This window comes from Paucibacter sp. B2R-40 (genome assembly GCF_025717555.1).
GTDB lineage: Bacteria > Pseudomonadota > Gammaproteobacteria > Burkholderiales > Burkholderiaceae_C > Paucibacter_A.
On the sequence record NZ_JAJIRP010000001.1, the window covers coordinates 567402 to 679956 of the forward strand.

Consider the following 112555-nt stretch of genomic DNA (forward strand, 5'->3'; position numbering starts at 1 on the left):
TGATGCGTTTGGCCGAGGCGCTGCTGCGGGTGCCCGATGCGCCAACCGCGATCGCCTTGACCGCCGACCAACTTGGCCGCGGTCAGTTCGATGGCAGCTCAGAAGGCCCGCACAAGATGTTCGCGGCGCTGTCGGCCTCGGCGATTTCGCTGTCGAAGAAGTTCTTGCCGGACGCCGAAGGCTCGGGCGGCCTGATGACGCGGCTGGGCGCGCAGACCGTGGTCAGCGCCACCGTGCGGGCGATCCAGTTGCTCGGCCGTCAATTCGTGCTCGGCCGCAATATCAAGGAGGCAATGAGCGAAGCGGCCAGCGCACGCAAGGCCCAGCCACAGCTGAGTTTCTCGTATGACATGCTGGGCGAGGGCGCGCGCACCGAGGCTGACGCCCGCCGCTACCACGCCGCCTATGTGGGCGCGATCAAGGCGATCGCCAGTGGCGCGCGCGCCGATGCGCCCGAGCAGGCCGATGGCATTTCGATCAAATTGAGTGCGCTGTTCTCGCGCTATGAAGTGCTGCAGCGCGAGCGCGTGTTTGCCGAGCTGCTGCCGCGCGTGTGGGAGCTGATCACCTTGGCCGCTCAGGCCAATATCAATCTGACGATAGACGCCGAAGAGGTCGAGCGCCTGGAGTTGTCGCTGGACGTGCTGGACACGCTGGCCGCCCGCATCGCCAGCACTTACCCGCAATGGCGCGGTTTCGGGCTGGCCGTGCAGGCCTATCAGACGCGTGCGCTGCAGGTGATTCACGAGGTCGCCGCGATCGCCCACAAGCATGGCCTGCGCTTCATGGTGCGCCTGGTCAAGGGCGCCTATTGGGACGGCGAGATCAAGCGAGCCCAGGAGCAGGGCTTGGCGGCCTACCCGGTGTTCACTCACAAGCAGCACACCGATGTGTCTTACCTGGCCTGCGCTCAGGCGCTGATCGGCCACGCCGACGTGATCTACCCGCAGTTCGCCAGCCACAACGCCGGCACCATCGCCGCCATTGTGCTGATGGCGCGCAAGGCCAATGCGAAGTTCGAGATGCAGCGCCTGCACGGCATGGGCGAGGGCGTCTACCGCGAAGTGCTGCGCGACGGCAGCATCCCTTGCCGGGTCTACGCGCCGGTCGGTGAGCACCGCGACCTCTTGGCCTACTTGGTGCGCCGCTTGCTGGAGAACGGCGCTAACTCGTCTTTTGTGCACCAGCTCGCCGACGTCAATGTGCAGGTGCCTGAGTTGCTCGGCTCGCCCTTGGAACAGGTGCAAATCAGTGGCGCCTTGCCGCTGCCGGGCGCGCTCTACTTCGATCGCCTCGGCCATGGCCGCATCAATTCGACCGGCGCCGACCTGACCGACATCGCGCAGCGTCAGCCTTTGCTGCGCGCGCTGGAACAGTGCCAGGTCTTGCCGGTGGCTGAGGCCAGCCCAGCCTATCTGGCCTCGACGATGGCTGGCCTGCAAGCCGGCTTTGCGGGCTGGAACTCGACACCGGTGCAAGAGCGTGCGGCCGTGATGCGGCGTGCCGCTGCGGCACTGGACGCGCGCCTGCCCGAGTTCTGTGCATTGCTGGTCAAGGAAGCTTTCAAAACCCAGGGCGACTGCGTGGCCGAGGTGCGCGAGGCGGTGGACTTCCTGCGCTACTACGCCGACCAAGCCGAGAGCGACGGCCCGGCGATGCAAGGGCGCGGCGTGTTTGTCTGCATCAGCCCCTGGAACTTCCCGCTGGCGATCTTTGCCGGACAGGTGGTGGCAGCGCTTGTTGCCGGCAATACGGTGGCGGCCAAGCCGGCCGAGCAAACGCCGTTTGTGGCGCTGAAATTTGTTGAATTGCTCTATGCCGCCGGTGTACCGCATGACGCCTTGCAATTGCTGCACGGCGCGGGTGAGACGGTCGGGGCCGGCCTGGTGGCGGCCGAGCAGACCGCCGGCGTTTGCTTCACCGGCTCCACCCAAGTGGCGCAAATCATCAACCGCACGCTGGCCGCCAAAGAGGGTCGGGTCGTGCCTTTGATTGCCGAAACCGGCGGGCTCAACGCCATGCTGGTTGATTCAACGGCCTTGCCCGAGCAGGTCATTGATGCCGTCGTGCAGTCGGCCTTCCGCTCGGCCGGTCAGCGCTGCTCGGCGCTGCGCTTGCTGTGCGTGCACGAGAGCATTGCCGACGGCGTGATCGAAATGCTCAGCGGCGCGCTGCAAGAGCTGTGGGTTGGCCAGCCGGCCGACTTGGCGACCGATGTGGGCCCGGTCATCGATGACGAGGCTTTCGACAACGTCGCCAAGAACATCGAACGCTTGAAGCGCGAGGCCAAGTTGATCGCCGAAGCGCCGGTGCACGAGAGCATGCCGCGCCTGATCCGCCCGATTGCGTTTGAGCTGAACAGCATCAGCGCCCTGCGCCAGGAGATTTTCGGCCCGGTCCTGCATGTGGTGCGCTGGGGCGGCGAGCCGGACGCGGTCATCGAGCAGATCAATGCGCTCGGCTATGGCCTGACGCTGGGGATTCAGACCCGCATCGACAGCCGCGCCTTGCGCCTGGCCCACAAGGCGCGCATCGGTAACGTCTATGTCAACCGCAACATCATCGGCGCGGTGGTCGGTGTGCAGCCCTTTGGCGGCGAAGGCATGTCGGGCACCGGCCCGAAGGCGGGCGGGCCCAACTACCTGTACCGCTTCTGTGCTGTAGCTGCGGTGGCTGAAGCCGCGCCGGTTGGTGTCGTCAATGCGGCCGCTGTGCCCGCCGTGCCGGTGGCCTCCGCCATTGCCGCTTTGGCAGCGGGTTACGAAGTTTGGAGCGAGCGGCCTTTGAGCGAGCGCGCCGCTTTGCTGGGCCGTGCGTTTGCTGGCCAAGCCGAGGCCGGCTTGGTCGGCGCTCGCCTGGTGCATGCCGAGCTGGCGCTGGCTGACAAATCGTTGCCCGGCCCGACCGGCGAGAGCAATGAGTTGCGTCAGCATGGCCGTGGTGTGTTGGCCCTGCAGGCCAGCGCAGCCACTTCGGATACTTTGGCGCTGGCCGTGGCCGCCGCTCTGGTGGCGGGCAATAGCGTGGCCTTGCTGGTGGATGGTGCCAGCGCGGCAAGGGCTGAGGCCTTGCAGACCAGCTTGCGTGCGGCCGGCCTGCCGACCGAGGCCTTGCTCTTGTTGCCCGGCGCAGCGCAGAGCCTGACGGCCTTGCTCGACGACGAGCGCCTGGCCGGCGTCTGCCTGCTCAGCGCTAACGCGGGCGCAGAGCGGGCCTTGCTGCGCCAGATGGCCGCCACCGAAGGCGCCATTCGGCCGCTGATCAGCCCACAGGAGTTGCTTGATGTGCGTCAGCAATATCGCTTTAGCGCGGAGCAAACGCTGACTATCAACACGGCGGCCGCCGGCGGCAATGCGGCTTTGCTGGCCGGCATGCACTGAACTCGCGGCTCGGCTGCAGTTTGAAAGGGCGCTTGGCGCCCTTTTTCTTTTTACTTTGTATTAATTTGTCAGCTGGCAATCACAAGACCGGGCTGCGGCGTTAAATTCCGACTTTGTTTGGGTAGCTTGGGCCAAGCCCAAAAGGGGCGCTGATGCCGAATCCAGATCAAGAATTGCCAGCAAGCTGGGCTGCCAACGCACTCCCTGCGACTGGCCCTTGGCTTGAGGCCTTGATTCAGCGTGCACCGGTCGGTATCGCAGTGATCGAAAGTGGCGGCCGATATCTGAGCGTCAACCCTGCCTACTGCGAGCTCTATGGCTACCGTGCGGCCGAGATGCTGGGCCAAAGCTTTCTGATGGTGTTTGCGGCCGAGCAAGGTGAACAGCTACTGCAGCGGCACCAGCGTTTTTTGACCGAGGGCGGCGAACTGAAGGGGGAATGGGACGTGCTGCGGCGGGACGGTACGCAGCTGCGCGTCCACTCTGAGTCGGTGGCTTTGCGCGGTGACGATGGTCGCATGAGCCGCTTGGTCTATGTGATGGATATCACCTCAAGCAGCCAGCTCGAAAAAACCAAGGAGGCCTCGCGCCGGCAAGTTCTGTCGGTGCTGGACGCGCTGTCGGCCCATATCTGCGTGTTGGACGAGCGGGGTGTCATCGTCAAGGTGAACCGGGCTTGGCGAGAATTTGCCGTCGCCAACGGCGGTTCCCCTGAGTTGTGCGGTGAGGGCAGCGACTACCTGGCTTGTTGCGCACAGGCGCTGGCCAGCGGCGAGCCAGGTGCACAAGCGGGCGCCGACAGTTTCACGAGCAAACTCAGAGAGCTCATGGCGGGTGGGCTGGACAGCTTTCAAATGGAATACCCTTGCCCGTCGCCACAAGGGCAGCGTTGGTTCGTGGCGCGGGTTTCGCGCGCCTTGGATGCCGACCCGCCGCGCATCGTCATCGCACATGACAGCGTGACCGAGCTCAAGCAGGTGCAGGAGGCGCTGCGCCACCAAGAGGCCGAACTGCGAGATTTGGCGGCATCTGTGCCCGGCGCCTTGTTTCGACTGCTGGTGCGTGCCTCGGGCGAGCTTGAATTTGTCTACTTCAGCCCTGGTGTGCAGGCCTTGCTCGGCCTGAGCCCGGCCCAAGCCTGCGGCAACGGCCGTGCCCTGCTGCGTCGCGTGGCGCCAGCGGATCGCGCGGGCTGCGAGGCTTCCTTGCGCAAGGCGATCGCCGCCTGCCAAGCCTGGGAGCATGAGGTGGAGTTTGACGTGCCCGGCGCCGGCTCCAGATACTTGCATGTCAAGGCAAGGCCGAAGCCGGCGGGGCCCGGTGAATGCTTGCTGACGGGCGTCTTGACCGATATCTCGGCCCGTATGCAAGCCGAAGCGGCGCTCAGAGCCAGCACCGAATCCTTTCGCATCTTCTTTGAAACCGTGCCACATGGCGTGGTCTACCATGCGAGTACGGGGCGCATCACGGCCGCCAATCCAGCGGCTTGCGCCTTGCTGCGGCTCAGCCGCGATCAGTTGCTCGGCAAATCGCCTTTTGATTCGGCCTGGCACGCCATACACGAGGACGGCAGCGACTTCCCGGCCGAGCAACACCCCGCTATGGAAGCCTTGCGCACTGCCCAGCCGGTGCGGCAGGTGGTGATGGGCTTGTGTCTGCCGGAGGGCAATTTGATCTGGTTGCAAGTCAACGCCACGCCTTTGTTCAGGCATGGCCTATTGAGCGAGGTTTACAGTAGTTTCGAAGACATCACCGAGCTGATTCGCACTCGTCAAGAACTGCACCGCCAAGCCAGCACTGACCACCTGACCGGGGCCGCCAATCGGCGTCATTTCATGGAGCGCCTGCAGGCCGAATATGGGCGTATCCAGCGCCGGCCAGAGTTGTGCAGCTGCGTCGTGACGCTGGATCTGGATCATTTCAAAAAGATCAATGACAGCTTCGGCCATGCCGCAGGGGACGCCGTCTTGCGCCACGTGACCTTGTTGATGCGCCTGGGCACGCGCCCGCTCGATGTGGTGGGCCGCATTGGCGGCGAGGAGTTTGCGCTGTTATTGCCCGACACCAGTTGCGAAGACGCACAGGCCTTGGCCGAGCGGCTGCGCCAGCGCATCGAGCAGAACCCGGCCCAATACCGGCAGGCCATCATCCCGGTGACGGTCAGCATTGGCATCAGCGCAATGCTGAGCCAGGACGGCAGCGCGGAAGCAGCGCTGAGCCGGTCCGATCAGGCAATGTACGGCATCAAAGAGAATGGCCGCAACGGCGTCAGCGTGGGCTGAATTTGACCCCGCCTGTTGCACAATCAAGGCTAGCCCCCTGGAGATAGAGATGCTCAATTTGAATCAAGCAACGCGCCGCATAACGTTCAATCGCCTGAGTCTGCTGGGCGTCATCGCCTGGGCGGCCATGCTGGCACCGTCGGCCAGCTTCGGCATCGAAATATTGAACCAGCAAGGCGCAAAGGAAATTGCCGAGAATGCCAAGTTGCCCGGCTCGGTGTCGACCGGCTGGCGGGTCTTCCAGCAGCGCTGTGCCAGCTGCCACGGCTCGGCCGCAGAGGGCACAGACAAAGCGCCAGATTTGCTGCCTCGCGTGCGGCAAATGGGCGCGGAGCGCTTCTCCAACCTGGTGCTCAAACGCTATGACTGGAGCGCTACGCCGGCCGCCGCCAACAACCCCGCGCCCGCTGGTCAGGCCGTCATGCCCGCATGGCAGAGCAATCCGATGGTCAACGCCCATATCGTCGACCTATATGCTTATTTGAGCGCACGCTCCGAAGGCTCGCAAGGGCCGGGTCAACCAGCGCCCTGATCGTTCGCACGCAAGTATGTAGAGCAGGCATGTAAAGCTTGCTTTACATGCTCCCGCATTTTCGGTAAAGTGGAAAGCACGCTTTACATGAAAGGTGCGTGCGAGATGAATTCCAAGCAATATTTGAAAGAGCTGGGGCTGGCGTTGTTGGCCTACACGGCGGTCTTGTCGGGGTCGATCATCTGGCTCGAGGGCCATCCGTCCTTGGCCTCGCCCTGGCGTGATCTGATCGCGCTCAGCCCAATGCTGCCGGGCGCTTTGATGGTCTGGGTGATTCTGCGCCAGTTGCGCCGGCTCGATGAGTTGCAGCAGCGGGTGCAGTTTGAGGCCCTGGCCCTGGCCTTCGCCGGCAGCGCCTTCATCACCTTCAGCTATGGCTTTCTCGAAGGCCTGGGCTATCCGCGCCTGAGCATGTTCGTGGTCTGGCCGCTGATGGCTGTGTTGTGGATGCTGGGTCTGGTCCTGGCGGCCAGGCGCTACAAATGAAGAACCTCCTGCGCGAGCTACGCGCCCAGCGCGGCTGGTCGCAGACGGAGCTGGGTGAGCGCCTGAAGGTGTCGCGGCAGACCATCAATGCGATCGAAAACGAGCGTTATGACCCTAGCCTGCCGTTGGCGTTCGAGATCGCCCGGGTATTTGAAATGCCGATAGAGGCGATCTTTTCAGCCGCTTGAATGGATGGACACGGCTCGAGGGCGGCGGCAGTGCTGCGCAGCTTGATATCGAAGCAGCTCGACTGAGGGTTGACGCAAATCGAGCCTTTGTTCTCTGGAACTTTAGACAGGCGCCGTGCCGCCTCTGGTAAATTGGCAGCGTGTGTTCATTGCCCCAACTTATCAGAGCTTTGCTCCGCCTGCCAATTGTCTGTGCAGCGATAGGGCTTGGCATGGCTTGTCACACAGCCGTGGCCACGGAATTCCGCGTCGATCTGATTCAGTTCGACCCCTGGGCCAAACCCAACCCTGACCTCGCGCAGGCCGCCAAAGAGCCCTATGTCGGCATCATTGTCGATCTGCTCAGAGAGTTCGAGCGCCGCAGTGGCTTCAAAACGAGCAGAACCTTGACCCCCTATGCCCGGGTGGAGCGTGATTTGCAGGTCGGCGAGACCGACTTTTCTATCATGGCCTGGGGCGATGCGCGCGCCTCATACGCTGTCCGAGGTACAGTCATCGTGCCGCTTGAGTTTGGCATTATTCCCCGCAGTGGCCTGGTGCTGAAGGACTATGCCGCTCTTCAGAAGGTGGTCATCGCGGTCCCGCGCGGCCTCAAGGTCGACCCGCGTTTCGATCAAGATGAGGGCATCAAGAAGGCACTCTTGCTGGACTACACCCAGGCGATCCGCATGACCATGGCCGACCGCGACGCCAAAGCGGTGGCGGGCTCTTTGTCCACATTGAGCCACATCATTCGCAAGCTTGAGCTCGAGGCCGAGTTCGGCGATGCATTGGTGCTCAACACCACCCATCTGACCGTGGCATTTTCAAAGAAGTCGCCCTTGCTGGAAGCCCAGACCCAGGTCAACGCCGTCTTCAAATCCATCGTCGACGACGGCACGGCCAAGAAAATCTATGACCGCTGGATGTTCCCGCCGCGGCCCTGATCTGCGACAAAATAAGTGATGCCCAAAGAAATCTTGGCCCCTTTGCTTGGTCCTGCACGCCTGCTGGCGCTGGTCTTGCTGACTTTGCATCTCAGCGCCTGCCAAAGCCCGATACGGCTGATGCCTACCCCGGTGAGTTTCAGGACCGGTGCTGTCGATCCCTTTGCACAGGCTGGCGCCACCTTGCACGGCACCGAGGTGCCGGTGCTCTATGTCACCAACCGAGGCGCAGTGATAGAGAAGCCCGAGCCGATCCACACCATCTTGCCCAGTGAGCGTCTGCGCATGGGCGTGGCCCATGTGCGCATTGGCGATGAGGCGCTCGATTGGGAAACTTTGCACCGGCTCTCCACCAGCGATGACAGCGACGAGCGCCCCGTCGTGCAGCTGGAGTGGCTGGAACAAATGGCGTCCTTGGGCGCAAAGCAATCTGTGGCCGACTCGGTCGACGCGCAAGCCTTCTTTGCGCTCTTGAACAAGGCCCTGGCGTCCAGCGAGAGCCAGGAACTGGTCATTTACGTGCACGGTTCCAACAACACTATGCCGCGCGCGGCGGCGCAGGCTGCGCAGCTGCGCCATTTCACAGGGCGGCGGGTGGTGGTGCTGTCGTTCTTGTGGCCCTCGGCGGGTTCCTTGCTGAAGTACTTCACCGATGTTGGCAACGCCAAGGCTTCGGTCGAGCCATTTGTTCGTCTGCTTGAACTGGTGGCCGAGCACTCTAAGGCATCAAGCATCGATGTCTTGGCCTATAGCGCCGGCGCACAGATCGTCAGCCCGGCCTTGGCGCAGTTGGGCCAGTCGGCGCGGCCGGGTGAATCGCGTGAACAGTTGCGTAAGCGCCTGCGTTTGAATCACATCTATTTCGCCGCAGCAGACATCGACACCCGCCGCTTCACCGATGAATTGAAACATTATGTGGATATGGTGCAGCGGGTCAGCAATGCCGGCAATCTGAACGACTCGGCCTTGCGCTTTTCTGCCTTGGTCAATCGTGCTTCACGTATCGGGCGCCTGGACCCGACCGAGCTCGACGCCGAACAGTCCAGCTTCTTGATCGATGCTTCGCGGGACTATGGCTTCGATCTGATCAAGGTTGACCCGAGCGCCATCCCCAAATTGCCGCAACGCTCCCATGCGTTCTGGTATGAAGACCCCTGGGTCAGCAGTGACCTGCTGGGCCTGCTCTTGCTCAATGCGGCGCCCGATCAGCGCGGCCTGGAGTCGCAAAGCGGCCCGCGTGGCGCGCGCTACTGGACCTTTCCACCGGACTTCGATCTGCGCGTCAAACAATTGTTCAAGCCGGCCGTCGAGGCGCGTATCGAGCAGGAAGCCGGCCTGAGCAAATAGCGCTGCGAGGGCGGCGGATCTATTCGATCATGCCGCGCGTCTGTGCACCTTCGGCGTTAGCGAATTTGGCCATCGCCGTCTTCATCGGCCGAAAGCCCAGCTTGGCGTAGAAGGGCTGCTTGCCAGGTGCTGCATAGAGCATCACATTGGCTGCGCCGGCTTGCTGGGCCAGCGAGTCCATGATGGCTTTGCCCAGGCCTTTGCCCTGATGTTCGGGCAGCAGGGCCAGGTCGTAAATGACCGTCCACAGGACCCGATCAGTCAGCGCTCGGCCGGCTCCGATCAGGACACCGTCGACACGGGCAAAGCAGCACACTTGGCTGTTCCTGAAGCTTGTCTCAAGCAGCGCCGGATCTCGGCTGCCGAGCGGCGCGCGCTCGAATACATTTGCAAGCCAGTGCCAGTCAATACCGTCTAATTGCGGACTTAGCTGAAGTTTCAACGCTGCAACTCCTGTAGCCGCACTTTCACCGCCGGCCACTCGCTGTCGATGATGGAGAAGTAGACGGTGTCCCTGACGCGGCCGGTGTCGGTGACGATATGACGGCGAAAGATGCCCTCTTGCGTCGCCCCAATGCGCGCAATCGCCGCGCGCGATTTGTCATTCAAGAAGTCGGTCTTCAGCTCGACCCGGTGCGCGCCAAGCGTCTCGAAGGCGTGCGTCAGCAACAGCGTCTTGGCCTCGGTGTTGACGCAGCTGCGCTGCCAGGCGGGAGCCACCCAGGTCCAGCCAATCTCCAGGCGCCGGTCGCGCAGCGATATATTGCCGAAACGGCTGCTGCCGACTACCGGGCCGCTTGCTTGATCCGGCCCGGCCAGCACCAGCGCGAATGGCAGTGCAAGGCCGCTCGCTTGATCCTTTAGCGCCGATTCGACATAGGCGCGCATGTCTGCGGCGGTGCGCACCTGGCTGGGCACCCAGCGCCACAACTCGGGCACCAGCCCGATGGTGCTCAGCGCATCGACATGGGCGAGGCTCAAGGGTTCTAAGCGCAGGCTCGGCCCTTGCAGGGTGACGGGCGCTACTTGCATCGGGGAGATAGTCATCATCATGGCGAAGTGTTCTTGGTCAATAGGAGCAGCTGAGTTAAAGACCCAAATGAGCCATCCAGGCGCCAATGTCTTGTTCGGCCGCTGAACCGGCCAGCATGGCGTCGCGGATACGGCCACGCTCGACGGCGCTGCGGTTCTGGCTGAGTTTGAACTTGCCCTCCCAACGCCGAATATGCAGGCGGAAGCCGACGATGGCGCCTAGCATCTTGGCTTGAAAGTCGTCCGGCAAATCGCGCCACTGCGCCGCATAGCCGGGTTCATGTTGGGCGATCAGGCGCTTGAGCAAGGCGTCCTTGGCCTGTGCGTCATCGATCAGCTCCAACTCGCCGTAAACATGCACGGCTGCGTAATTCCATGTCGGCACGGCCAGTTGGCTGTCATAGTGGCGCGGCGACACATAGGCACCCGGGCCGCTGAACACAGCCATCACGTCCTTGCCCTGCGCGTGCAGGCCGGCCAGCCAGCCCCAATGCGGATTGGCGCGCGCCATATGGCCTTCCAGCAAGATGTCGCAGCCGCTTCTTGCGGAGCTTTCATCCAGCAAATTCAAGGGCAGATGGCTGCCGAAACTCTGGCCGTCGGCGTCCGGGCCAATCAGCAAGGCCAAGGGGCAAAGCGTGATCATGCGGCCGATGTTTGCAAAGTCTTTGGAAGCGAAATGAGCGGGCATATACATGGCGGGCTGTCCTGGCGGCAATCAAGAAGTTAAGCGGCAGGCGCAGAGCATATTCGCCCTTTTGGTACGATCAAAGATCCACTTTATGTGAATATCATGGATCCAATCCAGCACGCCAGTTTGACACTGGACCCCGCCGGCATGAGCTTGCAGCCCGGCCAGGGATTGGCCCAGCAAATCCATGCGCAGTTGAAAGACAAGATCCTGCACGGCGCTTTGGCCGCGAGCGCACGCCTGCCCACTACGCGCGAGTTGGCGTTGGCGCTGCAGGTCTCGCGCAATACCGTGGTGCGCGCTTACGAGGCTTTGATCAGCGAAGGCTTCGTGGTCGGGCGTGCGGGGTCGGGCTGCTTTGTGGCGGAGATCGCCAAGCTGAGCCAGCCCGCAGCGGGCAAGCTGCCTTCGCCAGAGCGAGGGGCGGCGGCGCCGCACACCGATTTGTGGGCGCGCCTGCAGAGCTTCGAGCCTGCGCCGACCGTCGGCCTGCAGGCGCGTGCCTTCCGCCATGGCCTGCCGGCTCTGGATCTTTTTCCGCACGCCTTGTGGTCCCGTTTGCAAGCGCGCTTTTGGCGCGAGCAATCGCGGTCCGCCTTATGGCACCCGCACCCAAACTCGCAGTCGCAGTCGCAGTCGCAGTCGCAGTCGCAGCAGCGCAAGGCGGTGAGCCTGAGCTATGGCGAGCCGGCCGGCCTGCCGCGGCTGCGCGAGCTGATCGCTGCCTACCTGAGCCACTCGCGCGGCCTGCAATGCGGCGCCGATCAGGTGATCATCACGGCCGGCTCGCAGCAAGCGATCGCGATGGCCGCCCTTGCCCTGACGCAGCGCGGCGACCGGGTCGGCATGGAGTCGCCCGGCTACCGCGCGGCGGCGGCGGCTTTGGGCTTGAGTGGTGCCAAGGTCGTGCCGGTGCCGCTCGATAGCCAAGGCCTGCGCACCGGCGCTTTGCAGGCCTTGGGGCGGCTGGCCATGGTCTACACCACGCCCTCGCATCAGTACCCGACCGGCGTGGCGATGAGCTTGCAGCGCCGTTTGGAATTGCTGGACTGGGCCGAACGCGAGCAGGCCTGGATCTTGGAGGATGACTACGACGGCGAATACCGCTTCAAGGGTGTGCCGCTGGCGCCGCTGGCCACATTGGCCGCGCAGGCCAGTGGCAACAATCGCCAGCGCACGCTCTACATCGGCAGCTTCTCCAAGCTCTTGTTCCCAGGCTTGCGCCTGGGCTACCTGGTGGCGCCCGCTGCCTGGCTGCCGACGCTGGCCAAGCTGCGCGGTGTGCTGGACCGGCAGTCATCGACTGCCGACCAGGTAGTGATGGCCGACTTTATGGCCGAGGGCCACTTTCTGCGCCATGTGCGGCGCATGCGGCGCGCCGCACTGGAGCGGCGTGACACGTTTTTAAGCGCCTGGGCGCAAGACTTGAGCCCGAGCTTGCCGGCCGAACTGCGTGCGTTGTCGCTGCAGCCCATTGATGCAGGCCTGCAGGCTTTTTGGCCCTTGCCTTCGCGGGCTTTGGAAGCTCGGCTGGTGGCTGCTGCGGCAGCGGTCGGCATCGAGCTGGGGGGCTTGTCCCTGGTCGGCGGATTGCCAGCGCATAGCCAAGAGGCCGGGCTGGTGTTTGGCTTCGCCTCAGTCCCGCCGGCCGAGATACGCCGGGCGCTCAAGCTGCTGGTACAGGCTTGGCGGCCGCTTTGGGGGTAAAACTGGCCCGACCGCTCAGCCGGGCCTCAGACTCAAGCCAGATTCAACTCAAATCGACTTGCGACGACGCGCCAGTAAGCCCACTGCGCCCAGGCCGGCCAGCATCAAGGCATAGGTCGATGGCTCAGGTACGGCTGCGGCCAGATTCAAGTTGTTGATGGTCGGCCAAGCGGCGACACCCAGGAACACCCGCTCCACGGTCAGGGAGCTGATGGCGCTGTTGGAGACAAAGCCCAGGAAAGAGGACTGCGTGGTGCTGGTCAAAGTCTGCTCGGTGACGCCGTCGGCATCGGTCAGCTTCAGCTTGATGGTCTGCCCAGCCAGGAAGGCGCCGGCAGCATTGCTGCCAAAGAACAGGCCGCCTACGCCGCGCACATCGGCGCCGAAATGGTCAAACACGATGATGCCGTTGGAAGCGTTGGCGCTCAGCCAGACATCACTGCCCGAGTTGGAGGGCCAGAAATCGGTACTCGTCGGGTGGTTGACGCTGGCTTGGTAGGCATGGCTGCCAGCGTTGCGATCCAAAGGACCTTCGATCGGGCCGGAGGGGTCCAGGTCATCGAAACTGTCGGTGCCGATAGCGGTCGTGGCGGCAGTGAAGCTGGCCAGCGTGGCGTAGGTCGTCACGGTCGCCTGGGCTGCGCCAGCGATGCTCAACAGGGCGGCCAGGGCCAGTGGTTTGATCAGCAAGTTCTTGGTCATCTCGGGGTCACTCCTTTAGGTTTTTGTTTACCGCTTGAATTCAATGCTATGACTGAAAAGAGGCAACGCAATAATCCTTCCTCGCCACCTCTGCAGCAACTGGTGTATTCAATTAATGGCTAATGCCTAAAGGTCAACCCGATGAGTCTGGCGCGCTCTCGTTGACGCAGACCTGGGTAAACACCAGGCTCAAATCTTGCCCGTGAAAATCCGCCCCAGCCAGCCCAAGTACCAGTCCAGCAGGGCCTGCCAGCGACTCTTTGCTGCAGCCTTTGCTTCTGCCGCCGCTGCCGGCGACGCCAGTCCATAACGCGCTTGCAGCGCGGTGTTGAAGGCCGCAAAAAACTCGCCTGCCATCTTCTGTGCCGCCATATCGACCAGGCGCGAGCCGATCTGCGCGATCTTGCCGCCGACGCTGGCTTGCACCTCGTAATGCAAGAGTGTCTGGGCGGCCCCTTGCGCCTCCAGGCGGACTTGGGCGCTGCCCTTGCCGTGGCCAGCTGCGCCGCCATGGCCTTCAAACGCGAGCTTGTAGCTGTTCGGCGGCTGCAGGTCGGTCAGTTTCAACTTGCCCTTGAACTTGGCCTTGACCGGGCCGATGGCGACGGTCATCAAGGCCTCGTATTCATGCTCAGCGATCAAACTCAAACTTTCACAGCCGCTGATGCTGGCCTTGAGCAGCTCGGCGTCATTGAGCGCGGCCCAGGCTTGGGTTTGCGAGACGGGCAGGGTTTCTTGGCCGGTCAGATTCATGGTTTGGATTCACTTGTTGCCAGTAGGTTCATCAGCGCTTGCAGACTGGCCAGATTGTGGACCGGCAAATGCTGCGTCACCTCGGGCAGCAAGGCGCGCACGCCGGCCGCCTTGGGCTCAAAGCCCTCAAAGCGCAGCAGCGGGTTCAGCCAGAGCAGGCGCCTGCAACTCAGACGCAGGCGTTGCGCCTCAAAGGCCAGGCGCTGGCAGGCGGGGTCATGCTCGCTGCCTTGCTCCAGCCCGTCGGTGATCAGCAGCACGGTGGTATTGCTGTTCAGCACGCGGCGCGCCCAGTGCTGGTTGAACTGCTGCAGACAGGCGCTGATGCGGGTGCCTCCCGACCAGTCTTGCACCCGCTGCGACACTGCGTTGACCGCAAGATCGGGGTCGCGCTGTTTCATCAGGCGTGAAATTGGCGTCAGGCGAGTACCGAAAACGAAGCTGTCGACCTGGGTCGACTGCCGCTGGTGGTTGGCATTGGCAAGGCCATGGGCCAAATGCAAGAGCATGCGCGAATAGCGGCTCATCGAGCCCGAAATATCGGCCAGGATCAGCAGCGGCGCCAGGCGCTCGCGCGGCCGCTGCCGCAGCAGCGCGAGCGAGGCGCTACGTGCCTGCGCGCGCAGGCTGGCGCGCCAATCCAAGCGGCCGCTGGCTGCGGCCTGCCAGCGCCGTGTCGCGATGGGCGGTAGCAGCGCCCCGAACTGAGTCAACAGGCGCTTGGCCAGTAGCCATTCTTCGCTCGTCATGGTGTCAAAGTCACGCTGGCGCAGTTGTTCACGCTCGCTCCAGCTCAGAGGCGCGTCGATTTCGATCTGCTGCTCGGCATCGCGCCGGTTCTCGGCCGCGTCGGGTGCGTGAGGAAACAGCGCCTGCGCCAGCCGGCGGTTCTCGGGCAAGGCGGGTATGCCTGACTTGGCCTGCACCTGCGGCAACAGCATGCGCATCACCCGGCCGAGCAGATCGGGGTCGCGCCAGAAAATGTGGAAAGCCTGATCGAACAGCACGCGGTGTTCGGCACGGTCCAGCAAGCAGGCCGACAGGGTCGCGTGAAAGTCCTGGCGCGAGCTCAGGCCGGCCACTTCCAGCGCTTGCAAACTCAGCAGCACGCGGTCGCTGCCCACCGCCATGCCGGCCTCGCGCAAGACGCGGGCAAAGTGCATGACGTTGGCGGCCAGGTGATCAGACACGGCCGCTCATGACTTGGGCTTGCACCTGTTCCAACAGCTGCGCGGCCTCCGAGCCTTGCACCCGCACGATATCGTCCTGGTATTTCAACAGCACGCCCAAGGTCGACTGCAGTGTCGCTGGGTCCAGCACCAGGGCATTCAGCTCCAGCAAGGCGCGCGACCACTCGAGGGTCTCGGCAAGGCCGGGCAGCTTGTAGAGATCCAGCCGCCGCAGGCCCTGGATGAAAGCGACGATCTGCTGCGCCAGCCGCTCCGGCACGCCGGGCAGGCGCAAACGCAGGATCTCGAATTCACGCGCCGCGTCGGGGAAGTCCACCCAGTGATAGAGACAGCGCCGGCGCAGCGCGTCGTGAATCTCGCGTGTGCGGTTGGAGGTGATGATGACAATGGGCGGCAGCAAAGCCTTGATCTCACCCAGCTCGGGGATGGTGATCTGGAACTCGCTCAAGACTTCGAGCAAATAGGCCTCAAACGCCTCATCCGCACGGTCCAATTCGTCGATCAGCAAGACCGGCGCGACCGCGTTGGCCGGATCAATCGCTTTGAACAGGGCGCGCGGAATCAAGAAACGCCGCGCGAACAGATCCTCGCTCAGCGAGGCCTTCTGTACGGAGCCTTCGGCCAGCCGGATCTCCAGCATCTGGCGGGCGTAATTCCATTCGTAAGCGGCAGCGTTGAGGTCCAGGCCTTCATAGCATTGCAGCCGGATCAGGGGCCTGTCCAGCATCAAGGCCAGGGTCTTGGCGATCTCGGTCTTGCCGGTGCCCGGCTCGCCTTCCAGCAGCAACGGCCGCTGCAGGCGCAGCGCGAGAAAGGTGGCCGTGGCCAACTCGCGTTGCGCCACGTAGCCATGTGCCAGCAGCAGCGCCGCAGTGGCGTCTATCGAGTCCGGCAGCGCTGGCGCCAGGCTCACGGGCAAGCGGCCACTGCGCGCCCTGCCAGCACCGGGATCAGCGCAGCCCGGTAGTCGGCCGAGCCGTGCAGATCGCTGTTGAGCTTGGCCGGGCTGATGCTGACAGCCATCGTCGCGCCCGGGCTCCACTTGGCGCTCAAGGCCGCCTCCAAGGCGGTGGCGCGGAACACCCCGGCTCCTGCGCCGGTGACGGCCACGCGCACGCCGGTGGCGGTCTGGGCGACGAACACGCCGACCAGCGAGAAGCGCGAGGCCGGCTGTTTGAACTTCTGCCACGCTGCTTTGGCCGGCACCGGAAAACTGACCGAGGTGATGATCTCGCCTGGCTGCAAGGCCGTCTCAAACATGCCGAGGAAGAAATCATCGGCGGCGATGCTGCGCCGGTCGGTGTAAATCGTCGCGCCCAGGCCCAAGACTGCGGCCGGGTAGCAGGCGGCCGGGTCGTTATTGGCCAGGCTGCCGCCCAAGGTGCCACGGTTGCGCACCTGGCGGTCGCCGATGCGGCCGGCGAGATCGGCCAATGCGGGGATGGCTTGCTGGACTTCCTTGCTGGCGGCCACCGCCGCGTGCGTCGTCATCGCGCCGATCACGACATGGGCGCCCCTCACCTCATCATTCACGCGAATGCCTTTCAGATCGGCCAGCCCGCCCAGGTCGACCAAGGCCTCGGGCGCGGCCAGACCGAGCTTGATCGCGCCGAGCAAGGACTGACCCCCGGCGATCAGCTTGGCTTCGGCCGCCGCCGTCTTGCTGCTGGCATCCGCCAAGGAGCTGGCTTGGGTATAGGTGAAGCTTGTCATGTGCATTCTCCTCAACAGTTCAGCGTGTCGCTTGAATGGCTTGCCAGACCGCATGCGGCGTGGCCGGCATCGCAATGTCCTTGACGCCGATCGCGTCGCAGATCGCGTTGATGACGGCCGGCGGCGAGCCGATGGCACCTGCCTCGCCGCAGCCCTTGACGCCCAGCGGGTTGTGGGTGCAGGGTGTGCCTTTGGCGGTCTTGATCTGGAAGCTGGGCAGGTCATCGGCGCGCGGCATCGCGTAGTCCATATAGCTGCCGGTCAGCAACTGGCCGCTGTCCACGTCATAGATGCCATGCTCCAGCAGCGCCTGGCCTATGCCCTGGGCAATGCCGCCCTGCACCTGGCCTTCGACGATCATCGGGTTGACGATATTGCCGAAGTCGTCCACCGCGCTGAAGCGGTCCACCCGCACATGGCCGGTCGCCGGGTCCACCTCGACCTCGCAGACATAGCTGCCGGCCGGGTAAGTGAAGTTGGTCGGGTCGTAAAACGCGTTCTCGTTCAGACCCGGCTCCAGCTTGTCGAGCGGGTAGTTGTGCGGCACATAAGCCGTCAGCGAAACGGCGGCAAAAGGCACGCTGCGGTCGGTGCCGGCGACCTTGAAGACACCATTCTCGAATTCGATGTCGGTGTCGGCCGCCTCCAGCAGGTGGGCGGCGATCTTCTTGCCCTTGGCGATCACCTTGTCCACCGCCTTGACGATGGCCGTGCCGCCGACCGACAGCGAGCGGCTGCCGTAAGTGCCCATGCCGAACAAGACCTTGCCGGTATCGCCATGCTGGATGTCCACGTCCTCGAACGGGATGCCCAACTTGTCGGCCACCACCTGCGCAAACGTCGTCTCGTGGCCCTGGCCATGCGAGTGGCTGCCGGTGAAGATGGTCACTTTGCCGGTCGGATGCACGCGCACCTCCCCGGCCTCGAACAGTCCGGCGCGCGCGCCCAAGGCGCCGGCAATATTCGACGGCGCCAGCCCGCAGGCCTCGATATAGGTCGAGTAACCGATGCCGCGCTTGAAGCCCCGGGCCTCGCTCTCGGCACGGCGGGCTGCAAAGCCGGCCACATCGGCCAATTCGATCACGCCGTTCAATGTCGCGTCATAGTCACCGATGTCATAGCTCAGGCCCACCGGCGTCGCATAGGGGAAGCTGCGGATGAAGTTGCGCCGGCGCAGTTCGGCCGGGTCGATCTTGAGTTCGCGCGCGGCCGTTTCGACCAGCCGCTCCACCACATAAGTGGCCTCGGGGCGGCCCGCGCCCCGGTAGGCATCGACCGGCGCAGTGTTGGTGAACACGCCCGTGACCTCGGCATAAATGGCCGGCGTCATGTATTGGCCGGCCAGCAGCGTCGCGTACAAAATCGTCGGCACGCTGCTGGCAAAGGTGGACAGGTAGGCCCCCAAATTGGCCGTGGTGTAGACCCGCATGGCGAGGAACTTGCCGTCCGCATCCAGGCCCAGTTCGGCCACGGTCGCGTGGTCGCGGCCATGGGCGTCGGTCAGAAAGGATTCGCTGCGCTCGGCGGTCCATTTGATCGGCCGGCCGAGTTGGCGCGTGGCCCAGGTCAAGGCGGTCTCTTCACCGTAGAGAAAAATCTTGGAGCCGAAGCCGCCGCCCACATCGGGTGCCACCACGCGTACCTTGTGCTCGGGAATGCCGAGCACAAAGGCGCACATCAAGAGCCGCTCAACATGCGGGTTCTGGTTCGCGACATAGAGCGTCCAGCTTTCGTCGCCGGGGTTGTAGGACGCGTTTGCAGCACGTGGCTCAATTGCGTTAGGGATCAGCCGGTTGTTGCGGAACTCCAGTCGGGTGACGTGAGCGGCGCGTACAAAAGCTGCATCGGTGGCGGCTTTGTCGCCGCAGCCCCAGGTGTAGCAGACGTTGTCCGGCGCCTCCGTGTGCACGCTGCTGGCGAAGTCTTTGGCGCGCGCCGTTTCGACCACCGGCAGCAGCTCCTCGTAGTCGACCTCGATCAGTTGCGCGGCAGCTTTCGCCTGCTCGTAAGTCTCGGCCACGACCAGCGCGACCTGGTCGCCGACATAACGCACCTTGCCATCGGCCAGCACCGGGTGCTTGGGCTCCTTCATTGGGGAGCCATCCAGACTCTTGATCAGCCAGCCGCAAGGCAGGCCACCGACCGTGCGGAAATGCTCGCCGGTGTAGACCGCCAGCACGCCCTCGGCTGCCGCCGCAGTGGCCGTGTCTATCGACTTGATCAGCGCATGGGCATAGGGTGAGCGCAAGAAATAGGCGTATGTCTGGCGCGGCAGCACGATGTCATCGGTGTACTGGCCACGCCCGGTCAGAAAGCGCGCGTCTTCGCGGCGGCGAATGCTTTGGCCAATCAAGCCGGGCTGTGCGGCGCTCATACCTTCGCTCCCATGGCGACGGCGCCGGTTTGCACCGCCCGGACAATGTTCTGGTAGCCGGTGCAGCGGCAGAGATTGCCCTCCAGCGCCTCCCTGACCTGAACTTCGGATTGGCAGCCATGGTGCGTCACCAAGTCCACCGCGCTCATCACCATGCCCGGCGTGCAGAAGCCGCACTGCAGGCCGTGACACTCCTTGAAGGCCGCTTGCATCGCGTGCAGCGTGCCGTCCGGCGCGGCCAGGCCTTCGATGGTGGTGACTTCGGTGCCGGCCGCTTGCACGGCCAGCATGGTGCAGCTCTTCACCGCACGACCGCTCACATGCACGGTGCAGGCGCCGCATTGGCCGGTGTCACAGCCAATATGCGTGCCGGTCAGGGCCAGGTCTTCGCGCAGCAATTGCGACAGCAGGCGATCGGGCGCGGTGCTGCGCGTGACCGACTTGCCGTTGACCTTGAGCGTAATCTTGTTTTGGCTCATCTCTCGTCTCCTAGAGGGTGGCAGATGGGCTTGTTTGGCCCACTTCATCATCCCCCGGGCCGCGAGCTCGCGCCATCTACGGTTTACCCGCCTGTATGCCTATACATAGGCCGATCAGAGTTGCTTGCAATGTGCCGACTTGGCACAGCACATCGAGCGCGGATCATGCGACCATGCAGGCATCTGAGCAACACAACAAAGGGCAAAGCCGCATGGAAAACTCACATCACCGCTTCAATGAGCTGTTCGCGCAACTGGGCTTGCCCAATGACGATCAGGGCATTCACGACTTCCTGACCCAGCACGCCCCGTTGGCGCCGGAGATTCGCCTGGGCGACGCGCCGTTCTGGAACGCCGCGCAGGCCGAGATGCTGCGCAAGGCTCGCCTTGATGATGCCGACTGGGCCGAGCTGGTGGATCAGCTTGATGCGGCGCTGCGCTACCAGGTTTGAGCTGCCTGGTTTCAACTTGCCTTTTTCTCATCGTAGGATCCCGGTCATGGATAACGTTGACTTGGATGTGTTGCGCCAGCTTGCTGCTTGGTCAAAAGCGGGTCGGGGCGTGGTGCTGGGCACGATCACGCGCACCTGGGGTTCGGCGCCGCGCCCGGTCGGCTCGGTGGTGGCCGTGCGGGATGACGGGCAAATCGCCGGCTCGGTCTCGGGCGGCTGTATCGAGGATGACTTGATCGCCAAGGTGCGCGAGGGCGCGCTGAATTTGACGGGCCCACGCTTGCAGCGCTGGGGTGTCGGTGCCGAAGAAGCCACCCGTTTTGGCCTGCCTTGCGGCGGCACCTTGGAGCTGATGCTGGAGCCACTGACCGGCGACTCGATGATGGACGAGCTGCTGGCCCGGCTGGACCGGGGCGAGCGCGTCTGCCGCACGCTGGATCTGGCCAGCGGCGCGGTGATCTTGAGCCCGCCGCTGGCCGGCGCTGATCTATTGACCCTCACCGAGCAAACACTCGTCAGCCATCACGGCCCGCAGTGGCGCTTGCTCGTCATCGGTGCCGGTCAAATGACGCGCTACCTGGCCAGCATGGCGCTGGGCCTGGACTATCAGGTCTTGATTTGCGACCCGCGTGAGGAATATGGGGACGGCTTTGACCTGGCCGGTGTGACGCTGACGCGCGAGATGCCCGACGATGTGGTGACCGCCTTCGCCCCCGATGGGCACAGCGCCGTGGTAGCGCTGACGCATGACCCCAAGCTCGACGACCTGGCGCTGATGGAGGCGCTCAAAAGCCCGGCTTTTTATGTCGGTGCGATCGGCTCGCGCGTCAATCAAAACAAACGCAAGGCCCGCTTGGCCGAGCATTTCGATCTGACACAGGAGCAGTTGGCGCGCCTGCATGGCCCGGTCGGCCTGCATATCGGCGCCCGCACGCCACCCGAGATTGCGCTGTCCATACTCGCCCACATGACGGCGGAACGCTACGGTGTTAGCTTGAGCAGCTCACAGCTGCGCTCGGGCACAGAACAAGGCGGCTGTGCGGTCTGAATTGCTGGCGGCGCTGCTGGCTCTGACTGGCCTGACGGCAGGCGCGGCCGAGTCGGTGCGTGAGCAAGAGATTGCCGAATGCCGGCCCGGTGAAATCGCCACCTGGGCCGATGGCCGCGACCGCCCGGCGTTGAGCAATCCGCTGTTGTTTGTCTATTGGAATTCCGGTGCACCGGCTTGGTTTTCGGACGAGAAGTTGATGCAAGTGCTGGAGCGCTCCAGCAAAGCCTGGGCCGGATGCGGTATTCCCAGCCGGGTCCTGGCCCTGGTCGGCAATGCCCCACTGCCACCCGGCGCGGTGGTGGTGCAGTGGAGCGAGGCCGGCAGCCGGGGCAATTTCGGCCTCGCGAACCTGGGCCAGCGCACTTTGGCGCTCAGCCCGGCCATGTTTCAGCTGCTGCGCACCCGCAACCCGAGCTATCCGGCCGAGCAGACCTTGCAGATGGTGGTTTCGCACGAAATGGGACATTTCTTCGGTTTGATGGCGCATTCTCGGCGCTGCGTTGACGTCACGTCTTATTACAACGATGGCAAGGGCGGCAGCTGCTTCGCCCGCGACCTCTCGCAGCTCAAGTCCGTGGTCGAATACCGCTCCATCCTGCCCACCGCTTGCGACATCCAGCGCTGCCGCCTGGCCAATGGCTTGCCGGCCAAACCGCAATAGCGTTGTCGGTGAGCAAAATCACCCGTTCTTTTTTGTACTCTGGTGTTTCTCCATCATGAAGTTATTCAGTTCCGTGGCCAAGGCTGGCCTGGTTGCAGCGAGCTTGTGCTGCTCGGTGCTTGCGCTGGCCACAGTCCCCGACTATCTGGCCGGCAGGGCTCTGCTCGGCAAGGCCCAGCAAACGAGCAGCAATCAGGAGCGGGACCTGGTCTATCGCTGGCTGTTTGCCAGCGATGATCTGGCCGAGATCGAACGGCGCACGCGCTTCGCGCTGGAGACCGCGTCTAAGCATCTGATGCTCCCTGCCGACTTGCAAGCGGCCGGCCGGCTGGCGCTGGAGCAGCGCAAGTTCGAGCGCGCGCTGAGCGCATTTGCGCAGGCGTTGTCGCACCCCAAGGCGCAGCCAAAGGACAAGGCCGCCGCCCTGATGGGCCTGAGCCAAGTCGCGCTGCAGCAGCGCGACTATGAAGGCGCGCTCAAAAAGGCGCAGGCCAGCGTCAAGCTGAAGCCGACAGCGGATGGCCTGATGGCACAGGCCGACGCCTTGATTCGCCTGGGCCGCACGGCCGAGGCCATTGCCGCAGCCGAGCGCGCGGTGGCGCTGGAGCCTCAGCATGAGATGGCGCATTACCTGCTCGGCAACGGCTATGCGCGCAAGAACTACAGCGAACTGGCCGCGCAGCAGCCGGCCGCGTTCGCGCAGGCGCAGCAGCTGACACGCCAGGCGTCCGACGCTTTTGTGGCCGGCGACTTCAAACGCGCTGCCGCGCTGAGCGAGCAAGCCCTGCGCCTGCTGCCGGGCTACGGCCGCGCCCATGCGGTGCTGGCCAAGGCACTGGAGTCGCAGCGTTTGACTTTTGATGTGCACCGCGCTGAGGCCGAGGCGCGTTTCGCCGCCACGCCCATGCCTGTAGTCCCAGGCATTGAGCGTTATGTCCTGAACTGGGCCGAGCTGTCACCGCGCCATCAAAAGCGGGTAGCGCTGTCCATCGCTCCGTGGAAGGCCTATGTGCCGGTGTTGGTGGAGGGTGGCGCCACGCATTTCATCAAGCCGCTTTACATGCGCTTGTCGGAAACGCCGGGCGCACAGGCGCTGAAGGACCAGCGCATTGGCTATGACTCGCGCCTTTGGGATGATGTGCGAGGTGCCGGCGGCTACAACACGGTGACCGGGATCGAGGATGTGGAACGCTCGATCTTTGACCGCTACAACACCGTATTGCACGAGCTAACGCATCAAGTGCATGGTGTGATGACGGGCGAGCAGACGCGCGAGATTCAAGCGCTGTATCGGCGCGCCAAGCTGCGCGACGACGCGACCAAGAACGGCTTTTTGTCGCGCTACGCCGGTGGCTCGGTGTGGGAATACTTCGCCGAGGGCGCCAACAGCCTGGAGACGCCGCGCCGCGACACTTTTGACAACCGCGAGATCGTGCGTGAGCGCCTGGTCGAAATTGACCCAGAATTGCAGGCCCTGGTGGCCCGCTTCTTGAGCCAGCAAGACGTCAGCGCCAGCCTTCCGATCGCGCTGGTCAATGCCGGCAACCAAAGGCTTGAAGAGGGCGATGCCGCCAAGGCCTTGGCCTTGTATGCGCGCGCCGCGCAGGCGGCACCGCAGGATGCGGTGGTGCTGACGGCGCAATTGAGCGCACTCTCGATGAGCGGTGCCGAGCCTGCGGCCGTGCTGGCTCAGGCGGCGCAAGCGCAAGAGGCGCAGCCGCGCAGCGGGCCCTTGCGGGTGGCGGCAGCCGACGCTTTATGGCATGCCGGCCAGAGCCTGGCGGCGGTGACGGACACGCTGGCCGCCAGCCGGACCGGCTTGGCGACCGATGAAGACCGCTACCTGCTGGACTTGGCGTTGGGCGACCACTACCGCAAGCTCGGTGACGGCCCGCGCGCGCTGGCCGCTTTTGATGCCGCGCTGCAATACCAGTCCGACAGCCCCGAGGGTTTATGGGGCAGGGCTGCCGCGCTGGCCATGCTGGACGAGCGCTGGGACGAAGCGTTTGCCGTCTATGAGCAGGCCTTGCGCCTGCGCACCGGGGTGGTCGCACTGCGTGCCGATCTGGTGCAAGACCTGCTGCGCGCCGGCCGCTTTGATGCCGCGGCCAAGCAGCTGACCGAGGCCTTGTTGTTGGATGCCGATGACCCGCGTTTGGCTGCGCTGGGCGCCTGGCTGACGCTGGAGGGTAAAAAGGACGCCGAGGCGGCCTTGCCGAAGGCCGGTGCAGCGTTGGAGAAAGCGCCTTGGAATGATCTGGCCTTGATCGTCAAGGCTGCGGCCTTGAAGTCACTCGGCCGGCTTGAAGAGTCGCGCCAAGTGTTGGCACCGCTGCGCGAGCGTATGGCGAGCGGCGCGCCACCGCAGTGGTTGTACCTGGCCGACAAGTCGAGCTGGGTGTCGCTGCATGAGCTGCCGAATGTGGAACGGGGCTTGCTGAGGAGGTGGTTGGGCTCAGTGGGGCAATAGGCATAGCGGTGCAGCGGCTATGAATCAGCCTGTCTTGAATTTGCGCTTGCGACCGCACTCCGGCCAGGTTTGGCCGGTGCGCGCTAGAAAACTGGGCGCGAAAACTCGAATCTTTTAGACGCTATTGGCTATGAATTTATCGGATCAATTCCACTTGAATACGCTGGATGTCGCCGGCACCTTGAGCTGGATATTCTTGCTGGGAATTTTCGTCAAGGTGGTCAGCACGGTAGTCGGCGTGAAGCACCGTGCCTCCCCGTTTTTACCACCCGGCATGGGGGACTTGGTCTGGTGGCTCAGCAAACTCTCCGCACTGTTGGTCTGTATTTGTGCCTTTGCGCTCTCGTGGCTGGGCGACGATACGGGTGCAATGGCAATCTTCGGTGGGCTCTTTTTGCTAGCAGTGTCTCTGGTGTCGCTGTTTGCGATGAAGCGAATCAAGGGCGAGGGCCCCGGGCCAAGCCTATAGCCGGCTTTGTGCTCGCTGTGCGGCAGGCCGAGGCAGGCAGCCCATGGTGCTTGAGCAAGTCGGCAATACGACCCTTGCGGCAGAGATCGGTCAGGGCCGCATCAAAAGCCTGCCGGTCGTTGCGGCTGACGCGTTGCAAAGACAGACCAAAGCTGTAGCCAAAGCTCTTGGCCGTGCCGGCCGCTTGCAGGCCGCCGAAGCCCTCGCCGCGCATCAGCAGCAAGGCCATGCTCTCGTTGAGCAAGACCAAGCCCTGCTCACCGTAGCGGCCGGCCAGCAGTTTGCGCAAGACGGTGGGGTTGTCGGGCTCCAGCACCGTTTCTACATCCAGGCCCTGGGTCAGGTCGGCCAGAATCAAACTGGCGCCCGAGGGGCCGTACACGCCGACCTTATGGCCGACCAGCGAGTTCGGCCCTTGGTAGTTGAACTCTTGACCGGCGCGTGCGAAGAACATGTAGCGCGCATCAATCACAGGGGCCGAAATGTAGAAGAGCTTGCGCCGCGAGGGCAAATCTACAAAGGCCAGGATGCCATCGACCTCGCCACGCTCGGCGGATCGCAGCGCCCGCCGCCAAGGCAGCAACTCGACCTGACATTCGCGTTTGAGCTGCGCGCAGACCTCATGCAGCACCTCCACCATGGGCCCAGCGGCTTGGCCGCCTTGGGCATAGGTGTAAGGCGGGAAAGACTCGGTCACAAAACTTAGCGGCAGAGCGGCAGAAGTCGCACCGCAGATGCTCGGCCAAGCAAAGCTCATCGCCAGGCCCAAGCCAAGACTCACCAACATCTGACGCGCCATCAAATCCCTCCAATGCCGACCAAACAGGCCTTTGTGCTGGGGAGGCAGAGCGTCCCGAGTAGCAGGCTGATCGCGCAGCATAGTCGATGCCCCGCCTAGGATCTGGCGCGCCCCCAAGGTACGAAGTGGTTACAGCAAGTGCATGCAATACTTGCGCGCTGCGGCGCTGTGAGCCCGCTGCCGAGCTCGGTTTGCGTTCGATCTGATCACGCAATTTCCGCCGCCCGGCGCCACGCTGATCAATATCTCTTTTGTTAAGGACGCGCGATGAAGGTTGTGATTTTGAAGAATGCCGCTGAGGTGGCTGCATATGGCGCGCAGATATTCATCAAAACCATTCACGCCAAGCCTGCGGCGGTCTTGGGGCTGGCCACCGGATCTACGCCGCTGGCCCTGTACAAGGAACTGATTGCCGCCCGCAAAGCTAACAAGGTGTCCTTCAAGCAGGTCAGCACCTTCAACTTGGACGAGTACCTGGGCCTGGCGGGCACGCATCCGCAAAGCTACCGTTACTTTATGAATCAACAGCTGTTTGATCATATTGATATCGACAAGGCCAACACCGCCGTGCCGGCCGGCGACGCCGCTAATCCGCTGGATGCTTGCGCCGCCTATGAGGCCGCGATTTTCGCCAAGGGCGGCGTCGACGTTCAATTGCTCGGCATTGGTCGCAACGGCCATATCGGCTTCAATGAACCTTCATCATCATTGCGTTCACGCACCCGCGTGAAAACGCTGACGCGCGCCACCATCGAAGACAACGCGCGCTTTTTTGGCCCCGATGAGTTTCAACCGCATTTGTCGCTGACCATGGGTATTGGCACTATTCTGGAGTCCAAGAAAATCGTGCTTTTGGCGACCGGCGAGAGCAAGGCCGAAGCCATCAAGGCCACCGTGGAAGGTCCTTTGTCGGCAGCTTGCCCAGCTTCGGCGCTGCAGCTGCACGAGAATGTCATTGTGATCATTGATGAGGCGGCAGCAGGGAAACTCTCTGATATCGAATTCTTCAAACACATCGAAGCCGAAAATCAGAAGATTCTCAATAAGTATTCCGCCTGATATTGATTCCACTACCGGAGAATTGCGATGACTCAAAGCACCAAAGTTCTGGCTCTGTGCGGCAGCTTGCGCGCCAAATCATCGAATAAGGGCTTGCTGCGCTTTGCGCAAGCGAATGCGCCCGAAGGCATGATTATTGAAATTGCCGATTTGTCGGCCATTCCTTTTTACAACTCGGACATCACCGAGGTGCCGGCGGCGGTCACGCAATTGCTGGCGCAGTTTGCCGCAGCTGATGCGTTCATTTTTGGCGGCCCCGAGTACAACTACTCGATCTCGCCGGTGCTGAAGAACGCCTTGGATTGGGCCTCGCGGGCGCCGAACAATGCCTTGCTGGGTGGCAAGGCCGCCGCCCTCATGGGCGCCGGCGGCGGCATGGGCACCTCGCGGGCGCAATACCATTTGCGCCAGGTCTGCGTGTTCATCGACGTGCATCCGCTGAACAAGCCCGAAGTCTTCGCAAATGCCTTCGCCGGTCAGTTTGACGCCGACGGCAACCTCACTGACGACAAAATCAAGGACGGCGTCAAGGCGCAGTTGGCTGCATTGGCAGCTTGGTCTTTGCAGCTGCGCAAGTAGAGGACCTGAGCAGGCGCTTGGCCCCATAGACATTGATGGGCCGGCACTGGGCCTGAATCTCGGGCCGCCGCATGCGGGCAATCCGACTTTGTCGCAGCCTGTCACACCGACTTGCAGTCTGTCCTTGCTGGCTTGAGGCAGCCGCGCACCTGAACTACAGTGCGGCGACTCGGGCCAATCGGTGGAATTGGCCCTTTTGCGATTCCAAGGTCCGCTGCATGAACACTGCTTCTCTCCGCCGCCGTTTGGTCGGCGCCCTTGCCCTTGTCTTGACGCTCGGTTTATTCGGCGTTGTCGGTACGGCCAAGGCCGTAGCGCCGATTGACCAAGAGGGTTTTAGGCGCATAGGCGGCATCGATCAGTGGGTCACCCTTCACGGCCAAGACAGCAGCAAACCGGTGCTGCTGTTCTTGCATGGTGGCCCCGGCAACCCGCTCAGCCCTTTTGCCAAGAACATCTACGGCAAATGGAGTCGCGACTTCGTGCTGGTGCAATGGGATCAGCGCGGCGCCGGGCTCAGCTTTGGCAAAAACCCCGAGCAGGCACAAGACGTACTGACGCTGGAGCGCATGGTGGCCGATGGTCTTGAGCTGACGGAGCAGTTGCAGCAGCTATTCGGCCCGCGCAAGGTCTTGCTGATGGGCAGTTCCTGGGGCTCGGCGCTGGGCGTGCACATGGCCAAGCGCCGACCCGATTTGTTTGCCGCCTATGTGGGCACGGCGCAAATGGTCAGCGCACAGGCCAACGGTTTGGCCAGCTTCACGCAGACCTTGGCCTTGGCCGAGGCGGCTGGCGATGCAAGCACGGTCGCCGCGCTGAAAGCCATCGGCCCGCCGCCCCACCGCGACCCGCGCGCTTTCGGCGTGCTGCGCCGCGCCATTCGTGCTTACGAGGCCAAGGGCTGCACACCGGCGCCGCGCGATTGGTGGCAGGCCGAAGCCCGCTATCAGAGCGCCGAGGCCCAAGCGGCCACGGAAGAGGGCGAAGACTATTCTTTCTTGCAGTTCGTCGGTCTGGCCGGTGACGGCATGCTGTCCAAAATAAACTTGCCAGCGCTGGGTCCCGAGTACCGCATTCCCATGCATTTCATCCAAGGTGAGCAGGACCTGCTGACGCCGCTTGCGGTCACACAGGGCTTTGTGGACAGCATCCTGGCCCCCGAAAAATCACTCACCGTCGTGCCCTTGGCTGGCCACGACCCCAACCCAGCGCTGATTGAGGCGCAGCATCGCCTCCTGCTGCGTGCGGCGCAGCAGATGTCGAAAGAAAATTGACGCGGCGCTGGCGCCAATTGGAATCTGCCCATGGATTTTTCTGTCGCAATCGCTAGTCCTGATGAGCGCCCTGTCGTGCGCCACCTCTTGCAGCTCTACTTGCACGACTTCTCCGCGTTCGACGGCGATGATGTGAATGAAGCCGGCCTGTACCACTACCCCTGGGTGGAGGAATATTGGCAGGCACCGAAGGCGGCATTTGTTTTCAAAGTGGCAGGCCGCTACGCGGGTTTTTGCCTCGTCGATGGGGCGCAAGCCGGCTTGTTGCTGCCGGGCAGCGAGCATGCGATTTGCGAGTTCTTTGTGCTGCGCAAATATCGAAAAAGCGGCTTGGGCCGATTCGCCGCCGCCGCCGTTTTCTCCTCGCGCGCCGGGCGCTGGGAAGTGGCCGAGCATGCCAACAATCACGCAGCTCAGACGTTCTGGCGCCGCGTCATCGCTGACTTCAGCCGAGGCCAGTTCAGCGAGCAGCAGCTGAACAGCGATGACTGGCATGGCCCGGTGCAAAGCTTTGTCCAAGCCCCGACGGCCTAGTGCGATGGAAGAAAGCCGAACTTGAAGACACTCCAGACCGAACGCCTGCGCATTCGCCGCATGTCCGCCGCTGACGACGCGGCCTTTATGTTGAGCTTGCTGAATGACCCCAGCTGGCTGCGCTTTATTGGCGACCGGGGCGTGCGAAGCCTCGCAGACGCGCAAGCCTATATCGAGAACGGCCCGGTCGAGATGTATGGCCGCTTGGGCTTTGGCTTTTGCATGGTTGAAAGCAAGCAGCCGGCTGGACAGCGTTTGGGCGTTTGCGGCTTGGCGCAGCGCGACTATCTGGACTACCCCGACATCGGTTTCGCCTTCTTGCTGCAGCACGCGGGGCAGGGCTATGCGTTTGAGGCTGCCGCAGAGGTCTTGCGCTACGCGCAAGCGGAGCTTGGTCTCAAAAACATTCTCGCAACGACGCGTGTTGACAATCTGCGCTCTCAAAAACTGCTGGAGAAGTTGGGCTTGCGCTTCGAGCGCCAGATCCCGCACCCGGACGGCAGCGAGCGCCAGCTGATGGTGTATGCGATCAGAGCCTTGTAAAACCCAAGCGAGCCTGCAGCCCAGCTCCCTAAAATGCCAAGCAGCCCAGTCACGCAGGAGCAAGGCGCATGTCCAAAGCAGCAATCTCGGTTCGAATCTTCGGTTTTTACTTGCTGGGTTTGGGGGCCGTCCTGGTGGCGCTGCCCAATCTGCTGTTGAGCCTGTTTTTCATCCCGACGACCGACGAGGTGTGGATTCGGGTTGTCGGTGTCTTGGCTTTCAATATCGGCGTGTACTACCTCTTTGCCGCCAAAGCCGAGGCGCTGTCGGCGTTCCGCGCCTCGGTGTTGACGCGCGGCGTGGTCTTTCTGGCCTTTTTGGACTTTGTCTTGCTGGGCCTTGCGCCGCCGATGCTGGTGGCCTTCGGTGTGGTCGATTTGGCCGGTGCCGTTTGGACCTGGCGCGCCATGCAACAGCGCACTGATCCCTGAGCGAAGCCCGCTCAGCATTCTGGGTCGCCCATAATGGGCGCTCAACTCAGGAGTTAGCCCCATGGCAGGACCCGCCCGCGCCGGCGCATTGATTTATGCCCATAGTCTGGACAAGCTCTCGTCCTTCTACCAGCAGGTGCTGGGCATGAGCTTGTTGCACGCCAATGCCGAAATTCATGTGATCGCCTCGCCTGACTTTCAGCTGATCATCCATGCCTTGCCCGCGCATATCGCGGCCAGCTTCAGCATCGCGGCTCCGCCCGTACAGCGTGAGGAGCAGGCGATCAAGCTGTTCTTCAGCGTGGACAGTCTGGCGGCGGCCGCCGACCGGGCGCGTGCGCTTGGTGGCGACCTGTTCGGCCCGGTGTACGCGGGGCCGGGCTTCCAGATGCGCAATGCCTACGACTTGGAAGGCAATGTGTTGCAGCTGCGGGAGTGGCTGGCCTGAGGCTTGCGGGAGCCCAGGCCATCAAAACTGCGCCTGCAGCGACAGGTAGCTGCTGCGCTGCGCGGTCTTGTTGGCGATCTGGCCGAGGTCCAGATAGGCGGCCGTCAGATTCACGTTGGGGCTGAGCCACCAAGCCAGGAACAGGTCCATCGCGCGCGTCTCCGGCGCGGCGCTCAGCAAACTGGGCTTGCTGCGCCACTCGATACCGATGGCCACATTGTCACGTGGCAGCACGGCCAGGGACAACTCCAGCTGTGGGCGCAAAGCATCGCCACGGTCGCCGCCGAAGCCCAGCAAACCCATTTGATTGGCGCGTGTGCCGCGCAGGGTCAAATGGGTGAGCAGGTTGTAGCCGCCGGCAGCGCCCAGCCACAGCTTGGTGGCTGCCACATAGGGCTCGGTGTCAGCGCCATGTTTGGCGCCCAGCAATGTCGGTATGGCCATGTCGTGATTGCGCTTGTGCTGCAGGCCGATGGCGACTTGCGGGTGCCAGCTGTCGGCGTCATAGACGGCGTCACCCATCACCCGCCACTTCAACCCGAACACGTCCAGGCCGAGGTTTTGGCCCGGCACGGTGTCAGACAGACCGAAGTGCCAGCGTGCCAGCGACAGCTCGACACTGTCATACAAGCCCAGCGCCAGACCTGCTGCGTCCAAGGTGTAGCCGCCGCGCGTGTGCACCCGGGTGGCAAAAGCCGATGCGCCGATCTGGTCGCGGCTGCCGCCGCCGGCGATCAGCGCCCAGGGCGTCAAGCCGCCACCGGCCGCGCCTTCGATTTGACTGACGCCGGAGCTGCCCAGCAGCCGCTCGCCGGCGCCGGCTGGGCCGGCCCAAAGCGCCGCCAGCAGCAGCAGAGGAAGGTGCGGGCGATTCAGGGGACGGAGCGTCGCAGGCATGGTGTCTCAAGTTGGGCCGGGTGAAGTCGATACAGTTCGCGATAGGCGAGCGAATGAATTCACCATATGTCTGATCCCGTCATCGGACTTTTACCGCGCGGCTGAAGCCCTGATTTTTGCAATTCCAAATCCCCCATGCCAAGTGTCCGCCTTCTTCCGCTGTTTTGCCTGCTGCTGGTCTTGCTCGGCTGCGCCACGCCGACGACAGCGCCGCCACCGTCCGAAAGTCTGTACGAGCGCCTCGGCGGCCAGGCCGGGGTGTCCGAATTGATGGGCCGTACCTTGACGCTTGCGGCCGCCGACCCGCGCACCCGGCGCACTTTTGAGGGCATCAAACTGAAAGCCTTGCAGGAAAGTCTGACCGAACAAATTTGCGCGCTGGCCGGCGGCGGCTGCCGCTACCAGGGTGAGACCATGACCCGCGTGCACAAGGACTTGCGCATCAAGCCTTCGGAATTTGATGCCTTTGTCGAGATGCTGCGGCAGGAAATAGATCACAGCGGCATCGACAGCCGGGCGAAGAATGAGCTGTTGCGTCTGCTGGCGCCCATGAAACAGGCTATCGTGAGCCCTTGATGAGCTAAAGCCTGCTGGAATCGAGCCAAAACCATGAACTTGAGATCCCTGCTCAGCCGATCGCACGCGCTGCTGCTGCCAGGCCTGTTGGCCTGCCCGGCCGCCTATGCGCTGCCCTGGACGGTGCAACTGAACAATGCGGCCGGCAAGCCGCTGGCGGGCGCGGCCGTCGCCGTCGAGTTGCTCGGCCGCGCCAGCAAGGCCGGCAGCGCAGTCAAGTCCGAGATGGCGCAGCGCGAACGGCAATTCCAACCCGCTTTGTTGATCGTGCAGACCGGCACGGCGGTCAGTTTCCCTAACTTCGACGTGGTTCGGCATCATGTCTATTCTTTCTCACCGATCAAGGTCATCGACGTCAAGCTCTACTCCGGCACGCCGAGCGAGCCCATCGTGTTCGACAAGCCCGGCGTAGCCACGCTGGGCTGCAATATTCACGACCGCATGAGCGCCCACATCGTCGTCGTCGACACGCCGCTGTTCGCCGTCACCGACGCCAGCGGCAGCGCTAGATTCGACTTGCCGGCCGGGGAGCACAGGCTCAAGCTCTGGCATCCCAGCCTGAAGGCGCAGACATTGCAAAGCCAGGTGCTCGTCGTGCCGGCCCATCTGCCGGTCAGCGGCGCGCAGACCAGCCTGACTCTGAGCGAATGAGGGTCGCTGTGTCGCCGCCGGCTTTTCTGAACTTGCGCCGCCTTGAAGGGCGCATCGTGGCGCTCTTTCTGGCCCTGTTGCTGGTGGTGCAATTTGCCAGCTTTGCGGTCATCCGCTCGAGCATCGCACGCAATGCCGACGCCTCGATTGAGGCGGAGCTGAAGACCGGTGAGCGGGTCTTCAGGCGTTTGCTGGCGCAACGTGCCGACAAGCTGCACGATGCGGCTGAACTGCTGGCCAAGGACTACGGCTTCATCAAGGCAGTGGGGCTGCCCTTGGCCGAGCAGGGCACGGTCGAGACCATCAAGGATGCGCTGGCCAATCAGGGCGAGCGCATTGGTGCCAGCGTGGTGGCCTACTTTGACAACGAACAGACGCTGGTGACCGCGACCCGCGACGATGCCGCTCGCTTTGCGAGTTTGCTGAAGCAAAAACTCGGCGGAACCGAAGCCGCACAGCTGGCGCTGCTGGGCGGGCAGATCTATCAGGTCGCGCTTGCACCGGTCAAGACGCCCGCCCAGGTTGGTTGGATTTTGATGGGCTTTGTGCTTGAAAAATCGGCCTTGCAGGATTTGCAAACGCTGTCCGAATTGCAGGCCGTGATCGTGATGCAGGATGAGCGCGGCCAATGGCGAAGCTTGCTGAGTCTGCTGGAGCCGGCCGTGGCCGATCGCTTGGCAGGCCAGATCCCGCCTGGCGGCGGGCTGTTCCCGGCCGACTTGGGTGCCGATCATTTGCGCGGCCTGTGGGTGCCTTTGATGGTGCCGGAGCAGCAAAAGCAACAGCAACAACTGGGTGTCTTGCTGTTGCGCTCTTTCGACGCGGCAGTCGCCCCTTACCGCGAGTTGCAGCTGACCTTGTTGGCGCTGACCTTGATCGGGGTGGCGATATTTGCGCTGGGCTCGGTATTGATGGCGCGGCGCATCAGTGGCCCGGTGAAGGCGCTGGCCTTGTCTGCCGATCGCCTGGGCCAGGGCGACTACAACACGCCGGTGCTGCGCCAATCCGGCGACGAGGTCGGTGATCTGGCGGCGGCGTTTGAGCTGATGCGGCGCGGCATTCGTGAACGTGACGAGAACCTCAGTCAGCTCGCCTACAAAGACCAGTTGACGAATCTGCCCAATCGCTTGGGCTTCAGCGAGCGTCTGGCGGAGCGCTTGAGCCAAAGCGGCGCGCCTTTTGCCTTGCTGCAACTCGGCCTGGACCGCTTCAAACATGTCAATGATGTGCAGGGCCATGATTTCGGTGACCGGCTGTTATGCGCCGTGGTGCGACGCTTGAAGAACCTGCTCGGGACGCAGCCGCACAGCTTGGCGCGCCTGGGCGGCGATGAGTTTGTCTTGCTCTTGGAGCAGGCCGATGAGGCCGCTGCGCGCGCCGCCGCCGAGGCGATTCGCCTGGATTTCGAAACGGCGCTGTGTCTGGATGAGCAGACTGTCGACCTCAGCGCCGGTATCGGCATCGTGCTGGCGCCGGCCCATGGGAATGACGCGAAGCTGCTCTTGAGTCGCGCCGCGCTGGCCATGGTGGCGGCAAAAAAACGTCAGTCCGGCAGTGCGCTGTATTCGCCCCAGTTGGATGCGGGCAGCCAGGAGTCGCTGTCCTTGCTGAGCGAGTTGCGCCGCGCTGTCGAGGGCGGGCAGCTGCGCTTGTATTTGCAGCCCAAGGTCGACCTGAAAACCGGCCGCGTCAGCAGCGCCGAAGCCTTGCTGCGCTGGCAGCATCCCGAGCGCGGCCTGGTGCCGCCGATGCAGTTCATCCCCTTTGCCGAGCAGACCGGCTTCATCCGCGAGTTGACGCGCTGGGTGCTGGCCGAATCCGCGCGGGCTTGGGCCGCTTTGCAAGCGCAGAACCAGGCGCTGCGCATCAGCGTCAATCTGTCCACCCGCGACCTGATGGACCAGGACTTGCCGGCCAAGATTGCCGCGATGCTGCGCCAGCATGGTGCCAATACCGATTCGCTGTGTTTGGAGATTACCGAGAGCGCCATCATGGATGACCCGCAGCGCGCGCTGGAGACCCTGAACCAGTTGCACGAGATGGGCTTCAAGCTTTCCATCGACGACTTCGGCACCGGCTACTCCTCGCTGGCCTATCTGAAGGGTTTGCCAGTTGACGAGTTGAAGATCGACAAGAGCTTTGTGCTGGCGATGGAGGCCGATCTGGGCGACGCAAGAATTGTGCGCTCGACCATAGAGCTAGCTCACAATATGGGGCTGTCGGTGGTGGCCGAGGGCCTGGAAACCGGCAAGGCCTGGAAGCTGTTGGCCGAGTTGGGTTGCGATGAAGGTCAAGGTTATTTCATCGCCAAGCCGATGCCGCAGCAGCAGTTTTCGGCTTGGCTCAGCGCCTGGACGGCACCTGACCTCAGTCACGAGTCGGTGGAAACCATGCTGGGCGGTCTGAATATCTGATCAGCCGCGCAGCGTTGGGCCGACTGGTTTGCGCCGTGTCAGCGCGACGCCGAGCAGTGCCAGGCCGAGCAAGCCAAAACTCGAAGGCTCAGGCACCGCGAAGCTCAGGACACCTGCCTCGGTGTAGTTGCCGGCCGTGTTCAGTGGTCGATCAAAGCTGATGAAGGACAGACCGTAGCCGCTGGCTCGGTTGAAGGCGCCGCTGCCGCTGAGAATCTGGTAATCGATCTCGAACTGGCCGTCGCCGTCCGCGTCGCTGCCGGTCAGCAGACCAGTGAGGGTAGAGGCAAGATCCTGGCTGCTGAACTGGAAGCTGCCGCTCAAGCTCGCGCCGCTGGCGTCAAGCTTGTAGAGCACGCTGGAGAGCAGCGACTCGCTGAGGTCGGAGCCGAAACCCGGCGTGAGACTGCCGGTCCAGCTGCCGGTGCCCTGTGCGGCATCGACAGGCTGGCTTGTGCCGGCGCCGTCAAAGAACAGGTTGATGGTCGTCGGGCCGGCTTGGGCGGCCAGCGGCAGTGCTGCGCTGAGGCCCAGCAAGAGTTGGCAGGCGGATTGAGTCAGAGTGGGCATGAAATTCTCCAGGGTTTGCTTGAGTTGAAGCGAAGTCGCGTCAAGCCATACGCCGCGATTGCGGCCTTGGATGCAAAAAATCATTTCTATTTCCTTGCATCCAGTTTCAGCGGTACCGCGTATTGACCTCCAGCGGCATAGACCGCCTAACTCCGTGTTAATTCGCACAACCCCGCTCACCCTGGAGAACTATTCATGCAAGCTCAGCGACTCCCCTTGGCACCTCTGGCTGCCGCAATTCTTTTGGCCTGCACCGGCTTGACGCAAGCGTCCAGCCACCGCGAAGCGCCCTTCATCACCACCGCTCCGAAGGTGGACGGCACCGACTTCTATATGTTTCGCAGCTACGAAGAAGGCCGCAAAGACTATGTGACGCTGATCGCTAACTACCAGCCTTTGCAGGCTGCGTATGGCGGCCCTAACTATTTCGCGATGGACCCCAACGCGCTGTATGAGATCCACATCGACAACAACGGCGACGCCAAGGAAGACCTGAGCTTCCAATTTCGCTTCAACAACAGCTTGGCAGCAGGCGGCAAGGGTGTGGCCCTGCCGATCGGCGGCAAGAATATTCCTATCCCTTTGGTTCAGAAAGGGCAAGTCAGCGGCTTGGCTGATGGCAATTTGAACCTGGCAGAAACCTTCGGCGTGAGCTTGGTTCGTGGCGACCGCCGCAGCGGCGTTGCGATGCCCTTGACCAATGCCCTGACTGGCAGTGCGAGCTTTGACAAGCCGGTCGACAATATCGGCACCAAGACAATTCCTGACTATCCTGGCTATGCCGACCAGCATATCTACAGCGTCAATATGCCGGGTTGCGATAAGCCTGCCAAGCTTTTTGTGGGCCAACGCAAGGATGCGTTTGCAGTCAATTTGGGCGTTATCTTCGATCTCGTCCACGCCCCTGTCGACGTGATCACCAACCCGGCCTTGATCGGTGCGGCGCAAAACACCATTGATGATGCCAACGTCACGACCCTGGCCATCGAGGTGCACAAGAGTTGTTTGACCAATGGCGATGATGTGATCGGCGGCTGGACCACCGCCAGCCTGCGTCAGTCGCGCGTATTGAATGCCACGCCGCCGTCGGGTCATCAAGCCAGCGAGAAGGTCGGCGGCAGCTGGGTGCAGGTGTCGCGCCTGGGCATGCCCCTGGTCAATGAGGTGGTGATTGGCCTGCCGGACAAGGACAAGTTCAACGCCTCATCACCCAAAGGGGACGGCCAGTTCATCGACTATGTGACCCATCCCTCGTTGCCGGCCTTGCTCGAAATCGCCCTGGGTTTGCCCAATACGGCGCCGACCAATTTCCCGCGCTTTGACCTGGTCACGACCTTCCTGACTGGCATCAAGGGCGTCAACCAACCCAAGAATGTGGTCGGCTCGGAGATGCTGCGCTTGAACACGGCGATTGAACCGGTGCGCTTTGATCAACAAAATCGCTTGGGCCTGGTCGGCAACATCTTGGCCGGTGGCACGGACAACGCCGGCTACCCCAATGGCCGTCGGCCCAAAGATGATGTGGTCGACATCTCGCTGGTGGCGGTGATGGGGGGTCTGTGTATGGCCAACGGCAATAACAACGCGCTGGGCTTCGGTGCGGACTGCAATCCGAGCAAGGTGCCGCTGGGTGCCACGGCCTTCAAGCTGCATGACGCGGTGGACCAGGCGGTCGTGCCCTTGCTGAGCAAGTTCCCTTATCTGTTCACGCCGATTGCCGGCAGCAAGTAAACCTGCAAGTCTGAACTGCAAGGGGCGCCGTGAGCCAATCGCTTGCGGCGCCCTTCTTTTTTGGTGGATCTGCCCGCTTGATCTTTAGAGTCGCTGACCTGATCCAAACAGCCCGGTGCGGCGTATTCATTGCATGCTTTCTCAACATCGACGATATTCCCCCAGCGCAGCGGCCCGCTTTGTCCTGATCAGTCGCTGGCGCATGACTTGCACCAGCCAGCCGGTCTGGGAGCTGCTGACGGATCTGGAGGGCTGGCCCAAGTGGTGGCCGCATGTGTGTCGGGTGCGCCTGCTGCAGCGTGCGCCGGTCGGCGAAGCGGGCACGCGTGCGGCGCTGACCTGGCGCAGCCCACTCGGTTATCGCTTCACCATTGATGTGCTCAATACCCGGCGGGAGCGTGCGGCAGACGGCCATTGCGAGATCGAAGGCCAGTCCAGCGGTGATTTGCTGGGTCAGGGTTTGTGGGTCCTGGACCCGGTGCCTTGCTCTTCTGACGCTGTCGCGGCGCAGCAGGTTGATATCACTTACCGTTATGAAGTCGAGTTAGGCCGGCGCTGGATGCGCGTGGCCGCGCCGCTGCTGCGCCTCTTGTTCAAGTGGAGCCATTTCGCGGTGATGGAGGCAGGTGCGCGGGGCATGGCCGCGCAACTCAATTGCCGCAGCAGCAAACCCAAACATTGGACCGTGGTGCAAAGCTGAGTTCACCGAACTTGGACTCAGCGCGCTGGCTGGTCAATAACCGGCTCGCATCTCCGGGTCGGCCGCAGCGGGATCGATTGCGCCACAGAAATACAGCAAGCAGCCGACGTCCGAAAGAAGCCCCTCATGGCCGGTGCCGGCCGGGGCGAACTGGAACTCGCCCGCGCGCAGCAGCACATCACTCAGGAACAAATCACCTTCCAGCATCAGGCATTCTTCGCCCAGCTCATGCGGGTGCGCAGGCACTGTGGCCCCGGGCTGGAAGCGCACCAGCATCGAAATGCGCTCGCCCACCATATGCAGCGGCTTGATCTCCACGCCTTGGCGCAAAGGCTGCCAGCCCTGCGCGTCGGCGACGACCCGGTGTGAGGCTGCGGTTTGGCCGAACTCGTTGGCCGCCAAATCAGCCAAGTCATCCGATAGGCCGGCTTTGCTGCTGCGCCAGTAGAGCAGGGCGCCGGTCGTGGAACTCAAGCTTGAGTCGGCCGGCCAGGGATTGGCCAGACCGATCAATTGGTAATCTTGAGCGGCCAAGGTCGGTGTGCCCAGCGCAGCTACATCCAGCCTCAACTCGCCGCTGAGAACCAGGATTTCATGCACGGCAGCGTCCGGGCCATGCAGGGCGCCCGCGCCCGCTCCCGGGGCCCAACGGGTACCAGGGGCCAATTGAATCAAGCTGCTCTGGCTGAGTTCGTCCTTGTGCTGGCCGCAGACCCGTACGCCTGGGGCCAGGTCTTGCCAGACGGCGTCGGCGAGGCGGCGAGTGGTCAAGCCCAAATTGGCGGCAGCGCTTTGCGCCGCACGCGCCAGCAGCCTTTGGCGCAGCGCGCCGGCCATCGTCGATGGGGGTTCGATGGGCGCAAATTCGACGGCCAGCGTCGGCAGCAGGCCCAGGCCTGCTGCGGGCGCCACGCCGGGCAAAGTGCGCGGCTCCAGGGCCAAGGCAGCAGTCAGATCGGAATGGGGTCGTGAGTTTTTGTTCATGTTAATGATTGCTGAGCATCAAGCAGTGGACGTTTGCGGTCCCAAGCATTTGCGCAGGGCCAACATAGCGCGGCGCAGATGGGACTTGACCGTGCCCAAAGGCAGGTCGATTTGGCTGGCGATCTCTTCGTGGGTCAGCCCCTTGAAGAAGGCCAGCGCCACCAATTGCCGCGGCACGGCGTCCAGTTGTGCCAAAGCTTGGTGCAGCTGCTGATTGGTTTGCACCGCTGCCAGCAGATCATGCGGATCGCCATGACCGCCATCGCAGCCGCCATCGCTGTGCTCGGCCAGTGCGTCCATCGCCTCGCCCAGCGCATCGGCCGACACGGTGTTGGCCAAGACCCGGCGTCGCGCGCGCAAGGCGTCGAGGGCACGGCTGCGTGCAATCGTCAGCAGCCAAGCCAAGGCGCTGCCGCGCTGCGCATCGAAGCGGGGCGCTTGGCGCCACACCTGCCAAAAGCAGTCTTCGGTGACTTCTTCGGCAATGGCAGGGTTGCGCACGATGCGCAGGGCCAGGCCATAGACGCGTCCCACGCAGGCGCGGTAGAGCGAATCCAAAGCCGCTTCGTCCTGGTGCACGATGCGCGCCAGCCAGGCCTGCAAAGCCGGCTCGTCCGCGCTCGGCATGGCGCGCAGAGGCGCCAAGTCGGTGTCGGCATGCCCATCTTCCGACAAGGCATCACTGTCTTGCGCGTCGGTCAGCTCATCGATCTCAAAGGGCTCGATGCCCACGGAGGCCGGCGGTTCAGCCGGGCCAGCGAAGTAAACCATTGCAGTTACCCGGCAAGGTGTTTCCCGGGGCGCTTTAGGCGCCAGCCGGGGCAAGGCGAAAAAGTCCATTGCCACGCCATTGTGACGGCAAGTTGTGACGGCCGGGGCTGTGTTCGCCTGGGTCGAGCCGGTTTTGTCTGAGTTTTCATAGCGTGTCCAGTCGGAGATCTTGCCCGCCCAATCGAAACTTGGGCAAGGCGAAATGACTCTCCAAGCGGGTACGCCGACCGTTCTAATTTGGATGCAGCTTGGCGAAAATTATTTTTCGCCGCTGCCCGCTACTTGCCATCAGGCCATCAGGCTTTTTTGCCCGGCGCCTTCAGCAGACCCTCGCAAGTCGCGCGCTGCTTGTCGGCGGCGTCGACCTTGCCGCAGATGCCGTCCAACTGCGTCTTCAAGCGGGCGATGCTGGCGTCATGCTTGCCGTCGGCATTCCACTTGACCAGCGAGCCGCCGACTTTTTGCAGCGAGCGGGCGCTGCGTTCATAAAAAGAACCCTTGTCCTGCGCGGCTTCGCTGAACAGTTGCGCGGCAGTCTTCTCGATGCGGGCGGCGTCTTGCGGTGCCAACTCGGTCAGCGCGGCCATATAGCCCGAGCCCCATTGCAGGCGGGTGGCCGGGCCTTCGCTCTTGTTGTAGCTCTCTTCATACCAGCGCAGCGCTTCATCCTTGCGGCCCTGCTTCTTGGCATTGCCGCCGAGTTGGCTCATCAGGTAGTAGGGCGAGTGGCTCTTGGCGAGGCTGGTCTTGAGCAAGTCGTCGCTGTCTTTCCACTGGCCCGCCTGGCCCAGCAGATAGGCGGCCGAACTGATCACCGCTTGGCGCTCGTAGCCGTCGGTGATTTCGCGGTCGGCCTTGGCCGCGGCTTCCTTGACTTCTTTGACCAGGCTCGGGCTGAGCTTGGGGTGCAGCTCGGTCTTGGCCGTGTCCAGGCGCGCCAGGTCCAGGCGTGCACCCAGGGCGCCGAGGCGGTCGGCACGTGACAAGCCGGTGTCGGCCTCCAGGCGTTTGAGCGCGACTTCGAACTCGCCCAGCAGCTTGGTTCGGGCTGCACCGGCTTCGGGCGTGAGCGTCTTGACGATGTCGGCCGCGCCGTTGGTCAGCACATCCATCTGCGCACGCGCCTCGGCCGGGCTGGCCAGCACGCCGCGTACCAGCTCTGCCAGTTTGGCGTCGGGCTTCAGGCCTTTGCCTTCGTCGTTCGCGCTCAAGGCCTTCAGCCACAGCCGCGTCGTCGTTTCGGCGTCAACGCCTTGCGAGGCCACAGCCAGTTGTGCCAGCAAGGCTGGCAGTTCGGCGGCGGGCACCAACTGCGACTCACCGGTTTCCCAGGAATAAAAGCCCAGCAAGCGCCATTCGTTGGCGCTCAGCTTCTTGCCGGCCTTGGCATCGGCCAGAACATCGCCGACGGGGCGGCCGCCGGCCAGACCCAGTTGCAAGACCTTGATCACCTGTGGTGCGTCGATCTCGCCCGGCAGGCGGGTGATCTCTCGGCCGTCGGCGCTGAACAGAATCATGGTCGGGTAGCCGCGCACCTTGAAGCGGGTGCCGAGCTTTTGCGCGCCGGGCGAGTCGCCGTCGATATGCACCGGCACGATGGCCTGGGTCTGCTCGATGAAGTCCTGGCGGTTGAACAGCGTCGCCTTCAGTTGATTGCAGGGCGGGCACCATTTGGCGCCCCAGTACAGCAGCACCGGCTTCTTCTCGGCGCGGGCCTGGGCGAAGGCCTTTTCAATATCGGCGTCGGCGCTGGCCTCTTGCCAGGCGACGCTGGCGCTGGAGGCGGCCGTGGCCGCGGCCGCAAAAGCCTGGGGGGTTTGACAGAACAGGGCGGCCAGGCTGAGAGCGGCAGCGGCGGTGGCCGTGCGGGGAGTCGACAAGTTGAGCTTCATGCGCGTGTCCAGATGGCCCGGGTCAGGCCACCGTGTTGAAAATGAGTGGTAGCGGCATTGTGCGGCCTGGCGCAGTGGCTCGATATACGGAGAACAACTGAGCTTATGTGGGGTGATGAGCTTCTCTGGATCTTGAGGGAGCGCCTGCGCTAAAGCCTCCTGACGTCAACCGGTCATTGCATGGTCGTATGCGCCCCGTCAAAGTGAAAGCCCGGTCAAGTTCGATCGGTATTGCGAGCCCCTGGCGCCGACCAAACCAGTCGAGAAATGGCTTGCACTGGGGTAAACATATGTCCAATACCCCTCAAGCAGGGGGGTAGGGCAAGATGACCCATAACTACACTTTCCCTCAGCTTGGCATCGCTTGTCCATTTTTGAAAACAAGCTGAAGGTCCAAAGATATGGAAAAGGGATGAGACCATGAAAAACTTGAACAAGACTTTGAGTGCCGCCGCAATGCTGGGGGCATTGGCCCTGGTGGCCGCCGCGGCGCAGGCCGGGCCGACGATGCTGACCAAGCTGGATGACAAGCAAGTCTTGGACAGCAGCACGAAACTGGTCTGGGTTTCTGATTGGAATCTGGCTGCATCGCGTGGCGACGATGCTGATGGCCTGATGATTTGGGCCGATGCCGTGGCATGGATCGCAAAGCTGAACGCAGCGAAGTACGCCGGCCACAATGATTGGCGCCTACCTAGCACCAGCTTCGCGGCTTCGTCGCCCTGCTCCGGCGCCGCCGGCTATCTTTACGGCTGCAAGAGCAGCGAAATGGGGCATCTGTTTTACGAGGTGCTGGGCGGCAAGGCGGGTGAAACTATTCTGGAGCAAGGCGGGGATAGCGACGTGGAAAAAGCCAATCTGGCTTTGTTCAAGAACGTCCAGAACGATACCTATTGGTCCGGGACGGAGTACACCTCAACTTTTGCCGCATGGTCATTCAATACCTACTTCGGCTGGCAGAACCGCAGCGACAAGCTCAATGGCTTTCACGCCCTGGCTGTTCGCACTGCTGACGACGCCACGGCTGCCCTGCCAGAACCGCAAACATTGGGCCTGACCTTGCTTGCATTGGCTGGCGCCTTGCTGGTACGCCGGCGGCGGGCAATTTGAGGCATCGCCTGTTCCAGCCCTAGCGTCCCTGGGCCTTCGTGATCCACAAGCCCGCCTCAGCTGGCTTTTCCTCTCAGGCCATGATATTGGCCCCACCATCGATATAGACGGTGTTGCCCGAGATGTGGCGCGCATAGCGCGTGGCCATATAGGCGCAGGCGTAGCCGACGTCCATGATGTCCACCAGTTCGCCCAGCGGCGCGCGCTTTTCTGCCTCATGCAGCAAGGCCTCAAAGTCCTTCAGGCCCGAGGCGGCGCGGGTCTTCAACGGGCCGGGCGAGATCGCGTGCACACGGATGCCTTGGTGGCCCAACTCGAAGGCCAGGTAACGGCAGGCCGCTTCCAGCGCCGCCTTGACCGGGCCCATCACGTTGTAGTTCGGCACGACCTTGTTGGCGCCGTGATAGCTCATCGCGAACATCGAGCCGCCGTCCGTCATCAAGGGCGCGGCCAGCTTGGCCATGCGGATGAAGGAGTGGCAAGACACATCCATCGCCTTGCCAAAGCCCTCGGCCGAGCAGCTCAGCAGACCGCCTTGCAAGTCCTCCTTGGGTGCAAAAGCGATCGAATGCAGCACGATGTCGAGCTTGCCCCAGCGCGCTTCAATTTGCTCGAATGCGGCTTCCAGCTGACCCGGCTGGGTGACGTCCAGCGGCAGGCATAGCGGCGCCTCGATGGCACGCGCCAGCGGCTCGACATGTGGGCGCGCCTTCTCGTTCAGATAGGTCACAGCGACCTCGGCGCCCAGTTCCTTGAAGGCCTGGGCGCAACCCCAGGCGATCGAGGCCTCGTTGGCGATGCCAACGATCAAGGCCTTTTTGCCGGCCAGCGGCTGGTTGATGCCGGCCGGTTCATGCGTGCTGCTATTCATCGATGCATTCCTCTTGGTGACTCAGCAGCGCCAAACAGTGGCGCGCGATGGTGAGCTCTTCATTGGTCGGGATGACCCAGGCAGCGCAACGGCTGCCTGTTGTGCTGATGCGCGGGCCACCGGCCAGATTGGCGGCTTCGTCCAGCTCGACGCCGAGCCAGGCGGCGGCGCGGCAGATGGCCGCGCGCACCGGTGCGCTGTGCTCGCCGATGCCGGCGGTGAAGACGATGGCGTCCAGCCCGCCCAGGGCGGCGGCCAGCGAGCCTAACTCCCGACTGATGCGGTAGACAAACAACTCGATTGCCTCGACCGCACGCGGGTCATGGCTCTCGCTCAAGGCGCGCATATCGCTGGAAATGCCGGACACGCCGAGCAGGCCCGACTCCTTGTAGAGCAGGCGCTCCACCGCGCGTGCGTCCATCTTCAGCTCGTCCATCAAGTAGAGCAGCACGCCGGGGTCGAGACTGCCGCAGCGGCTGCCCATCATCAAGCCGTCCACAGCGGTGAAGCCCATCGAGCTGGCGATGCTCTTGCTGTTTTGCAGCGCGCACATGCTGGCGCCATTGCCCAGATGCAGCACGACGGTCTTGCCGGCAGCAGCCCGTGCGTCATAGGCCGGCAACTCGCCGGCAATGTACTCATAGCTCAGGCCATGAAAACCATAACGCCGCACGCCCTTGGCGGTGATCGACTGCGGCAGCGCAAAGGCCTGCGAGACCGCCGGCGCCGTGCGGTGAAAGGCGGTGTCGAAGCAGGCCACTTGTGGCAGGCCAGGCAGGCGCTGCGCGATCAGGCGAATCGCCAACAGGTTGTGCGGTTGATGCAGCGGCGCCAGCGGCAACAGCGACTGCAAATAACTGAGCAGTTCAGGGGTGACGAGTTCCGGCGCGGCATGTGTGAGGCCACCATGCACGACCCGGTGACCGACGCCGATCAAACGCATGCCGCCCCCGTTATGCTCGCGCAGCCATTCGGTCAGGAAGTCGATCGCGCCGCTGTGCCCCAGGGGGCCCGGTGCAGGAGCGGGCGCCGGGCCGGGCCAACGCTGCTCACCGAGCAGCTCGCCAGCGGCGTTCTTGGCCCAGAAATGCGCGGCATGCCCCAGCTCCTCGATGGCGCCGCTGGCCAGCAGATGCAGTTGCTCGTCGGCATCGACCCGGTAGACGCTGAACTTCAGGCTTGAAGAGCCGGCGTTGAGTACCAGCAGCGCGTCGTGGCTGCTGCCGTGGGGCAGGCTCATGGCGTCACCTTGGCCTGCTCGGCTTGGATGGCCTTGTTGTGCCGCGCCAGCAGCACCGCCACCGCGCAGGAGGCCAGCCGGGTGAGCAGCGAATCGGCGCGGCTGGTCAGGATGATGGGCACGCGCGCGCCCAGCACGATGCCAGCGGCGTCGGATTCGGCAAGAAAGGACAGGCTCTTGGCCAGCATATTGCCGGCGTCCAGATTCGGCACCACCAGGATGTCGGCATTGCCGGCGACCGGGCCGCCGATCTTCTTGATCGCAGCAGCCTCGGGGCTGATCGCGTTGTCCAGCGCCAAGGGGCCATCGAGCAGGCCGCCAGTGATCTGGCCGCGATCGGCCATCTTGCACAGCGCGGCCGCTTCGATGGTGGAGGGCACGTTCGGGTTGACGGTTTCCATCGCCGACAAAATCGCCACCTTGGGGCAGGCGATACCCAGCGCATGGGCCAGCTCGATCGCGTTTTGCACGATGTGCACCTTGTCCTGCAGCGTCGGCGCGATATTGATGGCCGCGTCGGTGATGAAGAGCGCGCTGGCGTGCCGCGGCACATCCATCACGAAGCAATGGCTGATGCGTCGCTCGGTGCGCAGGCCGCTGTCGCGCTTGACGACGGCGGCCATCAACTCGTCGGTATGCAGGCTGCCTTTCATCAGCAGCTCGGCGCGGCCCTCACGCAATAGAGCCACGGCCAGCTCGGCGGAAGCGTGGCTGAACGGTGCGTCGACAATTTCGTAAGGAGAGATGTCCAGATCGGCGGCGCGTGCGGCCGCCTCGATGCGCTCGCGTGGCCCGACCAGGATGGGCGTGATCAGCCCGAGCCGTGCCGCGTCGATCGCGCCGGCCAAGGAGGCCGCATCGACCGGATGGGCCACGGCGGTCAGCGCCGGCGGCAGGTCTTTGACGGCGGCAATCAGGCGCTCATACTTTTCTCCCGGCTTGAGTTCACTCATGGTCCTGTGCTCCTGTGGCTGCGGCGCTCGCTGTCAAGGGCGCCAAGTTGAGTGCCAGTTCGATCTCGGCCAAGCGCTGCGCATGCGCCTCGCTCAGCGGTCCTTGGGCGTTGGCAATTCTTTGCACCAAGGCAAAGGCGCTGCGCGCTTGATTGGGCTCGGGCAGCAAGCGCGGCAGCGCGGCCAGCGCGCGCTTGCGGTCGAGCAGCAAAGCGCGCTGCTGGGTTTTGGCCGAGCGTTTCAGATCGGCCAGCGTCAGCGAGGTCTCGCCGGCGGCATGGGCTTCTTGCAGCAGCTGCTGCATCATGCGCAGCGGACGCTCGTCGATGCCGGAGCCGTCCGAGGCGATGTGAATCAACATGCGCATGCCTGCATCGAGCGCGCTGCCTTGCTCGATGCAGGCCGTGTCGGACAGCTGCGTATCGATGGGCTGGGCGGCACGCTCATGCTCGGGCTCAGCGCCCGGCAAAGCGGCTGCCAGCAGTGGCGAGTTGTAGATGCTCAGGAACAACTGCTCCTGCACGGCGTCGCGCGCGTCGCGGTAGCTGTTGAGCGTCTGCTCGATCCAGGCCGAACCGGCTTGCTCGGCCAGTACAAAGGGGTTGTCCGGGGCGACAGGTCGTCGCTGCTGACGCACGGCGTTCGCGACGGCCTTGACCGGCCACAACGCTGGGTTCTTGTCGGATACCAACCAGCGCTCCATGCGCGCCGGGTTGAGCTTGCGCGCCAGCTTGGCGCTGGGCTCGTTGGCCACGGCCCGCACCACCGGCGAGAGAAATTTGTCGTAATTGGCCTGGTTGATTTCGGCCACGCGACGCGCCACATCAAAGGCTTCTTCGTCCTCGCGGCCATCGTCCAGCGCCAAAATATCGCTGACCTCGCGCGGGTGGAAGGTCGACAAATAGCGCCCGTCGGTCAGTTCCAGATGGCTCATGCCGGGGGCCGTGTCTTCGATGGTCATTTCATACAAACCCGGCGGCAGCATGTCGATCAGGTCCAGCGCGGCGGCGATTTCGGTGGTTTCCTTTTTGGCCACGCCGGCGGACACAAAGATGCCTAGATGGCCGACCTTCTCATGCAGGCAGTAGACGATGGTCTGCTCATTGGCGCGGATCTCGCTGGCGTCGGCGTAGAGGTCGGCAATCCAGTTCAGCGCCTGCTGGGGCGGCGTGATGTTGTCGCCCCAGGACGCGAACACGATGATGGGTGCGCGGATCTTGCGCAGATCGATCTGCACCGCACCATCGGCTGTTTGCACGCCGCCGCGCGCGAGCCGGTTGCCGACGAACAGGTTCTGCACGATCCAGTCCATCTCGGCCTTGTTCATCAGGTAATGCCCACCCCACCAGCGCTCGAAGTCCAGAAACCGCTCGCGTTCGGTGTCGACCTGCGCGTACAGGTTGTAGAGCTTGCTCCAGTAGGTGTTGGCAGGGTTGAGCTTCTCGAAGTTGCTGACCAGATGCGCGCCGTCGAACTTGCCATTGCCAAGATCGCCGGTCAAGGAAGCCAGCCAAGAGCCGCCCATCAGCCCGCCCGAATAACGCATCGGGTGCTTGCCCTCGACGCCGGCCCAGTAAGACACCGGCGCGCCGGCCAGCAAAATCGGCCCGACCGCCTCGGGCTGCGCGGCCGCCAGCAACATCAAGGCCCAGCCGCCCTGGCAGTTGCCGATCACAAAGGGCTTGGCGTTCGCATCCGGGTGCAGTGCGCCCACATGTTCAAGAAACTTCAGCTCGGCGCGCGCCACCGCTTCGATGGTCTGACCCGGCATCGGCTCGGGGAAGAAGCTGAAAAAATAGCAAGGGTGGCCGGCCTGTAGCGCGATGCCGATCTCGCTGTCAGGCTTGAAGCCGCCGATGCCGGGGCCATGGCCGGCGCGCGGGTCAATGACGACAAAAGGACGTTTGGCCGGGTCGGTCGGCATTTCGGGCGGCGGCGTGATGCGCACCAGCGCGTAGTTGGCGGGCAAGTCGAAGTCGCGTGCGTCCATGACCGTCTCAAAGTCAAACACCAGCACCGGCGGCTTGCCGGACTTGGCGTGCTCGGCGTAGACATTGCCGCGCTCGCGCAGCACATCCAGCGTCAGCACCGACCGCTGACAAGCGTCAATCCAGTAAGTTAGCGCATGCTTCAAAGGCAGTTGCTCGGCCCAAGTCGGGGCCATGGCGGCGAAAAAGGTCTGATTGAACATCGGGACTCCTGTCTTGCGGCCAGCGGGAAATTTGAGATTTGTGCGTATTATTGTGCAGCGCAGCAAAGCAATCATCCAGCATTTTTGTTGCGTCCTTGTGTCGGCAGGCTGGTCTTGAATGCGTCATGGGGTGCGCGAGGATGCGACCGGCGTCGCCCCAAGGTAGCGGCAAACGCTACCGTCGGCAGCAGTTGCTGCGACTCACCAGACGGCCCCGCTACAAGCGCAGGGTCGACCCTAGGATGGCGCCATCTCCAGTTCGCAATGAGCCGCGCCCCAGATGAAAACACGCCCACAACGCCCCACCCAGATGAGCTGGGCCTCCTCTGCAGCGGCTTCAGCGGCCGCCGTTTTCTTGCTGAGCGCCTGCGGCAGCGTGGCGCCGATTGCCATGACCGCACCACAAGGCTTCGAAGGGCAAAGCGAGAGCTGGGCAGCGGGCCATCGCAGCGCCGCCAGCGGCTTGTTCGCAGACGAATCGTTTGGTCTGGGCCCCTACCAAGTGGCCGAGGTCAGGCGCGATGTCTTGAGCAGCGACACCAGCTTCAGTCTCGGGCCGCTCAGCTGGGGCAAGACATCCACCGGCTTTTCCTATGTGCTGCAGGGCGGGGATGAGCGGCTGCTTGGGCGCTGCGAGCGCAAAGAGGGCGAAACCCGGCTGCCGCTATGGGGCAACCAGATCCCGCTGCAAGCCAGCTTCGGGCTGAAATGTGACTGCCAAGGGCAAGAATCGCACGCCGAACTGGAGATGGCCAGCGCTTCCAGTTGGCAAATCGAGGACGCCTGGTTGCCCGAGCGGATCAAGCTGACGATCAATGGCCAGAGCTTCAAGGCCAGCCCCTTTGACCACCGCGGCGAGACCATGAGCGATGGCCGCGCCTTTGTCGGTTTCCGCTTTGATGGGTCGGCAGGCCCGGCGGCCGCTGTGGGTCTGTTTTCGCCCGGTCAAGTGTGGCTGCACCAGACGCTGCCGGCTTCGCAAAGAGCCGCGATGAACTGTGCGCTGGCGGGCCTGCTTCTTAACACAGGGCCATGAGCGGCCCAGTTTTTGCCCCCTGCGGCAGCGTTTTTCGATACTTCCCGCATGGGCGCTTGGTCTTCCAGTTGTGGCCGCTACAGTGCCCATCCGTGCCCACCCTTGCCCACCTATTGCCCCGCTTTTGTGAGTTCCCAAAATGAAGAACACTGCCAAGCCCCACAAGCTGCTTGCTGCCGGCGCGCTGCTCGCTTTGTTGACGGCCTGCTCGACGACCGCACCCTTGGTCACGCCGCAAGACTTTGCCGGCCAGAGCCAAGTGCTGCCTGCGGCAAACCGCAGCCGCTTGACCGGTCTGCTGGTGGATGAGTCCTTCAATCTGGGCCCCTACCGCGTCACCGGCATCGAAGGCAAGTCGGGCAGCTCGGCCAGCTCGACCACCGTCAACGGTGTCAAGACGGAGAACAAACGCAGTGGCTTCAACTACCGTGTCGTGGGCGGGCCGACCGGCCAGACCGAGTTGCTGGGACGCTGCGAAAGCCGCTCTCAGGGGGTCAGCAAATCGGCCCATGGTGCCGACCAAGAGCAGGCACGCAGCCTGTTCAGCTGCGTGTGCAGAGGCAGCAATCAGCCCGAAGCGATGCTCAGCATCGCCGGCGATCAGTCGCGGCAGGGTCACAGCAGCTCGACCTCGCTGAGCTTGTCCATCAGCATAGACGGGCAGGCCTACCGGGTTGGGCGTTATGGCGAACAAGGCCGTTTGATCCCCGCCGATGAGCCTTTTTATGGCTACCGGGTGGACGGTCCGAAAGGCGCGGTGGCCGCGCTGGGTCTGAGCTTCCCCGGCACGGTCTGGCTGCATGAGCGCCTGCCTTCCGCGCAACAAGAACCTATGGTTTGCGCCTTGGCCGGCTTGATGCTGCACCGCGGGCCGCAATAAGTTCAGCGCTGCCCTTGGCTGGCTAGGCAGGCTTTGCCGCCGGGCGCCTCAAAAGCAAAGCCAGCAGCGTCAGCAGGCACAAGCCGGCGCCGGCATAAAACGTCGCCTCGGCGCCCCAGCCGTCCCACAGCAGTCCGGCCAGCGCGCTGGCCAGCAACATGGCGACGCCGCTGAGCAGATTGAAAAAACCATAGGCCGTGCCGCGCAAATGGGCCGGCGCGGTATCGGCCACCATGGTGGCCAGCAGGCCTTGGGTCAGTCCCATGTGCACGCCCCAGAGCAGCACGCCGCCGAGCAAGGCCGCTAGCTGCGTGCTGCTGGCCAGCAGCAAATCCGCCGCCAGCAAAACCAACAAGCCCAGACCCAAGAGCGCCTTGTGACTGATGCGGTCCGCCAACTTGCCGAACGGATAGGCGCTGGCCGCATAGACCAGATTCATCGCCACCATCACCAAGGGGATCAGCGCCAAGGACAAGCCGCTCTGCTGCGCCCGCAGCACCAAGAACGCCTCGCTGAAGCGCGCCAGCGTGAACAAGCCACCGATCGCCACCACCCACCAATAAGCCGGCGTGAGCTGGCGCAGATTGGCCCGGCTGATCGGGTTGTGGCGCTTCTCGCTTGCGACGGCCTTGGGCTCGTGGACGCCAAAAGCCAGCAAGGCGACCGCCATCACACCGGGAATCACCGCCACCCAGAACACCGCCCGAAAGTCATTCGCCCACAGCAGCATCAGGCCCACCGCCAACAGCGGCCCCAGCACCGCGCCGATCGAGTCCAGCGACTGCCGCAAGCCAAAAGCGGCGCCGCGCAACGCCGGCGGCGCCAGATCTGCCACCAGCGCGTCGCGCGGCGCGCCGCGAATGCCTTTGCCGACCCGGTCGGTCAGCCTTGCCGCGACGATCCAGCCAACGCCACTGGCCAGCGCAAAGACGGGCTTGGTCGCCGCCCCCAGGCCGTAACCCAATAAGGCCAAGCCCTTGCGGCGCCCCAGATAGTCACTCAATACCCCTGAGAAGACCTTGACGATCAAGGCCGTGGCCTCGGCCGCACCCTCGATCAGCCCGACCGTGAAGGCCGAGGCACCCAGGCTGCCGACCATGAACAGCGGCAACAGGCTGTGGATCATCTCGGACGAGACATCCATCAAGAGGCTGACGAAGCCCAGCATCCAGATGGCGGCGGGCAGTTGCGCCCGCGCTGTCGTTTGTGAAGCCAGATCAGTCTTGTTCTGCATTTGTTTGTCCAGCTTAAGCGAGCGGCGCCTTAGCCAGCCACGCGGGGCTTGGCGAACGGAATCGAAAACTCGCATGGCCCCGGCAGCTCGCCCCGCAGCCATGCAGCGATGGCGTGGATCTGCGAGCGGTCCGACAGCAAAGGCGTGTGGCCGGTGGCGGGGATATGCGCTAGGCTCAGTTCTTGCAAGCGCTGCATGCGGCCTAGAGTGGCGGCCCGCAAGGCATCCGATTCCATGCCGTGCAGCAGCAACACAGGGCATTGCAGGCGGCGAAAGCTGTCCCATTGGTCCAGCGCTTGCGCGGCCTCGGTGCGGTAGGCTTGCATGGCGCGTGGGTCGACCCGGTAGATGCGGCCGTTGTTCTCGTCTGACCAGCGGGTCTGGTGCCAGGCCAGGAATTGGCGAACTTCATCACTGGCCGGGCCATCATTCTTTTGCGCCGCACCGACCCGCCGCATGATGTCCTCAGGCGAGCGAAAGACATAAAAGCGCGCCAAGGTCTCGGCGCGGTATTGGCGCCGCGCCCGCGGCATATGCGGCCCGACATCATTGAGAATGAGCCGGCTGATCAGACCGGCATCGCGCGCTGCCAACTCCATCGCAACCGAGCCGCCCATCGAAGAACCAAGCAAGGCCAGCGGCCCACCGCCCAGATGCGCAATCATCTGCCGCAACTGTTCGACATAAGTGGCGCGCCGGTACTCCTGCTCGTCGGCCAGCCAGCCGGAGCGGCCGCGCCCCAACCAGTCCATGCAGATCACACGCCAGGGCTGCTGTGGATCACGGGCGAGATCGGCGGCCAGAAAGCTGAAACGCATGGCGGTGTTGGCAACCCCGCCGCAGCACAGCAGCACGGGAGCCTCGCGTGGGCCCCAGTCGGTGTAGAACACCGGCGTGCTGTACGGGCGGCGCAGCCGCCGCGGCACGCCGGACTGCAGCGTTAGGGGCTGCTGATAGTCAAAACTCCCAAGCCGATAGCAGCCGGCAAAGCGCTCGTCCAGCGCTCGCGCGGCCGAGGTCCATGTCTGCCAAGCTTGCAATTCTTGGCGACGCTCAGAGCTTTCAAGCCGCATCGCCGCCCCCCGATTTCGGCTCTTGCTCGCGCTCACGTTCGCGTTGCCGCAGCACATCGATCATCACATTGAAGGTGCGTGCCAGCCGGCCAATTTCATCCTGCGACTTGACCGTCACGGTAGCGCGGTCGAAGTCGCCCTGCTGCAAGGCCTCGGCCGCCCGCGTCAGCGCATGGATGGGCCGCACGATGCCGCGTGCAAACAGCAAGGCCAGGCCCAGAAACAGCAGCCCGATCAGCAGCACGCTGAGCGAGAGATGGACAAACAAGCGCTGCAGCGGCGCCTCGAAAAGCGCACGGTCTTCACTGACGACGACAGTCCAGTCATGTCCCTGCACTGGCGCAAAACCGGCAATCTCGGCGCGCTCACTGAGGCCTCGGCTCAGCTCCACATGGCCCATCGTGCGCCCGGCAATGGCCTTTGCCAGCAAGGGCATGTCCAGGCTTTCAATGCGGTCGCGCCGGAAGCGCTGGTCGGCCTGAATTTCGGCCAGCACGCCGGCGCTCAGCGGCTGCAGGCTGCGGTAAAGCAGCTCGGCGCGCGGGTGTTGGATCACGATGCCGTCGCCGTCTATCAGCATGCCGACGCGGCGCTCGCCGTCTTGCACCTCGGCGAGGATGCGGCCGAAGCTGGCGGCGTGCAGGCGCAGCACCACCACACCGATGACCTCGCGGCTTTGATTGAACACCGGCTCGGCGTAGAACATGCCCGGCGCGCCCGCCGCCGCGCCAACCACGATGCCGGTCGCAAAAGGCTGGCCGCGCAGCGCCGATTTGAAATACTCACGGAATGCAAAGTTTCGCCCCGTCAGCAGCGGCTCACTGGTGACGCGCACGTCGCCTTGCTTGTCCAAGACCATGATCAGATGAATGTCGCGGTTAGCCGCAGCCAACCGCCCCAGCTTGCGTGTCAGTGCTTGTTCTTGCTTGTCATCGGGTCTATTCAGAAAGCGCTCGAAATCCTCATCGGTGCCGAGCGAGCGGGCCAAATGCTGGCTATCGCCTATCAGCTGCGCCATGCGCCCCGCCGTGCTGCGCGCGAGCAACTCCAGATTGCGCAGCTCGCTGGCGGAGACGGCGTCCAGACTGCTGTTCAGGTTGTAGAGGCCGGTGATCAACATCGGCGCCAAGGCCGTCACCACCATGGCCAGCGCAATTTTGACGGCCAGCGGCCAAGCGGCGGGGTTGAGCAGGCGCTGCAGGCCGCGCCGCAAGCGCAACAGTCCCTGACGCGGGCCTTGAACCAAGGCCTGCGCGGCCTCCTTGCCGCCCTGCAAGACTTCCCCGGAGCGCAAGGCATCGCGCAAGCTGAGCGAATGCAACTCGCCGGCAAACAGCCTGGCCTGCCATTCGGCCACATCGCGCGGCCGGCCGTTCGGGTCCGGCGTCAGCGCCCAGTCCACCGCCTGCAAAAAACTCTCGCTGAAACGCCCGCGCCCAAGCTCCTCGGCCGATGGCATCAAAGGCCGGCCGCCCTTCAACTGCACCTGCGCCTGCGCCTGGACCCAGCGCTGCTCGGCATCCGGCGGCCGCTTGCCGCTGATCATCCAGTACAGCGTGGCGCCCAGCGCGTAGATATCGGTCCAAGGGCCTTGCTCGCCGAGGCCATATTGCTCGATCGGCGCATAGCCGGGCGTGACCACCACCGCGTCCTGATCCTTGAGCGTCAACGTGCGGCCCGCCGAGCCGAAGTCCAGCAGCACCAGGCGGCCGTCCGCCTTGCGCAATTGCAGGTTGTCGGGTTTGATATCACGGTGCAAAAAGCCGGCCGCGTGCACCACCGAGAGCCCGTCCAGCAAGGGCAGCAGCAGCCGCGCCAATTTGCGTTCACCCAGCGTCTGGTGGCGCGGCCACCAACTCTTCAACGACTCGCCGCGCTCGTACTCCAGCACCATATAGGCGGTGTCATGGGCCTCGAAAAAGCGTGCCACGCGCACGATATTCGGATGGCGAAAACTCGCCAGCGTGCGCGCCTCGACCAGAAAACTCTCCAACCCCTGTTGATAGCGCTCTCGGTGCACGCTGGCATTCGGCGAGACATGGCGGGTCGAAGAACGAAAGGCAATCTCCTCGGGCAGGTATTCCTTGACGGCGGTGAGCGCGTCCAGATGCACATCGGTGGCCAGATAGGTGATGCCGAAGCCGCCCTGACCGAGCACCGCGTCGATGCGGTACTCATGCAAGCGAAAGCCGATCGGCAAGGCAATCGCGTGCCCTTTCGGCAGCGGCGGCAATCTGGGCGGGGCCGATGGCAGGCCCGCAGCAGGCTGAGGCGAGGGCGGGGGCCGGACCACGGTGGCGTCCGGGTCTGCCGCACCCAAGCCCGGCCGAATCACGGTGCGATCGTCGTCATCGTCGCCATCGTCGTGGGAAAGGCGGGAGCTTGGCTGTGCGCCCATGGCAGATTTTGATTGGTAGGCAAAAGATCCGAGCGAGGGGTCAAGTCTTGCTCGCCTATCTTAATGCCCGCCGTCTACAAAGCGCCGTCGCTCCAAAGCTCGATTCCCAAGACCTTGAACATGCCCGCATGATTGAGCCAGCGGCGCAGCTGCAGTTGCAGCAGGTCGCCTTCGACCGTCAGGCGGGCATCGCGGGCTTGCAGCCAGTCGATACGGGCGATGCTGCCGACCTGCATGCGCAGCTCGGCTAACTGTTCGGCTTGGCGGGCTTCGCGCAGGCGCAGCTCGGTGGCGCGGTACTGCTGCTGCAGGCGCTCGCGTTCGATCAACTGAGATTCGACTTCGGTCAGACTCTTGTACAGCGTATCGCGCAGGCTCAGCGCGGCGATCTCCAGCTCGCTTTGGGCGCCGGCTTGGCTCAACTCTAGGCGCCGCCAGTCGATCAGGGGCACGGTCAGGCTGGCGGCCAGTGAGGCCACCGGCTGCTTGAGCCAGTCATACCATTCGCTGCCGCCGCCGCTGGAGGCCGTGGCGCTGAAGCTCAGGCGCGGATAGCGCTCGGCCTGCGCCACACGCAGCCGCGCCAACGCCGCGTCGACGGCCAGCCGGGCACGCTGCACATCGGGCCGGCCGGCCAGCAGCTTGGCCGGCGCGTCCAAGCGCCAGGCCGGCGGAGCCTGCGGCGGCACTTGCGGCTCTTGCAGCAGCGGGCCGGGCGGCGGCTGGTCCAGCAGCAGAGCCAGCTGCATGCTTTGCAGCTGGCGGTCGGCTTGCAAATCGCTGAGTCGCACTTGCGCCGCTTGCAGCGTCGCGGCCGCTTTGTCGACCTCGATCGGCAGCATCTTGCCTTCGCGCACTCGCAGGCTGGTGATTTGCAGTGCCTCCTCGGCATGGCGCGCCGCCTCTGCGATCAGCGGTTGTTGCGCGGCGTTGGCGGCCAAGGTCCAGTAGCGCTCGGCGACCTGGCTCAGTATCAGCGCCTTGGCGGCGGCGATGTCGGTGCGTGCGCTGTCGGCCTGCGCCAATTGGGCAGCGTCGGCATCGGCCAGCCGGCCCCAGAGGTCGACCTCATAGGCCACGCCGCCGGTCAGGCCGAAGCTGCGCTGCCAGTCGCTGCCGCGGTCCAGCGGCCGGCCGCTATTGCTGCTCAGGCTGAGGCTGGGTTGCAGGCGCAGATCGGCCTGCGCGGCGTTCAGCTTGGCCTGCTGCCAGCGCAGCGCGGCCTTGGCGATATCGCGGTTGGCCACCAGCGCCTGCTGCTGCAGCGCGGTCAGCTCGGGCGCCAGCCAGGGCACGACGCTGAGGGCCAAATCGGCCTCGGCCGGAGCGGCCAACCAGCGGGTGGGCAGGTCGCTGACTTGGGCGGGCGGCTGTGGCGGCGTGCTGCAGCCGACCAAGGCCATCAAGATGGCGAGAACGGTCAAGCCCGGTTTATGGTTTTGCATTGAATTACTCGCGGGCAAGGGCATCGACCGGGCTCAGGGCCGCGGCGCGGCGCGCCGGCAGGGTGCCGAAAAGGAGACCGACGGCGCTGGAGACGGCGAAGGCCACGGCCAAGGCCGTCCAACTCACCCGCACCTCCAGCTTCGCCTGGACGGCATTGATGCCTTGCGCGCCCAGCCAACTCAAGGCCACGCCGACGAGTCCGCCCAGGCAACACAGCACCACCGCTTCGATCAAAAACTGCAGGCGCACATCGCTCTGGCGGGCACCGACGGCCATGCGGATGCCGATTTCGCGCGTGCGCTCCGACACCGACACCAGCATGATGTTCATCACGCCGACCCCGCCGACCAGCAGCGCGATTGCGCCAACGCCGGCAAACAGCGCTGCCATCGCAGCGGTGACGTTCTGGATTTTTTGAAACTCCTCGTCGGCGTTCCAGCTGTCAAAGTCCTCCACCCCATGCAGTGCCTTCAAGCGGTGAATCACTTGCTCGCGCACTTGCGCCGGCGGCAGGCTGAAGTCCAGCATCACGTTGAAGCTGTCGGTATCCAGCCGGGGGTCCAGTTTGCGCGTGAAGGTGCTCAGCGGCAGCAGCACCTGGCCGCCGGAAAAGTTCAGACTGATGCCGCCGCCGTCCGGCTCGACCACGCCGATGACGGTCATTGGCAGCGCCGCGCCGGCTGCCGCCGGCTGGCCGGGTACTTCAGCCGTTGCCGGCCCCGCAGCCGCCATCGGGCTCAGCAACAAGGTCTGGCCGAGCGCGGGTTGGCCCGGCTTGAACAGTGCCTTGCGGGCCTTGCCGTCTATCACCACGGTCTGAGTGCGGCTGACCTGGTCGAGCTCATTGAAGTAGCGGCCCTCGACCAACTTGAGCTTGCGCGCCGCCAGCGATTGCGCATCGGCGCCGACCGCCGTAACGCCGACATCGCGCGCACGGTGGCGCGCGGTCAGCTCCATCTCGCGCACCACATTGACGGCCTTGACGCCGGGCAGTGCGCGGATTGCGTCCAGCTCAGACGGCCGAAACGAGCGCGCCACGGCGCCCGGCGGCAGGTTCGAGTTGCCGCGCCAGACCGGGATGCGGCCGGACAAAAAGCCGCGCACATCTTTCTCGATAGAACCGCGCGCCGCATCGGTCAGCGCCAGGATGCTGACCACCGAGGCAATGCCTATGCTGATGCCCAGCATGCTGAGCGCCGTGCGCAGCCGGTTGCCGCGCAGCGCCAACCAAGCCGTCAGAATCGCCTCGCGCCACTGCACTTGCAAGCGCCGCAAGCCGCTGGATTGCTCGGTGCCGGCCAGCTCGGCGGGCGCGTCGGCGGGCAAGCTGTGACCGGCGGGCGTGCCGCTGTCCTTCAGTACCCGGCCGTCTTTGAGCTCGATCACGCGCCGCGCATTGGCGGCGACGCTGGGGTCATGGGTCACCAGAATGATGGTGTGGCCCTTTTGATTCAACTCGCCGAGCAGGCGCAGCATCTCGGCGCCGCTGGCCGAATCGAGCGCGCCGGTGGGCTCATCGGCCAGGATGATCTGGCCGCCATTCATCAAGGCGCGCGCGATGCTGACGCGCTGCTGCTGGCCGCCGCTGAGCGCATTGGGGCGGTGGTGCAGGCGCTCGGCCAGGCCCAGCCGCGTCAGCAGCGCCTCGGCACGTTTGGATCTCGCGTTATTGCCCAGTCCGGCATAGACCGCCGGCAGCGCCGCGTTGCCGCGTGCGTCCAGATGCGGCAAGAGGTGGTAGCGCTGAAAGATGAAACCGAAGCGCTCGCGCCGCAGCGCTGCCAACTCATCGGCCCCAAGCTGGCTGGCGTCTTGGCCGCCGATATGAAAGCTGCCATGGGTCGGGTTGTCCAGGCAGCCCAGCACATTCATCAAGGTGCTTTTGCCAGAGCCCGACTGGCCGACGATGGCGACATATTCGCCCGCCTCTATGCTCAGATTGATGCCGTCCAGCGCCGGTACGTCGATGTCGCCATGCTGGTAGTGGCGGGCGACGCCGATCAGCTCGATCAGCGCCATTACTTAGACGCCGAGGCTGCACTGGCCGCCGAGGCTGCGGCTTCGGCCGAGGGCGGCGCCAGCAAGACTTTCTCGCCGAGCTTGAGCCCCTCCAGCACCTGCGCTCTGGCGCCATCTTGCAGGCCGATGCGCACCTGGCGCGGTGTCTGTTTGTTGGCGGCGTCCAGCACCTGGACGGCAAAGCGGCCATCATTGCCGCGCTCACCCAGCGCGACGATGGGCAGGGTCGGCACCTGCAGTGCCTTGCCGGTGACGATGTCGACCTGCACCGTCATGTCGGAGAACAGCTTGCGTTGCTGATTTTCGACCTCGAAAAGCACGTTGTAGAAGACCGCGTTGGCGGCCCGTTCGGGAATTGGCTGGATCACCCGTACCTTGCCTTCATAACGATGATCCTCACCGGCCAAGGTGGCGAAGCGTGCGGCCTGGCCGGCGCGTATCGATTGGATGTCGGACTCGGGTACGCGGGTGCGCACGGTAATGGTGTCCAGATTGGCCAGCGTCATCATCACCGGCGGCACTTGGATCGCGATCACGGTCTGGCCCTCCTGGACCGGCAGATTCACCACCGTGCCGTCGATCGGCGCGGTGATGCGGGTATAGCCCAGCGCCACCTGCTTCTTGGCCAGATCGGCCTGCAAGCGTGCCAGGGTGGCGGTCTGGCCGCGCACATCGGCCTCCCACTTGGCCAGATCGGTGTCGGCCCGTTCAGCCTCGGTCGGCGCGGTGGCGCTGCCTTGCAGCAAGCGCTGCTGGCGCACGACCTCGCGGCGCGCGGCGGCCAGATCGATCAGCCGGCTGTCCAGCGCGGCCCGCTGCTGGGCCAAGGCCGCCTCGGCCTGCGCTACATCGCTGCGCGCCAACTCCGGGTCCAGGCTGACCAGTAGGTCCCCCTTGTGGACGTTCTGGCCCAATTCGACATGCAGTTTTTGCACCTGGCCGCTGACCTGTGCGCCAACATCCACCTTCAACTTGGCCTGCAGCACGCCGGCGGCTTGCACGGTTTGCGTGACATCGGCCAGCGTGACGGTGCCGGACGGCGGCGGCGCGGCTTCGGCCGTGGGGTGAGTCAGCTTCCAGCCGACAGCGGCAGCGGCGCAGAGCAGACCGGCCATCAGCCACGCGCGCCAACGGCGCAGCCATCCACCCATGGATCCCATGGCGGCCTGTTGTTTTGTAATTTTCAAACGTTTGTCCCCGCCCGCCCAACAAGAGCGTCGTGCAATATACCTAGTGCGGGCTGCTTGGCGGAGTGCGGGTCGTCATGGCACAGCGGCGGTTGGCGTGCCCTGGTGAAACATCATCTGCCAGCCCGCCGGCTCCAAGCGCCAGATCGATGCGCGGTGGGTGTGTTGCTCAAGCCTACCGTCCGCCGCCAGATGAGCCGATGAATAGCTGAGCAGATAGACTTTGGCGCCAAGTTCCATGAGCTTGAAATCCCAGGCCTGAACGGCGATGGGCTGTGTTTCGGCGGGCAGCTTGGCCAGCATTTCGGCCCTGCTGTAGCTTCGGCCGGAGCGGCCAAACTCACAAAATTCGGCGTGCAGCAAGGCCGCCAAGCGCCCGGCGTCGGCCCTGGCTTTGGGCTGATGCAGCTCGCATTCAAGCGCTTGCAGTGTTTGCAAAATGGAATCGAGGGGCAAGTTCGCTGGCATATGGGGCAGAGCATAGTCGGCGCCGACAGGTGTTCGCCACCAGCTTTTTAACAATCCGTTTTCGGAAAAAAGCCCGCTTGAAGCGGGCTGCTGCTTGTTGCTTAGGCGGATAAATCTTCGTCCGCTGCGGCCAGGGCCTCACCCGGTGTGCGGTGGCTGCGCGGCTCATGTTTTTCCAGCACGCCGGCTATCGCACGCTTGAGCTTGCGCATCGCGCCGTCAATGGCCTGGTGGGCACTGCCGGCGTTTTCTTTGACGATCACCGGCTCCAGACCGGTCAAGCGGGCTTCGAGCGTGCAGTGGATGTCGTCGTCGGCGGTCTTGGCATGTCCGTTCACATCGGAGAGATGGGCTTCGACCCGCGTGATGCGCTCGCCGAAGCGGTCGAGCGCGTCTTTGGCAATGCTCTTGAGATGATCTGCCATTTGCTGGCTGGCTTCGATGTTCGAGTCGGTTTGGAGCAGAACTTGCATAAATGCTTTCCCTTTCAAATGAACGAGCGAGATACAGGGGCCATAGAGCATGTCACCGGTGGTGCCCTCCTCGCACCCGCCATGGTTTGCATTTGCCCAGGCTCAGCCTAACAGAGCTTTGCGCCTCGGCCTTTGGCGCAGCCAAGCGGCTTGCTTTCTTCATCACTTGGAGCCGATCTGCGCGATTCCAAGGGCTGGGCTGGGCAGCTCCTTGAAGAGAGGGGTGCGCTACGCCGGTTCCGTCGCATGCCGCCGCAGGCAAGCTCAATAAGACGGCGGCTCGCAAACAAAAAAACCGGCCCTTGAGGCCGGTCTCTTGTTCAGCTCGCTTGGCGCAGTCACTGCTTGCCAGCTTGTCGGCGCGAGCTCCAAGCCAGCAGACCCAGGCCACCCAACATCAGCGCGTAAGTGCTCGGTTCAGGCACGGCAGCGGTGAAGTTCAGGGTGATGCCGCCATTATTGGGTTCGGGCTCGAAGTCGATGCCAAAGGGGTCGTAGCCACCGGCCTGGGCGCAGGCGCCGCCGTAGCCGCCATAGCAATCGGAGCCGGAGTTGACGATGTAAGTGCCCTCAAAGCTGGCGGTCGCCTTCAAGGTGTAGGTCAGCTCCAAGGATTCGTTAGCGCCGATGGTTCCCAGGTTCAGCAAACCCTGGTAGTTGTCCGAGGTGACATAGGCGCCGCCAACCAGGCCGGTGTGTGGGCCCGGCAGGTAGGTGCCGGTGGCGGGGTCATACAGGTCGCCGTCGCCGGTCAGCTTGATGACGCCCGGCCCCGCCAAAGCGCCGACCGTGAAGCCACTGGCCGAGGCGCTGCTGCTGAGGCCGCTGTAGTTCAGGCTGCCGCCGCCGTTGGCGACGCTGCCGCTGCCGCTGACGCCGTAGCTGACGTTCCAGACGCTGGCGCCACCCCAGCTGATATCACCCATCAGGCTGGCCGCCGCACTGAAGCTGAGCAGATTGGGCGCGCTCGAATACTCGCTGCCGAGTGAGATCGAGGTGCGGCTGCGCGGGATATTGAAGCTGAAGGACACGTTCTGCGCGCTGGCATAGGGATTCACCACCGTCTGGTGGAAGGTCAGCACGGTCTCGACCTCTTTGCGCAGTGGCTGGCCTGAGCTGGAGGCGTTGACGCGCGATTGGCCGTAATCGGCATAACCGGAGTAGCTCGACGAATAGTCGTAGCCGCTCACCTGGTTGCTGGGTGCCGAGCTGACTTGGGTGACGCCGTCGGCGATGATGGCGCCCTCAAAGGTCGCCGCCTGCGCCGGCGCGGCATGGAGCAGCCAAACCGCTGCCGCGATCAGGGTCAGGCGAAAGGCGGGCACACTCGGGCATTCGTCGCAGCTGGTTTTCATGGCGGTCTCGGTCGGTTGATTGAACTGGCGAGTTTCAAGCGGTGGCTTTGCCTTAGTCAACCCCGCGTTCGAGTGGCTGGCGCAGATAAGAAAGGTTTTGCATGGCGCGCATCCTGATGGCTTGGGAGTTGGGCGGCGGTATGGGCCACGTGGTGCCGCTGTCACAGCTGGCGCAAGTCCTGATTGACCGGGGGCATCACATTGACTTTGTGCTGCGTGACTTGGCCGGCGCCTGCGATGGCCTGGGCCGATTGGCCAAACATCCGCAGGTGCGGCTTTGGCAGGCGCCGATCTGGACTGCTCAGCTGCAAGGGCAGGCGCCGCCGTGCTCCTACGCCGAGTTGTTGTTTCATGCCGGCTATCTGGACGACCGGCGCCTGCTCAGCCTGGTGCAGGCCTGGCGTAATTTGTTTGAGGCGATCAAGCCCCAGCTCTTGCTGGCGGACCACGCGCCGACTGCCATGTTGGCCGCCCGCACGCAGCGCGCCATAGCCACGGCGGTGATAGGCACCGGCTTTTTCATTCCGCCCGCTCTCGCGCCGATGCCGAGTTTTCGCGAGTGGGAGCGTGTCGACCCGGCACGGCTGGTGCAGACCGAGGCACGTGCGCTGGCGACCTGCAACGCGGTGCTGGCGCAGCTCGACGCGGCGCCGCTGCCGGCCTTGCATCAGCTGATCGCGGCCGACGAGCAGTTCTTGCTGACATGGCCAGAGCTGGATCATTACGGCAGCAGCCGCAATGGGAGTCCAGGGCAAGCAGTGGCTCGGTATTGGGGGGCCTTGCCCCCGGTCGATCAGGGCGGTGCAGCCGTCTGGCCTGATGTGGCTGCAGGCTCGTCAAGCTTGCCTGAGCCTGCCCAGCGCCCGCGCTTGTTCGCCTACCTGAAGGGCGAGTACGGCGGCGTCGAGCGGGTGTTGCAGTGCCTGCGAGATGGGCCGTGGCTCAGCCTGGTGCATGTCACCGGCCTGCGCCCGGACATGCTGCAGCGCTTCAGCCATGCCAATCTGGCCTTCAGCAAGGGCCCGGTGGCCATGGCGCAAGTCTTGGCCCAAGCTCAGGCGGTGCTGTGCCATGCCGGCTCGGGCACCGTTTGCACGGCCTTGCAGGGCGGTCTGCCGGTGGTGATGTTGCCCATGCATGCCGAGCAATTGCTGTTTGCCCGGCGGGTCAGCGAGGCGCAGGCGGGCCAATATGTATTAGAAAACGAACTGGGCCGACAGCTGCCTGCCGTATTGAGCCGTGCTCTTACGGCGGGCGAGCTGCGTGCCGGCGCACAGGCGCTGGCCGCTCGGCATGGAGCGACACCAGCCGGCGCTGTGGCCATGCAGGTGGCCCTGCGCTGCGAGGTTTTGATGGCGACGTCAGGCTGATCCCTTCTGAGGGGCGCATGGCAGGACATTCGCGGACTTTGTACCGACCCTGCCGCCGCGGCATGAACTACAGTCCGGCGCAAGGATTTAACCGCCAGGCCTTTGCCTTTCACCCTTCGCCCGCCATGCCAATTCCTGCTCCCGCCGCTTCGCCTGCACCCAAGATCCCTGCCGCACGCCCCGGCAACACGCTGGCCGAACTCCTGATTGCCGTGCTGCTGCCATCCTTTGTGCTGATGTGGCTGAGCGGCCCGGAGTGGCTGGGCGATCTCGGCGCGCTGCTGCTGGCATTGGCGTTTCCGCTCGGCTGGGCCATTTATAGCGGCCTGCTTGAGCGCCGTTTCAGTGGCATGGCGGCCCTCGGGGTGATCAGTACTTTGTTGACCGGCGGCATCGCGCTGCTGGCGCTGGACACCCGCTGGCTGGCGATCAAGGAAGCGGCGGTGCCGGGCGTCATTGCGATCGCGGTGCTGCTCTCGCTGCTGAGCAAGCGGCCCTTGGTGCGCTTGATGGTCTTCCACCCCACCATCATGAATGTGCCGCGCATCGAAGCGGCGCTGCTTGAGCGCGGCGAGACTGCCGCCTTTGAGCGACGCCTGCGCGTGGGCACGCTGATGCTGGCCGGCAGCTTCGCGTTCTCAAGCGTGATGAACTATGTCCTGGCGGTCTGGATCGTGCACAGCCCGGCCGGCAGCGAGCAGTTCAATGCCGAGCTGGGGCGCATGAATTTGCTCAGCTGGCCGATGATCGCCATCCCCTCGATGCTCTTGACCATGGGCGTGCTGTTCTATCTGGCCCGCGGCATCCGGCAGATGACGGGCTTGAGCCTGGAGGAGTGCTTGAATCCGCAGTGAGCGCGCGGCGTTTTGCCTGGCGCAAGCCGGCAATGCGTCGATCTCAGCGCTGTGCAAGCGGGGTGAGTGGCGGTCTGGCACGCGCTTGAAATCAAACAGGCTTGAATTGATCAGGCGTTTGCGTGACCGGCTTCACGTATGCCGGTTCACACCATTGGGTTGCGGGGATGCGCAGCCCGAGCTCGGCCGGAACAATCCAATCCATCGAATCGCAATCCGGCGGCTCAGCAAAAAACGAAAGATTCAGTCATGAAAAAACTTCTCCTTGCCGCCCTGATCGCCGCACCCGCACTGAGCTTTGCCGCCGGCACCGAGCTGGTCGTCAACGGCAGCTTCGAACAATATAGCGGCACCTCCTTCAGTGGCTTTGCCAATATTGCGGCCGGTTCGAGCGTGCTGACCGGCTGGACCGTCGGCGCCACGTCGGTGGACATCATCAACAACGCCTACGGCGCGGTGAACGGCAACAGCATCGATATGCTGGGCACCCCAGGCCCGGGTTCGGTTTCGCAGCTCTTGAACACCGTGGCGGGCCAGACCTATTGGTTGCAGTTCGACCTGTCGTCCAACCGTGGCGGTGACAACAATGCCGCAGGCAAAGAGCTGACCGTGGCCGGTCTGGGTGGCGGCGCTGCATTGAGCTTCTCGGCGCTGACTGCCGGCGTTTCGCACCAGTCCTACACCTTCACGGCCGACTCGAGCTCTACGCTGTTGAAGTTCAGCAGCGGCCCGTCAGGCTACTCGGGTTCGGTGCTCGACAATGTCTCGGTCACAGCGGTGCCCGAGCCACAAACATATGCCTTGATGCTGGGTGGCTTGGCCGCCATCGGTTTCGTGGCGCGTCGCCGCAAGCAGGCTCAATAAGCTTCCCTAGCAAACAGAGACCGGCCCCTGAGGCCGGTTTTTCGTTCAGCGAGCTTGACTCAGTGGCGGCTGATCGCGCCGAATCAATGCCCGCCCACGACACGGTACGCCGCATGGTTCAGGATTTGCAAGTCCTTGCCTGCCGGGCGCATGAGCCTATGACATGATGGCAACCATGTTGATGAAGACACTCAAAAACCTGCTGGACGGCCTGTTGCCGCCGCAGCCCGGCGCGGCCGACGAAGAGCATGGCTTGCAGCTCGCTACCGCCGTGATGCTGGTCGAGGTCATGCGTGCCGATGCCAGCTTTCATGCGGCCGAGCGCGCGGCGGTGCTGGCAGCGCTGCGTGCCAAGTTCGGGCTGAGCGAGGACGAGGCGGCACGCCTGACCGAGCTGGCCGAAGCCGAGGCCAAGACCGCCAGCGACTGGTTCGCTTTCACGTCCCGCATCAATGAGAATTTCGAAATGCCGCAAAAGTTGCGCATGATCGAATTCATGTGGGAAGTGGCCTATGCCGACGGCCACCTCAGCGAACATGAGCGCCATGTCATGTGGCGTATTGCTGACCTGCTGCATATTCCGCAGGGAGCTTATGTTCATGCGCGAATGCGGGCGCAGGCCGCCGCTGGTTTGAAAGATTAGCTAGCTGCTCACCTCAGGCCGGTCGCGGGCAACCAAGGCCAGGTACTCCTGCTGTGTCGCGCCGGCCAGCGGCTTCAACATCACACGCAGGCTGTTCAAACGCGGCCCGGTCGCCACACCATGCCGCTGGCGCAGTTCGACAAAGCCTTGGCTGGCCCAGAAACGTTCGGCTTTTGCGTTGCCGACCACCACGCTCAGGCGCAGCCAGCGCACCCCCTGGCTCAGTGCCCAGCGCTCGATGCTCGCAAACAAGGCTTGCGCATCACCCTGACCATGGCGCGCCGTGGCAACAATAAAGAGCCCGATATGGCAAACCCCATCGGCCATCAGATCACGGGTGATCTGGGTGATGGCTCGCCAGGGCTCCCCGCCCGAGCTCGGCACAAAGGCGAGGTAGTGAGTGCGCGAATAGCTGAGCTCGGCCGGCGGCAACTCATGGAACTCTTCGTTCGCCAAATTCGGCCCGGCGGGCTCGCCCCCGACGGCTAGAAAGTACGCCGGATTGGCGTCGAAGAAGACTTGCAAGCTCGGGATGTCTTCTTTCTGCAATTCCATGCAGTGCAGATCGGGCGGGCAGGGCAGGTCGAAAGGGCGCATGAGTCAGAGGGCGGCGGCGAGAAAAGCAGATTGTCCGTGGTTTACGATGCCGCTGGCTCCCCGCTCAAAACCCGGTACCCGTCATGATGCAACTCCATTACTTCCCCGGCAACGCCAGCATGGCGCCGCATCTCCTGCTGGAAGAAATTGGCCAGCCCTTCGAGCTCAAGCAGGTGGACCGAGCGAACAACGCTCACAAGTCGGCCGAGTACCTCAAGCTCAATCCCAATGGCTTGATTCCGGTGCTGGTGGACGGCGAGACGGTGCTCTACGAGGCGGCCGCCATCCTGCTGCACTTGGCTGACACCCATCCCGCCGCCGCGCTGCTGCCCGCGCTGGGCACAGCTGACCGCGCGCAAGCCTATAAATGGCTGATCTGGCTGACCAATACCTTGCAGCCGGCTTTGTTGGCCTACTTCTACCCCGAGCGCTGGGTCAAGGACGGCAACACCGAAGGCGCGGCCGAGGTGCAGGCCAGGGCCGAGGCGAAAGTGGTCGAGCTGCTGGCCCAGGTCGAGGCGCAACTGGCCTTGCATGGCGGCCCATGGCTGCTCGGCACCGACTACAGCGCGGTCGACGCGATGGCTTTCATGTTGTGCCGCTGGACCCGTGGTTTCGCCAGCCGCCCGGCGCGCGACTTCCCGCTGATCGGTGCCTATCTGCAGCGCATGCTGGCGCGCCCGGCGCTGCAGCGCATGCTGGCGACTGAAGTCTTGCCTCAGCCTTGGGTTTGAGCCAGACGCTTGTAAATATCCGGCTCTAGCCGCTCCATGAAGCCCTGCGGCTTGGCCGCAGGGCAGAAGCCGAACTGCGCATAGAGCTGCGGCGCGGTGCTGGTGACCAGCAAGAAGCGCCTTAGGTCTTGCAAGTCGGGATGCGCCATCACCGCTTCCATCAAGCGCTTGCTGTAACCGCGGCCCTGATGTTCGGGCAGCACGAACACATCGCCAAGATAGGCAAAGGTGGCGCCGTCGGTGATGACGCGCGCAAAGCCGATTTGCGCGCCGTCCAGGTAAGCGCCAAAACACAGGGAAGCCTCAAGCGCGCGCTGCACGGTTGCGAAGGGGATGCCGAGCGCCCAAGTGGATTGCTCGCTCAAGAAGCGGTGAATCAGGGCCAAATCCAACTTGCGCTTGTCGGTGCTGATATCGATACGGTTCATGGACGCGGTGGAAAAAAGTGACGATCGGCATCCTATGCGATGACATTCATCGCAGCGGCTTGCCATTCGTCGCAAGCGGGCGCTGCGAGAGCTGAGCCGCTCTAAAGTGCCGGCAGTGCATTGGCATTCTGTCCTTGCTGCTCATCACCGATTCACTGGAACCTTGACACCATGTTCGCATCCATTTCACCCGGCCTTGCCTGGGGCTTGCTCTTCATCGCCGGATTGCTCGAAGTCGTTTGGGTCAGCGCCATGAAAGCCTCGGAGGGCTTTACTCGCCACCAATACACGGCCATCACCGTTGGCGCCGCTTGGGCGAGCTTCTGGTTGCTCGGGCTGGCGCTGAGGGCCTTGCCGGTGGGCACGGCCTATGCCGTTTGGACGGGCATAGGCGCGGTCGGCGCGGCAGCCTTGGGCATGCTCATTTTCAAGGAACCCGTGACGCTGGCCCGTATCGGCTGCATCAGCTTGATCGTCGTCGGCATCTTGGGCCTGAAGCTGCTCAGCGCCGAATAGGCCAAAACCCGCCCTGCGCTCAGGGCAGCACCGGCAGCGCCTTCAGATAGGCATGCAGTTTGGCGGCGATCGCCTCGCGTTCTGCCTGCGGCATGGCCTCGGGCAGCGCGGGCATGCTCGTTCCCGGCTTGAACGCCTGCGGGGTCAGCAACCAGACGCGCCAGGTGCGTTCATCCAACAGCTTGGCACGAACGGCCAAATTGAGCGGCATCTTGTCGCCGCCGAAGCCATTGACCTGATGGCAGCTGAGACAGAATTTCTGCGCCAAGGCGGCATGCTCAGCCCATTGCTCGCTACTGATGCCGGGCGGCAGCAAGGCCGGCGGGCTGGCTTGGCGCAAGCTGATTTGCGCCACTTGATAAGGCCACTGCGCGCCGCCCTCGGCCAGCAGCTCGGGTGCGGCGAGATTGTCCCAGACCAGGTAGTAGGGGCCCAGCGGCACGTCTTTTTCGCCCTGCGCTTTGTTGTCCACGCTGAAGGGCGCTTTGGCGTCGGCCAAGCCGAACACCAGATGGGCGCGGTATTTGGCGAAGCGCTCGACCGGGATGCGGGCCACAAAGCCGTCGAGCGCGCGAAATTCGATCTCGCTATTCGATGCCCTGTTCCAGTCGGCACCGAGCAATTGACGCAATACTTGTGCGGCCGGGTAGCCCAGGTAAGCGCGCCGCACCGGCGGCTCGCCCTTGACACTCAGGTGCGGCTCGATCACGGTGACGACTGCGGGCGGTGTGGCCATTTGCGTTTGCAGCAGCGCGGGCGCTGGCAGTGCTTCGGCGCCCGCGCTTGGGCTGCCGCACAGCGCGAGGCTCAGCAGCAGCAACGCTGGCAGGTTTGCACAATGAATGATGCTCATGACCTAGGCCCCGTGATGGATAAAACCGAATCGGCAGCCGATTGAATCACAGCTTTCCTTGCAGGCCGCTAAAGGCCAGCTTCAGCGCAAGCACATCGCCGCCGGTAATCAAGCCCAGATTCGCTGTGATGGCCTCCAGCGGCCAATCCCACCAGGCCATGTGCTGCAGCTCAGCGGCGACCGCATCCTCAAAGCGTTGCTTGATCACCCGCGCCGGATTGCCGCCCACCACCGCATAAGCAGGCACATCGCTGACCACGACAGCGCGCGATGAAATGATCGCGCCGTCGCCAATCTTGACGCCGGGCATGATCAAGGCCTCATAGCCGATCCAGACATCGTTGCCGATCACGGTGTCGCCCTTGTAGGGCAAATCACCGGGCTGCGGCGCAGCCTTCTCCCAACCATGGCCAAAGATGAAGAAGGGGTAGGTCGAGACGCCCGAGGTCTTGTGGTTGGCGCCGTTCATGATGAACTTCACTCCGCGCGCGATGGCGCAGAACTTGCCAATGATCAGCTTGTCGCCCATGAAGGGGAAGTGGTAAAGCACATTGCGCTCGAAGTTCTCCACGCCCTCCGGATCGTCGTAGTAGCTGTAGTCCCCGACGCAGATATTGGGATTGCCTTCGAGCGCGGGCTTCAGAAAGGCGACTTGCGGGAAACCCTCCACGGGAAGCAAGGTGGCGGGGCTGGGGCCATGCATAGAGTCAATTCCTTGTGTGCTGTGATGGCGCACTACTTTACCCACTGCGGAAAATAGCCCAGCCGGTCTTGCGTGGCGCTGTCATGCGCCGGCAGCAGCACCAGCGCCGGGTCTTTGCCCATCATGGCGCGCAGCTGCTCGACGCTGCTTTGCGTCTGCTCGGCATGACCGTCCACCAGCGCGGCTGCGGCCCAGAACTTAGGCGCGCCGGCCTTGATCGCGTCGACCGTCCAGGCCACGTCCCCGATGAAGAAATAGACCTGCCCGCTGTCGACCTTCAAGAACATCCCCGTTGAACCCGGCGTATGGCCGGGCATGGGCACCAGCACGACGCTGCCGTCGCCAAACAGGTCCAGGCTTTGCGCATAGCCGCGATAGGGCTGCGGCTTGAAGTCCAGGCTCTCCCACTGGATAGACTTGGCTGCGATCTGCGATGCCCAGGTCCCGCCGGGTCCGCTTGTCGGGTGGCGGATCAATTCCATCTCGGCGGCCGCCACGCCTATCTTCGCCTCGGGAAAGTCCAAAACGCCACCGGCATGATCCCAATGGCTATGGCTGAGAATGACACGGGTCAGCGGCGGGATGCCGGCGCGGTCCAGTTGCTCGCGGGCCGGCAGCACCGGGGCCTCGTATTTGAAAAACGGCCGCCACCACAGCGGCATGTCCGCACGGTACTGGCCGTCGATTTGCCGCCCCATGCCGGTGTCAAACAAGAAGTACTCGTTCCGGTGCTTGATCAAAAAGGCCGAGAAGTTGGAGTCGATCTGTTTGCTGAAACTGCCGCCCGGCACCAAGAGCCCCTCCATCACCGCGACACGCGAGGTCTTGATGATGGCGAAGCCGATGTCGGGAAGCTGTGGCGCCTGGGGTGCTTGGCTTTGCGCCGCGCCGGCCGGGCCGAGCAGCAGGGCGGCCATCAAAAACGGCAAGAAGAGATGGAGAAATATGCGCATGGGCAAGGCCGCTTGAGAGCTGTTGGAGGAGATGAGAACCAAGCTTAAAGATTGGTCTATGCTCCAAGGTCAAGCCCCACTCACGTCTTTTTTGTTCGATGCCGCAATGAACATCAGCCAACTCGCCAATGCCTGCGGCATCTCGGCCGACACCGTTCGTTATTACGAAAAGCAAGGCCTGCTGGCGGCGCCCGCTCGGCTGGAGAACGGCTACCGCAGCTATGAGCCGGCCCAGGTCGAGCAGCTGCGCTTTATACGCGGTGCGCAGGCGCTGGGCTTTTCGCTGCAGGAGATCCGCGCCATCCTGCCGCTGTTGGTTCAGGGTAAATTTGGTCGGCCCCAGATTGAGCAGCAGTTACAGACCAAGATGGCGCAGATCGACGCGCATATCGCGCAGCTGCAGCAATTGAAGACCGAATTGGCGGCCACCTTCGCGGCGCTGAAATGCGCGCCAGAGAGCACATTGGCGACCGACGACGCCGTCGCGCCCGACAGCGGCAGCGGTGCGGGTGCAGCGGTGCTCAAGCGCAGCTTTCGGCCGCCCCGGTCGACAAAAGCTTAGCGCCCCTTCAAGCGTGCAATGAACTGCTCCAGCTGAGGGTCCGGAGCCCCTGGCCGGCGCATCTTCTCGGCCCATTGGAGCGCCTGGGCCTGCTGCCCGCCTTGCGCATAGAAGACCGCCAAGGCATAAGCCATGGACGGATCTGCAGGCTCCAGCTTTTGCGCCGTCAGCAAGGCACTTTCAGCCTGCTTGCGCTGGCCCAGGCCTTGATGGACGAGGCCGAGGTTGTAGTGCACCTTGGCGCGAGTGGGCAGCAGCTTGGCGGCGCGTGTGAGTGCGGCGGCGGATTCGGGCATGCGTTTCTCTTCGGCCAGCAGCAAGCCGAGCGAGTATTGCAACTCGCCCAGCTCAGGCATGCGCTTGAGCCCCTCGGTCAAAACGCTTTCGGCCTGCGGGTTGCGGCCGGTCGCGCTGTAGAGCTGGCTCAGATTGGCACGCGCCGGTGTGAAGTCGGGGTCTATCTTCAGGGCGTTCAAGTAATGCTGCTCGGCCAAATCGTTGGCCCCCAGGTTTTGCTGGATCACCGCCAGATTCAAATGCGCGCCTGGCATGTCGAGCGAGACGTTCTGGGTCGCGATGTATTCGGCCAGCGCGGCATCGAAGGCGGGTTTCAGGCTGATGCCGATCTGCCCGGCGGGCAAGCTGGACAAGCTGCGCGCGGCGGCGATGCGCACCGCCCGGACAGGGTCGCTGAGCAAGGGGCCGAGTGCCGCCAAGCGCTGCGCAGCAGGTGCCGCCTCCAGGCTGTCGGCAGCGGCGGCGCGAAGCTCAGGGTTCTTGTCGCGCGTGGCGTCCATCTTGGTGTCCAAGCCAACTTCGGCAGCGTAGCGCAACTCGGCCAAGGCGGTGGCGCGCACGATGGACGGCTGGCTCAGGTTCGCGGCCAGCTCGATCAAGCCGGGCGTGGCCTCGGTCTTGCCGGCGCGCGCAGCGGCCAAGGTCTCGGCGAAATGCGGTCGTTGTTTGGGTCCGTACCACTTCAGCACCCAATCAGCCGCCCATTGTGCCGGCTTGTCCGCATGGCATTGGGTACAGGCGTTAGGCGTGCCGAGCTTGACGCTGAGATCGGGGCGCGGGATGCGCAGGCTGTGGTCGGGCCGCGCCTGGATCTGCATGAACTTGGTGGCCGGCATATGGCAGGCCACGCATTGCGCACCGGCTGAGCCTTGCTTGTGGAAGTGATGGGCCGGGCCGTCGTATTCGCCGGCCGCGCTGGTGAAGCTCTGGTTCGGCGCGCTTCTTGGCGTGGCCGCCGGCGCATGGCATTGCAAGCACAGCTCATTGCCCGGCAGCTTGACTTTGCCGGTATGGGCGTTGTGGCAGTTGATGCAGGTGACGCCCTTCTGATGCATCTTGCTTTGTCGGAAGGAACCGTCGACAAAGACCTCGTCTTGCTGCTGGCCGTCGGCGTGATACAGGCCGCTGGTCAGCAGCGTAGGAAGGACGTTGTCCAGCAGCGGCTGGCCAGCAAAAGGCTTGCCGTCCAGCTCGGTGCGGCGGGCATGGCAGCTGGTGCAGACCTCACCCTGCTTGGCGGCGTCCTTGACCTTCACATCGACATTGAGCCCATAGTTGGCTACGGCGGTTGGCGCCTTGCCTCCCGCCTTCAGCGCTGCCCATTCCACATGCGGCTTGCCCGGCCCATGGCAGGCCTGGCAACTCACATTCGGCTCGCTCCAGCGCGAAGCAAAGCTGTCGGTCTTGGCGTCGTAGTTCTTTTCAAAATTGGTCGTGTGGCAGCCAATGCACATGGTGTTGGCGGTCTGGTAGCGGCCGGTCCAGTGCAGCACGTCGCCGGCAGGTGACTTCTCCTTGGGCAGCAGATGGAACCATTGCTTTTTGGGCTCGTCCCAGGCGATTTGCAGCGGCTGCAGGCGCCCGCCGGGCATCTCAATCAGGTATTGCTGCAGCGGATCGTGGCCGAAGGCGTACTTGATTTCAAAATCAGCCAACTTGCCGTCCGGCCCATCGGTATTGACGAAGAATTTACCCTCGCGCATGAAGAAGCGCGTCTTGATGCCCTGGTGCTTGAATTCGGCGTTATTGAAGTCGCCGCGCACCGTGTCCGGGCCGGCTGCCGCCATCGCCTTGGCGTGGTGCGAGCCCTGCCACTGCTTTGCCTGATCCGTATGGCAGCTCAAGCATTGCTTGTTGTCCACATAGGCGGCGTGGCCGACCGGCATGCTGGCGACCGCTGCCGCAGTTTGCGACAACTGAGCCGGCTGGCGGCTGGGTGCACTCAGCCACCACCATGCCGCGAGTCCCAGCATGCTCGCAAGGACCATCGTGCCGATGATCCAGGCTCGTTTGTGGGAGCGGGGTGGGGCGGTCGGGCTGGCTGCGGTTTTCATGCTCATCTTCTTCTATCGATCAAACGCCAGCTTCGATTCAAGGGCTGGGTGCAGCGCGCACTGTACCCAGCTTTGGCGGCAATTCAGGGCGCGGGAGCGAACACCTGTGTCCAATCCGACTTCATGCTGACCACCGTCCAGCCGCGTGCGCCGGCCTCATCCAGGCCGCGCTCCAGGCGGCCGATCTTGGAGCCGCGGTCATAGGCGTATTCGCGCTCGGCGTCGTCATGGTGGATGATGGCCGAAAGGCGCGCGCCGGGGCCGGCACTGGTCCACTCCAACATCTGAAAGTCGCCGTCGGAGTTGCCGAAGGCCATGATGGGGCGGCGCCCAATCGCCTTGTGGATGCCGACTGGCTTGCCGGCCTTGTCGTCATTGAAGGCGATCTTGGCTTGTTGCACCAAGACCGGCTTGCCAGCCCGCAACTCGTACTTCAACTCCAGACTGGAGCCGACGACCTGCTGCGGCGGCACGCCGTAGACTTGTTCCGCAAACACGCGCATGAATTCGATGCCGCCGCCCGAGACGATCCAGGTCTGGAAACCGTTGGCGCGCAAGTAACTGAGCAGTTCCAGCATCGGAGCGTAAACCAGCTCGCTGAAGGGGCGCTTGAAGCGCGGGTGCTTGGCCGTCGCCAGCCAGTCGCGCACAGCGGCGGCGAACTCCTCGGTGGTGGCGCCGGCATGGGCCGCACCCAGCAACTCCAGCAAGGCTTTCTCGCCGCCGGCCGCGACGGCCTTCATGTCGCCATTCAGCAAATCCTTGAAGGGCGGCTTGTTCTTCCACTCGGGGTGGCTAGGCGCCAGCGCTTTGACGCGGTCGAGCGCAAAGCTAAGCTGAAAGTAGATCGGCTGCTCGCCCCACAGCGTGCCGTCGTTGTCGAATACGGCGATGCGTTCGGCTGGTGGCACATAGTCCGGCCCGCCGGATTCGGTCACGGCGGCCACAAAAGCGAGGATGCGTGCCTTGGCAGGGCCGGCGTTCCAACTTGGCAGCGGGTCGGTGGCTTGTGCAAAGCCCAAGTGCGGTGCCAGCGCGGTCAAGCCGACGGCAGCCGCGCACAGGAAGGCGCGGCGCTGCAGGCTGCCAGCAGATTTCGGCATCGAACGCTGCTTGGTGGTATCTCGATTTGATGCAGCAAGCGCTACTGATTGAGATTTTGGTTTCATTTTTGGTCCCTCCGGTTTAACCGGGCCAAAGGCCAACAGGCCTGATCCCCAAACAAAAGAACCGCAGCCTGGTCGGGCTGCGGTTCAGCAACTGGCGGCAAGATTGCAAGAGCAATTGCTGCTCTTGCACGCGTCCGTCAGTTGTGTTGCGGCTTGGTCAAAGACTCCATCACGCGGTCCAGGTTGAAGCTGCCTGGTTTTTGGCGCGGCGGAAATTCGCGGAAGCTTTGCAGCCAATTGCCGACATAGGCGGCGGCCGGCGCGATCAGGAACATGCGGTCGGCGAACCACTGGTTGTAGCCCATGCCTTCATACTCGGCCCGCTCGAAGGGGTCGGTACGCAGATTGCCCAGCATCGGCGCACGCAAAGGCACGAAAGGCATCTGCCAGACCGCCATGCCGTGGGCTTCTTGCTTCAGGAAGGTGGCCTTGAAGTTGTCATAACGGATCGCCGCAACGCTGCCGTCATCGGTCCAGTAGATGAAGGAGTGACGCGGCCAAGCGGCTTCGCCCTTCAAGGCCGGCATCAGGTTGTAGCCGTCCAGATGGACCTTGTAGTTCATGTCGCCGACCTTGCGGCCCTTCAGCAAGTCTTCGGTGACGGTGGTGTCGCCGGCAGCGGCCAGCAGGGTGGCCATCATGTCTTCATGCGCGCCAATTTCGTTGTTGACGGTGCCGGGCTGGATCACGCCGGGCCACTTGATCATGGTCGGCACGCGGTAGCCGCCTTCCCAGTTGGTGTTTTTCTCGCCGCGGAACATGGTGGTGCCGCCATCGGGCCAGCTCATCGACTCCGCACCGTTGTCGGTGGAATACATGATGATGGTGTTGTCGTCCAGGCCCAATTCCTTGAGTTTGGCCAGAATTTCACCGACATGGCCGTCATGCTCGACCATGCCGTCCGGGTAGACGCCCAGGCCGGTCTTGCCGACCGACTCCGGCTTCAAATGCGTGTTGATGTGCATGCGGGTGGAGTTCCACCACAGGAAGAAAGGCTTGTCGGCCTTCTTGGCGCGCTCCATGAAGTCCAGCGCCTTGGCATTGACCTCCATGTCGATGGTTTCCATGCGCTTCCTGGTCAGCGGGCCGGTGTCGGTGATGGTGCCCCCGGCATAGCTGTGGATCACACCGCGTGGGCCAAAGCGCTTTCTGAATTCTGGGCTCTTGGGGTAGTCGACGTTCTCGGGCTCTTCCTCGGCGTTCAGGTGATAGAGGTTGCCGAAGAATTCGTCAAAGCCATGGGCGGTGGGCAGCATCTCGTCGCGGTCGCCGAGGTGGTTCTTGCCGAACTGGCCTGTCATATAGCCGCGAGCGCGCAGCAGCGTGGCGATGGTCGGGTCTTCCTTCTTCATGCCTTCGGGCGCGCCGGGCAGGCCGACCTTGGTCAGGCCGGTGCGGATGGGCGCTTGGCCCGTGATGAAGGCGGCGCGGCCAGCGGTACAGCTTTGCTGACCGTACCAGTCGGTGAACATCGCGCCTTGCTTGGCAATGCTGTCGATATTGGGCGTTTTGTAACCCATCACACCCAGGTTATAGGCGCTGATATTGAAGCCACCCACATCGTCACCCCAGAGGATCAGGATGTTGGGCTTTTTCTTCGTGGTCGGCGCAGTGTTGGCCGGCTGGGCCAGCGTAGCGGCGCTGGCCACCAGGCTCGCGGCCAGCAAGAGAACGGTCTTCCATTTCATCGTCTCAGCTCCTTCAGGGTTTTCGCATCAGCGCACTGAGTGCTGCTCACACCCAAGGCGTTTTCTGCGGGGAAATAAACCTGTAAAAAACTATCCGCTGTGTCTGCTGTGCCCAGACATCGGCAGGATTGACCCGCGCGAAAATGCGACGAAGGAGAGACTTCCCATCGGGGCACTCAAGTAACGCTTGAAGGCCTATCAAATTGAAGGGCAGCATAACGCAAGCTGGTGACGGTGCAACTCGAAAAAATCAAACAAAGCTTCCACGGGAACATGTGATTCGCGACCAGGTAACTCGCGACTTAGCGCTCCGGCTGCAAGCTCAGCTTGCTGCGCGTGTGCATCGCCACATCGGCCTCGGCCAGACGCTGGCTGCGGTGGTGACCTTGCGCATGCAGTTCGGCTTGATCGGCGCAATGCCAGTCGCCCCAGAAGCCACTTTGCCCCATCGGGTAGAAGCCCAGGGACTTGGTTGGTTTGGCCAGATCAATGAGGCCTCGGCGACTATCTCGGCCTGCGTCTCCACCGCCCTGGTGTCGCGCTTGCCCCACCAGGGTGATTGGTCATCAAGGCTGCGCCACCGCCTGCCATCCCGGGCCAGGATTGAAGCTCGTGATTGCCGCCGCAGCCTTGGCCGAATTCGGGCCCAGATCGGCCTCGAACACCTGACCGTCCTGGTTGACCATGAAACTCATCACGCCGCTATCGCCATACTTCAGCGGCCAAGCCAGCATCGCAAAGCCGGTCTCCATGCGCTTGCCGATCAGGTAGCTACGCACGCCATCCTTGGCTGCGTCGCCCTGGGCCGTTAGTAGCTTGAAGCGGTAGCCGTGGTAGCCCTCGCCGGCTTTCTTGGGCAGAAAGCCTTCGCCCAAAGGGCTTTCATCGCCCAAGCTGGCGGGCCAGATCAGACCGTCCCGTTTGCCGTCGCTGCTGATGATGCGCTGTGCATACTCGAGCACCCCGTCGCCATTGCGGTCGACCGATGCATATTCGCGCTGAGCGTCGACCGAGGCCAACAAGGCCTGGATGGTGGCGTGCTCATTGGCGCCAATGCGCCGCTCCAGCACATTGAGTTTGCCGCCCGTCAGATCAAAGCGCCACTGGCCGTCTTTGCCCTGCAGCAGCGGAATCGGCAGCGCCCAAGGGTCGGTGCCGACCAGCATCTCGCCCAGGCCTTGCTTGACCGTGACCGAGCGGGCTTGATGGGCTTTTTCCAAAAACGTGTAGCGATCGTCGGCCGACACTTCGCCCAGTGGCATCAGCTTGGCCCAGTCTTTGCCCAAGACCCGTTTGAGCGCGACGGGGTCACTGCTCGCGACCGCATCGATGAAGGCATCGGCTGCCGCCTCCGGCTTGGCGAAGGCGGCCTGTGCATGTGCCGCACCGCTCAGCAACAGACCAGCAGCCAAGGCCAGGTAGCGGAGCTTGAACAGGGGCTTGAGGGATGTTGTTCTGAAATTCATGGCTTTTCCTTTTGCTTTTCTGTGGCCTGTACTCAGCGCTGGCGCCCGCCGCCGCCGGCACGTCCGCCGCCGCCACCGGCCGGCTTTGCGCCACCCCCCGAATGCTGGCTCATGGAGCCTCGGCTGGCTTGGCCGCGCGATGCATTGGCTCGCGAGGCACCGCTGTCATGCACACCCGACAGCGCACCGCTATGGCTATTGCCACTGCTACCGCTGGCGCGGTTGGCCGACCGATTCGAGGCCGATGCGTCCCGGTCAGCTCCCCGGTCACCGCCACGGTCCGCCCTGTTGACGGCCTGATTGGCCTTGTCACGGTCGGCACCTTGCAGCTTCTCGCGCCCGGCGACCGGATCGGCACCACGTTCCTTCAAGGTGTCAGCAGCACGCGCGCGGTCCGCATCCCGTTGGCCGTCCTTGCCCTTGAAGGCATCGCGGTCCTTGGCGTTAGCTGCCGCCTGCTGCTTGTTGCCATATTGCTCGCGGCTCTTGGCATCCCGGTAGGGCACATCTTTGCGCCGCTCGGGGTTGTGCTTGAAGCTGTTGTTATTGTTCGTGATCTGGCGGTTGCTGACGTTGATATTGTTGTAACGATTGACGTTGATATCGACGCTGTTGTGGCCCCAGTTATAGCCACCCCACAAGGAATTGTGAATGCCGACAATGGCCGCACCCCACACCACGCCCGCAACGAATGCGCCGCCTGGATAGTAGTAAGGGGGCGGCGCCCAGTAGTAAGGCGGGTAGGTCGGATACCACCAGCTGCCGTACACAACCGTCGGCTGATAGACCGGCACATAAACCGTCTGCGGCTGCGTCGGCTCGATGATGATGACTTGCTTGTTGTTCTCGGTCTGGGTCGTGACCTTTTGCTGTTCATTCGCTTTCAGGTTGCCGGCTTCTTGCGCCTTCTTGCGCATGAACTGCACCCGGTCCATCAAATGAGCAGGGTCGGCCAAGAAGGCGTCGCCCAGGCGCTGCACATCGCCGGGGTTGGCGTCCATCATCGCCAAGACCTGCGGGAAGGCGACCAGCGATTGCACCGCAGGCTCCCAGGGCTTGGTCTCGATCTGCTTGACCGCCGCGTCACCTTTTTCATCCGGATGGGCTTTGGACCAGGCGGCGGCTTCTTTGACGTCGCTGGGGTAGGTCGAGGCCATCAAGATCTGCGACAGCAGCGAGTCCGGATAGAGCGCAATCGGCGCCAACATCTGGTCCAGTTCTTCATCCTTGAAAGTCGCATCGGCGGCGCGCGCGGCGCCCATCATGCCAATGGCACACAAAGTTAGCAGCAGCAGGGCGCGCAACAAGCGCCCCCAACTCGCGCCCCAATTTGGGCCTGCGGCGGTTCGATGAGAGGCAGCAGTCGTCATATTCCGTTCCTTCGAAGAGCAATCGTTGGCACACCGATGATGTTAAACGCGCATTCAAGCCATGGCGGGCCGCTATGTCCAATTACAAATGCGAATGCCGCCAATGATGTTCAGACATGTCATCAGTGCGTCATGGGCAGGTAGCACGGCTAGATTGGCGTCCTGTTCATGCGCGCGCCTCCAGCAAACTGCCCCAGTTGCGCCGCGCCAGCAGCATCAGCAGCGCCGCCGCCAGCAGGGGCACGACATAGATCAAAGCTTGGGCCAAGCCGAGCAGCAGCGGCGGGGCTGCTGCCGCCAAGTTGTTCAGATAGTGGCGCAAATACAGCGCCAGCAGCAGCGGGGCGAGCCAGACGCAAGCACTGCGCAAGGACTTGCTCGCGCCGGCGCCCAGCACCTCGCGCCCGGCCAGCATGAACAGCGCCGCCACCACAAACACCAGGGTAAAAAAGGTATTGAAGATCGCCTCGGCTGCGCCGGTCTGGCCCCTGAAAAGCCAGAACGGCAGCCAGGCCAGGCACAGCAGGCCCAGGCCGAAGGCGCAGCGGCCGGCGCGTTTGGCGGCGTGGGCATCACCCATTTGCTCGGCCTCGGACTGGGCCTTCTTCATCAGCGGCATCAAGGCCAGGCTGCCCAGACCCAGGGCCGCGTCCGCAGCCAAGGTGATCGGATAACCCCAAGCCTCGATGGCCAGGCCTTGCCAGGTGGCGGTATAGGCAATCGCCAGATTGCTCAGCGCCATATAGGCGGTGAACTGGGTGGCGGCCACGCGTGGGTTGGTCACGTCCATGAACAAGGCCGTGCGCACGCCGTAGCCCAGGCCCATGAAGATATTGAAGGCGATGGTGGAGGCCCACAGCGCGGACACCAAGGCTGGCGGCACCGCCGCGAGCGCGCCGGCGCTGCCCGGCTCGCGCGGCATCACATAACCATGCTGCTGCAAGACCCACATCAGATACAGCACCGGCAAGCTCGTCAGCAGGGTGCACACGGTCAGCACGCGCCGCCGGCCCAGGTGATCCGACAGAAAGCCGCCGATCACCATGGCGACGGCGCTGGCGACGGTGGAGAACAGTTGCAGCCAGGCGACTTGGTCATCGTCCAGCCCCAGCTCGACCGACAGATTCGACTGCAGCGCCAGGCTCAAAGACATGGCCCCGGCCGGCAGCAAGGCGTAGAACACGCCGGCAAAAGCACCCTTGGTGCCGAGGAAGGACCGGAAGGCGGCCATCGCAAAGTCGCGCATCTCGCCGGCCGCGTGGCGCAGGCCCGAGCCTGTCTTGGCCGTCGCTTGCACCAGCGCCTCCTTCATCGGCAGCACCACCAGGCCCGTCACGGCCAGAATGCACAGGGCGACGAAGATGAAGCTGGACTGGAAGCCAATGTAGGACATCAGGAACAGCACGCCGCTGCCGCCGACCGCTTGGCCAATGGCCGCGCCGCCAAACATCAGGCCGTTGGCCAGGCCGCGCTCGTCTTCTTGCAGCACATTGCAGGCCAGCGAATCGATCGCCACATCTTGCATCGCCGCGAACGTGTTGTGTACCAGCAGGATCAGCGTGAATAGCGGCAGTTGCTCGGGCAGCTTGAGGAAGATCAGCACGGCCAAGGTAGCGGCCATCATCAACTGCGTGCCGATGATCCAGGCACGGCGGTGGCCAAAGCGTTCGGAGCGGAACACATCGATCAGCGGGCCGAATGCCCACTTGAAGGCCCAGGGTAGATAAAAAGCCGCCACAAAAGCGCCGATCTCGGCGGGGCCCACGCCCATGCGGCGCAGTTGCGTGGCCACGGCCGTAGCGGCGAAACCGAGCGGTATGCCCTCGGTCATGTACAAAAAGAAAAAGGCCGCTAGACGGCCGTTCTTGGTGCCCAGCAGATTGGGGAGTCTCATTCTTGGTCGGCGCTGATCTGCGCCCCTGGCAATCAAAGTGGGCGGATTATCGGTGCCGGGCTTGCAACAGAAAGGCGGTTTACCCGGCCAGGGCGCCGGTTTTGGGCTGCGGCGATTTCGCCCATCGGGCGCCGAGTTTGTCGGGCCAGGCCAGCGGCGCGCGAGGGCGCGGTGTTGTGGGTCGCAGCCGCATCCTTGCCGGGCATTCGGACTGTTTCAATCGACGGGGCAGCCCGTGACGCGCAGCCAACCAAGGAAACTTAGACACCCGTACATCCCATCTGCAAATCGGATTGGGACAAGGCAGGTCTAGCGCCCGATGTTGCCGCCTCGCAAGACAGCGCTTGCGGTCGCGGAGACGGTCATTCTGAAAAGCTCTTGGGTACGCCGAAAGACCCGCATCAAAAGCAGGAACTGCAGCGCCGCCTGGAAGAGTTGGAGCAGTCTGCCGCGGCCCCGGCTGCTGCCAAGTAGACTGCTAAGCGTTCATCGCCCCGGCTATGTGCCAGTTCGTACGCATGCGTATGGCTTCGCACAAGCCAGGCCGGTGGAATTCACGCAATCATTCTCTCTAGGCCGCAATGAGCCCCAATGCCTTGGCGACGATCCAGATCCGCCCCTATCTCGCTTCAGATCGGCAAGCATGTCTTGCGATCTTTCGCAGCAATATGCCGCGCTATTTCGACAGCTCAGAGTTGCCGGAGTTCGATGCTTTTCTTGAGCAACCCAGCGGGGACTACTTCGTCGTCGAGCAGGGCAGTGCCGTCGTGGGCTGCGGCGGTTGCTATATTCGTGAGGGCAAGGGCCGTCTCAGCTGGGGCATGGTTGCGCGGGATTGTCACGGCGCTGCTCTTGGAGCCAGCCTGCTTGCCTGGCGCGTCAATCACCTGTTCTTGCGGCCCGAAACTGCCGAGATCACGATCGACACCAGCCAACACACCGCGGGCTTCTTCGCGCGCTATGGCTTTCGAACGACTCAGCAGATCAGCGATGGCTTTGGCCCGGGCATCGACCAGATCTCTATGTCTTTGCAACGTGACGACTGGCAGCCGGAGAACTGAGGGCACTGCAAGCCGCCCGCATTGGACGGCAAGCGAACCGTGTGCTCAGACCTTGCGCGCCGCCGGCCGCATATTGGCCAGCGTTTCCACGCGCTTGAGCAACTCGCGGTCATTCCAGGGCTTCTTGAAGATGCCGTACAGGCCTTGCACCTGGTGCACGCGGGCCTGCATTTCGTCATGGCCGGTGATGGCGATGATAGGTAAATCCTCGGTATCCAGATTGCCTTGCACGGCGGCGATCAACTCGAAGCCGTCTTTGTTGGGCATCTCCAGATCGGTGATCAAGACGGCAAAGGGCTGCTCGGCCAAACGCTCCAGCGCCTCGACACCGTCTTTGGCCAAGGTAACGCGGTAGCCGGCGGTCTGGAAGAGCTTGCCAAGCTTGGCGCGCGCCACGGCTGAATCATCCACCAGGAGCAAGGAGGCGGGCTCGGCAGGAGCGGCCGGCGCAGCTTGAGCGGTCGCTAGCGGCGCGGCCGAATTTGCGGCGGGGCCGTCATCGCCCCTGCGGCTGCTGATGATGAAGACCACGATGGCCAAGGGCACCGCGATCAAGAGTGGCAGCAAATACGGGCCCAGCAGGTCCGGCAGGTCAAACGGCATGGTGATAGGTCTCCGAAGCTCGGCTGAGTGAAGCATGCCAATCTAACACTTGGCGCCTAGAGGCAAGCGTGAAAAAGCCGGCACTAGGCCGGCTTCAATTGGGATCAGTGCGGGATCAGCGCTTGTCGCTGCCCACCAGCTTATAGATCGTGGCGCCCAGGACTGCACCGGCAATCGGAGCGACCCAGAACAACCACAGCTGCTCAACCGCCCAGCCGCCAACGTACAAGGCGACGGCCGTGCTGCGGGCCGGGTTGACCGAGGTGTTGGTGACGGGAATGCTGATCAGGTGAATCAGCGTCAAACCCAGGCCGATCGCGATGGGGGCGAAGCCGGCCGGCGCGCGCTTGTCGGTCGCGCCCAGGATGATGATCAGGAAGAAGGCGGTCAACACCACTTCGGCGATCAACGCGGCCTGCATATTGAACTTGCCCGGGGAATGCTCGCCGAAGCCGTTCGAAGCGAAGCCGCCGGCCAGATCAAAGCCGGCCTTGCCACTGGCGATCAGGTAAAGCACGCCGCCCGCTGCCAAGCCACCCAGCACTTGCGAGACGATGTAGGGCAGCAGTTTGCCGACCGGGAAGCGCCCGCCGACAAACAGGCCGATCGACACGGCCGGGTTGAAATGCCCGCCCGAGATATGGCCGACGGCATAAGCCATGGTCAGCACCGTCAGACCGAAGGCGAGCGACACGCCGACGAAGCCAATGCCCAACTCCGGAAACGCAGCCGCCAAAACGGCGCTGCCGCAACCACCAAACACCAACCAGAACGTACCCAGAAATTCTGCGCCGTAAGCTTTCATATTGTTTCCCTCAAAAAGTGCCAAGAAATGCCGGACCCTGTTTTTTCGTGGATCCGGCGGCGCGCCATGATGCCGCAAAAACCGTGACATTCGTCACGGGCTGACCCTTAGTTGCGGTTTGTGCGCGCAGAAAAACTCCAGAAAGCGGCGTTGTTTGCACCTTGCAGGTGCATTTTTCGATACTTGAGCGCAGCCCTTTTGTCCCCAGTTGGGCTTCTGGCAAACTGCGCCGGCGGTGAAAACAGGGTGATCAGCCAGGCATCGCGGCCTATCAATTAATCAGGGGGTAGACAGCATGTTCCATCGGCAAACACTTTTTTCGCACTCACAAGGTGACTCTGCAGGGGCTTCAGCGCCGGTTTCGACCAGGATGTACAGCGCGGTCAGCATCGCCGCGTTGATGAGCACGCTGTTGCTCACCGCTTGCGGGGGCAGCCTCGTCGACGCCATCGTCGATGACCTGACCTGCGCCGTCACCAACTGCAAAGATTCCGCGACGCTGAACGTCGATGACATCAGCCCCAAGTTTACGGTCACGCAGGACAAGGGGCAGGTCAGGGTTGAGGGCCGCCTAGGCTACAGCGCCAACTTGATCACTGTGGTGCATCCCAGTGGCAACGACCATATGTCGGCCAGCGTTGGCAATCAGCGCCGCGATCTTGAAGATGAGGACGGCAAACGCACGAACTACAGCGTGTTCTTGGCCGACGCCAGCGAGCAACCGATAGTGACGGCCAACTTTGTGCGCGGCAGCGAACTGCACGGCAGCACCGTCACCATGCCCAAGGCCTTCAGCGTTGTCGCACCCACGGGGTCGCCGATGATTGGCCGCTCGAGCGGCAAGTTTTTGGTGCAATTGAGCCAGCCCTATTCCGACCAAATGTCACTCAGCGTCAGCATGGTGTGCAAGCGCGCCGATGGCAGCAGCTTTGACAGCAAGGGTGAGCCTTTGGCGAGCGCGCCTGAAGCCAATGCCTACCGCATCAGCACATTGGAGTTGGACACCGCCTTGAACCGGGCCAGCTACAACTACAACACCCAGAGCCCCAATAGCTCGCTGGTGCAGACTTGCGAGCTGAGCTTCCAGTGGGTGTTGCGCCAGACCGGCACGGTGGCCTCGACGCTCAACCGGCACAGCAGCATCGTGGCCGAGCGCAGGGCGCAAAACACGGCGAACTACGACGCCCGACTCTGAACATCGCTCAGCAGACCCCGCGCCAGCCAGCCTTGCAGCGCCTGCACGACCGCAGCGGCGGCTTGATCCGCCCCGACTGTCAGCGCGGCTTGCTGGCAAATTGCCTCAAAGTTTTGACCGGCCGCCAGCGCCTGCAGCAACTGCGCCTCCAACGGCTCGAGCGAGCGCCAATAGGTCTCCAGGCCTTCGCGCCAGACCAGCAAATGATGATCCAAGGCGGCCGGCTCGCTCAAGACCGGCCCAGCTTCATCTGAGCCCGGTTCATGGGCGCGCAGGGCGCTCCAGGCCGGCTCGATGGCCCAGTTCATTGCCAGCAAATGCACGCTGGGCTGCAAGCTGAAGACGAGCGCGGGCCAGTCTTCGGTGGCCGTGGCTGCCACTTGCTCAAAGCGCAAGACCGGCGCATCGGCGCTGTCAAAAGCGGCCCGCAGCGCCCAGTCCATGCGCGCAAATTCGACCATGCAGGGGTGCGTCAACTGATCCGCATACTGATCCGCCATGAAGGCAGCGAGGTCGGCGCCAAACCAGCGTATCGAAGGCTGGCGTGACGGCCGCGCCTGAATATAGGCCAGGCCCAGCGCATCGAAATCCGCGTCACCGAGCGCGCGTTGCAGCACGGTGAAGTTGTCGCGCAGCGCGGCCAGCAAGCGAGCGCTATAGGCCTCGCGGTAGATCGCCAAACCCGTCGCGGGCTCTTGCAGCAGCGCCTCAGGTTCGGTCGGGTCGGCCCGCGCGCATACCGCCTCCTGCATCGCCTGCTGCTGAATTTTCAAGGCCGCGCTCATGCCGGCACCGCGTGTAGCGCTCTGCGCGGGCTGCGGCAGACGGTCTGCGCCAGCTGCCGGGCCTGGTCAAGCTCCAGCAAGAGTTCGGCCAAGGGCGGGATGCTGTCATCACGCTCAATCATGGTCGGGCGCGCGCCGATGCGCAGCAGCGTGTAGCAATAGAGCTGCCAGACCGCATCGCTTACCGGGTGGTCATGGGTGTCGACGAGGATGTCGCCACGGTCTTCATGGCCTGCCAGGTGGATTTGCACCACTTGTTCTGCCGGCATCAGATCGACATAGGCGCGCGCATCAAAGCCGTGGTTGCGGCTGGAGACATAGACGTTGTTGATGTCCAGCAGCAGCTTGGCGCCGCTGCGGCGCAGCAACTCGGCCACAAACTCGGCCTCGCTCATTTCGTCAGCGGCGAAACGCACATAGCTGGACACGTTCTCAAGCACCAAGGGCCGCTGCAGCAGGTCCTGCACTTGCGCGATGCGCGGGCTCAGGTGTTGCAGCGCCGCCTCGGTATAGGGCATGGGCAAGAGATCGTGCAGGTTGCGATGGTCAACGCCGGTCCAGCACAGATGATCCGAAATCCAGGCCGGCTCGACGCGCGCGGCCAGCGCCTTCAAGTCACGCAGGTAGTCCAGATTCAAAGGGTCGGCGCTGCCGATCGACAGAGACACGCCGTGCATCACCACGGGAAAATCGCGCCGGATGCGGTCCAGGTGATGCAGCGGCTTGCCACCGGGCACCATGTAATTCTCGGAGATGATCTCCAGCCAATCGGGCTTCAGCGCTGGCGGCAGCGGCGCCTCGGGGTTGGCAAAGTCGGCATAGTGTTCGGTCCTGAGTCCGAGGCCGAAACCCTGCAAGCGGCTGACTGACATTGAGTGCTCCAAATGAATCAGGGCAAGGCAGGATTGAGCCGCCTTGCCCTTCGATGCTCTAGCTACAGAGCTTGTTAGAGGGCTTAGCCGACAACCTTGCCGCCGGCCTTGGTGCACTCCTCGGCCGACTTCTTGCTGTTCCAGCCCTGGCCCTTGCAGCTGTTGTGGCCCTTGCATTCGCTCTTGGCGGTCTTGCAGTCTGACGAGCCTTTGCAGCTGTTGATGCCGGAGCACTTGACCATGCCCTCATCGGCGGCGTGGGCAACGGTGGTGAAACCGGCGGTGGCGAACAGGGCTGCGGCTGCTGCAGCGATGCTCAGGCCGGTTTTGATGGATGCTTGCATGTGTATCTCCAGATGGGTCAATGATGAAGGGGTGGTGAACATAGACTTAGATCAGCACGCTTGGCATTGGCGCCAACTTGCGTACCCATCTGGGTCGTGATGCTGCGCTCTTTCCTTACGACGCGAGCAAAATATTTTCGAAAACAAGCTCAAGCTACAGTGCAGCCCATGCCCGAGAACCGCACTTTGAACTCCGACCGCAGACCCTGGTCCTGGATCCCCACGCTCTATTTTGGCCAGGGCCTGCCCTATGTGGTGGTGATGACGCTGTCGGTCATCATGTACAAGAACCTCGGCCTGTCTAACACCGAGATCGCGCTGTACACGAGCTGGCTCTACCTGCCCTGGGTGATCAAGCCGCTGTGGTCTCCGCTGATAGAACTGTTGGGCCTCAAGCGCGGTTGGATCGTTGCGCTGCAGTTCGTCATTGGCGCAGCGCTGGCGCTGGTCGCCTTGAGCATCCCAAGTTCGCGCAGCGTGCAGTTGACGCTGGCGATGTTCTGGCTGATGGCTTTCGCCTCGGCCTCGCATGACATCGCCGCCGACGGTTTCTATATGTTGGCGCTGAGCCAGCGCCGTCAGTCCGCTTTTGTGGGCGTGCGCTCAACCTTCTACCGCCTGGCCAATATTGGCGGTCAAGGCGGCCTGGTCTATCTGGCCGGCGAGTTGCAAGAGCGCACCGGCAGCATGACGCAGGCCTGGAGCGCGGTGTTCTTTCTGCTGGCCGGCATTTTTGTGCTGCTGGGGGGCTATCACCAGTGGATGCTGCCGCGCCCGGCCAGCGATGTGAGTGGCCAGGCCGGGCGCAGCGGCCATCAGCTGCGGCGCGACTTTGTTACCGTCTTTGCAGAATTTTTCCGCAAGCCCGGCATCGGAGTGATCATCGGCTTCTTGCTGCTCTATCGCTTTCCTGAAGCGCAGTTGCTCAAGCTGGCCACGCCCTTTTTGCTTGACCCGAGCAGCGCCGGTGGCCTGGGTCTGACGACCAAGCAGGTCGGCATTGCCTACGGCACGGTCGGCTTGTGCGCGCTGACGCTGGGCGGCCTGCTGGGCGGCTGGGTGATCTCACGCATCGGGCTCAAGCGGGCGCTGTGGCCGCTGATTCTGGCCATGCATGTGCCGAACGTCATGTTCTTGCTGATGGCGCTCAGCATGCCGCACAACTTGGTCGTCATCAGCACGGCGCTGGCCGTCGAGCAATTTGGCTATGGCCTGGGTTTCACTGCTTATCTGATGTTCATGATCTTGGTTGCGGAGGGGGATGCCGTGGCAACGCCGGGCCGCCCCAAGTTGCCACAGCCCCCTCGGGGGGGGGGCGCAGCGAAGCCAGCACTTGGGGGCTCATACAAGACGGCGCACTACGCGATCTGCACCGGCTTTATGGCGCTGGGCATGATGATTCCCGGCATGTGGAGCGGCTGGCTGCAGCAGCAAATGGGCTATGTGCTGTTTTTCGCCTGGGTGCTGGTGGCGACACTGCCGTCCTTCGGCCTGGCCGCGCTGATCAAGATCCCGGCTGACTTTGGCAAGAAGGTGGAGCAGGACGCATGAGTTTGCGCCGCCGCGCTTTTGTGTTGGCCAGTGCCGGCTTGACGGCCTGCGCACCTTTGCCCATCCAGGGCCCTGACGCCGACCCCAAACTGATCCCGGCGCCGGACCTTGCCGAACTTGCCCCGCCCGCGCCACGCGAGTTCCGCGCCGCCTGGGTGGCCACCGTGGCCAATATCGACTGGCCCAGCCGCAAAGGTCTGAGCAGCGCCGAGCAGCAGGCGGAAGTGCTCACCTTGCTGGACAAGGCGGCGGCGCTCAAGCTCAACGCCATCATCTTGCAGGTGCGCAGCAGCGCCGACGCGCTCTATGCCTCCGAGCTGGAGCCCTGGAGCGAATACCTGAGCGGCAGCCAGGGCCAGGCGCCCGAGCCCTTTTATGATCCGCTGCAGTTCTGGGTCAGCGAGGCGCACAGTCGAGGCATCGAACTGCATGCCTGGTTCAACCCCTTTCGGGCCCGCCAGAGCGGCGCCAAATCGGCCGCTGCGCCGCTGCATCTGAGTCGCAGCCGGCCTGACTGGGTCAAGACCTATGGCGATCAGCAGTGGATAGACCCGGGCGAGCCGGGTGCGGCCGCCCACACGCTGGCCGTCATCAATGATGTCTTGCAGCGCTATGACATCGATGCCGTTCATATAGACGATTACTTCTACCCCTATCCGGTGCTTGACGCCAACAGCAAGCAGGAGCTTGATTTCCCCGACGAGCCGGCCTGGCGGCGCTACGCCCGAGCTGGCGGCAGCTTGGATCGGGCCCAATGGCGGCGCAGCAATGTCGACAACTTGGTGCAAGACATCTATCAACTGCTGCGCCGGACCAAGCCTTGGGTGCGCTTCGGCATCAGCCCGTTTGGCCTGCCCAAGCCCGCGCTGCGCCCGCTGGGCATTGCCGGCTTCAGCCAGTTCGACAAACTCTATGCCGATGTGGAGCGCTGGCTGAGCGAAGGCTGGCTGGACTATCTGGCGCCGCAGCTGTATTGGCCGATTGCACAAAAAGCGCAGGCCTTTGGCGTGCTGCTGGACGCCTGGCATGGGCAGAACCCGCAGGAGCGCCATATCTGGCCCGGCCTGTTCACCAGCAAGATCACCGACAAGGCCGACAGCTGGCCGGTGCAAGAAATCTTGCAGCAGATCGCCTTGCTGCGCCAGCAGCGCCCCGGCAGCGGCCACGCGCATTTCAGCATGGTGGCCTTGCTGCAAAACCGCCGCGGCCTGGCCGACGCCTTGGCTGCGGGCCCCTATGCCGAGGCCGCGCTGGTGCCGGCGACGCCTTGGTTGGCCGACGCTGACTCGGCCGCCAGCGCCTTGCCTGAACTTCGCGTCAAGAGGGTCGGCGAGCAGCAATTGCAGGTTCTGCTCGGCGCCGACCAGCGCCACGCGGTCTGGCTACTCTATGACGAGCGCTGGAGCTTGCGCCTGACCGGCGAAAGCCTGACGGTGGCGGCGCCCGGCTTGAGCGCCGTGGTGGTGTCGGCGCTCAGCCGCAAGGGCCAGGAAGGGCCTCGCCTGGGCTGGCGCCTGCAGTAGAGCAGGGCTAGCCTTGCGGATCGCGGGCAAATCGGCAGCAAGTCATCAACAGAGCGCCCGCAGTTCGTCGCTGATTCCCGCTGTCTACCCCGCCAAATCAGACGCTCGTCATTTGGCGCTGGGAAGCGGCCATCTGGGCCACTATTCTGAACCCAGATCAGCAGCTGTTGAGCGCAACAAACAAAGCGCTGGCGGTCGCGTCTAGCCCCGATGAACACAAGGAGTAACTCATGAAATACACGTCATCTATCAAGGCCGCCTGCGTACTCGCAATTTCCATGACTTTCGGCACTGCCATGGCCGCCTCAAATGCGCCGGTCGAGATGCAGCGGGTCGAAGTGGCTGGCCAAAAAGCGGCCGACCTTGCTCGCTTTGATGTGCAAGCCGCTTGCCCAAACATCACGCAGGAAATGAAGAACACCTTGACCAAGGCTTTTGATCGCTACCAAGCCACCGGTGTGGTCAAGGTGGAGTTCCGCGTGCAGGGCAATCAGATCAATTCGGTCGCCGCCACGGGTGGCCCGAACGAATACCGTCACCCGGTCCGGCAGGCGGTACGCCAGTTGGCCTGCGCCGACAACAGCGGCGGCAATCAGCTTTATGCCTTCGAGCTGAGCTTCACGCAGCCGAAGGACGGCAAGTCTGGCGATCAAGTTGTCGCCATGCTGACGCGCTGAGTGGGCGTCTAGGGGCTCTGAGCGCGCCTGCGGCGCGCTCAGAGATCTGTCAGCAAGATGGTCTCGTTATCCGCGCCGCTGGGCGCCACCAGCGGCAGCTCGATCAAAAAGCAGGTACCGTTGGCCGAGCTGCTGTGCAGGCTGATCGTGCCGCACAGCACATTGCTGATCAGGTTGTGGCTGATATTGAGCCCCAGCCCGGTGCCGCCGCGGCCCATGCGGGTGGTGAAAAAGGGGTCGAAGACGCGCGCCTGAATGTCGGCGGGAATACCTGCCCCATCGTCGCTGACGCTCAGCTCCACCCTATCGGACGGGCCGGTCGGGTCAGCAAGCCGGCGGGCATGAATGGCTATGTGCCCTTGGGTGCGGCCTTCGAGCCCATGCAGCAAGGCGTTGCTGATCAGATTGGTCAAGACCTGCCCTAGTGCGCCGGGATAACTGTCCATTTCCAGGCCTGCAGGTATATCGACCGAGACCTCCACCGGCAGGCGCTTGAGGGTCGGGTCCATGCTCATCAATATTTCCCGCACCAGCTGCGCCAGCTCAAACTGACGCCGCTGCGCGCTGCTGCTGTCCACCGCTACTTGCTTGAAGCTCAGTAGCAGCTCGCTGACACGTTCGATATTGGCCTGCAAGATAAGCGAGCCGCTGCCGACGCGTCTGACGAAGCCCTCCAGCTCCGAGCGGCGCATGCCTTGCTCAAGCGCCAGCACCATCGCCTCGGCCTCGGCGCTCAAAGTAGTGGCGGCCAGCCGGGCATTGCCGACCGGCGTGCCCATCTCATGCGCGACGCCGGCCACCAGGCGGCCCAGGCTGGCCAGCTTTTCGGCCCGCATCAGGCTGCTTTGCGTCTGGCTCAGATTGAGCAGGGTTTGCGACAGCTCGGTATTGCTGGCATGCAAGGCGGCGGTGCGTTCTTCCACCCTCGATTCCAGCAGCGCACGGCCCTGCTCCAGCTCGCTGGCATCTTTTTTCAAGCGCGCTTCCCGGCGCGCCAACTCCTCACCCATATGCACAAAGGCGTCGCCCAACTGGCCCAGTTCGTCGGCACGCTGGGTGGGCAGGGTGATGTCGAAGTGACCATCCGACACACCCTGCACCGCGCTTTGCAAGGCCGTGATCGGGCGGCTGATCTGGCGCCGCACGATCCAGCCCAGCAAGCTGATCAAGACCAGCCACACCACCGCGCCGGCCAGCAGGATGTTCGCGGCGATTTTGTCGGCCTCGGCCTCCAGCAGCGCGTTCGGGTAGACCGACACGAACAGCCAGTCCGGGCCGGGGATGCGCGCCAGCCCCAACATATAGCGGCCGTCGCGGCTGGCGCTGACGATGGCTTCGCCGGCTTCGGGCAGGCCCAGGGCGGCGATCTCGTCGAGCAAGGGATCGCCCAAGCTGGCCAAGGCCAGATTGCCCTGCGCCGCTTCGATTTTGGCCTTCAGATTGGGGTGTGCGATCAGGTGCTTGTCGCGGCTGATGATCATGTTGTAGCCGCCCGGCAGCGCCTCGCCGAGCGTGCGCTTGAGCAAGCTGTCCACCGCCACATCCTGCGACACGCAGGCGATCCATTGCCCGCCATAGTCGATCGGCGTGACCGTCGAGACCATATAGATGCGCGCCTTGTCGTCGTAGTAGACCGGTGTCCATTGGTTGCGGCGCTGCGGGTTCTTGTCGGGTGCCGCGCCCGCCACCGGCGGGTAGTCGAAGTTGTTGGTCTGCGCGTTGGCCTCTGCGGCCCAGTTGACCGAGGGCGAGAACATGATCAAGCCCTTGGCCGGCAGGTCGAAATAGGCCGAGTAATAGCGCGCCGTCATCGGCGGCCCCCATTCGCGCAGCAGGCCGAAGGCCACTTGCGTCTGCCACATCAGCTCATCGTCCAGCGGCAGCTGGGGGCGCAGATAGACACTGGGCAAGTGGCGGTGGTCATCCAGTTCGGGGCGCACCCGCAAGAGTTGATCAGGCCAGCGGGCAAACCATTTTGAAAACTGTGCCCGCCAATCCTGCGGCTTTGGAGCGGCCAGGCGGCGCAGGTATTCGTCGCGCAGCATCTCGGTATTGGCTTGCGCGATGGCAAAGTCTGCGCCGCCGGCGCGGGCGCGCTCGGCCACGTCCATGCGCAATTCTTCCAGCGATTTGGCGCGCAACTCGCGGCTGCTCACCGCATGCACCAGCCAGGCCAGCAGGCCGATGCTGAGCAGCAGTGCCAGGCTCAGCCGCCACAAGAGCCCCCGCGCCAGCGTCGCGTCGGCCTTTGAGTGCAGGCCTGCCAGCAGCCGGCCCAAATGATGGGCTTGTCGAGGCATTGCCTCGGGCGGACTCAGCGGCCCGTCTTCTTGCTTGTGCGCCCCCCGATCCTGACTCATCCGTCCGACCTGTTTTGCGTTGCAGACGCGAGCATCATGCCGCAAAGCAAGCCGGGCGCGGTGTCACTTTCGGTTCAGTGGCGTATCGGCGAGTCAGCGAGTCAGCGTTTCAGCGCACCATTGCAGCCAAGCACCATGCGGATGCGACCAGGCCAGGGCAAGGTTGGTTTGCACTTCTCGCTCGACCCATTGCAGCGTCCACAAGGTCGAGGCGCTGGCGCCGGCCGCCAAGGGCGGCAGCGCCAGGCCGTCTGGCCGCAGCCCGGGCGCTTCGGCGCTGAGCCAGATCAAGCCATGCCGGCGCTGCAGTTGCGCCAGCTGTTGGCGGAACTTGGTCAGGGCGGCGGCTTCAAAGTAGGCCAGCACCCAACTGTTGAACAGCACCGGCTGCACCTGCGGTGGCAAGTGCGTCAACCAATCCGCCAGCACGGCCAGGCAGTCATCCGCCCGGCGCACTTCATGCCTGGCCTTGCGCGCCTGCTTGAGGGCCAGTTGCAATCGCTGTGCGCGCACGCGGTCATGGGGCCACAGGCAAGCGGCCAGCCAGCGCGTGGCCGCCGCGTCATTGACATCGATCGGCGCCGGGTCGGCGCCGAGGCGATGGCTCAAGCGCCAGGGGCGAGTCGCTGGCGGTGCTAACTCGCCCAGCCAGCGGCAATCGATCGCGGCCTGGCCCGTCCTGGCCGGCGCGCCCAGGCTGAAGCCACCGGCGTCCAACAGATAGTTGTAGCGATAGTCGTCGACCCCCAGGTTCAGCCCGGCGCTGCAGCCGAAGTCGAACAGGGCCAGGTCTTGCCGGCCGGTCAGCTGGGCGATCTGCTGCAAGGCCGGCCAGAGCACGGCGCAGCGGCCGATCTCGTTGGTTTGGGTGCTGCGGCTTCGCAGCAGGGCCGTCAATTCGGCGCTTTGGCTGCGGGCGAAGTCCAGCAGTAGGGCCGGCAGTGCCGCGTCCGGCAAACGCGTGCCGCCAACGCTGGGGTAATAGGCCGCGAGCGGGTGCTTGACGCCTGCCAGCACTCGCTCGTGCAGCGCCGCCAGCAGCAGATTGGGCCTGGCCTGCGTGCTCGGCGCGTGTTGCAGCAGCGCCAGCAGCTGGGGCTGCTCGGCCACGGCCAGGCAGATCGCCACGTAAAGCGGGTCTTGCGGGCATTCGACGGCGGCGAAATGCAAGAACTTGTCGGCCATGCCGGCTTGTGTGTGGGGTTCCATGGGCCCAGTGTGGCAACAAGACTGGCGGCAGAATGTCGGATGCCCGACAAACTCCGTGTTTTTTTGCCCGCATGTTGCTTGAAGATCTGAGTGCGCTGCTGCGCGGCAATTTCCCCGACCTGTCGCTGCCTGTGCCGCAGTTGCAGGCTTTGGCGTCCTTGGTCGGCACACGCAAGCTGGCGCGGGGCCGCAGCCTGTTCTTGCAAGGCCAGCCGACGCAAGCCTTCTACGCGGTCTTGAGCGGCGAGATCGAAGCGCGCTTTTGTGGTTTGGGCGGCGATGTCTCGGTCTTGGAGCATGTGCAGCCGCCGCGCTTGTTCGGCCTGGCGGCTTTTGCTGCCGGCCAGCCCAGCAGTTATGAGGCGGTGGCGCGCCAGACTACGCAGTTGCTGGTCTTTGGCCCGGCCGCTTACGAACTTCTGATGGACCACGTGCCAGGTTTTGCGCGCGCGCTGTTGGCCGAGTTTGCCCAGCGCTATGACGGCACCTTGCGTCTGCTGGAGGCCTCGCGACACCGGCCGGCGGCAGAGCGCTTTCAGCTCGCCTTGAACCAGCTGACGCGTGAGCGTGGCCGTGGCCCCCTCGACGCTGAAGGCCGCTTGGGCGTCAAGGCCAGCCAGGCCGAGTTGGCGGCCTTGGCCAATTTGTCGCGCCAGACCGTCAACCAGTTGCTGGCCCAGGCGGTGGCGCGCGGCGAGCTGAGCTGCGGCTACCGCACCTTGTGGGTCAGGCAGCACGGATAGCCGACCGGTCGTCCTGCGGCTCATACAGCCCGAGCAGCGCGGGTTCCTTGCCGGGCCGGCGGATGTAGCTGCCGAAGAGCTGGTCCCACAGCGGGATCGCGGTGCCATAGTTTTGCGCCTCGCTTTCGATCACGCTGTGATGCCAGCGGTGCAGCTCGGCGCTGCCGATGAGCCGGTCCAGCGGCCCTATGCTGCCGCGAATATTGGCGTGCACGGCGGCCCCTTGCACCTGTATGAACAAGGCCGCCCACAACATCACCTGCGGCTCAAAACCCAAGAGCAGCCATGGAAAAACCCGCGCCAGCTTGTTCCAGATCACATTGAGCGGATGAGCCAGCACGCTGTTGGCGGCATTGAGCTTGGCCGGGTGGTGATGCAGCGAATGGATGCGCCACAGCCAAGGCCGGCGATGGGCCAGTCGGTGCAGGGCAAACGGCCCCAGCTCGCCCAGAGCTATGGCCAAGGGCAGGGCCAGCAGCGGCGGTAGCTCAGCGGCCCAGCCAGGCTCGGCGTGGTAGCTCGCCCAGTAGATGCCCAAGCCCATCAGCAGCGCGCCGGCCAAGGCATCGGCCACGGCATTGATGCCGAGAAACGCCCCGTCGCGGGTCAGCTCGGCCGGCCGTGCCTGCCAGGGCCGATGCTGCGGTAGCCGCCGCTCCCACAGCATCAGCCAGAGCAGCGTGCCCAGCGTGCCGGCGCCGAGCACGGCGTCGGCCGACCAGCCGGCAGCGGCGGTCAGCGCCGCGTAGGGCCACAGCGCCAGCAGCAGCAGCAAGTGGGGCCAGTTGAAGGAGCGAGGTGGAGTCTGCATGGGTCTTGGGCACAAGTAAGTGATGGGCGAGGCCGCATGCTCGGCGCAAATCGAGTGCCATGCATTAACCTCGGTTCATGAACTCAACTTGCCCCGCTTGCGGCCCCGAACTACTCGCCTTCTTGCAACAGTCGCCCGAACGGCTGCAGCGCTGGCAGGCCCTGCCACGCCGCCAACTCAAGCGTGGCGAATGCTTGCTGCGCGCCGGTGAGGTGGCGCCGGCCTTGTGGCTGGTGGAGGCGGGTTTGCTGCGTGGCCACTTTCTCGACGCCGACGGGCGCGAGCGCATTCATGCCTTCTACCCCGAGCTGCAATGGCTGGGCCTGCCCGGTGCAGCGCAGCCCAGCCCCTACACGCTGGAGGCGCTGGAGCGCAGCCAGTTGGTCGTCTTGACCCTTGCCGAGCTGCGCGACTGGCAGCTGCTTTGGCCCGGCATTGGCGAGCTGCTGTGGCAGGCCTTGGCGGTGCAGGTGCTCCGCTTGACCGAGCGCCAGCAGCAATGGCTGATGCTGGACGCGAGCGCGCGCTACCTGGCTTTTCTGCGCGACGAGCCAGCGCTGGCCCAGCGCCTCAAGCTCAAAGATGTGGCCAGCTATTTGGGCCTGACGAATGTGGCGCTGTCACGCATTCGCCGGCGTTTAGGCGCCGAGCAACTTGGCGCTTAGAGGTGATTAGTCCTCCAGCAGCGCCGCCTCGATATCCTCGCGCAGCGACTCCGGCGTGTCATTCGGCGCATAGCGCTTGAGCACCTGGCCATGCCGGCCGACCAGGAACTTGGTGAAGTTCCATTTGATCGCCTTCAGCCCCAGGATGCCGGGCTTCTCGGCCTGCAGCCATTGCCACAGCGGGTGCGCGTCGGCGCCATTGACCTTGACCTTGGCCATCATCGGGAATGACACGCCGTAGTTGAGCTCGCAAAAGGAGGCGATCTCTTCGTTGGCGCCCGGATCCTGGCCGCCGAACTCATTGCTGGGGAAGCCCACCACCACCAGGCCGCGCGCCGCATAGTCTTCCCAGAGCTTTTCCAGGCCCTTGAACTGCGGCGTGAAGCCGCAGGCGCTGGCGGTGTTGACGATCAACAAAACCCGGCCGCGCTGGCTGGCCAAGTCGGCCGGCTTGCCGTCGATCGACACGGCCTGGAAGTCATAAATGCTTTTGTTGCCGCTGTCATGCTTGCTGCTACTCATGATGTTCCTTCGCTGCTTTTGTCAGTCAGGCGTGAATGGTAGCGCCGCCGGGCGCATGCTGCCGGCGTGAACCCTGCGCACTGCAGTGTGATGACATCAAGCGTTACGCGCGGCCGTAGCGTCCGTAGGCCGATCGGGCGGGGGGTGGCGATTTTTGGCCCAAGCTTCTGACCAAACCAAGGGTTTATAGCATGGCAAATTCGGCAAAAATGTCCATGCAATCGCCTAAGCTACGCCTGCGTTGCGTACTGCGCGCGCATCAGTTCGAAAACTCGTGGCGAACTTGTATTTCCTTTCGCAACGCTGAACACTGGAGTGCCTTCTCTTGGATCATTTGGCCTGCTTTACCCCGAAGGACCTGACGGCAACAGCCTCAGCGCCCGACCTGGCTGCTTACCGCTGGCGTTTGCTGGCGCAGGGCGATTCCTGGTTCTCCACCGCCACCGCCAAGCTCGATGCGCATGCCAATCTGCTGCAGGAGATGTACTTCAAGCAGCCCACCTGCGCGGTCAACTGCGCCGGCTCCGGCGAGGCGCTCAGCCATATGGTGGACCTGGAATCGGCGCCCGACTTTGTGCGCCTGCTCAGCAGCCCGGATGCCCCGGTCTGGGACGGCGTGCTGCTCTCGGTCGGCGGCAATGATCTGATCTCCGCCGCGCAGACCCCGGCCCACACGCCCGACGGCGCCGACGTGCCGCTGCATCTGCGCCTGCTGCGCCGCCAAACCGAATGGGGCCCGCCGTCAGCCGGCGTAGCGCGTTACTTTTCTGAGCCCGGCTGGGCCACCTACAGCGAGTACCTGCGCACCAATGTGCGCCATCTGCTGACGCTGCGCGACCAGGGGCCCTCAAGCGGCAAGCCGGTCTTCATGCATTGCTACGCGGTGCCCATGCCCCGTCCTGCTGGCGCCGAAGCCAATGCCAATTCGGAGTTAGGCGCGTCCGGCCCCTGGCTGTATCCGGCGCTGAAGGCCTGCGCCTTGCCGAGCGCCGACTGGGCGGCGGTCAGCCGTTTGATGGTGTTCCACCTGGCGCTGCTGCTGAAAAGCATGGCGGCGGACAAGGAGCAATTCCCGGGGCTGCATGTGTTCGACTCGACCGCCGTGCCCTTGGCCCCGGCGACGGCCGGCAGCAGCGGCAGCAGCGGCGACTGGCATAACGAGATCCACCTCAACCACAGCGGCTGCCTCAAGATTGCCCGCGCCTGGTCCGAGAGCATTGAGCGGGTGCTCAGCGGCGAGGTTCTGGTGGTGCCGGGGGGGAAGAGGCGGTCTTGAGAGATGGCCTTGCACCGGATCTCAGATAGAGATACGGTGTCTTGAGCATTACTCCTCGGTGTTCTTTATGACGGGATCATCGCTGGGGTACAGGCTTTCGACCGCGCCGCCGCTGTTGGAGAACATCAGCACCACGCCCTTGCTGACGATCTTGTCGGTCGGCATCCGGACTTCGACGCTGTTGTCATTGCTGGCGGGCTGAAAATTGCCGGCGGTCAAAACCGGCTCATTGCCCAAGGTCTTGTAGACCACGCCGATCAGCAGCAGCTCGGGCGATTGGATCAGGTTGACGGTGCAACTGGGTGCGGTCTTGGAAATGGTCAAGGCCTCGCCATCGGGCACCGGGTCGGTGCCGTCCGCGTTCTTGAAGTATTGGCAGACGGCAAATTTTTGCGCCGCGTCGAGTGAGGCTTTGACGTAATAAGTGGTGCTGGCCATGGTGTGCGGTATCCCTTCCTCGTTGGAGGTCTGTGTTGTGCTCGATAGGTAGAAGGTTGGGCCTTCAGGTGCCGAGCTTGCTGCGCAACCAATCCTGCTCCGCTTGCACGGCCTCCTGGCGACCCAGGCAGGAATGTGCTTGAACCCAGACCTCGGTGATCTCGTAATGAAGCTGCAAAAGCCGGCGCTGTCCTTGTAGTTCGTCAATTAGCGTGACGCATTGCGCATGTGCCGCTGCCTCGTCCCCGTGCTGCTTGGCCAGCGCTGCCAGATCCAGGCGAAGTTTGGCATTGGCGATATGAAAGAGGAGATTGTCGGGTTGCTTGCTCAGCGCTTGGGCAAAGCTTGGCAGCATGTTGGTCAGCAAGGCCTGGGCCGCATCGCCCTGCTGTTGAGCTTGCAAGTCCTTGGCCAAGGCGAGGCTGGCCTGGGTGCGCAGCGGCAGGCGCCGCAAACTGGTCGCGGCGCCGGTGCCCTGATCCATCGCGATCAATTGCTCGATAGAGGCCTTGGCCAGAGAAGCGTCAGCGTTTGTGGGAGAGGCCTCCGCCAGAGTCAGCTTTGTGCGAATCAAGGCCTGTCGCCATGTGCGCCGTGCAGGCTCTGTTTGCAACAAGTCCTGAAATTGGCCGTGCGCTTGCTGCAATGTTGTGAGGCCCAGCCGGCTGTCTTTCAGGCGCAGTAAAACGCGGCCGAGATGAAGACGCATCGTCGCCTCGCGCTCGATCCAATCGAGGTCATGCGGCGCCAAGGTTCGAGCCTTGGCAATCTGTTCGAGGCCGGCTTCAAAGCTGCGCCTGCCGGCCATGAAGTCTCCCTGCGTCACCAAGGCCGAACCCAACCAACTGAAGCCCTCGGCAAAGTCGCCTCGCAAAGACAGGTCCTGCGGCATCAGGACTACAGCCTGCTGCTTCATCGCTTGTGAGTCCTGAAACTGCCCAACCGCGCTGCTGATTTCACCGCGCTCAAGTGCCAGTACGCCCAAATTGGTCAGGGCGTACGCCAGCTCGCGCAAGGGCTCAAACTGCCCCGGCGCGTCCCGCAGCCAGGCCTCGCTGCCCAGGCGATAGTCTTCCCAGGCCAGCTTGGCCGGCGCCAATTGCCGCTTGGTGTAGTACACATGACCGAGCCAAAACGCGGCCGTGCCCTGCGCTTTGCGCCAGTCATTGGCCAAGCCGGGCTCGGGGCTGGCGCCGGCCAGCAGCTTGCGGGCGGCTAGCAGCGGCTCGACTGCGGCGTCCAGTTCGCGCTTGTTGACGCTGACCTCGCCCAGCACTGTCAGCGCCTTGGCGCGCTGCAAGATGCTGTTCGGGGTCATGGTGGGGCCGGCCGCCTGGGTGGCCTCGACCGCGTTCGCGAGCTTCAGATGAGCCAGCGCCTTCGCGCCGACATCATTGAGCAGCTCCATGCGGCCGATGGGTCGTAATTTGTCGGCAAACTCACCAAGCATGTAACCGAGCAGATCATCGGCTTCGGCGCTGCGCTGCAGCGCCAGTTTTTCGGCCCGCTCGGCGCGCCAGGCCTGGGCGACGCTCAGCGTCGTCAGCGCGGCCAGGGCCAGCACGCCCGCTGTGCCGGCCGCCACCGCCGCCCGGTGCCGGCGTATGAATTTGCTCAGCACATAGGCGCGGCTGTCCGGCCGGGCGGCAATTGGCTCATCGCTGAGCCAGCGGCGCAGGTCTTCGGCCAGCTCGGCAGCATTGGTGTAGCGCTCGGCGGGCAGCTTTTTCAGCGCCTTGGCGACGATGGTGTCCAGGTCACCGCGCAGCTCGCGCGCCTGGGCCCTATCAGGCACCTGGTCCGACAGCTTCTTGGGCGCCACCTCGACGAGTGTGCGCATGCGCTCCAGCGGTGTGGTGCGCTCCTCTATGCCGGGCGTCGTCGGGTGCTGGCCGCACAGCAATAGATACAGCAGCACGCCCAGCGCGTAGACATCGGTGGCGGTGCTGACCTCGCCGCCTTGCACCTGCTCGGGTGCGGCGTAACGTGGGGTGTAGGCGCGGCCCGCCAGAGCGGTCAACTCGGTCGCGGCGGCGTTCGATGCACCATTTTCTTCATGCAGCAGCTTGGCAATGCCGAAGTCCAGCAGTTTCACTTCGCCGGCAGCCGTCACCAGGATATTGGACGGTTTCAGGTCGCGGTGCAGGATCAGCCGGGTGTGCGCATGCGCCACCGCCGCGAGTACGTCCTGGAACAAGGTCACGCGTTCGCGAGCCGTCAGCGCCTTGCTCTCGCAATACTGGTCCAGTGGCAGGCCGTCAACATATTCCAGCACCAGATAGGGCTGCTCACCGCTGTCGCTGATGCCGGCATCGATCAGGCGGGCGATATGCGGGTGCGCCAGCCGGGCGAGGATCTGGCCCTCGCGGGCAAAGCGGCCGGCGTCGCCGCGGCCGAGCAGGCCGGCATTGAGGAACTTGATCGCGGCCAGGCCGTCAAAGCGCCCATCGGTGCGGCGCGCCAGCCAGACCGTGCCCATGCCGCCCTGGCCGATCTCGCGCTCCAGCGTGTAGGCGCCGAGTTGCTGGCCGGCGCTGTTGTTGGCTTTGCTTGGCTGCTGCGCCTCCATCGTCTGCAGCGCGGGCGTGGCCAGATACTGGGCGGCGTCCATCGCTTCCTGGCGCCACAGCAGCTCGCGCAGGTCGGCGGCCAGCTCTTGGTCTTGGGCCTCCAGCGCTTGCAAACGGGCCGGGCGCTGCTCGGGGGGCAGGTCCAGCAGCTCGTCCAGCAGCGGGCTCAGGCGTGGCCAGCGGGACTTGTCAATATGGCGGCGTGTCGTCTCGTTCATGCGGGCTTGTTCATGCCGACTTGTCTAGGATTTAAGCGCCATCGACAAAAACAGCCGCGCCTTTTGCCAATCGCGCTGCACGGTGCGTTCGGTCACGCCCAGCGCCGCTGCAATTTCGGTCTCGGTGAGTCCGCCGAAGTAACGCATTTCCACCACTTGCGCCAAGCGCGGGTCCATCTCCGCCAGCTCGGCCAGCGCCTCGTGCACGCGCAGGATTTCGTCGTCGCCTTGCGGCGGCAGCTCGGCCACCGCCGTGTTCAGCGTCACATGGGCAAACTCGCCGCCGTGGCGCGCCGCTTGGCGGGTCCGTACCATATCGATCACGATGCTGTGCATCACCCGCGAGGCATAGGCCAGGAAATGCTTGCGGTCAGGGAAGTCTTGCCCTTGCTCCCCTTCGGCTTTTTGCAGCCGGGCGAAAAGGCGTAAATAGGATTCGTGCACCAGGCCGGTCGCATCCAACAGGGTCAGGTGGCCCGTTTGGCGCATGCGGCTGTGCGCCAACTTTTGCAAGTCGGCATAAAGCAAGGCCACCACGGCTTCAACAGCGGCGGCGTCGCCTTGGCCGGCGGCACGAAGCAAAACAGTGATGTCGCTCATCTGGCTCAGGTGAATAGGCAGGTTTCAAGCCATACGGCAGCCCGCACTCTAGCGGCTGGCTGATTCAGCTTTCGCCGCACGCTTAAATTATTTTTGGGGCGATGTCGGGTTAGGCGGATGGATCTCGTTCTAGCAAGAGAGGACATGAACGCTTGTTGATGACAGGGAGGCCAAATATATGGGCTGTCGCCGAGCGTTCGTGATCCTCACCTCGCCCGTTATCTTTGGCGCCAACACCTCCAAATTCCCGTGCAAAACACAGCGACCGCCGACTTTTCCCAGTTCACCGAGCGCAACGCCATTGAGTTGGCGGGCTTGCCCGCCATGATTCAGCTGCCTAGCTTGCAAGGCTTTGCCAAGCTGGTGGGGCGCGAGTTGAACCAGGCGCGCCGCTACGGCACGCGGCCGGCGGTACTCTTGATCGATGTCGAGGTGCGCGAACCCTTGGGCCTGCTGGTGCAGCAGCACCAGCCGCAAACCGCGAGCTTGCTGGATGCCTTGGGTGCGCGGCTGCGCAGCCGGGTGCGTGGCACGGATGTGGTGGCCCGCATTGGTGAGCGGCGCTTCGGCGTGGTGCTGCAAAACGTCGAGCGCGCCAATGTGCATGTGATCCAGGAGCGCTTGCAGCAGGTCTTGAGCGGCGCCTATGAACTGAGCCCACAGCCGCTGTATGCCAGCCTGGTGAGCGGTATTGCCAAATGCGACTGCCCACGCATCAATGCCTCTGACCTGACCCGGGCCGCCGAAGTGGCCCTGAGCCATGCCATGCCCGCTTTCGCCAAGCAAGTGGCGGCACCTCGCATGGCTGTGCGGCTCAGCGGGCCGGCGCCTCAGCCGGCCTGAGAGGCTGAGAACTTTTTACTGCGCGACCGCCATGCGTCGTTGGCCGGATGCTCGAAATCCTCACGTACAAGGCGTACGTTCCGGTTTCTGTGCTCCGTCCGCCTAGCCTTGCGGCCGCTCGCTACAAAAGTTCTCAGCCTCTGAGTCAACTCACATTACTTTGAACGGCGCCGCACGGCGCCGCACGGCGCCCAGCAAGCCTAAGCCGGCCAGCAGCAAGGCGTAGCTTTGCGGCTCTGGCACCGTGGCGGCGAGTTGGTAGTGGTAGAGATTGACGTGCAGGTTCTGATTCGTCAGCGACTGGTCGCTGCGGTCCGGGTCCACGATCAGCTCCACATACATGTCCAGCGCGCCGTTGGCGTTTTGGCGCATCGCGATGCCTTCGATCTCCAGATCACCGTCGGGCTTGGGGATGCGCAGCACTTCCTCGAGATGGCCGGTCAGCAGATTGCTGCGGTAGATGCCTTGATCGGCATTGTCGGAGGCCATATAGAGCCAGTCGCCCACCACCTTGGCGCCTTGAATGTTCTTGAGCGAACTGTCCATCTGGATGGTGTGGCTGAAGCTCCAATCGCTCAAGTTGTAAACGTTGAGCGTGTTGCCATTGCGCCATTCCTTGCCATAACCATAGCCCCGTGCGGCATCTACGGCGACCCAGCTGGCGAGGTCGCCATTGGGGTTGGCGGGGGTGCCGGCCAGCGTGAAGCTCTTGCCGGTGTAGCTGAGGTCCGCCGCATTGAACAGCGCCACATGGGGCTGTTTGTAGCCATTGGTGCTGTCCAGCGAGGCATAGATGATGCCGCCTTGGACGTCGATGTCGCCGATATGGTTGAGGCCTTGGGCAAACAAGTCGCTCGGGATGCCCGGCGTCAGGCCGCCGCTGCCGATATTGGAGTTGCGCTGCAGCGAATTGAAGTTGGCGTCGGTACGCTCCAGTCCATATTGCCAGGAGAACACAAACTCATTGCCGTTGACCGCGATCCCTTGGCTACGGTAGATGCCGGTGAAGCTGCCCGGGGGCTGATGCAGATAGAAGGCCTGCACATCGGCCAGCTGCCAGTCTTGGGCGGCGATTGCCGGGCTCAAGGCGGTGGTGAGAGCCAAGCCGAGGGCGGCACGTTTGAATAGATGAGTGGTTTGCATGGAAAGAATCCGGTTGAATGCTCAGTCAGCATTCGCACCGTAAACCCTGCAAATGACGATGCCGAGCCTGTCCAAGCGCTCGTCATAGTTCTTGTGGCTCAGACCGGGCGCATAGCGACCGGCCTGTTGCTCACCGGCTCACTTCAGGCCGTCGCTGATCGCCTTCAGCAGCGTGGAGTTGGCGTCGTCACCGCTGAACTCCCAGAAGAAGGCGCCGCCCAGGTTCTTGCTCTTCAGATAGTTCATCTTCTCGGTGATCTGCACCGGGGTGTCAAAACTCCAGAAGGTGGTGCCGTTGTAGATCCACTGCGCACGCGAGGCCGCGTCGACGAAGCTCGGGTAGCCCAAGGTCTTGAGGATGCGGTAGTCCTCGATGCCTTTCTCGTACTTGCCCGGCGCGCCGACGCCCGGCTGGTAGAGGCCGTTGCCGACATTGGGCACATTGGTCCAGCCGCGACCGTAGAAACCGATGCCCAGATTGAGCTTTTTGGCCGGCACGCCGCGGTCCAGGAAGGCCTGGATCGCGTCATTGCTGTTGTACAGGCGCACATCGCCGGTCGAAGGGTCGGCCGGCGAGGCGTAAAGCGGCGAATGGAAACCGGTCGTGGGCTCGAACGCACCGTGGAAGTCATAGGTCATCACATTGATGAAATCCAGCGAGGGATGGAACGCTGCGGGGTCCATCACGCGGATCTTGTCGATGCCGGCCGGTGCGGCAATCGTCAAGAGCAGGCCAGGCTTGGCGGCGTCGAGTTGCTTGCGGAATTCGGCCAGCAAGGCGGTGAAATTGGCCTTGTCCTCGGGCGCGCCGCAGCTCAGGCCGCAGGCGACCGGGTATTCCCAGTCGATGTCGATGCCGTCGAATACACCGGTCGCCGCGCCCGGGCCGCCGGCGTAATCCGTTACCGGCAAGTCACCCTTGATGTAGGCATCAACGCAAGACTTGACGAAAGCGACGCGGTTCTCGGGCCGCGCTGCGCTGGAGAAGCCGCGCGAATAGGTCCAGCCACCCAGCGAGATCAAGACCTTGAGCTTCGGGTATTTGGCCTTGAGCTTCTTGATTTGCCCCCAGCTGCCGCGCAGCTTCTGGTCCCACAGATCGGCCACGCCGTCGACGCTTTGCGCCGCTTGAATCGACTTGGTGTAGTCGGCAAAGGCGTCGCCGCCGACGCCGGTGCTCTCGTTGACCGGCACCGTCAAGCCGACCTCGCAGCGGTTATTGCGCACATTGCCGAAGGCGTAGTTGATATGCGTCAGCCTTGCCGCAGCACCGCCGGCGTCAATGTCTTTGACATTGAAGTTACGGTCGTAAATACCCCATTGCGCAAAATAGCCCAGCACGTTCTTGGCGCCGCTCACATCCGCCTTGGCGGTGCGCACGCTCAACACGGGCGATGCGGGCGAGGCGCCGGCCTGGTTGAAGGCGACGACACTGAAGTTGTAGGCGGTGTCGGCCGCGAGGCTGTTGACGGTGGCGCTGGTGCTGCTGGTCTGCGCGACCTGTGTGGCCGCTTGCTGCACACGGTATTGCACCGTGCAGTTGGGCGCTGCGGCGGATGCCGTCCAGCTCAGGGCGACGCTGGCGCTGGTCTGCGAGGGGGATGTGAGGCCGGTCGGTGCGGCCGGCGCCGAGGCGCAGGCGCCGCTGGCGGTGCTGGTCAGCAAAGCGCTGCTGGCGGCCGACACATTGCCGGCCTTGTCACGTGCCCGCACTGCATAGCTGTAGGCGGTGCCGGCGGTCAGGCCGCTGTCCACCAGGCTGGTGGCGGTGGGCGAAGCGACCACGCTGCCGCCGCGCAGCACGTCGTAGCCGGCCACGCCGCTGCCGGCGTCGGTCGAGGCGCTCCAGCTCAGCGTGATGCTGCTGGTGGTGGCGCCGCTAGCGCTCAGGCCGGCGGGCACCGTGGGCGGCGTGGTGTCGACCTGCACGCCATCGCAGGCGCCCAGCGGCTTCCAGACATCCCATTGGCCGGCATTGCTCGCCGGCGTGTTGTTCTGCGTCCACCATTTGGCCTGGAAGGCCTGTTTGGATTGCTGCACGTTCTGGCCGCCGGTGTAGACGCCTTGGGCGGTCCATTCCGGCAAGCCGCTGCAGTCAAAAGCGTAGGCGACGGGGCTGGCCAAACCGGCCGCGATCACGGCGGCGAGGCTGAGCAGGCTGCGTTGAGGTGTTTTCATCTGAGTTCTCCTGTGTGCATCTAGTTGAGGTTCAGTTCTTGCGCAGCGCTGTTGGCGCGGCCTTGGCGGCTGCGGCTGCCGCCGCTGCGACGGGCGCCAAGTCGGCGCGCCGCGCTTCTTGCTTGAGGCTGTAGGACTTGCCACCAAAGCTGACGATCCAGTTGCTGGGCATGGGCATAGGCAGGTAGTAGTTCAGCGTGATCGTGACGCTCTGGCCCGGTGCCAGGGTCTGCCAGGCCGGCAGCTTGAAGGCGGCGCGGTGGAACTCGTTGGTGAGGCCGCCGATGTTGTTGCCCGCCGTGTTGGCGCCGCTTTGAATCACCTTGAGGCCAAAGCCGGTCTGGTCGGTCAGCGTGGCGGGAATGGCGGTCGGGATATCAAAGCTGAAGTCTGTACCGCCGGGCAGGGTCTGGCTGCTGGTATTGGTCAGCGTCAGCTTGGGGTTGATCGGGTAGTTGGCGTCACCGAGCGCGAAGCCGGCGATGCTGAAGCCAATGTCCAGGCTCTCGGCCGGCAGCGCCGCGTTGCTCAAGCGGTTGCCATAGGCGCTGGCGGTCTTGAACTTGTTGTACAGCAGCGAGGTCAGGGTATTGCCCATGAAATACTCGCCGCGCGCAGCGTCCCAGCCATAGTCGCCGGCCAGCTCCCAGAACATCACGCCGCCAATGCCGCGCTCGGCCGCGTACTGGGCCTTGAGCGCCAGGCTTTGCTCGGTCTCGGTGGAGAGGAAGACGCGTTTTTGCGCGTTCCACAACCAGGGCGCCACCAGCTTGGCATCGAAGAAGCTGGCATAGCTGCCGGTCAGCTGATCGGCCGTGTTAGTGGCCGGGTTCAGACCGTAGGCGGCGAGGTAGCTGCCGGGGCGGCCCGCCGCCAGATTCATCGTGTGCCAGAGCGGGTTGGAGCCGGCCGGGACTTCCTTGCTTGATACGTCCAGGTCATGCCAGAGGTTGTCGATGCCGATCGCGCCGGCGCCGCATTTCTGAACCGTGCCGCCGCCGGTGCCGGCTGGGCACTTGGTCTGGTCGGCTTGCGCGGCTTGGCCCCACAGGCCGTTGGTGCCGCCCACCACGTCCTTGAAGCCACGGGTGTAATAAGGCACGCCGATATTGATACGGCCGGCCGGCATAGACCCACGGAAGTAGTGATAAGCCCAATCGGTGTTCAGGTAGCCGATATTGGCGTACTGGGCGCTGGTGTAGTAGCTCCAGGCGGCCAATTCGGCGTCCTTGCCGTCGTCAAACAGCGCGGCGTTCGGCCCGACGAACTGGTTCCAGGCGCCGTGCAGGTCATAACTCATGATGTTGACGTAGTCCAGGTACTGGGTGACCTGGTAGTTCTCCATGCCGCGCAACAAATAGGCGGAAGAAGGCGCGGCCACCGTCAGCAGGTAATGGCGTGCGTCGGCCTGGCCGGCGGCATCGAGCTTGGCGCGCAGCGTTTGCATCAGCACGGCAAAGTTCTTGGTCAGCGTGGCGCGGCGGGCGTTGGAGATCGCGAAGTCATCCGGGTTGCCGGCGTCCTTCATGCTGGTGGCGTATTCGTAGTCGATGTCCACGCCGTTGAAGCCGTATTGGCGCAGGAAGGCGACGGCCGAGTCGGCAAAGGTGTTGATGCCGGCGACATTGGCGCTGCCGTCGGCATTGGTCGTCATGGTGTAGAAGCCGCCATTGGCGACGCGCTTGCCGGCGTCGTCAAAATAGCCGCCGGTCTCGGCCCAGCCACCGATAGACACCATGGTCTTGACCTGTGGATAGAGCTTTTTGTACTTGTTCAGCAGGTTGAAGTGGCCTTTGTAAGGCAGGGCCGGGTCCAGCTCGGCGCCGGCTACACCGGGCCAGCTGATGCCGGTGGCCGGGTTGTTCGGGTCGGCGGCGTTGCCGATCGAGACCTTGTTGGCGCCGTCGATATGGGCAAAGGCATAGTTGATGTGGGTCAGCTGCGCCCAGGGGATCTGGCTGGCGAGGTAGGCCGGCTGGCCGTTCTTGCCGGTGCGCCAGCTGGTGAAGTAACCGATGATGCGGCGCGGTTTGTCGCTGCCCATGATCTCGCGGCCTTGGCTGTCATAGACCTTGCAATAGGCGGGTGCGGTGCCGGGGCTGGTGATCAAGCCCTCGGGGCGGCAGCGCTCGTCGCCGGCCGGCGGCAGGCCGCTGACGGTCACGCGCACGGCGGCGCTGTCGGTGCTGGCGCCCTTGTCATCGGTGGCGCGGGCGACGATGTCGTTGACGCCGGCGCGGGCCGTCCAGCTTAAAGAATAGGGGGCGGTGCTGTCTTCGCCGACCAGCGCGCCGTTGACGAAGAAGGCGACCTTGGCGACGCTGCCATCGCTATCGGCCGCATTGGCACTGAGCGTGACGGCGTCGCCGGCGGCCGGGGTAGCGCTGGCGCCGGGCGCGGTCAGCGCGATGGTGGGCGGCTTGTTGGTGGACGTGGCGCTGACGGTCACTTGAGCTGTCTTGCTGGCGGTGGCACCCTTGTTGTCGGTAACCGTCAAGCTAATCGTGTAGGTCCCCGCAGCCGCGTAAGTGCGGCTGGCGCTGACGCCGCTGGCAGAAGAGCCGTCGCCGAAGTTCCAGGCGTAGGTGGCGATGCTGCCGTCGGGGTCGCTGGAACCGGCACCGTTGACGCTGGCGGTCAGCGCGCTGACGCTGCTGCTGAAGGCGGCCACCGGCGGCTGGTTGACGACCGCGCCGTCACAGGCGCCGAGCGGCTTCCAGACATCCCATTGGCCTGAGTTGGTCGCGGGCGTATTGTTCTGCGTCCACCATTTGGCCTGGTAGGCCTGTTTGTTTTGTTGGACGATGCCGCCGCCCACATAGGCGGTGGCGGCCGACCATTCGGTCACGCCGGCGCAGTTATAGGCCAGCGCGGGGTTGCCGGCGGCCATGGCGCCAAGCGCCAGGCTGATTGAGAGGGAGAGTCTCATGGTGTAAATCCTTGATCTTGAAAAGGAGCAGGGTGCACAAAGCCAGACCCTGCGCTTGCGCGCGGGCCAGGGAGGGGATTGCGGGAGGTTTTGGTGAGCGCTAGCGCTTGGGCCTAGGGTTTGATCACGACGTCAAAGTACTTCTGCACGCAGCTTTGGTAATCGCCGCTCTTGAGGGCCGAGTAGGCGGTCTGGTAGCCGACCAATTTGCAAGCAAAGGCCTTGCCCTCGGGCATGTCCGGGTAGTAGGCCCAGTCTTGATCCCAGTAGATATCTAGTGCGCCGGCGCCGCCGACGACGAACTGTTTCTGGTTGCCGCAGCCCAGCTCTTCGTTGGCGCCAATCGGCACGCCCAAGGCTGCAGCATGCTGGCGGTAGTAGGCGATGCGGTTGACCGATTGCGGCTTCTCTGCCCCCTGGCCGCATTCGATGCCGCCGTTGATGACGTTGGTGGTGGCGCCAAAGCCGGGCTTGATGCCGGCGGCGGTGTCCACCGCATTGGGCTTCCAGCTGCCGTCCACCACATGCAGCATGCTGGGCTTGGGCGAGGCGGGGTAGGCAAAAAAGAACACGGCGGAGGCGAGGTTCAGCCAGGTATCGGCCACTTGTTCGGGCTTGTCAAGAAGAGTCCGCACATCGCCGAACATCGCGTCGGAGAACGGGCCGTAGTTGAAGCTATAGGACAGCTGCTTGGCGCCGCGGCCGAAGTACTGCTTGTAGCGGCCCTGTGCGTCTTTGCCGCAGGGCCAGACCTGGCCCTGCCAAGTCGTGGGCAGGCATTCATTGTTGTAAGGGCAGCCATAGCTGTCTTCGCTGCAGCCGGCTTCGCGCACGAAGTAGAGCGCCTGGCGCCATTCAGGCGTGGCGTTATTGCGATCGTGTGCGCCGGTCTCCTGGGTGAAGTGCGCGAACATCGTGGCCAGGGTTTTGCGACAGATCGCCTCGGCATCACGGCCGTCGCTGTAGTCTGCGCAAACGCCGGAGAACTTGGCGATCGCCTGCAGCAGTCCGGTATAGGTGTAGCTCGGGTTGCGCAGCGGGAACAGATACTCCCACTGGCTGGCCGGCAAAATGCGCTCAACCCGTTTGACATTGGGCGGGTTGGCCGTGGCACCCGGTGCCACGGCCGTGACGACGCTATTGGGCCGGGTGGCAATCGAGGCCTTGACCGAGGCGAACAAGGGCGTATTGGTCAGATTGGCTTCGGCGGCCAGCACATCGGCCTGGCGCAACAGGTATTTGCCGGTGGCGGGATCTTTGACCACAGCGACCAGGCTCACGCTTTGCGCCTTGGCGCTGGTGGCGCCCTTGTTGTCGGTGACCGTCAAGGTAACGGCATAGGTACCTGGTTTGGCATAGCTGTGGCTGAGCTTGGACCCTGTGCCGCTGCTGGCGTCGCCGAAGTCCCAGCGCCAGGCGCTCACCTGCCCGTCCGGGTCGCTGGAGGCGGAGCCGTCAAACGCGACGCTGAGGCGATCTGCCGTGCTGCTGAATGCGGCCAGCGGGGCTTTGTTGCCGGCCGTCCCGCCACCTGTGCCGCCGCCTGCGTCGCAGGCGCCGAGCGACTTCCAGACTCCTCCTGGTGCGGAGTTAGTAGCCGGCGGCTGCGCTTGTGTCCACCAATTGGCGCTATAGGCCTGACCTGCGTCTTGCACCTGCTTGCCGCCGGTGTAGACGCTGCTGGCCGCCCAAGGCGGCAGCGTGCTGCAGTCGACGGCCCAGGCCGGTGCGCTAGCAGCCGCCATCAGGAGCAGGGCCGCCAAACTCTTGTTGCCGTCGCCCCAAGGCTTGCGGCCCAAGCCTGCGGGACGGTGTGTACTTTTTTGCTTGATCATGAGTTCAACTCCAGGGCTGAATCGGTACGACGCCTCAGGCGCCTGTGGGGTTCACAAAACTGCCCCGTTTGGACTGCGACCGGGGCCGGGCGGCAAGCGGTACTAATTCACAAACGACCGCTTATGGGCTCGTAATGTAGATACCAATTAGTCAACAGGTATGGATGTAAACCCCTATAGAGCCGGTAACGGTCTGTAAGTGGTGATACCAGTTCAAGGCCTGTTTGGCGCATATGGGTTTCCCGCTTCGGTCGAAATTTGGTCGGTCCTGGACCGCGAATAAACCCGTTTTGTTTGCGATCAAATCGCGAATTAGCGGCGCATCAAGAAGGACCCGTTTGGCGCAGATGCTAGGCAGGCCCAAGGGGTGCCGCCATGTCCGCTGCGGCCACCGATTTGACATTTGCGGACAAACAGAAAATTGGCGCGGATGCTAGGTGTGATGGGCTTTCTGGCGCTGCTGAACGGTTGGCAAGCTGCTGCAGGCTGCGCCTGCCAGCACGCGCCGGTGGCAATGGAATACAGCGTTAGTCAAAGAGGGTAGTCCGGCAACTTCCTGCGGCCCGATCGGCCGGCAATGGCGTCTTGATCGAACCCAGCCGGCGCAACAAATTCGCTGGAAAAAGCTAACGTTTTATTCAGATGGATTTGGCGATTGATCCGCTGCCTGTCGGGGCAAACCCACCCTGTAAGGTCTTACAGGATGGGAAATTGCGCATGGTGGCGCGCCCGATTCGGCCTGATCATTCGCCCCTTTCAATGAGTACGAATGCTTGCGGTTCGTCCGGGCTTGGCTGGCCGGGGTGGAGCAGGACATTCGCAAAGCGCTGAGACCGGCCCTCGGGAGCTGTGAGTACGGCGCACTAGAACAGGGATGGGACATGCACAAGGTAGTCGGCTGCGCGAGGCGTCGGGGCTCGCGACTGCCCTTTTCGCGGTTTTGGATGGTGATGCTGCTCGCCACTTTGTTGAGTGCATGCGGCGGTGGCGGTGGGGCGAGTGGCGGCACAGATGCGTCGCCGACGGCGCCTTCAACGCCGCAGCCGCCGTCGGCCCCCGTTCCGCCCCTGAGCGCTGCGTCTGCTGTCACGCCGACCAACGCATCCGGTCAGGCCTTGATCAGCCTGAGCAGCGATGGTGACGATTGGATTGGGGGCGGCGCCAACTACAGCTACGACAGCAGCAACGCTGCGATTCGTGTCGGCGTCAACGGCACGCATTTGAGCATCCAAGTTGACGGCAAAGAGAGTTGGCACGCGGACTTTCAATTGCCTCGTGCATTGGGTCAGTTGCAAACAGGGACTTACAACGGTTTGCCAAGGTATGCCTTGCGGACCGATGAGGGCGGCGGGCTGGAATGGATCGGGCAGGGGCGAGCCTGCAGTGTGTTCAATGGCAATGTGGTCGTCGAGGCAGTGAGCTACCTGGCGGGCGTACTCACATCCATCGATTTGAGATTCGAGCAGTACTGCAACTCATCGAACGCGGCCTTGCGGGGCCAGATTCATATCGGCCCGCAGGCAATGGCGCGTGTCGCTGTGCCCCAGAATCCGATGCCCGAGCAGCCGGTGGTCGCTTTGAAGAGCGATATCGCCGACCCCATCGGTGGAGGGCTTGTGTATGGCTATGACAGCAGCAACGCCGTGATCAAGATCAGCGCTGTAGGCGCAAAGCTCAGCGTCAGTGTCAATGGCGATCAGCAATGGAGTGGCGATTTTCAACTTCCCGGCGAGGGCGAGGTGCTGGCGGTGGGAAGTTACGCTGGCTTGAGCCGCTATCCGTTTCAGGCTGATGCTGCGGGCGCGATGTCTTGGTTTGGGGAGGGCCGTGGCTGCAACACCATCGCCGCCAGCATGGTGGTGCACAGCGTTCTCTATGAGGCCGGCGTGCTGAAGGCGGTGGACATGAGCTTCGAGCAGCATTGCGACGGCATGCCTGCAGCGCTCAAGGGAGAGATCCACTGGGACAGCAGCAAGACGACGGTGCCGGCTGGGCCAGCGACACAAATGCCGGCGGGCCTGTGGACCGCGCCGGCTGATGCCATGCCAGCGACAGGCAATGCGATCTACCTGTTCAGCGAGCCCGGCGACTATGTCGGCAAAGGCTGGACTT

102 protein-coding genes (2 of these 102 only partly in view) are annotated in these 112555 nt (G+C 63.6%); 45 read left to right on the top strand and 57 right to left on the bottom strand.

The annotated features are described in order from the left end of the window. The 7 genes from LNV09_RS02510 to LNV09_RS02540 all read left to right on the top strand — a co-directional run. A protein-coding gene (locus LNV09_RS02510) for an L-glutamate gamma-semialdehyde dehydrogenase (protein WP_411969194.1) crosses the window boundary here: on the top strand, positions 1 to 3380 show its 3' portion. The gene continues 232 nt to the left of window position 1, outside the view; only the last 3380 of its 3612 coding nucleotides appear in the window; the start codon falls outside the window, past its left edge; the stop codon is at positions 3378 to 3380. Positions 3381 to 3610: 230 nt separating this feature from the next. Then, complete coding sequence (locus LNV09_RS02515; RefSeq protein ID WP_263555489.1) at positions 3611 to 5662, top strand: sensor domain-containing diguanylate cyclase; 2052 nt, start codon at positions 3611 to 3613, stop codon at positions 5660 to 5662. A 49-nt stretch (positions 5663 to 5711) separates the two neighbouring features. Further along, positions 5712 to 6194 (top strand): c-type cytochrome, encoded by a 483-nt coding sequence (locus tag LNV09_RS02520; protein WP_263555490.1) that lies wholly within the window; start codon positions 5712 to 5714, stop codon positions 6192 to 6194. Between the two features lie 105 nt (positions 6195 to 6299). After that, complete coding sequence (locus LNV09_RS02525) at positions 6300 to 6680, top strand: hypothetical protein (RefSeq protein ID WP_263555491.1); 381 nt, start codon at positions 6300 to 6302, stop codon at positions 6678 to 6680. Next, positions 6677 to 6868: a helix-turn-helix transcriptional regulator gene (locus LNV09_RS02530; RefSeq protein WP_263532512.1), complete on the top strand. Its 192-nt coding sequence runs from the start codon at positions 6677 to 6679 to the stop codon at positions 6866 to 6868. The genes LNV09_RS02525 and LNV09_RS02530 overlap by 4 nt, the downstream gene beginning before the upstream one ends. A gap of 212 nt (positions 6869 to 7080) precedes the next feature. Further along, positions 7081 to 7794: a substrate-binding periplasmic protein gene (locus LNV09_RS02535; protein ID WP_263555492.1), complete on the top strand. Its 714-nt coding sequence runs from the start codon at positions 7081 to 7083 to the stop codon at positions 7792 to 7794. An 18-nt stretch (positions 7795 to 7812) separates the two neighbouring features. Then, positions 7813 to 9141: an alpha/beta hydrolase gene (locus tag LNV09_RS02540; protein ID WP_263555493.1), complete on the top strand. Its 1329-nt coding sequence runs from the start codon at positions 7813 to 7815 to the stop codon at positions 9139 to 9141. A gap of 19 nt (positions 9142 to 9160) precedes the next feature. Here the strand turns inward: LNV09_RS02540 and LNV09_RS02545 are convergent, their stop codons facing one another. Genes LNV09_RS02545 through LNV09_RS02555 form a run of 3 tightly spaced genes read right to left on the bottom strand, consistent with a single transcriptional unit; the run spans position 9161 to position 10870 of the window. Continuing rightward, entirely contained in the window at positions 9161 to 9622 is a 462-nt protein-coding gene (locus LNV09_RS02545) for a GNAT family N-acetyltransferase (protein ID WP_263555494.1), read from the bottom strand. Next, positions 9580 to 10191 (bottom strand): GNAT family N-acetyltransferase, encoded by a 612-nt coding sequence (locus LNV09_RS02550; RefSeq protein ID WP_318023269.1) that lies wholly within the window; start codon positions 10189 to 10191, stop codon positions 9580 to 9582. Before LNV09_RS02550 ends, LNV09_RS02545 begins: the two co-directional genes overlap by 43 nt. A gap of 37 nt (positions 10192 to 10228) precedes the next feature. Then, complete coding sequence (locus LNV09_RS02555; protein WP_263555495.1) at positions 10229 to 10870, bottom strand: FMN-binding negative transcriptional regulator; 642 nt, start codon at positions 10868 to 10870, stop codon at positions 10229 to 10231. Positions 10871 to 10966: 96 nt separating this feature from the next. Between LNV09_RS02555 and pdxR the strand changes: the two genes are divergently transcribed. Then, positions 10967 to 12571 (top strand): MocR-like pyridoxine biosynthesis transcription factor PdxR, encoded by a 1605-nt coding sequence (gene pdxR, locus LNV09_RS02560; RefSeq protein ID WP_263555496.1) that lies wholly within the window; start codon positions 10967 to 10969, stop codon positions 12569 to 12571. Between the two features lie 48 nt (positions 12572 to 12619). On the opposite strand, the gene LNV09_RS02565 is transcribed toward pdxR, so the two are convergent. From LNV09_RS02565 to LNV09_RS02595, 7 genes are all read right to left on the bottom strand, one after another. After that, entirely contained in the window at positions 12620 to 13273 is a 654-nt protein-coding gene (locus LNV09_RS02565) for a PEP-CTERM sorting domain-containing protein (protein WP_263555497.1), read from the bottom strand. A gap of 189 nt (positions 13274 to 13462) precedes the next feature. Next, entirely contained in the window at positions 13463 to 14026 is a 564-nt protein-coding gene (locus LNV09_RS02570) for an SRPBCC family protein (RefSeq protein WP_263555498.1), read from the bottom strand. After that, complete coding sequence (locus LNV09_RS02575) at positions 14023 to 15216, bottom strand: vWA domain-containing protein (protein ID WP_263555499.1); 1194 nt, start codon at positions 15214 to 15216, stop codon at positions 14023 to 14025. The genes LNV09_RS02570 and LNV09_RS02575 overlap by 4 nt, the downstream gene beginning before the upstream one ends. Continuing rightward, on the bottom strand, positions 15209 to 16123 hold the full coding sequence (locus LNV09_RS02580; RefSeq protein ID WP_411969210.1) for an AAA family ATPase: 915 nt from the start codon (positions 16121 to 16123) through the stop codon (positions 15209 to 15211). The genes LNV09_RS02575 and LNV09_RS02580 overlap by 8 nt, the downstream gene beginning before the upstream one ends. 2 nt (positions 16124 to 16125) lie before the next feature. After that, positions 16126 to 16929 (bottom strand): FAD binding domain-containing protein, encoded by an 804-nt coding sequence (locus LNV09_RS02585; RefSeq protein ID WP_263555500.1) that lies wholly within the window; start codon positions 16927 to 16929, stop codon positions 16126 to 16128. 19 nt (positions 16930 to 16948) lie between these two features. Next, a complete protein-coding gene (locus LNV09_RS02590; RefSeq protein WP_263555501.1) occupies positions 16949 to 19303 on the bottom strand; it encodes a xanthine dehydrogenase family protein molybdopterin-binding subunit in 2355 nt (784 codons plus the stop codon). Next, positions 19300 to 19782, bottom strand: a complete 483-nt coding sequence (locus tag LNV09_RS02595; protein WP_263555502.1) for a (2Fe-2S)-binding protein — start codon at positions 19780 to 19782, stop codon at positions 19300 to 19302. Before LNV09_RS02595 ends, LNV09_RS02590 begins: the two co-directional genes overlap by 4 nt. 212 nt (positions 19783 to 19994) lie before the next feature. Here LNV09_RS02595 and LNV09_RS02600 point away from each other — a divergent pair, with 212 nt between their 5' ends. From LNV09_RS02600 to LNV09_RS02620, 5 genes are all read left to right on the top strand, one after another. Continuing rightward, positions 19995 to 20234 carry a DUF2789 domain-containing protein gene (locus tag LNV09_RS02600; protein ID WP_263555503.1) on the top strand — a complete coding sequence of 80 codons (240 nt, stop codon included), beginning with the start codon at positions 19995 to 19997 and terminating at the stop codon, positions 20232 to 20234. Positions 20235 to 20280: 46 nt separating this feature from the next. Next, positions 20281 to 21282, top strand: coding sequence for an XdhC family protein (locus LNV09_RS02605; RefSeq protein ID WP_263555504.1), 1002 nt, complete (start codon positions 20281 to 20283; stop codon positions 21280 to 21282). Continuing rightward, on the top strand, positions 21272 to 21946 hold the full coding sequence (locus LNV09_RS02610) for a zinc metalloprotease (RefSeq protein WP_263555505.1): 675 nt from the start codon (positions 21272 to 21274) through the stop codon (positions 21944 to 21946). Before LNV09_RS02605 ends, LNV09_RS02610 begins: the two co-directional genes overlap by 11 nt. 55 nt (positions 21947 to 22001) lie before the next feature. Then, the gene (locus tag LNV09_RS02615) at positions 22002 to 24416 is read left to right on the top strand and encodes a tetratricopeptide repeat protein (RefSeq protein ID WP_263555506.1); all 2415 of its coding nucleotides are present in this window, start codon (positions 22002 to 22004) and stop codon (positions 24414 to 24416) included. 154 nt (positions 24417 to 24570) lie between these two features. After that, complete coding sequence (locus tag LNV09_RS02620) at positions 24571 to 24885, top strand: hypothetical protein (protein WP_263555507.1); 315 nt, start codon at positions 24571 to 24573, stop codon at positions 24883 to 24885. Here the strand turns inward: LNV09_RS02620 and LNV09_RS02625 are convergent. Beyond that, the gene (locus LNV09_RS02625; protein WP_263555508.1) at positions 24854 to 25684 is read right to left on the bottom strand and encodes a substrate-binding periplasmic protein; all 831 of its coding nucleotides are present in this window, start codon (positions 25682 to 25684) and stop codon (positions 24854 to 24856) included. The two genes, LNV09_RS02620 and LNV09_RS02625, sit on opposite strands and share 32 nt — an antisense overlap. A 267-nt stretch (positions 25685 to 25951) precedes the next feature. Here LNV09_RS02625 and nagB point away from each other — a divergent pair, with 267 nt between their 5' ends. The 7 genes from nagB (at position 25952) to LNV09_RS02660 (ending at position 30552) form a co-directional block, all read left to right on the top strand. After that, positions 25952 to 26743: a glucosamine-6-phosphate deaminase gene (gene nagB / locus LNV09_RS02630; protein WP_263555509.1), complete on the top strand. Its 792-nt coding sequence runs from the start codon at positions 25952 to 25954 to the stop codon at positions 26741 to 26743. A gap of 27 nt (positions 26744 to 26770) precedes the next feature. Beyond that, entirely contained in the window at positions 26771 to 27322 is a 552-nt protein-coding gene (locus tag LNV09_RS02635) for an NADPH-dependent FMN reductase (RefSeq protein WP_263555510.1), read from the top strand. 218 nt (positions 27323 to 27540) lie between these two features. Next, positions 27541 to 28596 carry an alpha/beta fold hydrolase gene (locus LNV09_RS02640; RefSeq protein WP_263555511.1) on the top strand — a complete coding sequence of 352 codons (1056 nt, stop codon included), beginning with the start codon at positions 27541 to 27543 and terminating at the stop codon, positions 28594 to 28596. A 30-nt stretch (positions 28597 to 28626) separates the two neighbouring features. Continuing rightward, the gene (locus LNV09_RS02645) at positions 28627 to 29130 is read left to right on the top strand and encodes a GNAT family N-acetyltransferase (protein ID WP_263555512.1); all 504 of its coding nucleotides are present in this window, start codon (positions 28627 to 28629) and stop codon (positions 29128 to 29130) included. A 21-nt stretch (positions 29131 to 29151) separates the two neighbouring features. Next, positions 29152 to 29673, top strand: a complete 522-nt coding sequence (locus LNV09_RS02650; protein ID WP_263555513.1) for a GNAT family N-acetyltransferase — start codon at positions 29152 to 29154, stop codon at positions 29671 to 29673. 68 nt (positions 29674 to 29741) lie between these two features. Beyond that, complete coding sequence (locus tag LNV09_RS02655; RefSeq protein ID WP_263555514.1) at positions 29742 to 30104, top strand: hypothetical protein; 363 nt, start codon at positions 29742 to 29744, stop codon at positions 30102 to 30104. A 61-nt stretch (positions 30105 to 30165) separates the two neighbouring features. Further along, entirely contained in the window at positions 30166 to 30552 is a 387-nt protein-coding gene (locus tag LNV09_RS02660) for a VOC family protein (RefSeq protein WP_263555515.1), read from the top strand. Positions 30553 to 30573: 21 nt separating this feature from the next. Here the strand turns inward: LNV09_RS02660 and LNV09_RS02665 are convergent, their stop codons facing one another. Then, a complete protein-coding gene (locus tag LNV09_RS02665; protein WP_263555516.1) occupies positions 30574 to 31449 on the bottom strand; it encodes a DUF3034 family protein in 876 nt (291 codons plus the stop codon). Between the two features lie 135 nt (positions 31450 to 31584). On the opposite strand from LNV09_RS02665, the gene LNV09_RS02670 reads away from it, so the two are divergent. From LNV09_RS02670 to LNV09_RS02680, 3 genes are read left to right on the top strand one after another with little or no spacing between them, the layout of a single operon-like run. After that, the gene (locus LNV09_RS02670; protein ID WP_263555517.1) at positions 31585 to 32025 is read left to right on the top strand and encodes a group I truncated hemoglobin; all 441 of its coding nucleotides are present in this window, start codon (positions 31585 to 31587) and stop codon (positions 32023 to 32025) included. A 33-nt stretch (positions 32026 to 32058) separates the two neighbouring features. Then, positions 32059 to 32676, top strand: a complete 618-nt coding sequence (locus LNV09_RS02675; protein WP_263555518.1) for a methylamine utilization protein — start codon at positions 32059 to 32061, stop codon at positions 32674 to 32676. After that, on the top strand, positions 32673 to 35090 hold the full coding sequence (locus tag LNV09_RS02680; RefSeq protein ID WP_263555519.1) for a bifunctional diguanylate cyclase/phosphodiesterase: 2418 nt from the start codon (positions 32673 to 32675) through the stop codon (positions 35088 to 35090). Before LNV09_RS02675 ends, LNV09_RS02680 begins: the two co-directional genes overlap by 4 nt. Here the strand turns inward: LNV09_RS02680 and LNV09_RS02685 are convergent, their stop codons facing one another. Continuing rightward, positions 35091 to 35660: a PEP-CTERM sorting domain-containing protein gene (locus LNV09_RS02685; RefSeq protein ID WP_263555520.1), complete on the bottom strand. Its 570-nt coding sequence runs from the start codon at positions 35658 to 35660 to the stop codon at positions 35091 to 35093. Between the two features lie 195 nt (positions 35661 to 35855). On the opposite strand from LNV09_RS02685, the gene LNV09_RS02690 reads away from it, so the two are divergent. Both LNV09_RS02690 and LNV09_RS02695 read left to right on the top strand, forming a co-directional pair. Next, positions 35856 to 37391, top strand: a complete 1536-nt coding sequence (locus tag LNV09_RS02690; RefSeq protein ID WP_263555521.1) for a DUF4331 domain-containing protein — start codon at positions 35856 to 35858, stop codon at positions 37389 to 37391. A 202-nt stretch (positions 37392 to 37593) separates the two neighbouring features. Then, positions 37594 to 38091: an SRPBCC family protein gene (locus LNV09_RS02695; RefSeq protein ID WP_263555522.1), complete on the top strand. Its 498-nt coding sequence runs from the start codon at positions 37594 to 37596 to the stop codon at positions 38089 to 38091. Between the two features lie 33 nt (positions 38092 to 38124). On the opposite strand, the gene LNV09_RS02700 is transcribed toward LNV09_RS02695, so the two are convergent. From LNV09_RS02700 to LNV09_RS02710, 3 genes are all read right to left on the bottom strand, one after another. Further along, positions 38125 to 39075, bottom strand: coding sequence for a cupin domain-containing protein (locus LNV09_RS02700; protein ID WP_263555523.1), 951 nt, complete (start codon positions 39073 to 39075; stop codon positions 38125 to 38127). An 18-nt stretch (positions 39076 to 39093) separates the two neighbouring features. Next, positions 39094 to 39846, bottom strand: a complete 753-nt coding sequence (locus LNV09_RS02705; RefSeq protein ID WP_263555524.1) for a sigma-70 family RNA polymerase sigma factor — start codon at positions 39844 to 39846, stop codon at positions 39094 to 39096. A 296-nt stretch (positions 39847 to 40142) separates the two neighbouring features. Next, positions 40143 to 41738 carry a thioredoxin family protein gene (locus tag LNV09_RS02710; RefSeq protein ID WP_263555525.1) on the bottom strand — a complete coding sequence of 532 codons (1596 nt, stop codon included), beginning with the start codon at positions 41736 to 41738 and terminating at the stop codon, positions 40143 to 40145. A 420-nt stretch (positions 41739 to 42158) separates the two neighbouring features. Between LNV09_RS02710 and LNV09_RS02715 the strand changes: the two genes are divergently transcribed. Beyond that, positions 42159 to 42848, top strand: a complete 690-nt coding sequence (locus LNV09_RS02715; protein WP_263555526.1) for an Lcl C-terminal domain-containing protein — start codon at positions 42159 to 42161, stop codon at positions 42846 to 42848. A 73-nt stretch (positions 42849 to 42921) separates the two neighbouring features. On the opposite strand, the gene fabI is transcribed toward LNV09_RS02715, so the two are convergent. The 4 genes from fabI to LNV09_RS02735 are packed head-to-tail and all read right to left on the bottom strand — an operon-like array spanning position 42922 to position 48103. Next, positions 42922 to 43719, bottom strand: a complete 798-nt coding sequence (gene fabI / locus LNV09_RS02720) for an enoyl-ACP reductase FabI (RefSeq protein ID WP_263555527.1) — start codon at positions 43717 to 43719, stop codon at positions 42922 to 42924. After that, the gene (locus tag LNV09_RS02725) at positions 43712 to 44959 is read right to left on the bottom strand and encodes an acetate/propionate family kinase (protein ID WP_263555528.1); all 1248 of its coding nucleotides are present in this window, start codon (positions 44957 to 44959) and stop codon (positions 43712 to 43714) included. The genes fabI and LNV09_RS02725 overlap by 8 nt, the downstream gene beginning before the upstream one ends. Further along, a complete protein-coding gene (locus tag LNV09_RS02730) occupies positions 44956 to 45912 on the bottom strand; it encodes a phosphate acetyltransferase (protein ID WP_263555529.1) in 957 nt (318 codons plus the stop codon). Before LNV09_RS02730 ends, LNV09_RS02725 begins: the two co-directional genes overlap by 4 nt. Beyond that, positions 45905 to 48103 (bottom strand): DUF3141 domain-containing protein, encoded by a 2199-nt coding sequence (locus LNV09_RS02735; protein WP_263555530.1) that lies wholly within the window; start codon positions 48101 to 48103, stop codon positions 45905 to 45907. The genes LNV09_RS02730 and LNV09_RS02735 overlap by 8 nt, the downstream gene beginning before the upstream one ends. 280 nt (positions 48104 to 48383) lie before the next feature. Here LNV09_RS02735 and LNV09_RS02740 point away from each other — a divergent pair, with 280 nt between their 5' ends. Together LNV09_RS02740 and LNV09_RS02745 are read left to right on the top strand one after the other, a co-directional pair. Next, the gene (locus LNV09_RS02740; RefSeq protein WP_263555531.1) at positions 48384 to 49139 is read left to right on the top strand and encodes a hypothetical protein; all 756 of its coding nucleotides are present in this window, start codon (positions 48384 to 48386) and stop codon (positions 49137 to 49139) included. A gap of 139 nt (positions 49140 to 49278) precedes the next feature. Next, positions 49279 to 50019, top strand: coding sequence for a hypothetical protein (locus LNV09_RS02745; RefSeq protein WP_263555532.1), 741 nt, complete (start codon positions 49279 to 49281; stop codon positions 50017 to 50019). Positions 50020 to 50041: 22 nt separating this feature from the next. Here LNV09_RS02745 and LNV09_RS02750 read toward each other — a convergent pair whose 3' ends face one another. The 9 genes from LNV09_RS02750 to LNV09_RS02790 form a co-directional block, all read right to left on the bottom strand. Continuing rightward, entirely contained in the window at positions 50042 to 51253 is a 1212-nt protein-coding gene (locus tag LNV09_RS02750; protein ID WP_263555533.1) for an MFS transporter, read from the bottom strand. Between the two features lie 29 nt (positions 51254 to 51282). Further along, positions 51283 to 52326, bottom strand: a complete 1044-nt coding sequence (locus LNV09_RS02755; RefSeq protein ID WP_263555534.1) for an alpha/beta fold hydrolase — start codon at positions 52324 to 52326, stop codon at positions 51283 to 51285. Then, complete coding sequence (locus tag LNV09_RS02760; protein ID WP_263555535.1) at positions 52316 to 54724, bottom strand: protein kinase domain-containing protein; 2409 nt, start codon at positions 54722 to 54724, stop codon at positions 52316 to 52318. The genes LNV09_RS02755 and LNV09_RS02760 overlap by 11 nt, the downstream gene beginning before the upstream one ends. A 74-nt stretch (positions 54725 to 54798) precedes the next feature. Continuing rightward, complete coding sequence (locus LNV09_RS02765; RefSeq protein ID WP_263555536.1) at positions 54799 to 56169, bottom strand: TolC family protein; 1371 nt, start codon at positions 56167 to 56169, stop codon at positions 54799 to 54801. 4 nt (positions 56170 to 56173) lie between these two features. Continuing rightward, the gene (locus LNV09_RS02770; RefSeq protein ID WP_263555537.1) at positions 56174 to 58189 is read right to left on the bottom strand and encodes an ATP-binding cassette domain-containing protein; all 2016 of its coding nucleotides are present in this window, start codon (positions 58187 to 58189) and stop codon (positions 56174 to 56176) included. Next, a complete protein-coding gene (locus tag LNV09_RS02775) occupies positions 58189 to 59349 on the bottom strand; it encodes an efflux RND transporter periplasmic adaptor subunit (RefSeq protein ID WP_263555538.1) in 1161 nt (386 codons plus the stop codon). Before LNV09_RS02775 ends, LNV09_RS02770 begins: the two co-directional genes overlap by 1 nt. A gap of 102 nt (positions 59350 to 59451) precedes the next feature. Beyond that, a complete protein-coding gene (locus LNV09_RS02780; protein WP_263555539.1) occupies positions 59452 to 59832 on the bottom strand; it encodes a nuclear transport factor 2 family protein in 381 nt (126 codons plus the stop codon). 113 nt (positions 59833 to 59945) lie between these two features. Further along, complete coding sequence (locus LNV09_RS02785) at positions 59946 to 60317, bottom strand: HPF/RaiA family ribosome-associated protein (RefSeq protein ID WP_263555540.1); 372 nt, start codon at positions 60315 to 60317, stop codon at positions 59946 to 59948. Between the two features lie 338 nt (positions 60318 to 60655). After that, entirely contained in the window at positions 60656 to 61672 is a 1017-nt protein-coding gene (locus LNV09_RS02790; protein ID WP_263555541.1) for a PEP-CTERM sorting domain-containing protein, read from the bottom strand. Between the two features lie 101 nt (positions 61673 to 61773). Between LNV09_RS02790 and LNV09_RS02795 the strand changes: the two genes are divergently transcribed. From LNV09_RS02795 to LNV09_RS02810, 4 genes are all read left to right on the top strand, one after another. Next, complete coding sequence (locus LNV09_RS02795; protein ID WP_263555542.1) at positions 61774 to 63042, top strand: glycosyltransferase; 1269 nt, start codon at positions 61774 to 61776, stop codon at positions 63040 to 63042. A 62-nt stretch (positions 63043 to 63104) separates the two neighbouring features. Next, the gene (locus LNV09_RS02800; RefSeq protein ID WP_263555543.1) at positions 63105 to 63896 is read left to right on the top strand and encodes a VC0807 family protein; all 792 of its coding nucleotides are present in this window, start codon (positions 63105 to 63107) and stop codon (positions 63894 to 63896) included. A gap of 249 nt (positions 63897 to 64145) precedes the next feature. Further along, the gene (locus LNV09_RS02805; protein WP_263555544.1) at positions 64146 to 64760 is read left to right on the top strand and encodes a choice-of-anchor C family PEP-CTERM protein; all 615 of its coding nucleotides are present in this window, start codon (positions 64146 to 64148) and stop codon (positions 64758 to 64760) included. Between the two features lie 181 nt (positions 64761 to 64941). Continuing rightward, positions 64942 to 65403, top strand: coding sequence for a tellurite resistance TerB family protein (locus LNV09_RS02810; RefSeq protein ID WP_263555545.1), 462 nt, complete (start codon positions 64942 to 64944; stop codon positions 65401 to 65403). Here the strand turns inward: LNV09_RS02810 and LNV09_RS02815 are convergent, their stop codons facing one another. After that, positions 65404 to 66000, bottom strand: a complete 597-nt coding sequence (locus LNV09_RS02815) for a GNAT family N-acetyltransferase (RefSeq protein ID WP_263555546.1) — start codon at positions 65998 to 66000, stop codon at positions 65404 to 65406. Positions 66001 to 66083: 83 nt separating this feature from the next. Between LNV09_RS02815 and LNV09_RS02820 the strand changes: the two genes are divergently transcribed. Further along, positions 66084 to 66734 carry a glutathione S-transferase family protein gene (locus LNV09_RS02820; RefSeq protein WP_263555547.1) on the top strand — a complete coding sequence of 217 codons (651 nt, stop codon included), beginning with the start codon at positions 66084 to 66086 and terminating at the stop codon, positions 66732 to 66734. Here the strand turns inward: LNV09_RS02820 and LNV09_RS02825 are convergent. Further along, the gene (locus LNV09_RS02825) at positions 66719 to 67162 is read right to left on the bottom strand and encodes a GNAT family N-acetyltransferase (RefSeq protein WP_263555548.1); all 444 of its coding nucleotides are present in this window, start codon (positions 67160 to 67162) and stop codon (positions 66719 to 66721) included. The two genes, LNV09_RS02820 and LNV09_RS02825, sit on opposite strands and share 16 nt — an antisense overlap. 171 nt (positions 67163 to 67333) lie before the next feature. Between LNV09_RS02825 and LNV09_RS02830 the strand changes: the two genes are divergently transcribed. Further along, positions 67334 to 67678: a DMT family transporter gene (locus LNV09_RS02830; RefSeq protein WP_263555549.1), complete on the top strand. Its 345-nt coding sequence runs from the start codon at positions 67334 to 67336 to the stop codon at positions 67676 to 67678. A 19-nt stretch (positions 67679 to 67697) separates the two neighbouring features. Here LNV09_RS02830 and LNV09_RS02835 read toward each other — a convergent pair whose 3' ends face one another. From LNV09_RS02835 to LNV09_RS02845, 3 genes are read right to left on the bottom strand one after another with little or no spacing between them, the layout of a single operon-like run. Then, positions 67698 to 68531 (bottom strand): c-type cytochrome, encoded by an 834-nt coding sequence (locus LNV09_RS02835; RefSeq protein WP_263555550.1) that lies wholly within the window; start codon positions 68529 to 68531, stop codon positions 67698 to 67700. A gap of 46 nt (positions 68532 to 68577) precedes the next feature. Beyond that, positions 68578 to 69234, bottom strand: a complete 657-nt coding sequence (locus tag LNV09_RS02840) for a Vat family streptogramin A O-acetyltransferase (protein WP_263555551.1) — start codon at positions 69232 to 69234, stop codon at positions 68578 to 68580. A gap of 32 nt (positions 69235 to 69266) precedes the next feature. Continuing rightward, entirely contained in the window at positions 69267 to 70187 is a 921-nt protein-coding gene (locus LNV09_RS02845; RefSeq protein ID WP_263555552.1) for an MBL fold metallo-hydrolase, read from the bottom strand. Positions 70188 to 70293: 106 nt separating this feature from the next. Here LNV09_RS02845 and LNV09_RS02850 point away from each other — a divergent pair, with 106 nt between their 5' ends. Then, the gene (locus LNV09_RS02850) at positions 70294 to 70749 is read left to right on the top strand and encodes a heavy metal-responsive transcriptional regulator (RefSeq protein ID WP_263555553.1); all 456 of its coding nucleotides are present in this window, start codon (positions 70294 to 70296) and stop codon (positions 70747 to 70749) included. Here LNV09_RS02850 and LNV09_RS02855 read toward each other — a convergent pair. From LNV09_RS02855 to LNV09_RS02885, 7 genes are all read right to left on the bottom strand, one after another. After that, complete coding sequence (locus LNV09_RS02855; RefSeq protein WP_263555554.1) at positions 70746 to 73100, bottom strand: tetratricopeptide repeat protein; 2355 nt, start codon at positions 73098 to 73100, stop codon at positions 70746 to 70748. The genes LNV09_RS02850 and LNV09_RS02855 overlap by 4 nt on opposite strands. Positions 73101 to 73183: 83 nt before the next feature. Then, positions 73184 to 74203 (bottom strand): HAD family hydrolase, encoded by a 1020-nt coding sequence (locus LNV09_RS02860; protein WP_263555555.1) that lies wholly within the window; start codon positions 74201 to 74203, stop codon positions 73184 to 73186. A gap of 203 nt (positions 74204 to 74406) precedes the next feature. Next, positions 74407 to 75957, bottom strand: a complete 1551-nt coding sequence (locus tag LNV09_RS02865; RefSeq protein WP_263555556.1) for an arylsulfatase — start codon at positions 75955 to 75957, stop codon at positions 74407 to 74409. 302 nt (positions 75958 to 76259) lie between these two features. Further along, positions 76260 to 76508 carry a penicillin acylase family protein gene (locus tag LNV09_RS02870; protein WP_263555557.1) on the bottom strand — a complete coding sequence of 83 codons (249 nt, stop codon included), beginning with the start codon at positions 76506 to 76508 and terminating at the stop codon, positions 76260 to 76262. A 15-nt stretch (positions 76509 to 76523) separates the two neighbouring features. Then, complete coding sequence (locus LNV09_RS02875; protein ID WP_263555558.1) at positions 76524 to 77423, bottom strand: DUF2950 family protein; 900 nt, start codon at positions 77421 to 77423, stop codon at positions 76524 to 76526. Positions 77424 to 77455: 32 nt separating this feature from the next. Beyond that, on the bottom strand, positions 77456 to 78793 hold the full coding sequence (locus LNV09_RS02880) for a DUF3300 domain-containing protein (RefSeq protein ID WP_263555559.1): 1338 nt from the start codon (positions 78791 to 78793) through the stop codon (positions 77456 to 77458). Between the two features lie 166 nt (positions 78794 to 78959). After that, entirely contained in the window at positions 78960 to 80687 is a 1728-nt protein-coding gene (locus LNV09_RS02885) for an MFS transporter (protein ID WP_263555560.1), read from the bottom strand. 596 nt (positions 80688 to 81283) lie between these two features. Between LNV09_RS02885 and LNV09_RS02890 the strand changes: the two genes are divergently transcribed. Further along, positions 81284 to 81748: a GNAT family N-acetyltransferase gene (locus LNV09_RS02890; RefSeq protein ID WP_263555561.1), complete on the top strand. Its 465-nt coding sequence runs from the start codon at positions 81284 to 81286 to the stop codon at positions 81746 to 81748. A gap of 45 nt (positions 81749 to 81793) precedes the next feature. Here LNV09_RS02890 and LNV09_RS02895 read toward each other — a convergent pair whose 3' ends face one another. Together LNV09_RS02895 and aqpZ are read right to left on the bottom strand one after the other, a co-directional pair. Further along, positions 81794 to 82351, bottom strand: a complete 558-nt coding sequence (locus tag LNV09_RS02895; RefSeq protein ID WP_263555562.1) for a response regulator — start codon at positions 82349 to 82351, stop codon at positions 81794 to 81796. Between the two features lie 115 nt (positions 82352 to 82466). After that, the gene (aqpZ, locus tag LNV09_RS02900) at positions 82467 to 83156 is read right to left on the bottom strand and encodes an aquaporin Z (protein ID WP_263555563.1); all 690 of its coding nucleotides are present in this window, start codon (positions 83154 to 83156) and stop codon (positions 82467 to 82469) included. 400 nt (positions 83157 to 83556) lie between these two features. Here aqpZ and LNV09_RS02905 point away from each other — a divergent pair, with 400 nt between their 5' ends. Next, entirely contained in the window at positions 83557 to 84351 is a 795-nt protein-coding gene (locus LNV09_RS02905) for a hypothetical protein (RefSeq protein ID WP_263555564.1), read from the top strand. On the opposite strand, the gene LNV09_RS02910 is transcribed toward LNV09_RS02905, so the two are convergent. From LNV09_RS02910 to bufA2, 3 genes are all read right to left on the bottom strand, one after another. Then, on the bottom strand, positions 84333 to 85136 hold the full coding sequence (locus LNV09_RS02910) for an HvfC/BufC N-terminal domain-containing protein (protein WP_263555565.1): 804 nt from the start codon (positions 85134 to 85136) through the stop codon (positions 84333 to 84335). The two genes, LNV09_RS02905 and LNV09_RS02910, sit on opposite strands and share 19 nt — an antisense overlap. Next, entirely contained in the window at positions 85133 to 86008 is an 876-nt protein-coding gene (gene bufB, locus LNV09_RS02915; protein ID WP_263555566.1) for an MNIO family bufferin maturase, read from the bottom strand. Before bufB ends, LNV09_RS02910 begins: the two co-directional genes overlap by 4 nt. Before the next feature lie 83 nt (positions 86009 to 86091). Beyond that, entirely contained in the window at positions 86092 to 86352 is a 261-nt protein-coding gene (gene bufA2 / locus LNV09_RS02920; protein WP_263555567.1) for a BufA2 family periplasmic bufferin-type metallophore, read from the bottom strand. A gap of 168 nt (positions 86353 to 86520) precedes the next feature. Between bufA2 and LNV09_RS02925 the strand changes: the two genes are divergently transcribed. The 3 genes from LNV09_RS02925 to LNV09_RS02935 all read left to right on the top strand — a co-directional run bounded on the left by LNV09_RS02925 (position 86521) and on the right by LNV09_RS02935 (position 90103). Then, positions 86521 to 87903, top strand: coding sequence for an MFS transporter (locus tag LNV09_RS02925; RefSeq protein ID WP_263555568.1), 1383 nt, complete (start codon positions 86521 to 86523; stop codon positions 87901 to 87903). Beyond that, entirely contained in the window at positions 87900 to 89426 is a 1527-nt protein-coding gene (locus tag LNV09_RS02930; protein ID WP_263555569.1) for a glycoside hydrolase family 10-like protein, read from the top strand. The genes LNV09_RS02925 and LNV09_RS02930 overlap by 4 nt, the downstream gene beginning before the upstream one ends. Positions 89427 to 89656: 230 nt before the next feature. Next, positions 89657 to 90103, top strand: coding sequence for a hypothetical protein (locus LNV09_RS02935; protein ID WP_263555570.1), 447 nt, complete (start codon positions 89657 to 89659; stop codon positions 90101 to 90103). A gap of 38 nt (positions 90104 to 90141) precedes the next feature. Here the strand turns inward: LNV09_RS02935 and LNV09_RS02940 are convergent, their stop codons facing one another. Together LNV09_RS02940 and LNV09_RS02945 are read right to left on the bottom strand one after the other, a co-directional pair. After that, a complete protein-coding gene (locus tag LNV09_RS02940) occupies positions 90142 to 92403 on the bottom strand; it encodes a sensor histidine kinase (protein ID WP_263555571.1) in 2262 nt (753 codons plus the stop codon). A gap of 153 nt (positions 92404 to 92556) precedes the next feature. After that, complete coding sequence (locus LNV09_RS02945) at positions 92557 to 93672, bottom strand: DUF2332 domain-containing protein (RefSeq protein WP_263555572.1); 1116 nt, start codon at positions 93670 to 93672, stop codon at positions 92557 to 92559. A gap of 71 nt (positions 93673 to 93743) precedes the next feature. Here LNV09_RS02945 and LNV09_RS02950 point away from each other — a divergent pair, with 71 nt between their 5' ends. Next, positions 93744 to 94415, top strand: a complete 672-nt coding sequence (locus LNV09_RS02950; RefSeq protein WP_263555573.1) for a Crp/Fnr family transcriptional regulator — start codon at positions 93744 to 93746, stop codon at positions 94413 to 94415. On the opposite strand, the gene LNV09_RS02955 is transcribed toward LNV09_RS02950, so the two are convergent. Next, a complete protein-coding gene (locus tag LNV09_RS02955) occupies positions 94399 to 95226 on the bottom strand; it encodes a sterol desaturase family protein (RefSeq protein WP_263555574.1) in 828 nt (275 codons plus the stop codon). The two genes, LNV09_RS02950 and LNV09_RS02955, sit on opposite strands and share 17 nt — an antisense overlap. Before the next feature lie 77 nt (positions 95227 to 95303). Between LNV09_RS02955 and LNV09_RS02960 the strand changes: the two genes are divergently transcribed. After that, positions 95304 to 95891 (top strand): Crp/Fnr family transcriptional regulator, encoded by a 588-nt coding sequence (locus tag LNV09_RS02960; protein WP_263555575.1) that lies wholly within the window; start codon positions 95304 to 95306, stop codon positions 95889 to 95891. Positions 95892 to 95897: 6 nt separating this feature from the next. On the opposite strand, the gene LNV09_RS02965 is transcribed toward LNV09_RS02960, so the two are convergent. Continuing rightward, the gene (locus tag LNV09_RS02965; RefSeq protein ID WP_263555576.1) at positions 95898 to 96413 is read right to left on the bottom strand and encodes a glutathione peroxidase; all 516 of its coding nucleotides are present in this window, start codon (positions 96411 to 96413) and stop codon (positions 95898 to 95900) included. 325 nt (positions 96414 to 96738) lie between these two features. Between LNV09_RS02965 and LNV09_RS02970 the strand changes: the two genes are divergently transcribed. Continuing rightward, positions 96739 to 97689 carry a hypothetical protein gene (locus LNV09_RS02970; RefSeq protein ID WP_263555577.1) on the top strand — a complete coding sequence of 317 codons (951 nt, stop codon included), beginning with the start codon at positions 96739 to 96741 and terminating at the stop codon, positions 97687 to 97689. A gap of 48 nt (positions 97690 to 97737) precedes the next feature. On the opposite strand, the gene LNV09_RS02975 is transcribed toward LNV09_RS02970, so the two are convergent. From LNV09_RS02975 to LNV09_RS02985, 3 genes are all read right to left on the bottom strand, one after another. Continuing rightward, a complete protein-coding gene (locus LNV09_RS02975) occupies positions 97738 to 98127 on the bottom strand; it encodes a hypothetical protein (RefSeq protein WP_263555578.1) in 390 nt (129 codons plus the stop codon). Between the two features lie 64 nt (positions 98128 to 98191). Next, on the bottom strand, positions 98192 to 100915 hold the full coding sequence (locus LNV09_RS02980) for a serine/threonine-protein kinase (RefSeq protein WP_263555579.1): 2724 nt from the start codon (positions 100913 to 100915) through the stop codon (positions 98192 to 98194). A gap of 24 nt (positions 100916 to 100939) precedes the next feature. Continuing rightward, positions 100940 to 101515 (bottom strand): ECF-type sigma factor, encoded by a 576-nt coding sequence (locus LNV09_RS02985; RefSeq protein ID WP_263555580.1) that lies wholly within the window; start codon positions 101513 to 101515, stop codon positions 100940 to 100942. A gap of 249 nt (positions 101516 to 101764) precedes the next feature. Between LNV09_RS02985 and LNV09_RS02990 the strand changes: the two genes are divergently transcribed. Then, positions 101765 to 102358: a diguanylate cyclase domain-containing protein gene (locus tag LNV09_RS02990; protein WP_263555581.1), complete on the top strand. Its 594-nt coding sequence runs from the start codon at positions 101765 to 101767 to the stop codon at positions 102356 to 102358. A 150-nt stretch (positions 102359 to 102508) separates the two neighbouring features. Here LNV09_RS02990 and LNV09_RS02995 read toward each other — a convergent pair whose 3' ends face one another. The 4 genes from LNV09_RS02995 to LNV09_RS03010 form a co-directional block, all read right to left on the bottom strand. Continuing rightward, entirely contained in the window at positions 102509 to 103501 is a 993-nt protein-coding gene (locus tag LNV09_RS02995) for a PEP-CTERM sorting domain-containing protein (RefSeq protein ID WP_263555582.1), read from the bottom strand. A 138-nt stretch (positions 103502 to 103639) separates the two neighbouring features. After that, a complete protein-coding gene (locus LNV09_RS03000) occupies positions 103640 to 105679 on the bottom strand; it encodes a glycosyl hydrolase family 18 protein (protein WP_263555583.1) in 2040 nt (679 codons plus the stop codon). A 31-nt stretch (positions 105680 to 105710) separates the two neighbouring features. Then, positions 105711 to 108608 (bottom strand): chitinase C-terminal domain-containing protein, encoded by a 2898-nt coding sequence (locus tag LNV09_RS03005; protein WP_263555584.1) that lies wholly within the window; start codon positions 108606 to 108608, stop codon positions 105711 to 105713. A 113-nt stretch (positions 108609 to 108721) separates the two neighbouring features. Continuing rightward, the gene (locus tag LNV09_RS03010; RefSeq protein ID WP_263555585.1) at positions 108722 to 110443 is read right to left on the bottom strand and encodes a glycoside hydrolase family 19 protein; all 1722 of its coding nucleotides are present in this window, start codon (positions 110441 to 110443) and stop codon (positions 108722 to 108724) included. A 950-nt stretch (positions 110444 to 111393) separates the two neighbouring features. Here LNV09_RS03010 and LNV09_RS03015 point away from each other — a divergent pair. After that, positions 111394 to 112555, top strand: the 5' portion of a protein-coding gene (locus LNV09_RS03015) for a hypothetical protein (RefSeq protein ID WP_263555586.1). It continues 416 nt past the right edge of the window; 1162 of the gene's 1578 nt are visible here — the first part of the coding sequence; the start codon lies at positions 111394 to 111396; its stop codon lies off the right edge, out of view.

What these genes read in the sequence shown, in the direction of transcription:
- LNV09_RS02520 (WP_263555490.1), top strand. Translation starts at nt 5,712, where the DNA reads ATGCTCAATTTGAATCAAGCAACGCGCCGCATAACGTTCAATCGCCTG.
- LNV09_RS02525 (WP_263555491.1), top strand. Translation starts at nt 6,300, where the DNA reads ATGAATTCCAAGCAATATTTGAAAGAGCTGGGGCTGGCGTTGTTGGCC.
- LNV09_RS02530 (WP_263532512.1), top strand. Translation starts at nt 6,677, where the DNA reads ATGAAGAACCTCCTGCGCGAGCTACGCGCCCAGCGCGGCTGGTCGCAG.
- LNV09_RS02535 (WP_263555492.1), top strand. Translation starts at nt 7,081, where the DNA reads ATGGCTTGTCACACAGCCGTGGCCACGGAATTCCGCGTCGATCTGATT.
- LNV09_RS02540 (WP_263555493.1), top strand. Translation starts at nt 7,813, where the DNA reads ATGCCCAAAGAAATCTTGGCCCCTTTGCTTGGTCCTGCACGCCTGCTG.
- LNV09_RS02550 (WP_318023269.1), bottom strand. Translation starts at nt 10,191, where the DNA reads ATGATGACTATCTCCCCGATGCAAGTAGCGCCCGTCACCCTGCAAGGG.
- LNV09_RS02555 (WP_263555495.1), bottom strand. Translation starts at nt 10,870, where the DNA reads ATGTATATGCCCGCTCATTTCGCTTCCAAAGACTTTGCAAACATCGGC.
- pdxR (WP_263555496.1), top strand. Translation starts at nt 10,967, where the DNA reads ATGGATCCAATCCAGCACGCCAGTTTGACACTGGACCCCGCCGGCATG.
- LNV09_RS02565 (WP_263555497.1), bottom strand. Translation starts at nt 13,273, where the DNA reads ATGACCAAGAACTTGCTGATCAAACCACTGGCCCTGGCCGCCCTGTTG.
- LNV09_RS02570 (WP_263555498.1), bottom strand. Translation starts at nt 14,026, where the DNA reads ATGAATCTGACCGGCCAAGAAACCCTGCCCGTCTCGCAAACCCAAGCC.
- LNV09_RS02585 (WP_263555500.1), bottom strand. Translation starts at nt 16,929, where the DNA reads ATGACAAGCTTCACCTATACCCAAGCCAGCTCCTTGGCGGATGCCAGC.
- LNV09_RS02590 (WP_263555501.1), bottom strand. Translation starts at nt 19,303, where the DNA reads ATGAGCGCCGCACAGCCCGGCTTGATTGGCCAAAGCATTCGCCGCCGC.
- LNV09_RS02595 (WP_263555502.1), bottom strand. Translation starts at nt 19,782, where the DNA reads ATGAGCCAAAACAAGATTACGCTCAAGGTCAACGGCAAGTCGGTCACG.
- LNV09_RS02600 (WP_263555503.1), top strand. Translation starts at nt 19,995, where the DNA reads ATGGAAAACTCACATCACCGCTTCAATGAGCTGTTCGCGCAACTGGGC.
- LNV09_RS02605 (WP_263555504.1), top strand. Translation starts at nt 20,281, where the DNA reads ATGGATAACGTTGACTTGGATGTGTTGCGCCAGCTTGCTGCTTGGTCA.
- LNV09_RS02615 (WP_263555506.1), top strand. Translation starts at nt 22,002, where the DNA reads ATGAAGTTATTCAGTTCCGTGGCCAAGGCTGGCCTGGTTGCAGCGAGC.
- LNV09_RS02625 (WP_263555508.1), bottom strand. Translation starts at nt 25,684, where the DNA reads ATGGCGCGTCAGATGTTGGTGAGTCTTGGCTTGGGCCTGGCGATGAGC.
- nagB (WP_263555509.1), top strand. Translation starts at nt 25,952, where the DNA reads ATGAAGGTTGTGATTTTGAAGAATGCCGCTGAGGTGGCTGCATATGGC.
- LNV09_RS02635 (WP_263555510.1), top strand. Translation starts at nt 26,771, where the DNA reads ATGACTCAAAGCACCAAAGTTCTGGCTCTGTGCGGCAGCTTGCGCGCC.
- LNV09_RS02640 (WP_263555511.1), top strand. Translation starts at nt 27,541, where the DNA reads ATGAACACTGCTTCTCTCCGCCGCCGTTTGGTCGGCGCCCTTGCCCTT.
- LNV09_RS02645 (WP_263555512.1), top strand. Translation starts at nt 28,627, where the DNA reads ATGGATTTTTCTGTCGCAATCGCTAGTCCTGATGAGCGCCCTGTCGTG.
- LNV09_RS02655 (WP_263555514.1), top strand. Translation starts at nt 29,742, where the DNA reads ATGTCCAAAGCAGCAATCTCGGTTCGAATCTTCGGTTTTTACTTGCTG.
- LNV09_RS02660 (WP_263555515.1), top strand. Translation starts at nt 30,166, where the DNA reads ATGGCAGGACCCGCCCGCGCCGGCGCATTGATTTATGCCCATAGTCTG.
- LNV09_RS02665 (WP_263555516.1), bottom strand. Translation starts at nt 31,449, where the DNA reads ATGCCTGCGACGCTCCGTCCCCTGAATCGCCCGCACCTTCCTCTGCTG.
- LNV09_RS02670 (WP_263555517.1), top strand. Translation starts at nt 31,585, where the DNA reads ATGCCAAGTGTCCGCCTTCTTCCGCTGTTTTGCCTGCTGCTGGTCTTG.
- LNV09_RS02675 (WP_263555518.1), top strand. Translation starts at nt 32,059, where the DNA reads ATGAACTTGAGATCCCTGCTCAGCCGATCGCACGCGCTGCTGCTGCCA.
- LNV09_RS02680 (WP_263555519.1), top strand. Translation starts at nt 32,673, where the DNA reads ATGAGGGTCGCTGTGTCGCCGCCGGCTTTTCTGAACTTGCGCCGCCTT.
- LNV09_RS02685 (WP_263555520.1), bottom strand. Translation starts at nt 35,660, where the DNA reads ATGCCCACTCTGACTCAATCCGCCTGCCAACTCTTGCTGGGCCTCAGC.
- LNV09_RS02690 (WP_263555521.1), top strand. Translation starts at nt 35,856, where the DNA reads ATGCAAGCTCAGCGACTCCCCTTGGCACCTCTGGCTGCCGCAATTCTT.
- LNV09_RS02695 (WP_263555522.1), top strand. Translation starts at nt 37,594, where the DNA reads ATGACTTGCACCAGCCAGCCGGTCTGGGAGCTGCTGACGGATCTGGAG.
- LNV09_RS02700 (WP_263555523.1), bottom strand. Translation starts at nt 39,075, where the DNA reads ATGAACAAAAACTCACGACCCCATTCCGATCTGACTGCTGCCTTGGCC.
- LNV09_RS02705 (WP_263555524.1), bottom strand. Translation starts at nt 39,846, where the DNA reads ATGGTTTACTTCGCTGGCCCGGCTGAACCGCCGGCCTCCGTGGGCATC.
- LNV09_RS02710 (WP_263555525.1), bottom strand. Translation starts at nt 41,738, where the DNA reads ATGAAGCTCAACTTGTCGACTCCCCGCACGGCCACCGCCGCTGCCGCT.
- LNV09_RS02715 (WP_263555526.1), top strand. Translation starts at nt 42,159, where the DNA reads ATGAAAAACTTGAACAAGACTTTGAGTGCCGCCGCAATGCTGGGGGCA.
- fabI (WP_263555527.1), bottom strand. Translation starts at nt 43,719, where the DNA reads ATGAATAGCAGCACGCATGAACCGGCCGGCATCAACCAGCCGCTGGCC.
- LNV09_RS02725 (WP_263555528.1), bottom strand. Translation starts at nt 44,959, where the DNA reads ATGAGCCTGCCCCACGGCAGCAGCCACGACGCGCTGCTGGTACTCAAC.
- LNV09_RS02730 (WP_263555529.1), bottom strand. Translation starts at nt 45,912, where the DNA reads ATGAGTGAACTCAAGCCGGGAGAAAAGTATGAGCGCCTGATTGCCGCC.
- LNV09_RS02735 (WP_263555530.1), bottom strand. Translation starts at nt 48,103, where the DNA reads ATGTTCAATCAGACCTTTTTCGCCGCCATGGCCCCGACTTGGGCCGAG.
- LNV09_RS02740 (WP_263555531.1), top strand. Translation starts at nt 48,384, where the DNA reads ATGAAAACACGCCCACAACGCCCCACCCAGATGAGCTGGGCCTCCTCT.
- LNV09_RS02745 (WP_263555532.1), top strand. Translation starts at nt 49,279, where the DNA reads ATGAAGAACACTGCCAAGCCCCACAAGCTGCTTGCTGCCGGCGCGCTG.
- LNV09_RS02750 (WP_263555533.1), bottom strand. Translation starts at nt 51,253, where the DNA reads ATGCAGAACAAGACTGATCTGGCTTCACAAACGACAGCGCGGGCGCAA.
- LNV09_RS02755 (WP_263555534.1), bottom strand. Translation starts at nt 52,326, where the DNA reads ATGCGGCTTGAAAGCTCTGAGCGTCGCCAAGAATTGCAAGCTTGGCAG.
- LNV09_RS02760 (WP_263555535.1), bottom strand. Translation starts at nt 54,724, where the DNA reads ATGGGCGCACAGCCAAGCTCCCGCCTTTCCCACGACGATGGCGACGAT.
- LNV09_RS02765 (WP_263555536.1), bottom strand. Translation starts at nt 56,169, where the DNA reads ATGCAAAACCATAAACCGGGCTTGACCGTTCTCGCCATCTTGATGGCC.
- LNV09_RS02770 (WP_263555537.1), bottom strand. Translation starts at nt 58,189, where the DNA reads ATGGCGCTGATCGAGCTGATCGGCGTCGCCCGCCACTACCAGCATGGC.
- LNV09_RS02775 (WP_263555538.1), bottom strand. Translation starts at nt 59,349, where the DNA reads ATGGGATCCATGGGTGGATGGCTGCGCCGTTGGCGCGCGTGGCTGATG.
- LNV09_RS02785 (WP_263555540.1), bottom strand. Translation starts at nt 60,317, where the DNA reads ATGCAAGTTCTGCTCCAAACCGACTCGAACATCGAAGCCAGCCAGCAA.
- LNV09_RS02790 (WP_263555541.1), bottom strand. Translation starts at nt 61,672, where the DNA reads ATGAAAACCAGCTGCGACGAATGCCCGAGTGTGCCCGCCTTTCGCCTG.
- LNV09_RS02795 (WP_263555542.1), top strand. Translation starts at nt 61,774, where the DNA reads ATGGCGCGCATCCTGATGGCTTGGGAGTTGGGCGGCGGTATGGGCCAC.
- LNV09_RS02800 (WP_263555543.1), top strand. Translation starts at nt 63,105, where the DNA reads ATGAACTACAGTCCGGCGCAAGGATTTAACCGCCAGGCCTTTGCCTTT.
- LNV09_RS02805 (WP_263555544.1), top strand. Translation starts at nt 64,146, where the DNA reads ATGAAAAAACTTCTCCTTGCCGCCCTGATCGCCGCACCCGCACTGAGC.
- LNV09_RS02810 (WP_263555545.1), top strand. Translation starts at nt 64,942, where the DNA reads ATGAAGACACTCAAAAACCTGCTGGACGGCCTGTTGCCGCCGCAGCCC.
- LNV09_RS02815 (WP_263555546.1), bottom strand. Translation starts at nt 66,000, where the DNA reads ATGCGCCCTTTCGACCTGCCCTGCCCGCCCGATCTGCACTGCATGGAA.
- LNV09_RS02820 (WP_263555547.1), top strand. Translation starts at nt 66,084, where the DNA reads ATGATGCAACTCCATTACTTCCCCGGCAACGCCAGCATGGCGCCGCAT.
- LNV09_RS02825 (WP_263555548.1), bottom strand. Translation starts at nt 67,162, where the DNA reads ATGAACCGTATCGATATCAGCACCGACAAGCGCAAGTTGGATTTGGCC.
- LNV09_RS02830 (WP_263555549.1), top strand. Translation starts at nt 67,334, where the DNA reads ATGTTCGCATCCATTTCACCCGGCCTTGCCTGGGGCTTGCTCTTCATC.
- LNV09_RS02835 (WP_263555550.1), bottom strand. Translation starts at nt 68,531, where the DNA reads ATGAGCATCATTCATTGTGCAAACCTGCCAGCGTTGCTGCTGCTGAGC.
- LNV09_RS02840 (WP_263555551.1), bottom strand. Translation starts at nt 69,234, where the DNA reads ATGCATGGCCCCAGCCCCGCCACCTTGCTTCCCGTGGAGGGTTTCCCG.
- LNV09_RS02845 (WP_263555552.1), bottom strand. Translation starts at nt 70,187, where the DNA reads ATGCGCATATTTCTCCATCTCTTCTTGCCGTTTTTGATGGCCGCCCTG.
- LNV09_RS02850 (WP_263555553.1), top strand. Translation starts at nt 70,294, where the DNA reads ATGAACATCAGCCAACTCGCCAATGCCTGCGGCATCTCGGCCGACACC.
- LNV09_RS02855 (WP_263555554.1), bottom strand. Translation starts at nt 73,100, where the DNA reads ATGAAAACCGCAGCCAGCCCGACCGCCCCACCCCGCTCCCACAAACGA.
- LNV09_RS02860 (WP_263555555.1), bottom strand. Translation starts at nt 74,203, where the DNA reads ATGCCGAAATCTGCTGGCAGCCTGCAGCGCCGCGCCTTCCTGTGCGCG.
- LNV09_RS02865 (WP_263555556.1), bottom strand. Translation starts at nt 75,957, where the DNA reads ATGAAATGGAAGACCGTTCTCTTGCTGGCCGCGAGCCTGGTGGCCAGC.
- LNV09_RS02875 (WP_263555558.1), bottom strand. Translation starts at nt 77,423, where the DNA reads ATGAATTTCAGAACAACATCCCTCAAGCCCCTGTTCAAGCTCCGCTAC.
- LNV09_RS02880 (WP_263555559.1), bottom strand. Translation starts at nt 78,793, where the DNA reads ATGACGACTGCTGCCTCTCATCGAACCGCCGCAGGCCCAAATTGGGGC.
- LNV09_RS02885 (WP_263555560.1), bottom strand. Translation starts at nt 80,687, where the DNA reads ATGAGACTCCCCAATCTGCTGGGCACCAAGAACGGCCGTCTAGCGGCC.
- LNV09_RS02895 (WP_263555562.1), bottom strand. Translation starts at nt 82,351, where the DNA reads ATGCCGTTTGACCTGCCGGACCTGCTGGGCCCGTATTTGCTGCCACTC.
- aqpZ (WP_263555563.1), bottom strand. Translation starts at nt 83,156, where the DNA reads ATGAAAGCTTACGGCGCAGAATTTCTGGGTACGTTCTGGTTGGTGTTT.
- LNV09_RS02905 (WP_263555564.1), top strand. Translation starts at nt 83,557, where the DNA reads ATGAGCACGCTGTTGCTCACCGCTTGCGGGGGCAGCCTCGTCGACGCC.
- LNV09_RS02910 (WP_263555565.1), bottom strand. Translation starts at nt 85,136, where the DNA reads ATGAGCGCGGCCTTGAAAATTCAGCAGCAGGCGATGCAGGAGGCGGTA.
- bufB (WP_263555566.1), bottom strand. Translation starts at nt 86,008, where the DNA reads ATGTCAGTCAGCCGCTTGCAGGGTTTCGGCCTCGGACTCAGGACCGAA.
- bufA2 (WP_263555567.1), bottom strand. Translation starts at nt 86,352, where the DNA reads ATGCAAGCATCCATCAAAACCGGCCTGAGCATCGCTGCAGCAGCCGCA.
- LNV09_RS02925 (WP_263555568.1), top strand. Translation starts at nt 86,521, where the DNA reads ATGCCCGAGAACCGCACTTTGAACTCCGACCGCAGACCCTGGTCCTGG.
- LNV09_RS02930 (WP_263555569.1), top strand. Translation starts at nt 87,900, where the DNA reads ATGAGTTTGCGCCGCCGCGCTTTTGTGTTGGCCAGTGCCGGCTTGACG.
- LNV09_RS02935 (WP_263555570.1), top strand. Translation starts at nt 89,657, where the DNA reads ATGAAATACACGTCATCTATCAAGGCCGCCTGCGTACTCGCAATTTCC.
- LNV09_RS02940 (WP_263555571.1), bottom strand. Translation starts at nt 92,403, where the DNA reads ATGCCTCGACAAGCCCATCATTTGGGCCGGCTGCTGGCAGGCCTGCAC.
- LNV09_RS02945 (WP_263555572.1), bottom strand. Translation starts at nt 93,672, where the DNA reads ATGGAACCCCACACACAAGCCGGCATGGCCGACAAGTTCTTGCATTTC.
- LNV09_RS02950 (WP_263555573.1), top strand. Translation starts at nt 93,744, where the DNA reads ATGTTGCTTGAAGATCTGAGTGCGCTGCTGCGCGGCAATTTCCCCGAC.
- LNV09_RS02955 (WP_263555574.1), bottom strand. Translation starts at nt 95,226, where the DNA reads ATGCAGACTCCACCTCGCTCCTTCAACTGGCCCCACTTGCTGCTGCTG.
- LNV09_RS02960 (WP_263555575.1), top strand. Translation starts at nt 95,304, where the DNA reads ATGAACTCAACTTGCCCCGCTTGCGGCCCCGAACTACTCGCCTTCTTG.
- LNV09_RS02965 (WP_263555576.1), bottom strand. Translation starts at nt 96,413, where the DNA reads ATGAGTAGCAGCAAGCATGACAGCGGCAACAAAAGCATTTATGACTTC.
- LNV09_RS02975 (WP_263555578.1), bottom strand. Translation starts at nt 98,127, where the DNA reads ATGGCCAGCACCACTTATTACGTCAAAGCCTCACTCGACGCGGCGCAA.
- LNV09_RS02980 (WP_263555579.1), bottom strand. Translation starts at nt 100,915, where the DNA reads ATGAACGAGACGACACGCCGCCATATTGACAAGTCCCGCTGGCCACGC.
- LNV09_RS02985 (WP_263555580.1), bottom strand. Translation starts at nt 101,515, where the DNA reads ATGAGCGACATCACTGTTTTGCTTCGTGCCGCCGGCCAAGGCGACGCC.
- LNV09_RS02995 (WP_263555582.1), bottom strand. Translation starts at nt 103,501, where the DNA reads ATGCAAACCACTCATCTATTCAAACGTGCCGCCCTCGGCTTGGCTCTC.
- LNV09_RS03000 (WP_263555583.1), bottom strand. Translation starts at nt 105,679, where the DNA reads ATGAAAACACCTCAACGCAGCCTGCTCAGCCTCGCCGCCGTGATCGCG.
- LNV09_RS03005 (WP_263555584.1), bottom strand. Translation starts at nt 108,608, where the DNA reads ATGAGACTCTCCCTCTCAATCAGCCTGGCGCTTGGCGCCATGGCCGCC.
- LNV09_RS03010 (WP_263555585.1), bottom strand. Translation starts at nt 110,443, where the DNA reads ATGATCAAGCAAAAAAGTACACACCGTCCCGCAGGCTTGGGCCGCAAG.